Below are 111,133 nucleotides of genomic sequence, written 5' to 3'. Positions count from 1 at the left end.
TCCCGAGCGGCTCGCCAGATGGTGCACCTGGGCCGGCCCGACGACGCGCTGGACCTGATGAAGCTCGCCCAGTCCGGCTCCGGCGCCGAGGTGCTGCCGCGGACCCGGGCGATGCTCTACACCATCGAGGCCTGGGCACAGGCCTCGATGGGCAAGGGCCAGGCGATGCGCCGCACGCTGGGACAGGCGGAGGACCTCTTCGTCTCCGACAAGGGGGACGTGCCTGCGCCGAGCTGGATGCAGACCTTCAAGGAGGAGGACCTGTACGGCATGCAGGCCCTGGCCTACCGCACACTGGCGGAGCACGAGCCGAACGCGGCCGTGCACGCCCAGCACTACGCGGAGAAGGCCCTGGCCCTGCGGGTCGACGGACGGCAGCGATCGAAGATCTTCGACTTCCTGTCCATGGCCTCCGCCTGCTTCATCGCCGACGACCCCGAACAGGCCGACCGGTACGCGCGCCTGGCCCTGGTGTCGATGGGCTCCAACTCCTCCCACCGCACCTGGGACCGGTTGCGGGAGATGTACCGGCTGACCGCGGAGTACTCCAGCTATCCGAAGATCCACGAGCTGCGGGAGGAGATCAGGGTGGCGCTGCCGAAGCCGGCGAAGGGCGGCAACACGGCACGGGCGTAAGGAACCCCTGGGCTGAAGTCCTTCTCCACAGGCGCCTGTATCTGTCTCAGGTATCTGTCTCAGGCCGTCACCCGGGCGACGAGCACACACGCGTCGTTCTCGCGCTCGGTCTCGCCGCACTCCTCCACGACCGTCCGCAGGCAGTCCTGCGCGGTGCGCGCCTCGTCGAACCGCGGCGCCAGGTCGAGGAGTCGGCTCATGGCCTCGGCACCGCTGTGCCCCGGCACCAGCCCGCCGGTGTGCAGGAGCAGCAGGTCGCCCGGCTCAAGGGCCACCTCGGCCTGCTCGTACGTGGCACCTGTCGTCGCGCCGAGCAGGACTCCGTCCGGTGCCTGCAGCGTGCGTCCCGTCCCGTCGCGGAACAGCAGCGGGGCGGGGTGTCCGGCCTGCGCCCAGGACAGGGTGCGGGTGTCGGGCCGGTAGCGGCAGCAGACGGCGCTGCCGAGGGCGGGCTGGACGGTGGCGTCCAGCAACTGGTTGAGCCAGCTCATCAGCTGCCCGGGCTCGGTGCCTGCCATCGCCATGCCGCGCAGCGCACCGAGCAGCATCGCCATGCCGGAGGTGGCGGCGACGCCGTGTCCGGTGAGGTCGCCGACGCTCAACAGGGTGGATCCGTCGGCCAGTTCGAGGGCGTCGTACCAGTCGCCGCCGATCAGGGCGCTGCTGGCCGAGGGCAGGTAGTGGGCCGCCAGGTCCAGTGTCTCGGGGCCCTGGTGCGGGAGCCGCAGGGAGCCGCGCCACGGCGGCAGCACGGATTCCTGCAGCTCGACCGCGAGCCGGTGCTCGGTCTGCGCCCGGTGCCGGTGGCGCTGGAGCGATTCACGGGTCTCGCTCACCGCGCGCTGACTGCGGCGCAGTTCGCTGACGTCCCGCAGCACGGCCCACATCGAGGCCGTGCTGCCGTCGGCGGCGAGCACGGGCTCGCCCATCATGTGCACGGTCCGCACGTCTCCTACCGGGCGGACGACACGGAACTCCCCGTCGATGGGCTTGGCGTCGATGAGGCAGTCGGTGACCATGGCCGTCAGCTTGGGCCGGTCCTCCTCGTGCACCAGGGACGGCAGTTCGTCGAGGGTGAGCGGGGGAGCGGCGGGGTCGCGGCCCAGGATCTCGTAGAGCTCGCCGGACCAACTGGCCTCGTCGGTCAGGAGGTTCCACTCCGCGCTGCCGACCCGGCTGAGCAGCGAGCCGTGCCGGGGAGCGGGCGGCACGGTCCGGGGCGGGGGTGCCGCCGGTGCGTCGGGCACGGGCGGCGGTCCCTCCCGCAACTGGGCCAAGTGGACGTCCAGGTCCTCCAGTTGGGTCAGGGCGAGGTCGCAGAGCGCGCGCTGCCAGCGCTCCTGCGGGTCCGCACCGTCGCTCTGTGTGTCCCGCCGCACCGCGTCCACGTCGCCCTTGAGGCGTCGCGCCTGCGATATGAGCGCCTCGACCGAGCCGCGTCCGGGTGGCTGGGCGGCTGGGCGGTCCGCAGAGAGATGGGACGGCATGACGCACTCCGGTGAAGGGGAACGGTACGACAAGGCTGACGGAGGGACCGTTACGACTGTTGCACAGCCCGCGACGGCCTGTAAGGGATTTGGCAACACACGATACGGTGGTGCTTCTGGCATATGCCACAGTCTTCACGGAGTGCTCTCACCGTAGGTCCCGCGTACAGCATCGGGTGGGTCAAGTCGTAGGCAGCGTACGTGATGTGACGGTGTGTCGGGTGGTCTGCGCCCGCAATCATTTCTGTGTTCGACGGCAGCGTGTTCTAGCCAGTGCGGCAGATGTGGATCGGGCCGTGCCAGGGCTCGCAGACCAGGGTCGGTTCCGGCGGGGCGGGAGTGGGGTCGACGGGGGTGGGCGGCGCCGGGGTTGGGGTGGGTGTGGGTGTGATCGCCGGGGGTGTCGGGGTCGGAGTCGGTGTGGGGGTCGGGGTCGGTGTGGGGGTCGGAGTCGGTGTCGGTGTGAGGGTCGGTGTGGGCGTGGGTGTCGGTTCGGCCTCCGCGGACATCGACTCGGGCGCCGGGGGAGCCGTGGGCGCCGCAGGGAGTGCCACCTCGACCTCCTCGGGCGTCGTTTCCGCTTCCTCGGGTGCCGCCTCCGTCGTCCCGGGTGCTGCCACCACCCCCTCGCGCGTCGCCCCCGCCGCAGCCCCCTTGGCGTCGCCCGGGGAGGCCGCGGCCCGCTCGGTGACCTCCTCGGGGGCCTCCGCCGACGAGCTCTGCGCGGTGACCGGCCGCTCCTCGGGCGGCGCCGGCGAGCCGCTGCCGCTGAGCGCGATCCCCGCCGCCAGCGCCGCACCCGCCGCCGTCGCGCCGATCGCGGTCAGTGCCGCGCCGGGCGCCTTCGCGCCGGCGGTCACGGCGTGCCGTACGCAGTCGAGCAGACCGCTGCCGCCGTGCGTGGCGGAGGCGGCGCCCGCCGCACCCGCGGCCAGGGGGACCAGGAACTTGCCGGTGCCGCCCACGGCGAACACGAGCAGGGCCGGACCCGTGAACGCGGGCAGCCGCTCGTTGGCGCGCATCAGTACCGCGAGCCGGGCCCGGCAGTCCGCGCAGTCGTCGAGATGGGCGAGGAGCCGCCCGGACTGCCGGGGGGTGGCGGCCTCGCGGACGTAGGCGGGCATCCGGTCCCAGTGCGCCGCGCAGGCCGGGTCGTCCGGCAGTCCGGGGTGCGCCCGCAGAAACGCCTGCCGCATGCCCTCGCGGGCCCGGTGCAGCAGTACGGCGGTGGCGCCGCGTCCGGTGCCGAGGCGGCGGCCGATGTCGTCCAGGGGGCGCCCCTCGGCCTCCGCGAGCCAAAGAGCCTGCACCCAGCGCCGCGGCAACCGGCCCAGGACGCGGACGAGGAGGTCGACCGAGGACATCCGCTCGGCGGGGTCGTTGTCCGAGGCGCCCACCTCGACCCGCTCGGCGACCCAGGGGTCCTGCGGGGTCTCCCTGGCCGACGCGGCGCCGACCGCGGCGGCGAGGTGCCGGACGGTCGTCGTCAGGTACGCCGGTACGTTCTCGACCTCGTGCCCGGCGGACAGTCGCCGCCAGACCCGGAAGTGTGCCTCGGCCACCAGGTCCTCGGCGACCCACAGGTCACCGGTCAGCGAGCGGGCGTAGGCGACCAGCCGGGACTGCTCCTCCTCGTAGACGCGGGTGTAGGCGGCGATGGCGGACTCGGGCGGCGCCGGTGCGGGCGTCGCGGCGGGGCCGTCGGTCATGGCAGGAACTCTCCCGTCCCCCGTGATGGGTTCGGACAAGTTCGTAACCCTAAATGACAAATGACCGATTCGAGAGTGACGCAGGTCACGTCAATCAATTGAGGCTTGGGCGTAATGCGAGCGGCACCTGCGAGGTCGTAAAGACACACCGGTCATCCGGCCGGCCTCTCACTCGCAGTGGAGAACAGCCATGGACGTGACCCTGCAGCAGCCCGCCCGTGCCCGTCTGATCACCGCCGACGAACAGGAACTGCCCGCCTCCGCGACGCTCCGTTACACCTCGGCCGACCCGCTGGCCGTGCACATCGACTTCCCGCCCGAGATCTCGCTCGACGGAGAGGGCGTGACCTGGACGTTCGCCCGGAGTCTGCTGGCGGACGGGCTGCACGGTCCCACCGGGGGCGGGGACGTGCACATCTGGCCGTGCGGACGTGCTCGAACGGTCCTGGAGCTGCACTCGCCCTATGGCCTGGCGCTGCTCCAGTTCGACACCTCGGCCCTGGAGCGCTTCGTGCTGCGCACGTACGCCGTAGTCGCCGCCGGACAGGAGGACGTCGGAGCGGCCGTCGAGGAAGGGCTCAGCGCACTCTTCGGGAGCGTCTGACGGTGACGGCCGCCCCGCGGGCTCAGTACCGCAGCACGCCGGCGATGCCGCTCGCGTCGCCCAGGGCGCCGTCCGGTACGAAGCGGACGTCGGCCCCCGTCTCCAGGCACTGCTCGACGATCTCGTCCACGATGTCCTCGCGGGCGTCGAGATCGCCGCTCTCGGCCGGGACCAGATGGCCGCCGGATTCGTTGCGCACGGTGACGCGGTAGTTCTCCTCGACGGCCAGCAGCCGCACCCGGCCCTCGCGGGCGTTCTGCCAGACCTCGTCGACGCCGGCCGCGTACGCCCGGCGGCCGCGGGCCGACTCCAGCTCCCGGGCCACCGTTTCGGTGGTCCTGCGGGCGTCGGCCGCGACCATCGGGCGCACCGCCTGCCACACGGCGTCCGGGGTGGCGTGCGTCAGGCCGCCGTGCCGGACGTGGACGGCGTCCTTGGTCACGCTGCCGACCTCGTCGAGCAGGGACAGTGCCGCCGTCTCGCCGGTGACGTACAGCGGGCGGGGATCGTCGCGCAGCAGCTTGCTGATCGCGGCGTCCGCGTCGCGCAGGAAGTGCCGGGTGCTCTCGTCGCGGAAGGTGCTGGGCAGATCGCCGATCCGCTCCTGGCGCTCCGCGTCGAAGTTGTCGTGACTGCGGGTGAGCGGGAAGCCGCCCGCGCGTTCCTCGGTGACGCGGTCCGCGCCGCCGTTCCACAGCGTGACACGGTCGGCGGAGACGGACAGCACCCAGAAGGGCCGCTCGGCGGCCTGTGCCGAGACGAGGTTGCGGGTGAGGAAGGTGTCGGAGAGCACCACGCGTTCGGGCACGGGCCGGGCCAGTGACCACACCTGGTGCTCACCCGGCGCGGCGAAGATGACCAGCCCGTCCTCGGCGTGCGTGAGATCGACCTCGGCGAGGGCCTGGTCGAGCTGCCGGGCCACGTCCACCCGGCGGTCACGGCTGACCGAGGGATCCGCCTCCAACTGCTTCTTGGCCTCGGCCACCACGTTGCGCAGCCGGACCGGGTCCTGGGCGTTCTCGGGCTCCCGGCGATGCGTCGGCGTCAGCACGGACACCGCGGGATACGGGCGCGGTCGGCGCAACTCGGTCAATGCGGTGGGACTCAGTGCGTGCTCCATGACAGCACGATAGGACCGTTTCGCCGATCGGGCATGAGGGGGCAAAACGATCCAGCGCCACGGTCGCCGCCGCGGGGCGAACACAGCGGCTGACCTACGGCGACCGGACCCCGGGTCAGTATCCGACGGCTTCGCGCAGGAGCAGCACCGTGTCCCGTCCCGGGTGGGGTTCGGCGTGGAGAACGAGCAGCCGGTTGACGGCGCCGGGCATGCCGTAGGCAGCCTGGGCGCGGGTGTTTTCCAGCGGGAGGGCGTGCTCCTCGACCCGGCGCAGGGCCGCGCGTAGGTCGGGCACCACCTTCTGGGCGCCGACGACCCAGACCGCGCGGGCCGCGCCGCCCGCGGTGGCGGGCAGTTGGCTGCCGCTGCCCGAGGCGAGGACGAGCGAGCCGGTCTCGGTGACCGCGGCGACGCTGTGGACGACGAAGTCGGGCACGCCGACCAGCCTGCGGATCTCGTCGGCGCCTGTGGCCCGGCCGATGGCCAGGACGCGCGGCCTGACGGCGTCGTAGCGGCCGCTGGCGTTGATGTCCTCGTCGATGCCGGACGACCGGAGGGTCTCGCCGGCCCCGGTGAGCACGCCGGTGCCCTCGGGGACCAGCTCCTTGACGCGGGTACGCGCCGCTGCGGCATCGTCGAGGACCTCGGCGGCGAAGCCGTTGGCGCGCAACGCGGTGGCCACCCGCTCCAGTTGCTCGGCCGTTGCCGGCACGGAAAAGGGCGTGGCCGGAACCGTGACGTCCGTGCGTGGGGCGGTGCCCGCGAGGGGAGAGGTGCCGAGGTACCTGATCTCGTACACCCGCTCGGCGAACCGCCAGCCCACGTCCGTGCCACGAAGAAGTCCCACAGGCCCTGAAGCCGTTCGCCCCCGGTCCGGATACCTCCCGGCCGAACTGCTCGCCGGAGGCGTCGGGCATGCGCAGGGCGCCGTCCGGGGTGAACAGCGACGCCAGGCGGGGCCGGTCGCTCATCATGACCGCGTCGGTGAACTCGCCGCGCAGCGCCTCGATCTCGACGCGGTCCGCGATGGCCCGGAAGTCGTTCGTCGGAAGCCCCTCTCCCTCTCCCTCGTCGTCCTCGCCGGTACGACGGCACAGCCCCGCGGAAGGTGAGGCGGAGGGGGTGGGATCAGGCGGAGTCCGTACTCAGCCGGCGTCCGGACCGCACGAACTGCCGTTCGCCGGCAGGGAGCCGTACAGCAGGAACGCGTCGACCGTGCGGTGCACGCACTTCGAGGAGCCGTAGCCGGTGTGGCCCTCGTCGCGGTTGTCCAGGACCACCGCGGCGTCACCGAGCCGCTCGGCCGTCTGCACGGTCCACCGGTACGGCGTCGCCGGGTCGCCGCGGGTGCCCACCAGGAGCAGCTTGGGCGTCTTGACGTCCTTCACCTTCTCGCGGATGAAGTCGGTGCCCTTGGGGCGGCCGTAGCACATCAGGACCTCGGAGAGCCGGTAGCGGCCGAACACCGGGGACGCCCGCTCGTACTCGGCGCGCAGCCGGTCGAGGTCGCGGGTGATCTGCGCGGCGGTGGGACGGTCGGGGTCGTCCGCGCAGTTGATCGCCATCAGCGCCGCCGGGAGGTTGTCCGGCGGGACGTCCTCCTCGTCGACGAGGCCGCCGTCCGTCTCCGCCGCCCGGCCGGGCAGCCTGATGCCTCCGGAGGCCAGGCCCACGACACCGCGTGTGTCGCCGTCCTCGACCAGCGAGGCCAGGGCCCGTTGCAGGGACGGCCACAACTCCTCGCTGTACAGCGCCTGTCCGATGGAACCCACCAGATCCTGCCCGGTGAACAGCTCTCCGAAGTCGGTCGGTACCGGACTGTCGTCCAGCGACCGGACGAGCCGTACGACCTCCTCCCGTGCCGTGCGCGGATCCTGGCCGAACGGGCAGGCGATGTCCTTGGTGCACCAGGTGATGAAGTCGTCCAGCGCCCGCTGCTGGCCCTCGGCGCCCGCCACGCCCTGCTCGGTCAGCGGGTCGGTGAGGGTGTCCACGCCGTCCAGCGCCATCCGGCCCACCTTCTTGGGGAACTGGGCCGCGTACACCGCGCCGAGCCGCGTTCCGTAGGAGAAGCCCAGGTAGTTGAGCTTCTTGTCGCCCAGCGCCTCGCGCATCACGTCCATGTCCCGGGAGACGTTCACCGTGCCTATGTGCGGCAGGACCGGCCCCGAGTGCTTGGCGCACGCCGCCGCCGTCCTGCGGATCCCGTCGAGCACGGCCTGCGGATCGGCGTCGAGCCCGGTGCCGTCGTCCGCCGTCTCCTCGGCGCCGTCCCCGCAGCTGACCGGCGAGGACCTGCCGACGCCGCGGGGATCGAAGGTCACCACGTCGTAGCCGTTGGTCAGGCCCATGAAATCCTTGCCGCCGAAGGCGAGTTGGGCGACGCCCGCGCCGCCCGGACCGCCGAAGTTCAGCAGCACCGAGCCCCGGGACCTGCCCGTCGCGCGATAGCGGGCGAGGGCCAGGTCGAGCGTGCCCGCCTCGGGGTGGGCGTAGTCGAGGGGGACGGTGACCTTCCCGCACTGGAGATCCTCGGGCGTCTCGGCGCCCTCGCACTTCGTCCACGCCACCTTCTGGCGGTAGAACCGCGCCAGGCCGGGCCCGTCGCCGTCCGCCGCCACCGCCGGCAGCCCCGCGCCCAGCAGCGCGAGTCCGACGACCGCGGTGACCGTGCTGCGGCGCAGGGCCCGCCGCTTCGACAACTTGACCGGCATCGATGCCTCCAGGGATGCCCGAAACGGCACCTTCGCTCACGATAAGCGGTGCCCGCGGGCCGCGCCCGCGGACGGGCGGCGACCCGGGCGGTGCCGTACTCTGCGCCCCCCCGGGCGGCGGCCGTGATGGTTTTGCCACCAGTTCGATAACCATGCCGCTCGATGGGGTGAAAGGCCGATAAGCCATAACTCGGATGGTTCGCCTGCGTTTTACCCGGTGCGGGCGAGCGCCCGTGTCCATGTCTGGAAGGCAGGGAACCTATGAGACGGGTTACCCGAAACGGTGTGATCGCCGTCGCCGTCGCCGCCGCCTCCGGCGCGATGGCTGTGGCCATGCCCGCGCAGGCCGACTCCGCGGCGGACGGCACCGCGACCGGCTCGCCCGGTCCGGTCTCCGGCAACACCATCCAGCTTCCGGTGCACGTCCCGGTGAACGTGTGCGGGAACACCGTGAACGTGGTGGGGCTGCTCAATCCGGCCGCCGGCAACACCTGCGCCGCCGAGAGCACCGCCGATGACCGTGCCACGCCCGGCGGAGCTGCCGCCGAGAGCGGCGGAAAGGATTCACCAGGGGTGCTCTCCGGCAACGGCCTGCAGCTACCGGTCGATCTCCCGGTGAACGTCAGCGGCAACAGCGTGAACGTGGTCGGCATCGGCAACGCGGCCGTCGGCAACGACTCCGTGAACACCTCCGGCGACCGCCCCCCGCGCCCGGACCGACCCGACCGCCCGGACCGCCCCGCCGAGCCGGCCCCCAAGCCGCCCGCACCGCCCAGGGACCACCCCGGCCCCGGGCCCGCCCCCGAAGCCCCGCAGGGCCCCGACACCTCCCTCGCCCGTACGGGAGCGGACCACGCCCTCCCCGCCGCCGCGGGCGCCGCCGCCCTGATCCTCGGCGGCGCAGCCCTCCACCGGCGCTACCGCCCCCGGCCCATGCGCTGACCCGCCCCGAGACGGAAGGCCCCACCGGACACCCGACCGGCGGGGCCTCCGCCGTTCGGGCCTCTCGCCCCACCCCGCAGTCCCGTAACCCACCAGGGCCGGATCAGAGTCGCTACGGGTGACCGGCAACTCCCGGGCCGACGGCGCGAGGACACGTCCGATCCGCCCTCCGCTCACCGAACTCTTGACCCCGGAGACGGCCGCCCTGCTGGAAGGTCGGGTCCGGGCCGCCGTAAAGCCGTTGTCGTCCGGGTGGCGTGCTGCTGGAGTGTGCCCATGGATCTTGAGAAGGTACTCGCTCGGTACGCACGGTGGAGGGCTGGCGCGGACGCGGCATCTACCGGGCGCTCGTCGCACACCGCGCCCGTGCCGCCGCCGGGCACGGCTTCCCCTACCTCCAGGTCGACGCCTCCGACCAGAGCCGCCCGATCCTCGAACGCCTGGGCTTCGCCCCGCTGACCACGACGACGCCCTACGTGTACGTGCCCTAGCCGCCCCGAGGACGCCCCCGTCGCCCGGCGCGACAGCTCCCCGGGGCTGGAACGGCACACCGCGTCCGTGCGTACCAAGCCGCAACCCCCTTCGGAACCCCGGGACTCGAAGGAACCGCCCTCCGCTTCGGCCTGCTCTACGGCCCTGTTGGCGCCGACGCCCTGCCGGCCACGCTGCGCAAGCGGCAACTGCCCCTGCCCGACACCGGCATACAACACCGCCGACCGCACCGCGGCCCATGCCCCAAGCGCACACGAGCGTGACGTCGATTCCCCGGGTCTTTACGGCCAAGGCCGAACGGGAGACGGGAAACGGGAGACGGAGCCGGGCCGGACACCCGCCGACCCGGCCACGTGCGACGGACTCGCCGCCGTGGGCGCCGCACCGGCTCCGCAGACCCGCGCGCACCCAACCGGGGCCGTACGGACCGCAGTCGGAGGCCGTTCGGCCCACGTCGAGCGGTGGTGGCGACTGCGACTCTGATGATGTGGGGAGCCGCCAACCCCGGGGGACTGCCTCCCGTGCGACCGAACTCCGCTCGGGGGCGCACGGTGGAGGCGGCAGGCCCGCCGTACGCGAGGGGAGCTGCGTCGGCGGGCCTGAACCCCCCGGGGCGGGCGCGGCGTCAGAGATCGAGCTGATGCTCCACCGACCGGTGGGTGGGCCGGTAGCCGAGGGAGTCGTTGAGCGCGCGCATGGGCGCGTTGCTGTCCGCGGTGTCCGTGAGCAGCCCGGCGAGTTCCGGGTGCCGTTCGCGGGCCCGGACGATCGAGGCCGCCTTCATCCAGCGGGCCAGCCCGCGCCCGCGGTGCTCGGGCAGGACGGCGGTGCCGTAGTGCTGGGCGTCGCCCCGTCCGTCGCCGGGTACGACGAGTTCGGAGAACCCGACGACCGCGCCGTCCGCCTCCGCCACCACGGCGACGGTGTGCAGCAGTTCGCCGCGTGCCGCGACCGCCTTGGCCGCCGCGACCACCCGGCCCACGTCCCAGGTGACCGTTCCGTAGTCCGTGCCGTCCATCGGCATGTCGTCCATCGCGCGCCGCGAGTCGGCGTAGGACTGCGCGAGCGGTTCGGGCACGGTGCCGTCCCACTCGGTGAGCCGGTATCCGGGAACCGTCTGGTCGGCCAGCGCCTCCACGGTTGTGCGATCCGCCTCCGCCAGCGGCAGTCTGGCGTACGTCAGGGCCAGCACCGGGCGGAAGCCGCGGGCGGCGAGGAACAGGTCGGCGGGGGAGCCCTGTTCGGCCTGGGCGAGCACCGACCGCCGTCCCGCCGCGCGCGCCGCGGCCACGGCGGCCTCCAGCAGCCGGGTGCCGACTCCCCGCCGCCGCTCGGCGCCGTGCACCGCGATCTCCAGCTCGGCCAGATGCTCCTGCCCCTCCCGGGTGAACAGCCGCAGAAAGGCCGAACCGACCGGGGCGCCCTCCGCTCCCGAGGCCAGCCAGGCCAGACGGCGACTCGAAGCGCCGGGTTCGGGATCGGCGAGAGGGGTGACGATAAGGGTCAACGTGACTCCGTTGTGGTCGACTTCGGCGGGCGGCAGAGGTTAGCCGCGGACGCGAGCGAGCCGCAACGGAATTGGGGCGGGGGAGGGCGGCCACGCCGTCCCTCCCCCGGCGACGCCCGTCAGCGACGGCGTACCTTCACCCGGTCCAGCGCGGCCACACCCAGTGCGGCGAGACCGATCTGGAAGAGCCACTCGACCCAGTCGACACCGTCGGTGTCGGCCACGCCGAACGCCGCCGCGATCGCCGAACCGATCAGTGCCGCGATGATGCCGACGACAATGGTCCACAGGACCCCGATGCGCTGACGGCCCGGAACGACGAGCCGACCCAGTACACCGATGATGATGCCGATCAAAATGGCACTGATGATGCCAGAGATCTCCATCTCCGCCTCCGCCCTTTCTTCTCAGATCCTCCGCACTCCTGCCGAGTGCCCCCTGACGCCTCGGACAGTCGACTCTGCTTCAATGCGGCGCTACGACAGTTCTCGCACGGGAGCCACGACGCAGGAGCACGCCCTCGGCGGCGGGTCCGTCAGCGAAGTGGTGCGGCTGGCCGGGGGTGCCGCGCTTCCTCGGGACCGACGAGCGGGGGCGGGACGTGCTCGACCACGTCGAGGGGCGGGCGGCGGTGAGCCAGGAGGACAGGGCAGCGGCCCGCACGGACGCGGCGCTGGCGCACGTGGCCCGGATGGTGCGGGAGTTCCACGACCTGACGCACAACTGCCCGCAGGCCGGTGGCCGGGACGTGGTTTGTCACAACGACCTCGCTCCGAATAACACCGTGTACACGGTGGCGGGCGGGGACTGACGGCCGACGGCGTTCATCGATGGGGATCTTGCCGCCCCCGGCGAGCACGTCGACGACGTGGCCCATGTGTGCTGGCAACGGGCCGCCCATGCGTGGGTGGCCGGCCACCGCCGGGAACTGGAGGGCGGCTGAGCGGGCGTGCGGGCGGCCGGTCCGTCGTGGGCGGACCGGCCGGGGCATGTTCCTTTCCGGGGGCTTGGGGAGTTCCTACGGCTTGGGGGTGCTCTTCGCTGCCGTACCGGCGCACATCAGGCCGAGGACCAGGGCCAGAGCGCCGATGACGATGTTGTTCCACACGACGCCGGCGTCCGGGCTCTCGCCGACGATCCACGGCGAGACGATCATCCACACACCCAGGGCGCACATGGCCCAGCTCAGGCCGTACATGCGTTCCGGAGCGCGGGTGAACCCGAGGGCCAGCAGGCCGATGGCGATGCCGATGATCAGGTTGTGCGGCACGAGTGCCGGCTGGCTGGTGGTGTAGTGGACCACCCACGGTGATACGGCACAGTACAGACCGAGCAGGAACACCGGTCCGTCCACGAGCGCCACATCACGACCGCCGAGCATGCGGGCGTACCGTTCCCGCATTTCGAATGCATCAGGGTGGCTGGAGATGTCACCCCTGGTGGGCGAGACGTTGGCCATGACTCGTCTCCTTTGACTCGCAGGCCTGACCGCGTCTGGTGCGGTATGCGGATAAGCGCCGCTTGTCTGTATTCTGCGCTTATTTCGCCTTTATGTGTAGAGGTCAGGGCGTTTTGAGGGGAGACGGGACCCCCGGAGAGCACCGACCCTCTCCGGGGGTCCTTCAGGGAGTCGGGGGCCTCCCTGCGGGGGAGCGGTCCGGTACACCGGACGCGCCTCATGTGGTTCGGCGTCCGGGGCGGTCTCGGATGCAGGGTGCCGCGTTCATTGTGGGAAGCCTCCGGTGTGCGCTCATGGCGACAGGATCCTCACGTGTGACGCGAACCCCGGACTGCCCCGGGCACACCATCGTGCGAGCGGCCCGGCGCTGCCCTCAACTCGCATCGATTCTGCGTCGTATAGTCGGCCCATGGACGCGTCTGAGCGGCAGGAGACCGGCCGCCCGCCCGAGGCCGGGCTCACGACGGGCGCGCTGGCCCGCAGGCTGGGGGTCTCGCCCACCACCCTGCGGTCCTGGGACCGCCGCTACGGCATCGGCCCGGCCGTTCGCGCCGACGGCCGCCACCGCCGGTGGACGCCGCGGGACGTGGCCGTGCTGGAGACGATGTGCCGCCTGACCTCCTCCGGGGTGCCGCCCGCCGAAGCGGCCCGGGTCGCCCAGGAGGCACCGTCCGGCGCCGCCCCGCCCGCGTGGGAGCATCCCGGGCGCTCCCGGGCGGCCGCCACGCTGCCGCTGGGCGATGTGCGCCAGGAGTGCCGGGGACTTGCGCGGGCCGCCGTACGGCTGGACGCCCCGGCGTTGGAGGAGCAGTTGGGCGCGGCCGTGCGGGCGCACGGTCTGGTGGTCGCCTGGCAGGAGGTGATGGTGCCGACCCTGCACGCGGTGGGCCGCAAGTGGGCCTCGTCCGGCGACCGTTACGTGGAGGTCGAGCATCTGCTGTCGTGGCATGTGTCGGGCGCGCTGCGCCGCCACAGCCGGCCCGCCGAGCCGCGGGTCGCCGGGACCGCCGGTCCCGTGATTCTCGCCTGCGTGCCCGGCGAACAGCACGCGCTGCCGATCGAGGCCCTCGACGCCGCCCTGGGCGAACGGCGGCTGCCCACCCGCATGTTCGGCGCGGCCGTCCCCGCGGAGGCGCTCACCGCCGCGGTCCGGCGCCTCGGTCCCGCGGCCGTGGTGCTGTGGGCCCAGGCCCGCTCCACGGCGAGCCTGCCGCTGGCCCGGCACGTCGCCGGGACGGAGTGGGGCCTGAAGGGCGCGCGCGGCAGGCCCGCCGTACTGCTCGGCGGGCCCGGCTGGGCCGGCCGGCCCGACCGCGGACTTCCGCGGCCCGCGTCCCTGAAGGACGCCCTGGACATGCTGGACGGGGTGTACACGGCCGCGTCCGAGGGCGTCACCTCTCCAGCCCGCGGCCCCGCCTGAACCGGGCGAGCCCGTCGGACAGTTCGACGATCGGGTCCGGGTAGTCGACGGCGGCACGGTCCAGGCCGGGCAGCTTCCACGGCTCGTGCACCGCGGGCCCGTCCACCTCCGCGAGCTCGGGCACCCAGCGCCGTACGTACTCACCCTCGGGGTCGTAACGCCGGGCCTGGGTGAGCGGGTTGAGCACCCGGTTGGGGCGGCTGTCGGTGCCCGTCCCGGCCATCCACTGCCAGTTGAGCTGGTTGTTGGCGACATCGCCGTCGACCAGCAGGTCGAGGAAGTGCCGGGCGCCCACCCGCCAGTCCACGTACAGCGTCTTGGTGAGGAAGCTCGCCGTCAGCAGCCGGGCACGGTTGTGCATCCAGCCCTCGTGGCGCAGCTGGCGCATCCCCGCGTCGACCACCGGATAGCCGGTACGGCCCTCCCGCCATGCCTCGACGTCCTCCTCGGCCGCGCGCCCCGACCGCCAACGGTCGTGCCGGGTGCGGTAGTCGGAGACGGCCGCGTCCTGGCGTACCGCCAGCACCTGCCGGTGGAAGTCGCGCCAGGCCAGCTGCCGTACGAACGCCTCGGCGCCCGGACCGCCCGCCGCGCGCGCCCGGTGGACCAGCTCGACGGGGGAGAGGGTGCCGAAGTGCAGATGCGGGGAGAGCCGGGAGGTGGCGTCGCCCGCGAGGTCGTCGTGGCGGTCCTCGTAGTGGGCGACGCCACTGCGCAGCCAGGCCGTCAGCCGTTTGCGGCCCTCCGTCTCGCCGCCCGCCGCCAGCCCCTCCGACACTCCGGCGATCCCCGCCCGGGAGGGCAGCCGCTCCGAACCGATCCCGTCGGGCACGCGCACCGTACGGGGCGCCGCCAGCGCGTCGCGCAACGGCTGCTGCGACCACCGGCGGAAGTACGGGGTGAAGACGGCGAAGTGGTCGGAGCCTGCCGGGGTCAGCGCACCGGGCGCGACGGCCGTCGTCACCGTGTCGTGGACGTGCAGTCGGCACCCCTCCGCCTCCAGGGCCCGCCGCAGCCGCGCCTCGCGCCGGTGGGCGTGGACGCTGACGTCGGCGGCCATGTGCACCTCGTCGGCGCCCGCCTCGGCGGCCACCCGGCACACCTCGTCGACGACATCGCCGTAGCGCACGACCAGTCGGCCGCCCCGGGCGCGCAGTCCCTCGTCCAGGTCCCGCAGGCAGTCGGCGAGGAACGCCAGCCGGTTGGGCGCGGCGAAACCGGCCGCGTCCACGGCCCGGTCGCGCACGAACAGCGGTACCACCTGCCGCGAGCCGTCTCCGGCCGCCCGCAGCGGCGGATGGTCGTGCAGCCGCAGGTCGGAGGTGAACAGGACGAGCGAGACGTTCATGACGTGGACTCCTGGGAGGGGGTACGGCCGGAGTGCTCCTCGGCCGCGGTCCTGGCGATGTTGCGGGCCATGCCCCCGAACACCAGCGCGTGGAAGGGGGAGACGCTCCACCAGTAGGCGTGGCCCAGCAGGCCGTGCGGATGGAACAGGGCCCGCTGGCGGTAACGGGTCGGGGCCGAGGCGCCGCTGTCGCCGTCCGTCTCGGCGTACATCTCCAGCCAGGCCAGCCCCGGCAGCCGCATCTCGGCCCGAAGCCGCAGCAGCCGTCCCGGTTCGATCTCCTCCACCCGCCAGAAGTCCAGCGAGTCGCCGACCCGCAGATGTGCCGCGTCCCGTCGGCCGCGGCGCAGGCCGACCCCGCCGACCAGCCGGTCCAGTCGGCCGCGTACCGCCCAGGCGAGCGGGAAGGAGTACCAGCCGTTCTCGCCGCCGACGCCCTCGATCACCCGCCACAGGGCGGCCCGCGAGGCCGGCACGGTCAGTTCCCGGCAGTCGGTGTAGAGGCTGCCGCCGGCCCAGTCGGGGTCGGTGGGCAGCGGATCGCTGGGGGCGCCCGGCACCGAGGCGTTCGACCACCGGGTCGTCACCTGCGCGTCCCGCACGCGCTGCAGGGCCAGCCGTACCGCGTCGTCGAAGCCGACCGGACCGCCCGGCGGATCGGGTACGTACCGCGCGATGTCGTGCTCGTGGCAGACCACCTCGTGGCGCAGCGACTCGGTCAGCGGCCGGGCGATGGACGCCGGCACCGGGGTCACCAGGCCGACCCAGTGGCTGGACAGACCGGGGGTGAGGACCGGGACGGGCACGATGATCCGCGGCGGCAGTCCAGCCACCGCGGCGTACCGCGTCATCATGTCGCGGTAGGTCAGGACGTCGGGACCGCCGATGTCGAACGCCCGGCTGACATCGCGCGGCATCCGCGCGCTGCCGACCAGGATGCGCAGGACGTCCCGCACGGCCACGGGCTGGATGCGGGTGCGCACCCAGCTCGGCGTGACCATCACCGGCAGGCGTTCGGTGAGGTGGCGCAGCATCTCGAACGAGGCCGACCCCGAGCCGATGATGACCGCGGCCCGCAGCACGGTGGCCGGCACACCGCAGTCCAGCAGGATGCGGCCCACTTCGGCCCGTGACCGCAGGTGGGGCGAGAGCTGCCGGTCGGGTACGTGCGCGGGGGTGAGCCCGCCGAGGTAGACGATGCGCCGGACGCCCGCGGCCCGGGCCTGCTCCCCGAAGATCCGGGCCGCCTCCCGGTCGGTCCGCTCGAAGCCGCTGCCCGTGCCCAGCGCGTGCACCAGGTAGTACGCGACGTTGATGCCCCGCATCGCCCCGGCCACCGACGCGGCGTCCGTCACGTCCCCGCGCACCACCTCGGCCCGGCCGGCCCACGGGTGGTCGCGCAGCCGGTCGGGCGAGCGGACGAGACAGCGCACCCGGTGGCCCGCCGCCAGCAGCTCCGGGACGAGCCTGCCGCCGATGTATCCGGTCGCACCGGTCACTAGGCAGTGCAGCCCCGGCCCGTGGTCGTCCCTGTCCATCGGTTCTCCGTTCACGATGTGGCGATGGCCTCCCCTGATCACTTCCACGGCGGTGGCCGTGTCGGACGCACCCGCGGCTTCTATAGGCTGATCACGTGGCCACAGCAGATGACCGGCAGGGGCGCGCGGCCGGGGAAGAGGCCGGCGCGGCGCCGCCCGCGAGCGACCTGCAGTCCTTCGCCGTGCACCTGCGGCGGATGAACGGCGAGATCAACCGGCTCGTCCACGGTTTCGCCGGGGAGCAGGGCCTGCACGCCACCGACGTCCAGGCCCTCGCGGCGATCCTGGACACCGAGGAGCCGATGACCCCCAAGCGGCTGCGCGAGCACCTGGGGCTCACCTCGGGCGCGGTGACGGCCTGCCTCGACCGGCTCGAACGCGCCGGGCACATCCGCCGCGTAAGGGAGAGCGCCGACCGCCGGGTGGTCCATCTGTACTACGCCTCCGACGCCAGGACCGCCGCCCGGACGTACTTCCGCCCGCTGGCCCGGGCGACGGAGGCGGCGCGGTCCCGGTTCACGGACGACGAACTGTCGGTGGCGCTGCGCTTCCTGGCCGCGATGAACGACGAACTCTCCGCGCTGCGGCCCACCGACGGCTGACGCGCCCGGTTCACCCGCGGTGCATCCGTGGGCCGCCCCACCGCAGAAGAGGCGGTGGCGAGGGGAAACCCCACCCCTCCTGATAACTCAATCATTGAGATTGTTTATGGTTGAGAGACAATGCCCGTGAACTCCCAGGCCGGAGCCGTCCACACCATGTTCACCACCCCGCGCCGCGCCCGAAGGCTCGTCGCCCCCGTCCTGCTGCTGCTCGCCTGGCTCGTCGTCGGGGGCGCCCTCGGCCCCTTCGCCGGCAGACTCGGCGAGGTCGCCACGAACGACCAGGCAGCCTTCCTTCCGCGCAGCGCCGAATCCACCGCCGTCATCGACGCGCAACGCGCCTTCCGGCAGCAGGAGACCCTGCCGGTGATCGTCGTCTGGACCGACGAGACCCGGGAAGGAGAAAGCACGGCAGACCGGCGACCGGCGGCCGACCGGGCCCTCGCCTCCCTCAAGGGCACGGACGGAGTGGCCGGGCAGGTGTCACCCGCCCTGCTCTCCGAGGACGGCGCCGCGCTGCAGGGCGTGGTCCCGCTCCGGCCCGACCTCGGCGACCGGCTCCCGGAGGTCCTCGACGCCGTCCGCACGGCCGCCGAACGCGTCCCCGCCACCACCGTCCACCTGGCCGGGCCCGCCGCCGGCCAGGCCGACCTGTCCGACGCCTTCGCCGGCATCGACGGACTGCTCCTCGCGGTCGCCCTGGTGACCGTCCTGGTGATCCTGCTGCTCGTCTACCGCAGTGTGCTGCTGCCGCTGCTGATCATCATCGGCGCGGTCCTCGCCCTCGCGCTGGCCTGCGCGGTCGTCTACGCGCTCGCCGACCACGACGTCGTACGGGTCGACGGCCAGGTCCAAGGAATCCTCTCCATCCTCGTCATCGGCGCCGCCACCGACTACGCCCTGCTGCTCACCGCCCGCTACCGCGAGGAACTGGCCCGGTCCGCGGACCGTTTCGCCGCCGCCCGGGCCGCCGTACGCCGGTCCTTCGGCGCCGTCGTGGCCAGCGCGGCCACCGTCGTCCTGGGCCTGCTCGCCCTGCTGCTGAGCGACCTGACCAACAACCGGGCGCTCGGACCGGTCGGCGCGATCGGCATCGTCTGTGCCGTGCTGACCTCGCTGACCTTCCTGCCGGCCGTACTGGCCCTGCTCGGCCGCGCCGCGTACTGGCCGGCCAGGCCCCGCCCCGCCGACGGCGCCGGCCGGGGCACCGGAGTGTGGCAGCGAGTGGCGGCGACGGTGGACCGGGCCCCGCGCAAGGTGTGGGCCTGCGCGCTGGCCGGCCTGCTCGCGTGCGCCGCCTTCGCCCTGACGTTCACCTCCAAGGGCGTCCCCCTCGACGAGACGTTCGTCAACGACGCCCCGTCCGTGGCCGCCCAGCGCACCCTCGCCGCCCACTTCCCCGGCGGCTCCGGCAACCCCACGGTGGTCGTCGCCGACGCGGACAGCCTGCAGCGGGTCCTGGCCACGGCCCGCGCCACCGACGGTGTGTCCTCGGCGGCGGGTACGACCGCGTCGGGCCGCCCCGGGGGCGAGCCGCTGGTCGTCGACGGCCGGGTCCGCATCGACGTCACGCTCGCCGACGCCGCCGACAGCGACGCGGCCAAGGACACCGTGGCACGGCTGCGCACCGCCCTGCACGCCCTGCCGGACGCGGACGCCCTCGTCGGCGGGTACACCGCCCAGCAGTACGACACCCTGCGCACGGCCGAACGGGACCGCGCCCTCATCGTCCCCGTCGTCCTCGTGCTCATCCTCGCCGTCCTGATCGTGCTGCTGAGGTCCTTGCTGATGCCGGTCCTGCTGGTGGCGACCGTGGCCCTGAACTTCCTCGCCACGCTGGGAGTTTCGGCACTGGTCTTCGAGCACGTCCTCGGCTTCACCGGCACCGATCCGTCCGTCCCCCTGTACGGCTTCGTGTTCCTGGTGGCCCTCGGCGTGGACTACAACATCTTCCTGATGTCCCGGGTGCGCGAGGAGTCCCTGCGGTACGGAGTGCGCCAGGGCGTCCTGCGCGGCCTCGTCACCACCGGCGGGGTCATCACCTCCGCGGGCGTCGTCCTCGCCGCGACCTTCGCCGCGCTCGGCGTGATCCCCCTGGCCTTCCTGGTGCAGATCGCCTTCATCGTGGCCTTCGGAGTCCTGCTGGACACGCTCGTGGTGCGCTCGCTGCTGGTCCCCGCGCTGGCCCTCGACCTCGGTCCCGTCGCCTGGTGGCCCGCCGCCCGCAATGACGCCGCGCCAGACATGCATCGGCCCGGGACGGGCAGCCGGGAGAACAGGAAGACCCACTGCCCGTAACCGATGTCGGAGGTGACAGTCGCCATGGGCGCGCAGGTGTTGGAACGGTTTCCGGCGGGTGCCCCGCGTGGATCGTGGCCTGCGGAGGAGTACGCGGCGGCGCGCCGCGCCGAAGGAATGCCCGTCCGGGTGGTCATGGATCTGGCGTCGGACGCCTTCCTGGTGGTCGTCGTCCACGGCGAGGACCGCTGACGCCAGGCCCTGGCCTTCCCTGGCGGCGAGGCACGCGACAGGGAAGGCAGGCGGCCCGTGGACGACCGGACGCGACCGGAACAGGCCGACGGTGAGGCCACGGAGATCCGTCGGTTCTGGACCGGGCTCGGTCTGCCCGGTCTGATCGACGTCCACACCCACTTCATGCCCGAGCGTGTCCTGCGCAAGGTCTGGGCCTACTTCGACACCGGCGGGCCGCTCGTCGGCGCTCGGCAGTGGCCGATCGCCTACCGCGGGCAGGAGGAGGAACGCACGTCCCTGCTGCGGGAGTTCGGCGTGCGGGCCTTCACCTCGATGGTCTACCCGCACAAGCCCGGCATGGCCAAGTGGCTGAACGGCTGGGCAACCGCGTTCGCCCGCGGCACTCCCGACTGCCTGCACACCGCCACGTTCTACCCCGATCCGGACGTCGAGACCTACGTCCGCGAGGCGCTCGAAGCGGGCGCCCGGGTCTTCAAGTCCCATGTGCAGGTGGGGGCGTACGATCCGGCCGACGAACGTCTCCAGCGGGTCTGGGGGATGCTGGCCGAGGCCCGCGTCCCCGTGGTGATCCACTGCGGCTCCGGGCCCGCGCCCGGCAAGTACACCGGCCCCGAGCCCGTCGCGCGCGTACTGGTCCGCCACCCGAAGCTGCGGCTGGTCGTCGCCCACATGGGCATGCCCGAGTACGAAGAGTTCCTCGACCTCGCCGAACGGTACGACCAAGTGCGGCTGGACACCACGATGGCGTTCACCGACTTCGGCGAGTCCTTCATGCCGTTCCCCAGGCGGGCGTTGCCCCGGTTCGCCGATCTCGGCGACCGCATCCTGTTCGGCTCCGACTTCCCCGACATCCCCTACCCCTACCTGCACCAGCTCCAGGCGCTGGAGCGGCTGGACCTCGGGCGGCCGTGGCTGCGGGCCGTGTGCCACGACAACGCGGCCGACCTGTTCAACCGGTGATTCGGGCGGCGGCGCCGCCCGAATCACCGGCCCGCGACCTCGACTACACGCTCAGCGCCTCCCGCACCGACCGCTCGGCCTCCTGCCCGCCCTCCCCGGACGACGTCACCCGGCCCGCCTCCAGGACGTAGTACCGCTGTGCCGCCCGCATGGCGAAACCGACGTGCTGCTCCACCAGCAGCACCGAAAGGCCGCCCCGGGCGGACAGCGCAAGGATCGTCTCCTCGATCTCGGCGACCACCGACGGCTGGATGCCCTCGGTCGGCTCGTCGAGCAGCAGCAGCCGGGGCTCGGTGACCAGGGCGCGGGCGATGGCCAACTGCTGGCGCTGACCGCCGGAGAGCAGCCCGGCGCGGCGGCCGGACAGGGCGCGCAGCGCCGGGAACAGGTCCAGGGCCTCGGCGACGGCCGCTCTCCCGCGCCTGCGGCCGTCCGCGACCAGCTGGAGGTTCTCCGCCGTCGTGAGGTGCGGGAACGACTGCTGTCCCTGCGGGACGTACGCCATCCCGCGCGCCACCCGCTCGTGCGGCTTGCGGCGCGTGATGTCCTCGCCGTCCAGCCGCACGGACCCGCCGGTCGGCGTGAGCAGCCCGACGGCGGCGCGCAGCAGGGTGCTCTTCCCGGCGCCGTTGTGCCCGAGCACCGCGGCGACACCGTCACGGGGCACCTCCACGGAGACCCCGTGCAGGACCGTGCTGCGGTGGTAGCCGACCCGGATGTCGTCGATCTCCAGCATTACGCCTCCTGCACAGCCACGTCGGCGGGGGTGGGCGCCGTATGGGCAGGCGCGTGCTCGGGGTCGGCGGGCGCGTGCCCCAGGTAGACCTCCTGGACCTTCGGATCCGCCTGTACGTCGGCGACCGAGCCCTCGCTGAGCACCCGGCCCGCGTGCAGCACGCTGACGCTGCGGGCGAAGGAGCGCATGAAGTCCATGTCGTGCTCGATCACGACGACCGTCCGCTCCTCGCTGATCCGCTCCAACAGCTCGCCGGTGGCCTGCCGTTCGTCGTGGCTCATCCCGGCGACCGGCTCGTCCAGGAGCAGCAGCCGTACGTCCTGCACGAGCAGCATGCCGATCTCCAGCCACTGCTTCTGGCCGTGCGCGAGCGTCCCGGCGGGGGAGTCGGCGAGTTCGGTCAGGCCGATCGTCTCCATCGCCTTCGCCACGGACTCCGGCACGTCCTTGCGGCGCCGCAGCATCGTCCACATGCTCCGGCCCGCGCCCGCCGCGATGTCCAGGTTCTGAAGGACCGTCAACTCCTCGAAGACGGTAGCCGTCTGGAACGTGCGGCCGATCCCGGACCGGGCGATCCGGTGCACGCTGCGCCCCAGCAGCTCGGTGCCGCCGAAGCGCACCGAGCCCTGCGCCCGCACCAGTCCGGTGACGGCGTCGACGAGGGTCGTCTTGCCCGCGCCGTTCGGTCCGATGAGGAACCGCAGGTCGCCCGGGTGCACATCGAGGTCGACCCCGTCGACGGCGGTGAACCCGTCGAAGGACACCCGCAGTTGCCGTATCTCAAGTCCGCTCATGCCGCTTCTCCCACCGGTACGACGGCCGCGGTGCGCTGTGCGGCCCGGCGCCGCCGGACGAAGCCCGCCAGGGAGGCCAGGCCCCCGGGCAGGAACGCCAGCGCCACGATGAACAGCAGGCCCTGGAAGTAGGTCCAGGCCGCCGGGAACTCCTCGGACAGGGCCGTCTTCGCCCAGGCCACGCCGATCGCGCCGAGCACCGCGCCGACCAGGCTGGCCCGGCCGCCGACCGCCGCGCCGATCACGAACTCGATGGACGGCACGATGCCGATCATCGCGGGCGAGATGATGCCGACGGCCGGCACGAACAGCGCGCCCGCAAGACCCGCCATCCCGGCCGCCACGACGTAGGCGACGAGCTTGACGTTGGCCGGGTCGTACCCGAGGAAGCGCACCCGCTCCTCCGAGTCCCGCACGGCGACCAGGAGTTCGCCGTAGCGGCTGTGGATCAGCTGGCGGGCGAGGGCCATCAGGGCGAGCAGACTGGCGGCGATGACGAAGTACACCATCCGCTGGTTGACGGGGTCGTTGAGGTCGTAGCCGAAGAAGCCCTGGATGTCGGTGAGTCCGTTGGTGCCGCCGGTCGTGGCCTGCTGGCCGATCAGCCAGATCGCGAAGGCCGCGGCGAGGGCCTGGCTGAGGATCGCGAAGTAGGCGCCCCTGACCCGGCGGCGGAAGATGAAGGCTCCCAGGATCGCGGCCACCGCCATCGGCAGCAGCACGGTCGCGGCGAGCGCGAACAGCGGGTTCTCGAACGGCCGCCACCACCAGGGGAGTTCGTCGGCGGTGCCGTACAGCGCCATGAAGTCGGGCAGGTTGCCGGGACCCGCGTCGGCGATCTTGAGGTGCATCGCCATGGCGTAGCCGCCGAGCCCGAAGAACACGCCCTGCCCGAGGGTGAGCAGCCCGCCGCGGCCCCAGGCCAGGCAGATGCCGACGGCGACCATGGCCGTGCACAGGTACTTGGCGAGCAGGCCCAGCCGGAAGTCCGACAGGGCGAGCGGGGCCAGCCCGAAGAGCAGGACGGCGGCCCCGGCGAAGCCGGCGGCGGCCCGCGCGGAGCGTCCCTTGAGAAGGTTCATACGAGGCTCCTGGTGCGCAGCGTGTACAGCCCCTGGGGCCGCCACTGGAGGAACGCGACGATGGCCACGAGGACCAGCACCTTGGCGACGCTGACGGTGGTGGAGTACTCCAGCACCGACTGCAGCACGCCCAGCACGAAGGCGACGATCACACTGCCCTTGAGCTGGCCGATGCCGCCGACCACGATCACCAGGAAGGCGTCGATGATGACGTTGGTGCCCATCGTGGGCCCGATCGGGCCGACCAGGGTGAGCGCGACGCCGGCGACGCCCGCGAGTCCGGAGCCGATGAAGAACGCGGTCCGGTCCACGCGGGAGGTGGAGATCCCGGAGACCTCCGCCAGGTCCCGGTTCTGCACCACGGCCCGGATCCGGCGGCCCAGCGGGGTGAGCCGCAGCGTCAGCGACAGCGCCACCACGGCGGCGATGGCGAGCCCCAGGATGAACAGCCGGCTGTTGGCGAAGGTGAGCGGGTCGTCGCCGCCGATGACCGTGATGTTCCCGGTGAGCACCTCGGGCGCGCGAGTCTGCACATTCGGTGCGCCGAAAATGTCACGGGCGAGTTGCTGGAGCATCAGGGAGACGCCCCAGGTGACGAGAAGCGTGTCGAGTGGCCGCAGATACAGTCGCCGTATCAGCAGCCATTCCAGCAGGGCGCCGAGTGCGCCCGAGACGAGAAATGCGACGGGAAGTGCCACCAGAAGTGAAATTCCGGCGCCGGAAATGGACTTCTGCAGGACGTACGTGGTGTAGGCGCCCGCCATGATGAACTCGCCGTGGGCCATGTTGATGACGTTCATCTGGCCGAAGGTGAGCGAGAGGCCGAGCGCGATGAGCAGCAGGACGGCACCGATGCTGATGCCGGTGAAGGTCTGACCGAGGATCACGGTCATACGGCGGCTCCGGGGGACGGACGCCGTGGGCCCGGGGAAGGGCCCACGGCCGGTGACGGTCGGTCAGGAGAGCCCGGAGGCCCAGGAGTAGCCCTTGAGGTACGGGTCCGGCTTGATGGCCTCGCCGGAGTTCCACACCTCCTTGATCAGACCGTCGGTGCCGATCTCGCCGATGCGGGCGGTCTTGTGGATGTGCTGGGTGGCGCCGTCCACGGTGACCGTGCCCTCGGGGGCTTCGAAGGTGATGCCGTCGGAGGCCGCCTTCACCTTCTCCACGTCGAAGGAGTTCGCCTTCTCGACCATCGCCTTCCACAGGTAGACCGAGGTGTACGCGGCCTCCATCGGGTCGCTGGTCGGCTTGTCCTGGCCGTACTTGGCCTTGTAGGCCTTCACGAACTTCTCGTTCGCCGCGCCGGGGGTGGTCTGGTAGTAGTTCCAGGCCGTCAACTGGCCCGCCAGGTACTGGGAGCCGATCGACTTGACCTCCTCCTCGGCGATCGACACCGAGACGACCGGCATGGACTTGGCGGTCAGGCCGGCCGACTTGTATTCCTTGAAGAAGGCCACGTTGGAGTCGCCGTTGAGGGTGTTGAAGACCGCGTCGGCCTTGGAGGCCTTCACCTTGTTGGCGATCGTGCTGAACTCCGTGGAGCCCAGCGGCGCGTAGTCCTCGCCGAGCACGGTCATGCCGTTGGCCGCGGCGTACGCCTTGATCTCCTTGTTGGCGGTGCGCGGGAAGACGTAGTCGCTGCCGACCAGGTAGATCTTCTTCAGGCCCTTGCTCTTGAGGTAGTCGAGTGCGGGGACGATCTGCTGGTTGGTGGTGGCGCCCGTGTAGAAGATGTACGGGGACTGCTCAAGTCCCTCGTACTGCACGGGATAGAACAGCAGCGACTTGTTCTTCTCGAAGACCGGCTTGACGGCCTTGCGGCTGGCGGAGGTCCAGCAGCCGAAGGTGGCCGCGACCCGGTCCTCCTTGATGAGCTTCTGCGCCTTCTCCGCGAAGGTGGGCCAGTCGGAGGCGCCGTCCTCGCTGATCGGCTTGATCTTCTTGCCGAGCACCCCGCCGGAGGCGTTGATCTCCTCGATCGCCAGCTTGAGGGAGTCGCGTACGGTGACCTCGCTGATCGCCATGGTGCCGGACAGCGAGTTGAGCAGGCCGACCTTGACCGTGTCACCGCTGACGTCGGCCTTCGCGGCCTGGTCGGAGGAGCCGGCCGCGTCGGTCTTGGCGCCGCAGGCGGACAGCGCCACCACGGCGGCGAGCGCGGCACCGCCGGCCAGGAAGCGACGGCGGTGAACACGGGAACTGCTGGGACCGCTGAACAAAAGAACCCCCTCGGGTGTGGGGAGGAGACGACCTCCTGAAGTGCGGTCCACAGCCTCAAGTCGCCCTGTTTCCGGGGTGTTTCGCGGGACTTTCCCCAAGGCAACAAAAAACGCCCCGGCGGTGCGTGAACGGTATTTCCGCTACCGATTCACAATTCGCCCGAGGCATTCTAGTTACTTTCCACAGGAAGTATCTTGGCGGTGCCGGGGCATGTCAAGAGCGGGAGCCGTGGAGGTCGAGTTCCGTGAGGACGTCGAAGTCCAGACCGTCCGCGCGGGCCAGGTAGATCCGCTGGCGCACATGACTGTCCCTCAGATGCAGCAGCCCGCGCGGACCCTCGTACGACACCGTCCCCGCCGCCGCCCCGATCGCCGACATGTCCAGCGTGCCCGCCCGCTTCAGGAGCGCGGCGAGCAACAGCACACCCTCGTAACAGGATTCGCCGAGGCTGCCGAGCGCGGGCGCCTCGACCCCGTACCGGGCCGCGTACTGCCCGTGGAAGTCGAGCGTGTCCTGGTTGGCGAGCGAGGCGAAGAACCCGGCGGTGCTGTACAGGTCGTGGGTGGCCGAAGGGCCGCTCGCCATCAGCATGTTCTCGTCCATCAGCGTGCTCAGCCGCAGGCACCGCACATCCAGACCGTAGGCGGCGAACGCCCGGTTGAAGCGCACGGCGTCGCTGCCGACCAGCAGCATCAGCACGGCGTCGGCGTCCGACCGCTCGATGCGCCGCAGCACCGGCTCGAAGTCATGGGTGCCCAACGGGAGATACGCCTCGCCGCCGACGACTCCGCCGGACTCGCGCGCGTAACTCTGCGCCGCCCGCGCCGTGCGCCGCGGCCACACGTAGTCGTTGCCCACGACGAACCAGCGCCGCACACCCCGCTCGTGCGCCAGCAGACCCATGGCGGGCCGGAGCTGGTCCCGGGGCGTCTCGCTGGTCAGGAAGACCCCGGCCGTGTGCTCGCCGCCCTCGTACAGGGCGGTGTAGACGTACGGCACCCGATGCGCGATTCTCGGCGCCAGCGCCTGCCGGACCGAGGAGATGTGCCAGCCCGTGACGCCCTGCACGACCCCCAGGTCCACCAACGCCTCGACGTGCTCGGCGATCTCGCGCGGCGACGCACCGCCGTCGACGGGCAGCAGCCGCAGCTCACGGCCGAGCACCCCGCCCGCCCGGTTCACCTCCTCCGCGGCCAGCCGCGCGCACAGCTCGCACGTCGGCCCGAACATCCCCGCCGGCCCCTGCAGGGGGAAGACCAGCGCCACGCCGAGCACCGACGCGTCGGCCGTGAACCACTCGGGGGCAGGGGGACTGTGCCGGAACATGGCGTCATGATTTCGGGTCCACCCGGTGAACTCCAGTCCGTCTCATACGATGTACGCACCCCGTGACCTAGGAGCGCGATGCCCACCTCATCCCGGCCCCACGACCTGATGCAGCTCCTCACGCGGGCCGAGCGGACGGCCGCGCGCCGGCTCCAGGCCGTGCTGGACGAGGAGGGCTGCTCGCTGGACGCCTGGCGGGTGCTGGCCCTGCTCTCCGACGGCCGGGGCCACCACATGACGGGGATCGCCGAGGCGGTCTTCCTGCCCCCGCCGACCCTGACCAAGCTCGTCGACCACCTCGTCGACCAGAACCTCGTCCACCGCCGCGTCGACCCCCTCGACCGCCGTCGCATCCTCGCCCACCTCACTCCGCGCGGCCAGGAGTACTGGCGCCGCGTCGACCGCGCCGTCCGCGCGGACTGGCCCACCCTCACCGACGCCGACGGCGAGCTGCTGCGCACCCTGCTGGACCGGCTGGCGGAGACACTCGACGCGCGCGTGACGCATACGTGACAGCCGCCCGGGGAAATTCACTTGGCCGCGCGGAACCGCCGGCGCCCTCGAGGGGCGCGGGGGACAGCGCGAGCGGCCACGACGGCGCCGCCGGCGAACGACACCACACCCCGTCGCGGCGCTTCCGGCGGTGCGTTCAGGCGGAGGAGCCGAGGATCTCCCGGATGACGTAGCGGGCGTTGGCCGAGATGACCGGGTTGGTCGTGCGGTAGTAGGGCAGCTGGACGACCGCCATCGACAGTGCCCAGCCGCGGCTGCGCGCCCAGGTCGCGTCGTCCACGTCCACCGCCTCGCGGTACACCTGCCGGGCCGACGCGGGCAGCAGGTTCCAGGCGGGTATGAGGTCGGTGGCCGGTTCCCCCATGCCCACGGTGCCGAAGTCGATGACCGCCGAGACGCGGGCGCCGGACAGCAGCACGTTGCTCGGCATCAGGTCGGAGTGCGTCCAGCAGGCCGGGCCCGTCCACGGCGGTGCCGCGAGCGCCTCCTCCCAGGCGGCGGTGATCTCGTCGGCGTCGAAGGGCTCGTCGGTGCGGCGCAACGCCTCGATCGCCGCCCGTGTCTCCCGGTCCTCGCTCAGCAGCGGTCCGCCGCGGTGCGCCGGCGGACCGCCGGGAAGGCCGATCCTGCGGAAGGCGACCGCGAACTGCGCGAGGTCACGCGCGACCCGCTCCGGCTCGGCCAGGTCGCCCTCGACCGGACTGCGCCCCTCGATCCACCGGTGCACGGCCCAGGCCAGCGGATATCCCTCCCCCGGAGCGCCGGTCGCCACCACCTCCGGAATCGGCAGCGGCAGCAACGGCGCCAGGCCGGGCAGGAGCCGCGCCTCCCTTGCTACGGCCTCGGCGCCGCCGCGCTGCAGCGGCAGCCGGACGGTCAGTTCCTCGCCGAGCCGGTAGATCGCGTTGACCGTGCCTCCGGAGGCGAGCCGGGTGATCGGCAGGTCCGCCCACCGGGGGAACTGCGTGCGCAGCAGTCGCCGGACCAGGCCGGCGTCGGTCTCCAGCTCGTCCGCGTGCATCTTGCCCATGCTCTCCCGCCCTCGGATCTCATGATCCTGCCGCGATCGTCGCACATCGGTGCACGGCCCAAGGCGCGGCCCGGTTTCCGCCCGGCCCCGCCGCCGGACCGGACAGGCGATTGTCAGTGCCGGGTGCAACTCTGAAATGACACAGCACCTGCGGAAGGGAATCGCCGTGATCACCACCGACTTCGTCCCCGGCTCGCCCTGCATGCTCGACCTCGGCACCCCTGACGTCCCCGCCGCCGCGGCCTTCTACGGCGCGGTCCTCGGCTGGGACTACGAGTCCATGGGAGAGGGGGAGGAGATGGAAGGCGGGATGTTCCGGAAGGACGACAAGATCGTCGCCGGACTCGGCAAGCTCACCGAGGAGGGGGCCCGCTCGGCCTGGATGATCTACTACTGCGTCGCCGACGCGGACGCCACGACCCAGGCGGTGGAGCGCGCGGGCGGCACGGTACGGGTGGCGCCGATGGACATCGACGAGTGGGGCCGGATGGCGCAGTACAGCGATCCGCTGGGCGGCCAGTTCGCCGTCTGGCAGCCGGGCACCAGCAAGGGCGTCGACCTGGTGGACCAGCCCGGTTCGCTGTCCTGGACCGAGCTGTACACACCCGACGCCGCGGCCGCGAAGCAGTTCTACGGCGAGGTCCTCGGCTGGCAGTTCAGCGACATGGAGCTACCCGGCGGCGGGGGCACGTACGCCCTCATCACCCCCGTCGGCCAGCCCGAGGAGCGGATGCACGGCGGCATCGTGGAACTTCCCGCGGAGGATCTCACTCTGACGAACGGTCGGCCGTACTGGCACCCGGTCTTCGACGTCACCGACTGCGACGTGGCCGTCGCCCAGGTCACGAAGAACGGCGGCCGCGTGCAGATGGGCCCCGACGACGCGGAGGGCGTCGGCAGGCTGGCCGTCTGCCTCGACCCGGCGGACGCGGACTTCGTGGTGCTCAAGCCGACGCGCACGGCCTGAGCACCGCTTCGGTCCTCCCGCTCACCCCTTCGTCAGCAGGCCGCGGCTGCGCAGGACCCGGCGTTCCAGGGGACTGAAGATCAGCAGGTCGATGGCGATGCCGACGAGCAGGATCAGGGAGATCGCCAGGAACACCTGGGACATGCTGGCGTTGTTGCGGCCGTTCTCCAGGAGCTGGCCCAGGCCGACGCCGAGGTCGGGGGAGGACGCGATGATCTCGGCGGCCATCAGCGAGCGCCAGGAGAAGGCCCAGCCCTGCTTCAGCCCGGCGAGGTAGCCGGGCAGGGCGGCCGGCATCAGGATGTGCCGGGTGCCCTGCAGACCAGTGGCGCCCAGGGTGCGTCCGGCGCGCAGGAACAGCGGGGGGACCTGGTCGATGCCGGAGACCAGGCCGTTGGCGATGGAGGGGACCGCGCCGAGCAGGATCACGGCGTACATCATGGAGTTGTTCAGGCCCAGCCAGAGCACGGCCGGGGGGACCCAGGCGACGGAGGGCAGGGACTGCAGGCCGGACAGGATCGGGCCGATCGCCGCGCGCACGAACTTCACCCGGGCGACGAGCAGCCCCAGCGGGGTGCCGATGGCCAGGGCGAGGAGGAAACCGAGCAAACCGCGGCTGACGCTGGTCCAGATGTAGTCCAGCAGGGTGCCCTGGAGCCAGGCGGTGCGGACCTCCTCCCACACGGCGGTCGGGGAGGGGAGCTTGTAGTCGGGGGCCACCTTCGCCCAGACCAGCACCTGCCACACCAGCAGGACCAGGGCGACGGCGGTGACCGGCGGCAGGACCTTGCCGACCAGCGTCCGGCGCAGCGGGGTGCGGCTGGTCTGGACGGTGTCCAGGGCGTCCAGACCGGCTTCGAGTCCGGCCAGGTCGCCGGTGTCCTTGGCGGTGGCGTCAGTGCTGGCCATGGCGGCGGATCTCTCCTCGCAGTTCTTCGGTGATCTCCCGGGACAGTTCGGCCACGGCCGTGTCCTCAAGGAGGCGCGGGTGGGGGATGTCGACCGTCCACCGGCGGGCGATGCGGCCGGGGCGGGAGGAGAGCAGCACCACGCGCTGGGCCAGGCGGACGGCCTCGCGCACGTTGTGGGTGACGAAGAGGACGGACAGGCCCCGCTCGCGCCAGATGCGGGTGAGTTCGTCGTGCAGGACGTCGCGGGTGATGGCGTCCAAGGCGGCGAACGGCTCGTCCATCAGCAGCAGGCTGCTGTCCTGGGCCAGGGCGCGGGCCATGGCCACGCGCTGGCGCATGCCGCCGGACAGCTCGTGCACCCGCTTGCCGTGCGCGCCGCCGAGACGGACCAGGTCCAGGAGTTCCTCGGCGCGTGCGCGGCGCTCGGACTTGGCCACGCCGCGGAGTTTGAGGGCGAGTTCGATGTTCTTGCCGGCCGTCAGCCAGGGGAACAGGGCGTGTTCCTGGAACATCAGGGCCGGGCGGCCGTCGGTGGCGATGCTGCCCGTGGTGGGCCTGTCGAGACCGGCGACCAGGTTGAGCAGGGTGGACTTGCCACAGCCGGAGGCACCCAGGAGGGTGACGAACTCGCCGGGGGCGACATCGAGGGTGATGTCGTCCAGCACGAGCTGCTGCCCCGCCGGGCCGGCGAAGGACTTCGAGACGTGCTCGATCCGGGCGGCATGCGTCACCGTCGTGGTGTCCTCGGCAGCCTTGGCGACCGTGGTGGCCATGGTTGTCACCTCCTGGGTGCTCAGCGGATGGGGTGGCTGCTACTTCACGCCGAGGCCGGCGTCGTCGGCCTCGGGCTCGCCCTCGGCCTTGAGGACCTGGTTGAGCAGGGTCAGGTCGTAGATGCCGGACAGGTCGGGCTCCGCCAGCAGCCCCGCCTGCACCGCGTGCTGCGCCTGGGCGTCGAGCGTGGCCGCCAGCGGATCGTCGAGGAACGTCACGGACTTCCAGGCCGGGTCGATGACCTCGGCCGGCAGCGCCTTGCCGGACTCCTTCTCAAGCGCCTTGTTGGCGGCGGCCTTTGCCTCGTCGGGGTGGGCGTTGATGTAGGCGTTGGTCTTCACCGAGCCGCGCAGCACGGCCTCGACGACGTCGGGGTGCTCCTTGAGGAAGTCCTGCCGGACGATGACGTTCGTGATCACGAACTTCCCGTCCGGCCACAGGTCCGCCTCGTCCAGCAGCACCTTCGCGCCCTCGGCGACCAGCTTCGACGCGGTCGGCTCCGGCACCCAGGCGCCGTCGACGGAACCGGACCGGTAGGCGTCCGGGGTGATCTTGTTGTCGGTGCGGACGACGGAGACGTCGCCCTTGCCGCTCTGCGCGTCGACCTTCCAGCCCTGCTCGGCGATCCAGTTGAGGAACGCCACGTCCTGCGTGTTGCCCAGTTGCGGGGTGGCGATCCTCTTGCCCTGGAGGTCGCCCGTGGTCTTGATCTTGTCCGGGTTGACCACGAGCTTCACGCCGCCGGAAGCCGAGCCGCTGATGATGCGCAGGTTCCGGCCGCCGGACTTCATGTAGCCGTTGATGGCGGGGGAGGGGCCGATCCAGCCGATGTCGATCGAGCCCGAGTTCAGCGCCTCGATCTCGGAGGGACCGGCGTTGAAGGTGGAGGCCTTGAGCGCGGTGCCGCCGAGTTCCTTCTGGAAGATGCCCTTCTCGACCCCCACCAGCGCGGTGGCGTGTGTGAGGTTGGGGAAGTAGCCGATCCGCACGGTGTCGGCGGAGAGCTTCTCGGCGCCCGCCGCGACCGGGGCCTGCTCGTCGTCGTTCGCCTGGGAACCGTAGCCGCAGGCGGTCAGCAGGAGGGGGAGCGCGGCTGTGACGGCGAGGGCGCGCAGGGCGGTGAGCGGTCGTGCGGGAGACACGGAGGTGTCCTCTCGGGAAATGTGCGAGCAGGTACGAGGGAGGAACAGCGCGGGGCGAGGCCCGCCACGGTCGGGGTGGCGCGGGCGTTCTCAGCAAGACCGACAGATGGCGCTGGAGGTGCGGCCGAAGTCGATGTGCCGCCGCGAGGTCAGCGGGGTCGCGGGCGTGCCGGTGCGGTCGAACGCACGCATGGCCCACCCCCACACAGATCCCTAGTTTCCCTACCTGGCTGATAGGGATCGTGGCAGAAAGGGGCGGCCGGCCCAAGAGAGTGCTCACATCGTGGACGCGGTGATCTCACACATCAGGATCGGCAGTCCTCGATCCGCGGACTCGGGCCGGCAGCGTGAACGGCGGATGCGCGCCTTTGAGGAAGTAGTCGCCCACGTCCCGGAGCCGGTGTCCGACCGGCTCGCACAGGGTGTGGGTGCGGGCGTTGCGCCAGAAGCGGTCGAAGCCCGGCCGGGCGGAGGCGGACCGGGCGCCGATGACCTCAAGGGCGCGTGCGGTGGACTCCTGGGCGGCCCGGGAGGCGGCGGCTCGGCCATCGTCGCGAGGCCGGAGATCTCCGCGCACTCGTCGTACGCGAGGTCCTCGCCCCGGGCCGGCCCCGCCGGTACGGCGTCCAGCGCCTGGTCGGCGAGGGCCGACGCGGTGCGGGCGAGGACGGTGAGTTCCTCGTGGGCGGAGAGCACCTGCGGATCGTGCGCGGAGCCGAGCGGCCGGGCGGGGGCCCACGGGGACCGGTCCGCCCTGCTGTGCTCGCGGGCTTCGGCCAGTACGCCCTCGGCCATGCCGAGACACAGCTGGGCGGAGAGCAGCCGCCCGACCGGCGAGGTCAGCGCGGCCCGGGGCGTCAGGATCTCCTCGTCGGCGGAGAGCGAGCCGACCACTTCGTCCGTCCGCACCCGTACGGCGTCGAACTCCACGCTGCCGCCGGCCGCGAGCCGGTGGCCGAAGGTGTCGGCGTCGCCGTCGACCACCACACCCGGCCGGGTGGGATCCACGACGACGGCGAGCGGCTCGCCCGTGTCCTCGCGCACCGCGCGCACGGCGATACGGTCGGCGACCAGCACGCCGCTGGCGTAGCTCTGCCGGCCGTCGAGCACCAGGCCGTCGCCGGTGGCGGTCATCATCAACGGCGGCTCCTGGCGGGTGAACCCGCCGCTCCAGCACCACCGTTCGGCCGCGGACCGCTCGTCGAGCCGCGCGGCGAGGGCGGGTTCGGAGAGGAGGCGCGCGCTCCACGACACGAAGTAGTGGCAGCCGAGGAGTTGGCCGATCGCGCCGTCGGCCGCGGCGACCGCCCGGACCACGGCGCACGCTGGCCGCGCAGATGGCGTCCACCTTCCAGCGCCAGAGCGGCGGACGCCTGCTGCTGAACGTCGTCACCGGCGGCGAGGATCAGGAGCAGCGTGCCTACGGCGACTTCCTCGACAAGGACGCCCGCTACCGCCGTACCGGGGAATTCCTGCAGATCGTACGGGAGTTGTGGGACGGCAGGTCCGTCGACCTGGACGGCGAACACCTGCGCGTCGAGGACGCCCGGCTGGCCCGCGTACCCGACCCCGTCCCGCAGGTGTACTTCGGCGGCTCCTCGCCGGTCGCCGGTGAGGTCGCTGTCCGCCACGCCGACGTCTACCTCACCTGGGGCGAACCGCCCGCACAGGTCGCCGAGAACATCGCCTGGATCAGGCGGTTGGCCGCACGGCACGGCCGTACCCTCCGCTTCGGGATCCGCCTGCACGTGTCATCACCCGCGACACCGCCGAACAGGCCTGGGCCGAGGCCCGGCGGCTGCTCGACGGCTTCGACGACGCGACCGTGCGCGTCGTGCAGGCCGGTCTCGCCCGCAGCGAGTCCGAGGGGCAGCGGCGCATGCTCGCCCTGCACGGCGGCAGCCGCGACGACCTGGAGATCGCCCCCAACCTCTGGGCCGGCATCGGCCTGGTCCGCGGCGGCGCGGGCACGGCACTGGTCGGCAGCCACGACGAAATCGCCGCACGGATCACCGAGTACCACCGGCTGGGCATCGACGAGTTCGTGTTCTCCGGCTACCCGCACCTGGAAGAGGCGTACTGGTTCGGCGAGGGAGTCCTGCCGCGGCTGGAGGCCCAGGGCCTGTGGAGCCACCCCTTCCGCCCGGCGGCGGACGACGCCGGCTCCCGCGTTCCCTTCGTCGGCGCGGGGAGCGCCCGCTGAACGGCTTCTGAAAGACTGCGTGCATGGCATCTGCGCTGCGTCAGTTGTCCGGCCGGGTCTGGATCCACGCCGGGGATCCGGACCCCGCAGCCGTCAGGCCCTGCGTCGCGGTGATCGCCGACGACGCGGGCAGCACCGTGGTCGACGCCGGCCAGAGCCCCGCGCACGCCCGCCTCGTGCAGGCGGCCATGGCGGACGCGGGGCTGCCGCCCGCCGTGCGGCTGGTGTACACGCATCACCACTGGGACCACACCTGGGGCGCCTGCGCCTGGGAGGTGGAGGACGTCGTCGGCCACCGAACCGGCGCCGAACTGCTGGCCGCCGAGGCGCGCCGCCCCTGGAGCCACGCGTACCTGCAACGCGAGATGGCCGCCGACCCTCGCTTGCGCCCGAGCTTCACGGCCCGGGCCCGGGCCATGCCCACCTGGGAGGACTTCACCGTCCGACCGCCGACCCGCACCTTCACCGACCGGCTGCGCCTGCCCGGAGGCGTCGACGTCCGGCACGTCGGCGGCCGTCACGCACCGGACTCCACCGTCGTGGCCGTGCCCGACTCCGGGGTCCTGCTGCTCGGCGACTGCTTCTACCCGCCGCCCTTCCATCTGCGCGAACCCGGCCCCGCCGGCGAGGAGATCGACCTGCCCCAGATCACCGCCCTGGTGGCAGAGGGCTTCTCCTGGTACGTCGACAGCCACAGCCCTCCATGGCGCCCCCCGTCCGCCGACGAGGGTCCCGCCGCGACGAGCGGGTGACCGGCCGGCCGGCGATCCGCTGCGGACGGCGTCCACGGTTGTTCCGCCCCCGGCCGAACCCTCGGCGGAGGACGCCCGCAGGGACAGCAGCCGAGCAACGGCCCCAGCGGGCGGCCAAGATGCCCCGGAGCGTCCGGGGGAGAGGGTCGGGCGGGGGACGTCGGCAGCGGCGTACGGCCGGCTCACGGACTGGCGGGAGAACGAGCCACGCGCGGCAAGGCCGGGTTGATCAGCCCGCTGAACCGGTCACCGGGTAGTGGTCGGACAGATTCGTGTACGTGTAGTCGGTGCCCCAGCTCGACACCGTCCAGGGCGCGCTCTGCTCCTTGACGACGTCGTTCTTCCACACGGCCGGACGGGCGTGACCCGCGCGGTGCAGAACGTAGTCCAGGTCCTCGCGCGGGTCGTCGGGATAGCGCTCCCTGGCGATGGAGTTGTCCCGGGTGTCGAAGGAGTACGGGTGCCCGGTGCGCGCGTCGGCGCCGACCAGGCCCGCGTCGGCGAGCATCGTGCCGTACTCCGAGGTGTGCGAGTCGACGTTGAAGTCCCCCGCCACCAGGACCTGTTCGCCCGCCGGGATGTTCTTGGCGTCCAGGAACGCGTCGATCGCCCTGAACTGCCGGCTGCGCATCGCGGCGGCCTCGCCCGCACCGCACCCGGGGTCCGTGGACTGGGCGTGCGTGCCGAGCACGTGCACCTTGGTGCCGTTCACGTTCAACACCACATAGGCGAAGCCCTTGTTGGACCACCAGTCCGCCCCGCAAGCGTCCTTGAAGACGTACTGCTCCTTGCGCAGGATCGGCCACTTGCTGAGAATCGCGACCCCGCCGTCCTCCGGTGTCGTCGCCGAGTAGGAACCGCCCGTCGCGTCCCACCCGTTCTTGCTCCGCCCCACCACGGGCGTCTGGTACGGGTAGGCGCCCGCGACGGACGACTTCAGCCTGTCCGACGAGGAGTTGTCGAACATCTCCTGCAGCACCACGACGTCGTTGCCCTGGAAGAACGGCGTCTTCACGATCTCCGCGGCCCGGTGGTCCTGGCCCCAGTTCGGGTAGAGGCTCTTGCTGAAGAGGAAGACGTTGTACGACAACACCTTCAGCGCCGGTGCCTCGTCGGCTGCCGCCGCGGCGGGCGTCGCGCTCGCCAGGCCGGTGGCGGCGACGGCGAGCGCGAGCACGGCTGCGCCCCGGGTGCGGCGCAGTGCGGGAAGCGTCACTGGATCTCCCTGTGGGTGAGGGTTGGAGTGGCGTCGCACATCAAAGCAGCCCCGATTACTCCCAGGTAACTCCTGTGCGGTGAAAAAGTGTCGGAGGGTCGAACGCCGGGCGCGCACCGGTCGGGGCGTCGCTTCCCGGCAACGGGTCACGCGTCTGACACGAACGACCCCGGACTTGCCCCCCGCCCCGCCGTCACAGGGGCAGCGGTTGGAGTTCGGAGTGGAAGTGGCGGAGGACCGGGCTCTGCCGGACCAGGCGATAGCCGGGGATCCTGTCCTTGTTCTTCGCGGTCCTCACCAGGATCTCGCCCACGTGGTTCAGATGGCTGAGCGTGTACGTCCTGCGGGGGAGGGCCAGTCGCAGGAGTTCGAAGGGGGCCGTGGTGACCGGGTTTCCGTCCTCGTCCTCCTCGCCGAGGTAGAGGGAGCCCAGTTCGACGGAGCGGATACCGCCCTCCAAGTACAGCTGGCAGGCGAGCGCGTGGCCGGGAAAGCGGTGCGGCGCGATATGCGGCAGGAGACGGCCTGCGTTGAGATAGATCGCGTGCAGGCCGGGCGGTTCGAGGATGCTGATGCCTGCGTCGCGGGACAGACGGGCGAGGTGGCGGGCCGCCTCGGCCCGGGCCCGGAGATAGTGGGGATCAGTCACCTCGGTCAGGCCGTGGGCGATCATGTCCAGGTCCCGGCCGGCCAGCCCGCCGTACGTGGGAAACCCCTCGGTGGCGACGAGCAGCAGCCGGCACCGTTCGGCGAGCGCGGGGTCGCGCAGGCCCAGGAACCCGCCGATGTGCACGATTCCGTCCTTCTTGGCGCTCATCAGACAGCCGTCGGCCAGACGGAACGCCGCTTCGGCCACCTCGCGCGGGTCGGCGCCCAGGTAAGCGGGCTCATGCTGGGTGACCAGCCAGGCGTTCTCCGCGAAGCGTGCGGCGTCCAGGAAGAGGGGGACCGCGTGTTCCCGGCACAGCGCGGCGGTGCGGGCGAGGTTGTCCATGGAGACGGGCTGGCCGCCTCCACCGTTGTTCGTCAGCGTCATGATCACCACGGCGACACGGGAAGCGTCCGGCCCGGACAACGCCTCCTTGAGCCGCTGCAGGTCGATGTTGCCCTTGAACGGCTCGTCGCTGTCGAGGTCCTGCGCCTCGCGGCAGGGCAGGTCCACGGCCTGACCGCCACTCAGTTCCACGTTCGCGCGGGTGGTGTCGAAGTGCGTGTTGCTGAGCGTGATGCTCCCGGGGCCGAGCAGCGCGGCGAAGAGGATGCGTTCGGCCGCCCGCCCCTGGTGGACCGGGAGGATGTGGGGGTAGGAGGTCAGCTCGCGTACCACCTCCTGGAAGCGGTAGAACGACCGTGAACCGGCATAGGACTCGTCACCGGCCATGCCCGCGGCCCACTGCGCCGCCGAGAGAGCGCCCGTCCCCGAGTCGGTGAGCAAGTCGATCGTGACCTCGTCGGCGCGCAGGGCGAAGAGGTTGTAGTGCACGCGCCGCAGGGCCGTTTCCCGCTCTGCTCGCGTGGTCATCGGCAGGGGCTCGACGGCCTTGATCCGGTACGGCTCCATGAGGACTGTCCTTCTGCTGGGCGCGGGGCGGGTCGCGGGCATGTCCGTCTGTGCGACGGCGGGTCGGTCACGGCCGGTCGGCATCGGCGAGCGGGCGCGTCGGCTCCCGCGGCGGCCGGACCTCGTAGCCCTCGGGTGAGAGGTAGACCGTCAGCCGGGGCGGCTGCCGGGTGCTCTGGACCAGCGAGACGTACGAGATCAGACCCACCCCCTCGCTCGGGCCGCGGTCCGTCATGGCGGCCAGCGCGCGATCCAGGGCGACGGTGTCCATGCCGTGGCGCCGCAGGACGGTTGCAGCGCGGTTCCGGGCCACCCGGTCGTCCCTGACGTAGTCACGCACCGGCACGTGCAAGGTGTAACCGCTGGGCCGCTCCTGGTCCCACTCCGTGAAGGACAGGCAGGAGACAAGTGGCCGGCGGTCGAAGAACTCGGTGTCGCCGACCGTGCGGCAGAACTCCCCCAACTGCTGTGCGCAGCCCCCTGGCAGCAGGCGGGAGACGGCCTGTGCGCCGGTCACGGTGAAGTCGCGGTGGGCGATGTAGACCTTCACCCGCCGTGTCTGCCAGGCCCCCATGTCGATGGCGAAGAACACGAACTCGTCGCCGTCGGGCCCGCGGGACGCGCCGTGTTCCAGCAGCGCTGGCCACGCCCGGCCGAATCCGAACCGGGTCAACGCCTCCTCGGTGACCTGTGCGGCCGGCCCGCGGCCGTGGCATGCCGGATTGACGTACACCTTGACGCCGGGCGCCCGGTCCCTGCGCAGGTCCATCGCGCACCACAGGGCGAACGGACCCTGGGCGGCGGCCGGGAAGAACAGGTCGTCCACCCGGGTCAGCGGCTCGGTCGAGAAACTCCAGCGCTCGGCCAGCGCTTCCAGAGCCCGTCGGCCCACGCGTGCGCTCTCGGCGAAGGAACGCGCGGCGCACCCGGGCTCGACCACGACCCGCACGGTCGGAGCCTCTCCGGTGGGGAACGACACGGAGAACTCGGCCGGAGAGTGGTCGTCGGAGACGAAGGACGGCGACGGCGGGCCGGCGGCCAGTGGACGCCGGGCCGAGGCGCCCAGAAGATCGAGCAGCGATCGCGTGGAACCGCCGTCGGGTGGGCTGACACCCACCGCGCCGCACACCCCCGACAACTGGCGACTCAAGTGCTCGCCCAAGGTGACCGCCGACCCGGAGGGGCCGGCCGCGGCCGGGGACGAGGAGTTCAGCTGCGAGGGACCGGTCGAGGTCATTGCGGGCTCCAGGGACACCTGACGTCAAGACGGTCCCCACCGTTCCAGTCGCCGCCGTCGCCCCGGTCACCTCCCGGTCGCGCCGTGATTACGTGCAGTCGCGCTCCGGTCATACGGTGTCGTATGCTCGCGGAACCTGGGAATGGATCACCGAGGGAGCAGTGAGCGCACGGTACGAATTCAGGATCCTGGGGCCGCTGGAAGTCCGGCGTGACGGGCACCCAGTGGTCATCGGCGCGGCCAAACTCCGGCTGCTGCTCGCCGCGTTGCTGGCCGAGGCCGACCAAGTGGTCACCGTGGACCGGCTGATGAGCCGCCTGTGGGGCGACCGCCCCCCGAAGGAGGCCCGCAACACGCTCCAGAACTACGTACTGCGCCTGCGCCGTGTCCTCGACTGCCCCGCGGACGGCACGCCCGTGGTCACCCACCCCCGCGGCTACGTGATCAAAGTCGACCCGGACACCCTGGACCTGCACCGCTTCACCGCCCTCACCCTCCAGGGCCGCACCGCTCTGAAGGACGGACGGGCGGCGAGCGCGGCACAAGCGCTGTGCGAGGCACTGGCGCTGTGGCGCGGCGAACCGCTCTCCGATCTCCCAGCGGACCTCCTCGACGACTTCGTGCCCGCCCTGAACGAACGGCGTCTGGCCGCACTGGAGCTGAGGATCGACGCCGACCTCGCGCTGGGCCGGTCCGCCGACGTGCTGCCGGAACTGCGCGCACTCATCGGGGCCCACCCGCTGCGCGAACGTTTCTGGGCCCAGCGGATGCTGGCGCTCGCCCGCTGCGAGCGGCAGGGAGAAGCACTGGGGTGCTACCGCGAGGTCGCCCGACTGCTGGCCGACGAACTGGGAGTCGCCCCAGGGGCGGAGCTCAGGAGACTGCACCAGCGGCTGCTGGCCGCCGCACCGGACCTGGGTGAAACACCCGACAGGGCGGCGGCCGCGCGCCCGCGTGGCGCGGGGAACCTGCCGAGCGAAATGACCACGTTCATCGGCCGGACAGCAGAACTGGCCGAGGTGCGCGCCCTGCTGACACCCGCCCGGGTGGTCACCCTCACCGGAGTCGGCGGCGTCGGCAAGACCAGGCTCGCGCTGCGGGTGGCGGCGGAGCTGGAACCGGCGTTCGCGGACGGCGTCAGACTCGCGGACCTCGCGCCCCTGACCGATCCCGAACTCCTCGGCCGGGCCGTCGCCGAAGCCCTCGGGCGGCGTGACCATTCCGCTCGGCCCGCCGTGGACACCATCGTGGACCATCTGCGCGACCGGCGGCTCCTGGTCGTCCTCGACAACTGCGAGCATCTGGTCGACGACGTCGCGGCCCTGGTCCTGCGGATGGCGCGGGCGGCACCCGGACTGCGCGTACTGGCCACCAGCAGACAGCGGCTGGGGATTCCCGGCGAACACGTCCTGACGGTGCCCTCCCTCACCGTCCCCGACGCCCCCTCGCCGACCCGGAGGGCCGACGGCGCGCTGTGCGCGCAGGACGGCACGGCGGAACGCTCCGAGGCCGTCCGGCTGTTCGTGGACCGTGCCGTCGCCGCTGCCCCCGAGTTCCGGCTCACCACCCGCAACCGGGACGCGATCGCGCAGTTGTGCCGACGGCTGGACGGGATTCCGCTCGCGATCGAACTGGCGGCGGTACGGCTGAGCACCATGACGGCCGACGAGATCCTGGAACGCCTCGACGACAGGTTCCGCTTGCTGTCCGCGCCGTACGGTCCCCCCTCCGCCCGCTACCAGCACACTCTGCGCGGTGTGGTCGACTGGAGCTACGACCTGTGCACCCAGCAGGAGCAGTTGCTCTGGAACCGTCTGTCGGTGTTCTCCGACGGATTCGACCTGGAGGCGGCCGAGACGGTGTGCGCGGGGGAGGGCATCGCCCGTGAGGACGTGCTGAACCTGCTGGCCGGGCTGGTGAACAAGTCGATCGTGGCGGTGAACAGTTCGGGCGACCGGGCCCGGTACAGCCTGCTCGAAACCGTTCGCCAGTACGGTCAGCAACGGCTCCGCGAACAGGGCGGCGCGACAAAGCTCCGCCTCCGGCACAGCGAGTGCTACCGGATGATGGCCGTGCGCGCCGGCGACGAGTGGTGCGGACCGGGGGAAGCCGACTGGCTGATCCGGCTACGGACCGAACTTCCCAACTTCCGTACCGCGCTGGACTTCTGCACCACGCGCCAGGACCGCGTGGACGCCGGCCTCGAGATCGCCGTCAACCTCGCCCGCACCCGGTGCTGGTTCTTCAACAGTACGTTGGGCGAGGGACGGCACTGGCTGGAACGCCTCCTCGCGCTGCCCACCGACGCACCGCCGCCCCTGGTCGCGGGAGGGCTGGCGATGAAGGCGTGGATCGCACTGTGCCAGGGGGACAACCCCTCCGCCGAGGCGTTTCTGGCCGAATGCCGGACCCTGGCGAGCGAACTCCCCGACGGTGCGGCGGCTCCGCCGGTGACCTTCATCGAAGGCGCTCACGCCATGCTCGTCCGGGGCGACCCGCGCTCCTGCGCTCTTCTGGCCGAGGCACGGGACCGGTTCCGCGCGGCGGGCCAGCGGGGTGACGCACATATGGCCACGATGCTTTGGGCCATGGCCGAGGCGTTCCTCGGCGACCGCGCCTCGGCCCGCGCGGCCCTCGACGCGTACGTCGTGGAGGCCGCGGAGAGCGGTGCCGAGTGGGCCCGTACCTGGGCCCAGTGGTGCACCGGACTGTTCGAACTCCGACACGGCACGGCCGAGCGGTCCCCGGCCCACCTGCGCGAGGCGCTGGGCCGCCAATGGGGCCTCGGCGACAGCTGGGGCCCGGTCTGGGGCGCCGAGACGCTGGCCTGGGCCATGGCGGCCACCGGCCACCACGCACAGGCGGCGCGGCTTCTGGGCGCTGCCCACCGCCTGCGACAGGACACCGGAGTCGCTCTCATCGGACTGCGCCCGTTCCATGAAGCCCACGTCACCACCGAACACCGGGTGCGCCAGGCCCTGGGCACCCGGGAGTACGAGGCGGCATGGTCCCAGGGCGCATCCACCCGGGACGGTGTGCGGCTCGCCCTGGACACACCGGATCACGCGGCCCTCCGGGGCACCGACGCGCTGTAACAGGCACCGCGAGAGAGGAGACGGGCCGTCGCGCCAGGGCCTGCCTGCAACGAGGACGGCTCGGCTGCCCGTGTCGTGGATGGGGCGAGGGTCACGGGCCGTGGTCGCGTCCGTCCCGTGGGGCGAAGGCGGTGAGGGCGTCGGCGTCGGTCGCGCGAGCGTGCAGGAAGTAGTCGGCCCATGCGGCGATGTCGGGGTAGGACGAGTCCCGGCTGAGCCGGGTGGCTGCCGCTCGGAGGTCGAAGTGCGTGGTGCGGAGTTCGACGCCCGGGCCCAGGAGGGCCCAGTGTGCTCCGGTTCGCCCGTAGGGCATGCCGACGCTGCCGGGATTGATCACGAGTCGGCCGTGGGCGAGGCGGACGAAGGGCATGTGGGTGTGGCCGCAGACCACGGTGCGGATGCCGGCGTCGAGTCCGCCGAAGACTTCCTCCCAGCGGTCGAGGCGGGAGTCGACCAGGACGACCTCCTCGTCGTCGCGCGGGGTGGCGTGGCAGAACAGCACCTTTCCCAGCCCGTCCACGGACAGGGAAAGGGATCGGGGAAGCGAGCCGAGAAGGTCGAGATGGTCCTCGCGGAGCTGTTCGGCTGCCCACGGGGCGATCGGATCAGGGATTGTGTCGCGCTGCCCCCGGCGGTATTCGAGCAGTTCCCGGTCGGCGTTGCCACTGATCCAGACGACGCGGTCGCCGAGGCCGGTCAGGAGGTCGAGAACCTCGACCGGTTGTGGGCCGGCGGTGATGTCTCCGGTCAGCACGATGCGATCGGCAGCGCTGACGTCGGGTTCGGCGAGTACTGCCTCCACGGCCGGCAGGACTCCGTGGATGTCGGACAGAACGGCTACTCGGTTCAGCATGGCCACCACTGTGGGGCGTAGACCGCCGAGTGGGGTGACCTTTCGCCCGGCGCGTAGGACGAGGGGACCGGTCGGCGTGTGAGGTCACCGGGCGCGCGGCCCTTCCAGGAGGCTCCGGCGCCGGTGGCGATTCGGGCGGTGCTCCCGTCGCGGGAGCCGACTGCCTGGGCGATGACGGGCGCCGGGGCTCGGAGGGCGAGCCGGCGGATGGCCGAGGTGCGGCCGTTCCCGACGGGGAGACGCCGAGCTTCCGCCGTGCGTCGCGCTGAGGGCCGGGGTGCATCGGCCGGCACCGGCAACCCCCGCATGAGCACCCCTACCTGCGGCACCAGCCGAGGCGCTGCCGCAATGCCCCACGCCCCCGACCGCGGGCTCAGACCACCCACACCCCGTCCCGCATGAGATGCCGCCGGGGCAGCTCCCGCACCTCGTGCCAGGCCTGCACCGCCCGGGGCCGCACCCGGAAGTACGCGTACGAAGGCGCCTCCTCGCGCGGATCCCACCCGGTCTTCGCGAGGAACGCCTCCGCTGCAGCCACGGGCACCTCGTGCGCGGTGAACGTCTCCACGTCACCGTCGATGAGCACGACATCGCGGGTGTCCCCGAACGCCAGCCGCGTGCGCGCGCCGGTGCGCAGATTGCGGCCCGTGGGATTGGTCGGCCGTGTCGCCAGCCACAGGGCCTCGCCGTCCCAGACGAACCAGAGCGCGACCAGGCACGGCACCCCCTCGGCGTCCGCCGAGGCCACCCAGATGTCCATCTCCCGCTCCAGCCGCTCCAGCACGTCACGCCTGCGCTGTTCGGGGGTGCGGGGTATGCCGGTGATCGTCATGCCCCGGACGCTACCGATCAAGGGGGCCGCGCGCCTCGGGCGGCGGGTCTAGGTCCGGCCCGGACCCGGCCTAGGTCGAGGGGCTGAGAGCGCATGTGACGTACGGACTGGCGTTCCATAAGTTTTACGTATAACCTCTCCCGTCAATCGCACGTCCCGAAAGGCTCCGATGAGACGCATCGCCCTGGTCACCCTCGTCGTCGACGACTACGACGAGGCGATCCGCTTCTACACCGAGGCCCTCGGATTCCGGCTCGTCGAGGACACGCCTCGCCCCGACGGCTCCCGCTGGGTCGTCGTGGAGCCCGGAAGCGCGGACCAGGGCACCGCGCTGCTGCTGGCCCGCGCCAAGGGCGACGCGCAGCACGCACGGGTCGGCGACCAGACCGGCGGACGGGTCGGGTTCTTCCTGCACACCGACGACTTCGGCCGCGACCACGCCCGCATGCTCGCCGCTGGCGTGACCTTCCTGGAGGAGCCGCGCCACGAGCGGTACGGCTCGGTCGTCGTCTTCCAGGACCTGTACGGCAACCGCTGGGACCTGCTCCAGCCCGCCGACTGACCTCCTTCCGCTCCCCGAAGTACCCCGCTCAGAAAGACTGCACCATGACTGCTACGCGCGTAGACGCCGAAGTGATCCGTCGCCTCCCCAAGGCCGTCCTGCACGACCACCTCGACGGCGGCCTGCGCCCCGCCACCGTGGTGGAGCTCGCCGAGACGGTCGGCCACGCCCTGCCCACCACCGACCCGGACGAGCTCGCCGCCTGGTACTTCGAGGCCGCGAACTCCGGCGACCTGGTCCGCTACATCGCCACCTTCGAGCACACCCTCGCCGTGATGCAGACCCGCGAGGGCCTGCTGCGCACCGCCGAGGAGTACGTCCTCGACCTGGCCGCCGACGGTGTCGTCTACGGCGAGGTGCGCTACGCCCCCGAGCTGAACACCAATGGCGGGCTGAGCCTCGCCGAGGTCGTCGAGACCGTCCAGGAGGGCCTCGCCGCCGGCATGGCGAAGGCCGCGGCCGCGGGCACCCCGGTCCGGGTCGGCACCCTGCTGTGCGGCATGCGCATGTTCGACCGGGTGCGCGAGGCCGCCGACCTCGCCGTGGCCTTCCGGGACGCCGGTGTCGTCGGCTTCGACATCGCCGGTGCCGAGGCCGGGTTCCCCGCCGCCGACCACCTGGCCGCCTTCGAGCACCTGCGCCGCGAGAGCGTGCCCTTCACCATCCACGCCGGTGAGGCCGACGGCCTGTCCAGCATCCACCAGGCACTTCAGATCTGCGGCGCCCAGCGCCTCGGCCACGGCGTGCGCATCACCGACGACATCGTCGACGGCAAGCTCGGCCGCCTGGCCGGCTGGGTGCGCGACCGCCGTATCGCCCTGGAGATGTGCCCCACCTCCAACCTCCAGACCGGCGCCGCCACCTCGATCGCCGAACACCCCATCACCGCGCTGAAGGACCTCGGCTTCCGTGTCACCCTCAACACCGACAACCGCCTGGTGTCCGGCACGACGATGACGCGCGAGATGTCCCTGCTGGTGGAGGAGGCCGGCTGGACGGTCGAGGACCTGCGCACGGTCACCGTGAACGCCCTCAAGAGCGCGTTCATCCCGTTCGACGAGCGCAAGGCCCTCATCGAGGACGTCGTCCTGCCCGGTTACGCGCTCTGAAGCAGCCCGCGCACATAGGCGGCCTGTCCGACGTGCTGGAGATCGTCGGACAGGACGCTGACCAGCCGTACGCCCAGAGTGACCGGGGGATCCCAGCGCTCGTCCACGATGCGCTCCAGATCCTTGGCGGCCAGTTCACGCAGCGCCCCGAGGGTCTGGGCGTGCACGGCGTCGTAGTAGCCGGTCAGCAGGCCGGCCGAGTCGACCCGCACCTTGGCGACCTGCGCGGCGCTGTGACCGTAGCCGGTGTCGTGGGGCGGCAGGTCGAGGCCGAAGGCCTTGTTCCAGTCCTGGGCCAGCCACACCTGGTCCAGGCCGAAGGCGTCGGCGACGTGGTCGTCCTGGACGCGGGTGAGATGCCAGATCAGCCAGGCGACGGAGTTGGCGTCGGCGGCCGGACGGGCGTGCAGGGCGTCGGGGTCCAGGCCTTCGACGGCGGCGTGGACCTCTTCCTGGATGCGGCTGTATCCGTCAATGAGGATGTCCTTGGCATGCATGCCTCCACCCTCACGCAAAGCCGTCCGTCACGCGCCCTCGATGTCGAGCAGGGCCATCAGCGCCCGTGCCGCCGGGCTCGTGGCCTGCGGGGGTGGCAGCAGCGCGACCGTCTCGTAGACCCGCTCGCCGGTTCCCTTCACCGGCAGCGCGGTCAGGGAGCGCCGCTTGTGCCGGAAGTGACGCGGTACGACGGCGATGCCGAGGTTCTCGTCCACCAGGTCCAGCAGGCTGTGCACGTCGTTCACCTCCAGCGCGACGCTGCGCCGCACGCCCGCGGCGGCGAACGCGGCGTCGGTGGTGCGGCGCGGCCCCCAGTCCGGGTGGAAGTCCACGAACACCTCGCCGCCCAGCTCCTCCGGAGTGACCGCCGCAGCCGCGGTGGCGAGCGGGTGGCTCGGATGGCACAGCACCGTCATCGGCTCGCTGGTCACCGGTACGGCCCGTAGCTGGTCGGTGTCCTCGTCCGCGGTCCGTACGGCGAACGCCAGGTCGAGCCGGCCGGCCGCGACCTCCTCCGCCAGCGCGCCCGAGCCCGCCTGCCGCAGACAGACCTCCACATCCGGATGCTGCCGCCGGAACGCGGCCAGCAGCCCCGCCACATGCACCCCGGCGATGCACTGCTCGGACCCGAGCGTCAGCATCCCGCGCAGCACGCCCTGCACCGCGGCCACCGCCTCGTGCGCGGCCCGCACCTGCGCCAGGATCCGCTCCGCCTCGCCCAGCAGCGCCCGCCCGGCCGGCGTGAGCGTCACCCTGCGCGTCGTCCGCACGAACAACGGCGTCTGCAACTCCCGCTCCAGCGCCCGGATCGACGCCGACAGACCCGACTGGGAGACCATCAGACGTTCGGCGGCCCGGGTGAAATGCTGGTCCTCGGCGACCGCGACGAAGTGCTGGAGGTGGCGCAGTTCCATGATTGAGCAGCGTAACCGCTCAATCCCATCTGATTTACCTGTTGGACCAATGCCCGCAGGTCGCGAAAGAGTGGATACCGGGTTCAGTCGGAGACGGCTGGACCCACCCCCGAGTGCCAACCCCTCTGGAGTCGCGTTGTACACCGCACACCCCGACCGCTACGCGGATCTGCCCTACCGGCGCACCGGACGCAGTGGTCTGAAGCTGCCCGCGATCTCGCTCGGCCTGTGGCACAACTTCGGCCCGGCGGACCGCACGGTCGACACCCAGCGCGCGATCCTGCGCCGGGCCTTCGACCTCGGCGTCACCCACTTCGACCTCGCCAACAACTACGGCCCGCCGCCCGGCGCCGCCGAGTCCGCCTTCGGTGAGGCGCTGAAGGCCGACCTCGCCCCGTACCGCGACGAGATGATCGTCTCGACCAAGGCGGGCTACCTGATGTGGCCCGGCCCGTACGGCGAGTGGGGCTCGCGCAAGTACCTGCTGTCGTCGCTTGACCAGAGCCTGAAGCGGATGGGCCTGGACTACGTCGACATTTTCTACTCGCACCGCCCCGACCCGGAGACTCCGCTGGAGGAGACGATGGGCGCCCTGCACTCGGCGGTGCAGCAGGGCAAGGCGCTCTACGTCGGCATCTCCAACTACTCGGCCGAGCAGACCCGCGAGGCCGCCCGCATCCTGGGCGAGCTGGGCACCCCGCTCCTCATCCACCAGCCGCGCTACTCGATGCTCGACCGCCGCCCCGAGGACGAGGGACTGCTCGACGCCCTGGACGAGCTCCAGGTCGGTTCCATCGTCTTCTCCCCGCTGGAGCAGGGCCTGCTGACCGGCCGCTACCTCGACGGCATCCCGGAGGACTCGCGGGCCGCGAGCGACAGCCCGTTCCTGAACTCGGACGCGCTCACCGAGGACCTGGTCCGCAAGCTGCGCGAACTGAACGACATCGCCAAGTCCCGCGGCCAGACCCTCGCCCAGCTCGCGCTGGCCTGGGTGCTGCGCGGCGGCCGGGTCACCTCCGCGCTGGTCGGCGCGAGCAGCCCGCAGCAGATCGAGGACAGCGTCACGGCCGTCCGCAACCTGGACTTCGACGCGGAGGAACTGGCCCGCATCGACGCGGTCATCCAGTCGTAGGGCACGGACGGGCGCTCCCGCCCACCGGGAGCGCGCGGAGCGCCGGGTCTGCCGTCGGTGAAGGCGGCCGGCCCGGCGCGCGTCGTCGTCGGCTACGCGCCCAGTCGCTCCTCCAGCCGCACCGTCACCCGGTCCCCCTCCTCCTTGCCGATCGCCCGTCGCACTTCCGCCTTCACCGGCAGCATGTGCGTGCCGTCGCCGAGGGCCATGAAGGAGCTCCGGAAGGGGTGGCCGTCGATCGTGCCGCGGACCTTGACCAGTCCGCGGGTGCCGAAGAAGGCGACCGAGTCGGGCCAGGCGACATACGTCCAGCTGCCCTTCTCGGGGTGCCTGCACAGGACGGCGGTGAACCCCGCGTCCACTTTTCCTGTCGTAGCCATGACGTCCTCCGCTTGTGATGGTCTTCGTGACAACAGACCGCCACGCGTGCGGAAACTCATCGCGGACGCCCCGGTCACCCCTCGGCGGGCACCCGGTCCAGGAAGCCGAGGACGGTGCGGATGCGGCCCTCGGTGTCCAGGGTGATCACGTCGAACCCGGCGACGGGGGCCGATCCGTCGGCCTCGCTGACCAGCTCCCAGGAGAAGCGGGCGGTGTCATGGTGGCCGTCGACGCGGCCGGCCAGGCGGAAGGCGAAGCCGGGGAAGCGGGCCCGGGCCGCGCTGATCACGGCCACGATCCCCTCCTGCCCCCGGACGTCGGCGAGCGGGTCGGTGTAGCTGCCCTCCGGGGCCCAGGCCTCGGCGACCGCCTTCGCCAGCCGGTCCGGCCCTTCGGCGTTCCAGGCCTCGAAGTAGCGGGCCACGGCATTCTCGTACAGGTGGGTGTGCTCGGGCACGGGGGATCAGCCTCCAGCGGGGGCGGGTACGTGGGTCCGGCCCGGATCCGGTGGTGCGGACCCGGCACCCGCCACCCTGCCCGCACGGACCGCGCGGGTCGATTACGTCCCGGGTAAGGCGGAGACGTCCCGAGTGAGGCCGGGCGACCGTCGTGAGGACGGGCGGCTGTCGTGAGACCGGAAGACCGTCGCGAGGCCGGGCGACCACCGTGAGGTACGACGACCGTCCGGCCGCCTGATTTCGGCCAACCGCGGCGGTGAATATGCCAGGAGACTGGCCGGAAAGACATGGTGACAGTGTTTCAGTAGTGAACATACTCAACTGCAGAGGGCCTTCACGCGGAGCGAAAGGCCCATCACGCACAGACACATGCACGGACGTGAGCCGCACGGAAAGCGAGGCCTGGAGCCGACAAGCGAGCGCACCACGGGGGAGTGAGACGTGCACGACGAATTCCTGTGCCATGTCACCGCTTACGGAACCTGCGGCGGCCGACGCATCGGGGTGCCGCTGGGCACCTACCGGGCCCCCACCCTGGCCCTCGCCCTGTGGTGGCTGCGCGACCGCGCCTCCTGGATCGCCGAGCGCCTGGACCCGCTGCCGGAGGCCGAGCACTTCCCGCCCGGCGCGCTCGTCCCGGTCGCCGACATCGTGCCCGACGTGCCGGCCGTGCTCCGCGCCTGGTGCGGCGACGCCCGTCAACAGGAGTTGATCGCCGAACAGTTGGCCGCCGGACGGCTGATTCGGATCGCCACCGGCGACGACACCACCGAGTACGAACTCCTCGCCGAATCGGTGGACGCCCTGCGCATGCAGCGGACGATCCCCGCCCTGGTCGTGCCCGTCGGCTGAGCCGCACGGAGTCCGGGTCCCGGATCCCGCGAGGGGCGCACATATGGGTGAATCGGTAGAATTCTGGCATGGCGGAGCGGCCGCTGGCACCGACTGCGCCCGTGCTCGTGCTGGAGACCGAGTCGGGCTCCACCGTGATGACCCCGGTCCGTGACTACCACGTCGGACGCGACCCGCTCAGCGACATCGTCATCGACGACGCCCGCGTCTCCTGGCACCACGCGGTGCTGCACCCGGAGGCCGACCACTGGACCCTCCACGACGAGGGCAGCACCAACGGCACTTACGCCAACGGCCACCGCGTCCGCGACGACGACGTCGGACCCGGCACCGTGATCCGCTTCGGCAGTCCCGCCGACGGCCCGCGCGCCATCCTGCTCGGTCGCGTCGAACCGGCACCCGAGCGCCCCTCGGCGGTCTCCATGCCCGCCCGGACCGGCACCTTCCGGCAGCCGACCAGCGTCCGGCAGCTTCCCGCCCGGACCGTCCGCATCGGCCGCGCCGCCGACAACGACCTCGTCATCGACGACCTCGTGGTCTCCCGCCGGCACGCCGAACTGCGCTCCCTGCCCGACGGCGGCCACGAGATCGCCGACCTCGGCAGCCACAACGGCACCTACCTCAACGGCAGCCCCGTCACCGTCGCCCTCGTCGGCCCCGGCGACGTGATCGGCATCGGACACTCCGCGTTCTGCCTGGTCGGCGACGAGCTCCAGGAGTACGTCGACACCGGCGAGGTCTCCCTGGAGGTGCAGGACCTCAACGTCGCCGTCGACCACGGCCGCAAGACCCTCCTCGACCACGTCTCCTTCCCGGTCGGGGAGAAGTGCCTGCTCGCGGTCGTCGGCCCCAGCGGCGCCGGAAAGTCCACCCTCCTCAACGCGCTCACCGGACAGCGGCCCGCCGACCACGGCACCGTCGTCTACGACGGCCGCGACCTCTACCGCGACTACGCCGAACTGCGCCAGCGCATCGGCCTGGTCCCGCAGGACGACATCCTGCACGCCCAGCTCACCGTCCGCGACGCCCTGACCTACGCCGCCGAACTGCGCTTCCCGCAGGACACCGCCAAGGCCGAACGCCGCGCCCGGGTGGCGGAGGTCATCGAGGAACTCGGCCTCCAGCAGCGCGCCGGACAGCCCGTGCACAGCCTGTCGGGCGGCCAGCGCAAGCGCGTGAGCGTGGCCCTGGAACTGCTCACCAAGCCCTCCCTGCTCTTCCTGGACGAGCCGACCTCCGGACTCGACCCCGGCATGGACCGCTCGGTGATGCACATGCTGCGCGGCCTCGCCGACGACGGCCGGACCGTCATCGTCGTCACCCACAGCGTCCTCAGCCTCGACGTCTGCGACCGGCTCCTGGTGCTCGCCCCCGGCGGCCGCATCGCCTACTACGGCCCGCCCGAGGACGCCCTCGCCTTCTTCGGCTTCGCACAGTGGCCCGAGGCCTTCGAGGCCTTCGAACGCGACCAGGACCGCGACTGGTCCGGGAACTACCGCACCTCACCCCTGCACCGCCGCTACGTCAGCGACGCCACCGCACAACCCCGCCTGCCGCGCTCCGGACCCGTCGTCATCACCCCGCCGCCCCGGCCGCGCAGCCGGGGCGCCCAGCTCGGCACGCTGGTGCGCCGCTACACCACCGCGCTCAGCGCCGACCGCACCTTCCTCGCCATCATGATCGCCCTGCCGTTCGTGATGGGCGCCATGGCCCGCGCCCTGGCCGGCGGCGAGCTGACCCAGGAGACGGCGATGAACGCGCTGCTCATCCTGTGCGTCGGCGCCGTCCTCACGGGAGCGGCGAACGCGGTGCGCGAACTCGTCAAGGAACGCGTGATCTACCGCCGTGAGCGCGCCGTCGGCCTGTCCCGATCGGCGTACCTGATGTCGAAGATCGTGGTCCTCGGGACGGTCACCGTCCTCCAGGCGGTGGTGCTGACCCTGGTCGCCCTGCTCGGCGTCGATCTCAACGCGCCTGGAGGGAAAGGGGTGTTGCTGGCCCCACTGGTCGAAATCACCGTCGCCGTCGCCCTGCTGGGCTTCACCGCGATGATGCTCGGGCTGCTGGTCTCCGCCCTGGTGCGCAAGGAAGAGGTGACGATGCCGCTGCTGGTGCTGCTCGCCATCGTCCAAGTCGTCTTCTGCGGCGCCCTGCTGAAGCTCGACGGCGTGCCCGGCCTGGAACAGCTCGCCTGGCTGGTGCCCTCGCGGTGGGCGCTGGGCGCGATGGCCGGCACCGTCGATCTGGCGCGGATCGTGCCGGGCGAGCTGACCGGCGACCCCCTGTTCGAGCACGCGGCCGGCGTGTGGCTGCTCAACGTGGCCATGCTGGTCGTGCTCTCGGCGCTCTTCGGCTACCTGGTCTCCCGGCTGCTGCGGCGGCACGAACCCGTCGTGATGCGGAAGTAGGCCCACCCCATGGCGACCCCCGGCTTCCTGCCCACCCACGTCGTCCCGCAGCACGGGATGCCCGCCTGGGAGGCCCCCGACCCCGCCCGGCCCACCGTGGCCCTCGACCCGCTGCTGCCGGTGCAGCTCAGCGAACGGCGCGGCGACTGGGCGCGGGTGCTGTGCGCCAACGGCTGGTCCGCCTGGGTCGACGGCCGCCGCCTGATCGCCGTACCCCAGGACCCGCCCACCGCCGACGCATCCCTGGCCCGCACCGCCGACCCGCGCCCGCAGCTCGCCCGCGCCGAACAGACCCTCGCCCGCTACCGGGCCGCCGTGGAGGAGCTGGCGGCGGGCGGCCTGGACGGCGAGTCGTTCCGCGGCCGCACCCGCGGCCTGCGGATCGGCGTCGTCGTCGACGGCGAGCACATCTGGCTCTACGACGCCGAACGCGGACGGTGGGCCTACGCGGACGGCCTGCGACTGAGCACCTACGCCCCGGACGATGCGCCCCGCACCGCCACACCGGACGAAGCGCCCCCCACCGCCACCCCGGGCGCCGGTCACGCCCCCACCCAGGTGGTGACCCCCGATGGCCCGTGAGGCAAGCCTGTTCTCCGGCCGGCCCTCCGAGCTGGTCGGCAAGCAGATCGCCGGCTACCGCATCGAGCGCGAGATCGGCCGCGGCGGCATGGCCGTCGTCTACCGCGCCCGCGACCTGCGCCTGGAGCGCACCGTCGCCCTCAAGCTGCTCGCCCCCGAACTCGCCCGCAACGACACCTTCCGCCGCCGCTTCACCCACGAGTCCCGGGCCGCCGCCGCGATCGACCACCCGCACATCGTGCCGGTCTTCGAGGCCGGCGAGACGGACGGCGTCCTGTACATCGCCATGCGCTACGTCGCCGGCCGCGACCTGCGCCATCTCCTGGACCGCGAGGGCCCGTTGACGCCCGCCGCGACCGTCCGCATCGCCGCCCAGGTCGCCTCCGCACTCGACGCGGCCCACGAGCACGGGCTCGTCCACCGGGACGTGAAACCCGGCAACATCCTGGTCGCCCGCGGCACCGACAGCGACCACCCCGAGCACGCCTACCTCACCGACTTCGGACTCACCAAGAAGTCCCTGTCGCTGACCGGGTTCACCACGGTCGGCCAGTTCGTCGGCACCCTCGACTACGTGGCCCCCGAGCAGATCTCGGGCAAGCCGGTCGATGCCCGCTGCGACGTGTACGGGTTCGCCTGCGTCGTCCACGAATGCCTGGCGGGCCGCCCGCCCTTCCGGCGCGACGACGACATGGCCCTGCTCTGGGCCCACCAGTACGACGACCCGCCCCCGCTCACCGAGGCCCGCCCCGACCTGCCCACCGCGGTCGACGCCGTCTTCGCCCGCGCCCTGGCCAAGAGCCCCGACGACCGCTACGACTCCTGCCTCGCCTTCGTCGCCGCCCTGCGCACTGCCTTCCGGGGCGCCGGGGACCTCGGCCATCCGGCGACACAGGTCGACCTGAAGGCCGTGGAGGAGAGCGCGGACGGCCCCAAGGCACCGCCGCGGTGGGCTGAACCCGTCTTCGCCCCCGTGGGCCGAAGCGAGGCACCAGCGGCTGCCTCCCGAACACCTTGGTGACCGGGGGGTGTTCACCGGGGGTGTTCTCGGAGCCGTGGAGACGTTCCGCACGGCCCGCCCCGCTCGTCACCGTCGGCCGACTCGACCGCCCGGTCTCAGCGCTCCGTCTCCACCGCGCCGCGCCGGTGCACCGGCCCCGCCAGCAGGCCGCCGAGCGGGCCCGCGATCAGGCCCCACAGGGCGGCGAAGCCCAGCGCGGTCCACAGCCGTGGTTCCAGGAACAGCTTCCCGCCCAGATCGCCGCCGAGGTCCCCGATGCCGAGCACCGACAGGCCGTAGTGCGCGGAGATCCGGCCGACCAGGCAGATCATCAGGACGGTCAGGGTCAGCGCCACCGCCAGGTGCACCGCGTGCTGCCAGGCCTGCATCCGGCGCGGCGAGCGGGCCGCCATGACGAACGCGGCGGCGAGCAGCAGCACCGCCTCGACGGCGACCAGCCACCACACCCGGCCGTCATGGTCGGAGAGCGTGCTCAGGTTGAGCGTCGCGGTGTCGGAACCGCGCAGCACCTCGTCCAGGACGTGCGGCATCGGCAGCCCGAACGGCCCGTCGACCCGGCCCTCCCAGGTGGCGCCGAGGCCGATGGTGAGCGCGAGCCATACCAGGTTGGGCAGGCCGAGCAGCAGCACGGCGAGCGTCTCCGCCGCGTGACCGCGCGTCACCGCCACCACCAGACCGACGACGGCGCCCAGCACGACGTTCGCGAGCAGCAGCACGACCATGGCGTACGCGGCGGGCCGCACCGACTCCTGGAACTGCAGCAGCCGGGCCGGCAGCGGAGCGCCCCGCGACACCAGCAGGGCCAGCACCAGCACGCCCGCCGCCCACAGCAGGCCGAACAGCAGCGTCAGCGGCACGTCCGTGGTGAAGCCGACCTCCGGCGAGACGCCGAACAGGTCACCGAGGTCGGCGAGCGCGTCGTCGCCGAGGGACACGGCGAAGGTCTGGCGGGCGGCCAGGGCCAGGCCGAGCAGGGCCAGCAGCCACAGCGCGCCCAGGCGGGCGGCCCACCCGGCCAGTTCGCGCGCCCCGGCGACGGCCCGGTGGCGCAGCGGCCGCAGGAAACCGGCGGCCAGGACGAGGGCGCCGACAAGCGTCACGGACAGGGGTACGACGGTCAGGTCCGCGTCGGACTCGGCGAGCCCGCCGGCCGTCCCCGACAGCTCGACGGTGCCGCCGACGGCCGTGACCACCGTCGCGGCCACCACCCGCGGGAAGGCGTTGTCCGGCAGGTCCCTCGCGCCGGCCGCCCACAGTCCCAGCGCGGCGACCACCCCCATCGCGAGCACCGCGGCCAGCACGGCGACACCGGCCTGCGCCCAGCCGTGACGGGGGAGTGCCTGGTCGGAGGGGGTTCGCGGACTCACCCTGCCACGCTAAGCAGCCGCCGCCGGACCCGCCTGCCGGGAGGTCCGTCCGCGTCGGCTTGCGGACTGCACCCGATCGGAGCACACAATGGTGTCGGATGTGGACCAAAGCGGTGTAAACGCATGAAATCCGCCGGGATCCCACATCGGGAAGAAGGGCTCGTGAGCGTCGAACCTCCGTCCTCCGGCCGCCCCACAGGACCCCCCTCGGGCCCCCTGTCGGGTCCCTCGCAGCCGCCCTCCGGCCCGCCCTCCCAGCCTCCGGGCAGCGGCGGCGGGAGCACCGGCCCCGGACCGGAACCCCACCGCCCCTGGTGGCGTTCCGTGCCCCGCATCGCCGTGCTCGCCACCGTCGTGGCGGCCGCCGTGGTCCTCGCCGTCGTCTTCAGCCGCACCGGCGGCGGCTCCGGCTCCGACGGCGAGGTCTTCCTCCAGGCCGCCTCCAAGACGGGCCCCGACCCGTTCACCGAATCCACCGCCACGGACAGCTCCGCCCCGCCCGTCTCCGCCTCCCCGGCCACCGAATCCGCCTCGGCGGGCGCGGTGCGCGGAGTCGACGGCGGCGCGCCCGGCCTGTACGGCGGCACCCGCAACGTCGCCGCGTGCGACGTCGAGCGGCAGATCAAGGCGCTCCAGGCGCAGCCCGACAAGAACCGCGCCTTCGCCTCCGTCGCCGGCGTCGACCCCTCCGGCGTCCCCGCCTACCTGCGCGCGCTGACCCCCCTGCAACTGCGCATGGACACCCGCGTCACCAACCACGGCTACCGCGACGGCGCCGCCACCAGCTACCAGGCCGTCCTCCAGACCGGCACCGCCGTCCTCGTCGACGACCGCGGAGTGCCCCGGGTGCGCTGCGCCTGCGGCAACCCGCTGACCCCGCCGGTCGCCCAGCAGACCGCACCGAAGCACACCGGCGACTCCTGGCCGTCGTACCGCCCCTCGAACGTCGTGGTGGTCTCTCCCGCGACCGTCGTCATCAACGTCTTCGTCGTCTACGACCCCGACCGCGACGACTGGTTCCACCGGGAGCCCGGCGACACCGGCGGCAAGGACGAGAAGACCGACCCGCCGGCCCACGAGCCGTCCCCGTCGGTGAGCGAGGAACCCTCGGAGACGCCGACGCCGTCCCCCGGCAGCACGACCCCCTGTCCACCGACGGCCACGGGCACGCCCACCGGCACACCGAGCGGCACGCCCACCGGCGCGGAGACGTCCTGCCCGCCGACCTCGACCGGCCCCTCCACCACGCCCCCGGAGTCCGAATCGCCGTCCCCCGAACCCTCGACGACTGAACCGGAAACGCCCGACACGCCCGAGACGTCCGCCCCCGAGCCGCCGCTCGCCTCCGACACGGCGGCCACGACGACGCAGTCGGCCCCCGCGTTCCCGAGCGCGCAGTCACCGGAGGTGTGACACAGCCGAAACCGCGACGGGGACTGCCGCGCCGGGCACGGGGTACGAGCCCTGGTGCAGCAGCATCCGGCCGGGCCGGCTTCCCGAGAGAGAAACGCATGATCGAGCAGGTGGACGGGTCAGTGATTCCGACTGGTTTCGACGTGCCCGTGGAACCGCTGCGGCGGGCCGCGCACTACAGCGGCGAGCCCGGCTGCATCGCCGAGGCGCGCTCCTTCGCCGCCCGCTTCGTCGGCCGGCTCCGCACCGAATGGTGCGCCGAGATCGGTGCCCGCACCGAGGAGGAACTGCTCCTCGTGGTGAGCGAACTGGTCACCAACGCCGACCGGCACAGCAACGGTCCCTACATCCTCGACCTGGAGGGCACGGACACCCGCATCGCGGTCTCCGTCTACGACAGCAGCGCCGCCCTGCCCCGGCGCTACGGCCGGGACCCCGAGCGCGTCGGCCGGCACGGCCTGGAAATAGTGCACGCTCTCGCCGCCGAGGTCGCCGTCGAACGCGTACCGGTCGGCAAGCGGGTCCGCGCGGTGGTGCGGCTCGGCGGCGGCTGACCGTCACCGGCGGGGACCCGGACCCGCCGGTTCCGCTGATTTCCCCCAGGGCGGAACGCCGATCCCTTGCTCCGACGGCCATGGCTCCTAGGCTGAACGGGTGAGCAACCGAGCGCCCGACCAAGCCCGCGTCGTCCCGCTGCGTCCCAAGGCCGCCGGCCCGGCCGCCCCGACCGCACCCCGGGGGCCGGGACGGCCCGGAGCACCCGCACCCAGGGAACCCCTGTGGCGCGACCTGATCGGTGACGTCCTGCGCGGCGAGCGCCTCGCCCAGGAGCGCACCCTGAAGGACGTCGCCGACGCCGCCCGGATCTCCATGCCCTACCTCTCCGAGGTGGAGCGCGGCCGCAAGGAGGCCTCCTCGGAGGTGCTCGCGGCCGCCGCCCACGCCCTGGGACTGGGCCTCGGTGACCTGCTGTCCCGGGCGCAGGGCGAACTGATCCGCCTGAGCAGTCGGCACAGCTCCGCCAGGAGCAGCGGCACGGCCGGCTCGTCCCACGACGGCCTGTGCCTGGCCGCCTGACCACGACGCCCTGTGCCCGGCCGACTGCGCCCGGCCGACAGCCCCCGGCCGACTGTGTCCGGCCAGCAGTGCACGGCAGACTCTGCCTGGCCGACTGCGTCCGGCCGACTGTGCTTGGCCGCCCGACCGCGACGGCCCCGGCGACTCAGACCCGTGCGAGGCGCCGGCTCACCACCTCGTCGGCCAGGCCGTAGGCCACCGCCTCCTCCGCGGTGAACACCTTGTCGCGGTCCATGTCCGCGCGCAGCGTGGCCACGTCGTGGTGGGTGTGGCGCGACAGGACCTCCTCGACCTGGGAGCGGATCCGGACCATCTCCTTGGCCTGGAGGGCGAGGTCGGAGACCGTGCCCCGGCTGCCGCCGGTGGCCGGCTGCCCCAGCAGCACCCGCGCGTGCTCCAGCACGAACCGCCGCCCGGGATCCCCGCCGGCCAGCAGCACGGCCGCCGTGGACGCCGCCTGTCCCACACAGAACGTGGAGACCGGCGCCTGGACGTAGGTCATCGTGTCGTAGATCGCCATCAGCGAAGTGAACGAGCCGCCGGGCGAGTTGAGGTAGATTGCGATCTCGTTCTCCGGCGCCGACGACTCCAGATGGAGCAGTTGCGCGATGACCACATTGGCGACCCCGTCGTCGATCTCCGTGCCGAGGAAGATGATCCGCTCGTTGAGCAGCCGGCTGAACACGTCGAAGGACCGCTCGCCCTGCGGAGTGCGCTCGATGACGTTCGGAATCGTGTAACTCCCCATGGACATCGGGTAACTCCCCATGACTACAGCCCCATCCGTCGCTTGGAGGCGGCCGGGCGGACGTCCGTGAGGGACTCCACCACCCGGTCGACCATGCCGTACTCCCTGGCCTCCTCGGCCGTGAACCAGCGGTCGCGGTCGCCGTCCCGGGAGATGGTCTCCGGGCTCTGGCCGGTGTGTTCCGCGGTGAGCCGCTCGATGGTCCGCTTGGTGTGCTCCAGGTTCTCCGCCTGGATCTCGATGTCCGCGGTGGTGCCGCCGATGCCCGCCGACGGCTGATGCATCATGATCCGCGCGTTCGGCAGCGAGAACCGCTTGCCGGGCGTGCCGACGCTGAGCAGGAACTGCCCCATGCTGGCCGCGAAGCCCATGGCGAGCGTCGCCACGTCGTTCGGGATCAGCCGCATCGTGTCGTAGATGGCGAGCCCCGCGTGCACCGAGCCGCCCGGGCTGTTGATGTACAGGGCGATGTCGGTGCGCGGATCCTCCGCGGACAGGATCAGCAACTGGGCGCAGACCCGGTTCGCGGAAACCTCGTCGACCTGGGTGCCCAGCAGAACGATCCGCTGCGCGAGCAGTTGGGCGGCCAGATGGTCGTCGAAGCGGGTGGGCGGGGTGTCCCCCTCCTCCGCCCGCGGGGCGAGCGTGGGCAGTGCGGTCATCGGTCCTCCCGGTCGTGGCGTGGATGCCGTCCCCTCCACTCTTGACCGCGGACACCGCCCGCCAGCGCTTTCTCTGCCCGCGGCAGATTCGCCACGGGCAGAGCGCCGGATCACCCCTGCTCGCGCAACTGCCGGAAGAACGCCCGCACATCGCCGACGAGCAGATCCGGCTCCTCCATCGCCGCGAAGTGCCCGCCCCGCTCCAGCTCCGTCCAGCGCACGATGTTCTCGGTCCGGTCCGCCTTGTGCCGCAGCGGCAGGTGCAGTTCGCCCGGGAAGAGGGCCAGTGCGGTCGGCGCGGTCGACGGCGCGGCGACCTTCGCGGCCCAACTCGGGTCGTGAGCCCGCTCGTAGTAGATGCGCGCGGCCGAACCAGCCGTCCCGGTCAGCCAGTACAGCATCACGTTCGTCAGCATCCGGTCCCGGTCCACCGCCTCCTCGGGCAGCCCCTCCGAGTCCGTCCACTCGGCGAACTTCTCCACGATCCACGCCAGTTGGCCGACCGGCGAATCGTTGAGCGCGTACGCCAGGGTCTGCGGGCGGGTGGAGTTCAGTACGGCGTACCCGGTGCCCTCGCTCGTCCAGTCCTGCCAGCGGCGCCACGACCGCAGCGTCCGCTCCCGCTCCTCGGCGTCGAGCGCGTCCAGTTCCTCGGACGTCGGCTCGTGCGTGGCCTGCGCGCCCGGCAGCAGGTTGAGGTGCACGCCGATCACCCGGTCGGGGAACAGGCGGCCCAGCTCCCGGGAGATCGCCGACCCCCAGTCGCCACCCTGGGCGCCGAACCGCTCGTAACCCAGCCGCCGCATCAGCTCCGCCCAGGCACCGGCGACCCGGCCCGCGCCCCAGCCGGTGTCGGCCGGCGGCCCGGACAGTCCGAATCCCGGAATGCTCGGTACCACCACATGGAACGCGTCCGCCGGGTCGCCGCCGTGCGCGACCGGATCCGTGAGCGGCCCGACCACGTCGAGGAACTCCACGATCGACCCCGGCCAGCCATGGGTGATGATCAGCGGGGTGGCGTCCGGTTCGGGCGAGCGGACATGGGCGAAGTGGACGTTCGAGCCGTCGATCACGGTCGTGAACTGCGGCCACTCGTTGAGCCGGGCCTCGGCCGCGCGCCAGTCGTAGGAGTGCTGCCAGTGCCGTACGAGCGCGCGCAGACAGTCCGCCGGCACGCCGTACGCCCACCCCGTGCCCGGCAGGTCGTCCGGCCAGCGGGTGAGGTCGAGACGGGTGTGCAGGTCGTCGAGGTCGCTCTGCGGGACGGCGAGGCGGAAGGGGCGGACGGTGTCGTCGGGAGGCGTCATGATCCGGATGCTAGGCCGGGGCCGCGGTACGGCCACCGGGATTAATCTCCGCGGCGGCCGATGAGTTCCGTGGCGAGGACCGGTCGATACAGATGACTGCGTTCCACCACCCAGGAGGTACTCATGACCACCGACGGATTCACCACCTGCCTCTGGTTCGACAACGAGGCCGAGGAAGCCGCCCATTTCTACGTGTCCGTCTTCAAGAACTCCGGCATCGGCCGGGTCGCCCACTACACCGAGGGCTCCCCGCGCCCGGCCGGCACCGTGCTGACCGTCGAGTTCACGGCCAACGGGCACAAGTTCCTCGCGCTCAACGGCGGCCCCGAGTTCAAGTTCAGCGAGGCCGTCTCCTTCGTGATCCACTGCGAGGACCAGGAGGAGATCGACTACTACTGGACCAAGCTGACCGAGGACGGCGGCGAGCCCGGCCCCTGCGGCTGGCTCAAGGACAAGTACGGCGTGTCCTGGCAGGTCACCCCCAGCAGGCTCGACGACATGATCAGCGACCCTGACCCGGCGAAGGCGGAGCGCGCGATGACGGCGATGCTGTCCATGCACAAGCTGGACCTCGCCGCCCTGGAGAAGGCGTACGCGGGCGAGTGAGGACCGCCGGGCCGGCCGCCCGCACGGGGGAGCGGCCGGCGCCTCGCGTCAGGCGTCGCCGGGCTTGCCGAACTCCTCGATGAGCACCGGATACTGCTCCCCGCCGTGCCCGGCGGCGATCGCGCGGTCGGCCATCGCCTTGAACAGCCTCGGCAGTTCGGCGTTGACCCCCACCGCCTCGCTCTCCTCGATCAGGTGCGCCATCGCCCGTGCGTCCGTCTCCAGGGCCGACACCTCCGCCGGGAAGGAGCCCTGGTTGATCTGCTCGGCGTAACCGGGCAGCCAGCCGGCCACCCCGGCCGCGATCCGCTGCGCGAACGGCGCGTACGCCGCCGCGTCGACACCGGCCGTACGCAGCAGGGCGGTGCCCTGGAGCCAGGCGTTCAGGACACTCCACATCATCGCCAGGCCGGCCACGTCGTACAGGGACGCCAGCCCGTGGTCCGGACCGAGGTGGGCGACAGTGCCGAGCGCGCCGAGCGTCGCCCGGTGCGCCTCGAACTCCGCCTCCGGCCCGCTGTGCAGAATTACCGCCTCTTCGGTCCCGATCACCGGCGGTACGGCCATGATGGCGCCGTCCAGGTAGCGGGCACCGCGCTGCCCGGCCCACCGCGCGGTCTCCCGGGCCTGGGCCGAGTCCCCCGAGGTCAGGTTGATCAACAGGGTGCCTTCCAGGTCGACTTCGCTCGCGCCGAGCACTTCGTGGACGGCCCGGTAGTCGGTGAGGCAGACGACCGCAAGCGGGGACGCCTTCAGCGCGTCGGCAACGGTCGGTGCTAACTCCGCGCCCTCGGCGAGCAGTTGGTCGGCCTTGGCCGCCGTACGGCTCCACACGGTCGTGGGGTGCCCCGCCTTCAGGAACGCGCCGGCGAGGGCCTGGCCCATCAGGCCGAGTCCGATGACGGTGAATCGACGCGGCCGAGCGGACGGGCGTCGATCGCCATCCGCCCTTCGACGGCGCCGACCTGCCCGTCTCCGCCTAGTGCTGTGACCGCAAAGGTTCACCGGCCTGCGGAGTGTGCCTCCTTGACTGAGCAGACGTTCAGGATCACTCGCGCAAGGGAGCTGCCGCAGGAAGGCGGCGCATCACATGTCGGCGGATGAGCCTTGTTGTCGGGAGAGGGCTAGCCTGCGTCGCTCTCGGTCGATCTCGGTGACGGCCACCGTGATCTTGTCGCCGACCTGGACGACATCCGATGGAGTCTCCACCGATGTCCAGGCGAGCTCTCGCAGGTGAACCAGTCCCTCGATTCCGTCGGCGACCTGGACGAAGACGCCGAACGGGATCAGCTTGGTGACCTGGCCAGGCAGTTTCTGCCCCACCGCGATGGTGTCGGCGAATGCCTGAAAGGGGTCCGGCTGTGTGGCTTTCAAGGACAGTCTGGCCTCCAGGTTCCACGTGTCGAACTGGAGGAACTCGCATGAGAGGCGCTGTCCGATCTGCACGACGTCGGAGGCTGCGTCGAAATGTCGCCAGGACAGTTCAGCGAAGGAGATGAACCCGACGCCGGGGAAGACCGGATGGTCGGGTCCGTCGTCCAGCGCCACGAACACACCGAACCGTTCGATCGCTGTGACGGTGCCGGAAAGGAGTTCGCCGCGGTGCAGTGATTCCAGGAAGGCCCAGAGTTCTGGGTTCTCAGACGGTCCACCCATCATGCTCCCAAGCCTTTCACGAGGAGCCGTGCACTGGGCGGGAAGTGCGGTCACGCTGCGGTCTTGAGGGGACGTCCGCCCCAGCGGATGCCTTTCTCGCTGCGGATGCGGGCGCGTTCACGGCGTTCGGCGGCCAGGACGTCATGGTGGCGGGCGTTGGCGTTGCGCCAGCGCAGGTAGGCGTGCAGGGCCCGGGTCTGGACGGTGTGGTTGGGGTAGTGGGAGTTGGCGATGGTGAACTGCCGAAGCGGTCCGAAGTGGGCTTCGATCGGGTTGGCCCAGGACGCGTAGGTCGGGGTGAAGCACAACTCGACCCTGTTCTTCTTCGCCCAGCGGCGGATGGTGTCGCCCTTGTGGGCGGACAGGTTGTCCAGGATGACGTAGATCGGGGCGCCATCCCGGCGAGCGGCCCGGATCGATCTGAGCGCGGCCAGGGTGTTCGCGGCGCCCTTCTTGCGACGGTTGACGCCCCACAGGGTGTCGTCGCCGATCGAGTAGCAGCCGTGGAAGTACCGCACTCCGTGAGTGCGGTGGTACGTCGCGGGATGGCGCTCGGGGTGACCAGCAGCAGCCCAGCACGCGCCGGCGGCGGGCCGGATACCAAGCGGGCCGAACTCGTCAAACGCGAACACCCGGTCAGGGAAGCGTTCCAGCACGTGCTCGATGCGGTCGAGCTTGGCGTCACGCTCGGGGTCCGGTGACTCCTTCCAGGTCTTGGTGCGCTGGAAGGTGATGCCGCGGCGGGCCAGCAGGCACCGTAACGCCTCGCGGCCGATCCGGATCACGCGGCCGTGAACACGTCGCAGGTAGGCGGCGAGTTTACGGATGGACCAGCGGGTGAAGGGCTGGCCGAGCTTGGTGGGGCGGGTGGTGGCCGTCTGAACGACGAAGTCCTCGTCGTCACGACTGAGCAGGCGGGGACGGCCTCCCGCCCATCGAGGGTCCAGGCAGGCCAGGCCGATCTCGTTGAACCGATGGATCACGTCCCGGACGGTGTCCTCGTCGGCCTGCACCAGCTTGGCGATCACCGGGACCCGATTCCCGCCGGCCGAGGCCAGCAGCATCATCGCGCGCCGGTACCGCACTGAACTGGTGCTGCCCCGGCGCACGATCTGCTGCAGCTTCTGCCCCTCCTGATCGGTCAGTCTGCGCACACGGACAGGCTCGGCCACCGCACCTCCAGCGGTCGGATCGGACGTCACCACCCATCCAACCGCCACGATCACCAAACCGGTCAACCTATGCGGTCAGAGCACTAGAGACGCTCGCCGATCACCCGGGTGATCTCCCGTGCGATGCGCAGGATGCCGGGTGAGCGTGCCGGGCACGGTTTGGGGGTGGCGGTGGTGGGGGCCAGGCAGAAGTGCAGGTAGTCGTCGTCGCGGTGCAGGGCCGTCCGGTCGCTGGCCGGCTCGGTGCAGTAGTCGGGGTGCGCCCGCTCGTACGCCGTGCACGGCAGGTGCTGCACCCAGGTGTTCCGGGCCCCGGCCGCGCTCACCGTCCGACCGGCGTCGGCGACGAGGGCACCCGAGGCGGCGGCCCGCTCCTCGTAGAGGGTGTTCACCCGCCGCACCCGGTCGGGGGTGATCGGGTCCGGGCCCTGGAGCACCCAGACGATGCGGGCGTCCCCGGCGGCGGCGATCTGGTCGGTGAGCCGCTTCAGGTCGGCCGCGTACCGCCGGAAGTACGTCTCGGGGGAGGCGTCATGGGTGATGCCGTCCATGCACCACGTGTAACCCCAGGCGTTTCCCCAGAACTGCAGCACCACGAAGTCCGGCCGCACCTTGCGGACCAGGGCGGCCGCCTTGTCCGCGTCCGGGACCAGGGACCGCTCGCCGGTGCCCTCCAGGTAGTCGCACGGCGTGGTGCCCGAGTAGGGGGCGCTCGTGTACGTGGCGCGCAGTTGCTTGCGCAGCTCCTGCCCGAGCACCTTCTGGGCCTCCATGGCGAGCGAGTCGCCGAGGTACAGCACCGTGGGCGCCTTCACCGGGGCGGCGCTCGGGGAGCTGCTCGGGGAGGCGGGCGCGCGCTGGTGCGTGGTGGCCGAGGCCTTCGGCAGTCCGGCCGGTTCCCGCGGCGGGCCGGACTCCGGATCCCCGCACCCGCCGAGCAGCAGCACGGCGAGGAGCAACCCCACGACGAACGGCTTCCGCATGCGCAACTCCCGCCCCGGGCACCGAAATCGGCTCCCCAGGCAAGCACAGCCGAGCGGCCGGCGGAAGACCTCGGCCGCTCGGCCGTGCCCCGTTTCACACCCGGTCGGCCGCGATCAGCAGGAACTGGCAAGGGCACCGGCGGGTGACCCTCCGTGACGGGCAGGTCGGCGCGGCGCGGCACACCCCGCTCGCGCGCATCGTCCCGTCCCCGTCGCCTGCCCTGTCCCGATTACGCACGGCACTCCCGGTCCGGAACGGACCGCGTCGTTCGGCGCGCGGTTCTGGCGGCTCATGGCTAGCGTGAGGAGCGGGACCGACCACCGATTCGGAGAGGCCGCAGTCATGGCTGTACAGCCAGAGGGAACCCCGTGTTGGGCCGATGCGATGTTCACCGACGTCGAGGGAGCCAAGAGCTTCTACGGCGACGTGCTGGGCTGGACCTTCGGCGAGGAAGCGACGGAGTACGGCAACTACACCCAGGCCTACGCGGACGGCAAGGCGGTCGCCGCCGTCGTCCCGCCGATGCCCGGCCAGGAGGGCCAGTCGCAGTGGTGCCTCTACTTCGCGTCCCCGGACGCGGCCACCACCGCCGCCCGGATCCGGGACAACGGCGGCGAGGTGCTGATGGAGCCGATGCAGGTCGGCGACTTCGGCACGATGTGCCTGGGCCGTGACCCGAGCGGTGTCGTCTTCGGCGTGTGGCAGGCGGGCGCGCACGAGGGCTTCGAGGCGCCGCCCGAGCAGCCCGGCGCGTTCTGCTGGGCCGAGATCTTCACCCGTGAGCCGGAGAAGTCTGACACGTTCTTCCCCGCCGTCTTCCCCGGCTACAGCGCACAGCAGATGCAGGACGACGCGGTCGACTTCCGGCTGTTCAACATCGGCGACGACACCGTCCTCGGCCGGATGAAGATGACGGAGGAGTTCCCGCCGGAGGTCCCGGCGTACATCAACGTCTACTTCACCGTCCCCGACTGCGACGAGGCCGTGTCCAGGGCCACCAAGCTCGGCGGCGTCCTGCGGTTCGGGCCGATGAACACCCCCTTCGGCCGGTTCGCGGCGCTCAGCGACCCGCAGGGCGCGAACTTCTCGGTGATCGACGTCACGACCACCGAGGGCGAGCTGCCGCAGCTCACCGACGTCTGACCGGGTGTGCCCGGAGGGCCCGCCGGCCCATGGCATGATCGGCACATGCGTGAACGAGTAGTGGCCGCGTGCGACGGGGCTTCGAAGGGAAACCCCGGGCCGGCGGGCTGGGCCTGGGTCGTCGCCGACGAGACGGAGACCCCCGCCCGCTGGGAGGCCGGACCGCTGGGCCGGGCCACCAACAACATCGCGGAACTGACCGCGCTGGAACGCCTGTTGGCGTCGACCGACCCCGGCGTGCCGCTGGAGGTCCGGATGGACTCGCAGTACGCCATGAAGGCCGTCACCACCTGGCTGCCCGGCTGGAAGCGCAACGGCTGGAAGACGTCGGCGGGCAAGCCGGTCGCCAACCAGGAGCTCGTCGTACGCATCGACGAGCTCCTGGAGGGCCGTTCGGTGGAGTTCCGCTACGTGCCCGCCCACCAGGTCGACGGCGACAGGCTCAACGACTTCGCCGACCGCGCCGCCAGCCAGGCGGCCGTCGTGCAGGAGCCCGCCGGAAGCGCCCTCGGCTCCCCGGAACCCCCGGCGGCTTCGGACGCCCCGCCCGCGAAGGCGGCACGCCGCCGCCCCGCGGCCGCGAAGAAGAGCGGCGGCTCCTCCTCGCGCACCATCAAGGCGAAGTTCCCGGGGCGCTGCCTGTGCGGCCGCTCCTATGCGGCGGGCGAGCCCATCGCGAAGAACGCCGAGGGCTGGGGGCACCCGGAGTGCCGCACACAGGGCGCCGGGTGACCGCGGAGCTCACACCGCCCCGCGCCAGCCGCCGGACTCCCGTCCGCGCTCCTCGATGAACTTCTTGAAGCGCTCCAGGTCACCCTTGGTCTGCCGGGTGACGAACCCGAGCTTGTCGCCGACCTTCTCGGTGATGCTGTCGGGATGGAATTCCATCTGCAGCATCACCTTGGTGTGCTCGTCGTCGAGCCGGTGGAAGGTCACCACCCCCGCCTGACGGGCCTCGCCGGCGACCGTGGTCCAGGCGACCCGCTCGTCCGGGATCTGCTCGGTGATCTCCGCGTCGAACTCCCGGTGCACCCCGGCCACGTTGGTCACCCAGTGGGTGAGGGTGTCGGTGCGCTGCTCGATGCGCTCCACACCGCTCATGAACTCGGGAAACGTCTCGAACTGCGTCCACTGGTTGTAGGCGGTGTGCACCGGGACGCCGACCTCGACCGACTGCTCGACCTGCGACATGACCGTTCCTTCCCACGACTTCTTCGACACTGTCTGCTCCGGCCACGGGTTACCGCGTGGCCTGCGGGGCAAACAGACGCGGGCGGTCTCAGGCGGCGTCGAAGGTGTAGTGGGCGGTGTGGTCCAGCAGGTCGGCGGGCCGCACGTTGTTCCACGGCTTCATCGTGTCGCCCAGGTCGACCACGTTCGGCGTGCCCGCGGCCGGGAGGTAGGGGGAGCCGGGGTGGCGCCGCTGCCAGTCCGCCCACAGCTTGTCGACGAAGGCGTGGTGCAGCCAGAACACCGGGTCGTTGGGGGAGACGCCGGTGCCCATCTGCCCGCCGACCCAGACGTGCACCCTGTTGTGCAGGTTGACCCCGCGCCAGCCCTCCAGGTGGTTGCGGAAGCCGTCCGAGGAGCTGTTCCAGGGCGCCATGTCGTAGGTCTCCATGGCGAGTACGGAGTCGACCTCGGCCCTCGTCGGCAGCGGCCGCCCGGAAGCGCCGAGCGCCCGGCGCAGGTAGGTGCGGCCGTCGATGCGCACGTTGATCGGCCAGTTGCCGGTGGACGCCGCGAACGGCCCGTCCATCACCCGCCCGTCCAGGCTGCGTCCGGTGCCGCCGAGGAAGTCGGGCGCCCACAGCGAGGAGCGCGTGGTGCGGTCGGCGGTCCAGTCCCAGTAGGGCAGCGCGACCGAGGCGTCCACCGCCTGCAGGGCCTCCTCGAAGTCGAGCAGGAATCTGCGGTGCCAGGGCAGGAAGGACGGCGAACGGTGGCCCGTGCGCTCGCCGTTGTCGACGTCGGCCATGATGAAGGCGTTGTGCGTCGTGACGAACTCGTCGTAGCGGCCGCTGCGCTTGAGCTCCAGGACGGCGGCGACGAACCGCCGCTTCTCCTCGGAGGTCAGGTTCGCCTGGTTCTTGCGGACGGTCATGTGCGGGTGCTCCCGAAAGTGCGTGGGGGACGGTTCAGTTGGCGGGGAACGGCAGCAGGGCCGCGCCCTGGAGTTCGTCGACCGCGGCCCGGGCGGCGGCGCGCGGGGTGGCCACCGGGTCGTAGTGGCTGACGACGCTGATCCAGGTGCCGTCGGCGTTGCGCATCATGTGCAGTTCCATTCCGTCGACGAACACGGCGTAGCCGGCGCCGTGGTGGTCGTGGTGGCCGCCGCCCGCCTGGGGGCGGCCCTGTATGCGGCGGCCCTTGTAGACCTCGTCGAAGGTGTCGGGGGAGTGGTGCTCGTGGGCGGTCGCCTTCGCCGCCACGGCGGGTGTGGCGGCGAGGGCGGCCGCGGCGGCGAGCGCGTGACGCCGGGTCAGTTCGGGCATGGAAGGGTCCTTCCGAGGTGTGGCCGGTTTGCGACCCGGCATGCCTATCCGCTCGGTGGCGGGTCCCGCGACCGGTTGGGCGTGATCAGGACAATTGGCCACATGCAGTGCAAGATTGAATGAAGATGATCTTGTCTCTGGGTGGGGTGCATATCGCCGGAAGGGGCAATTCCTTCCCCTGGACCATCCGTTCCCGGTGATCTTTCGCGGGCCGGTGCGCCGCCGGTGACGTGCCTCACCCGGGAAAGCTGGCGCAAAGCCCTGCTACTCTGCGTCGCCATATGAACGCTTTCGGTAACTCCCAGGGGGATGTGTGAAGGTCGCCTGCGTCGGAGGCGGGCCCGCCGGCCTGTACCTCTCGATCCTGCTGAAGCTGCAGGACCCGTCCCACGACATCACCGTCCACGAGCGCAACCCGGAGGGCTCCACCTACGGCTGGGGCGTCACCTACTGGCGCGGACTCCTCGACAGGCTCGAAGCACACGACCCGGAGTCGGCCCGCGCCCTCGCCGACCACTCGGTGCGCTGGAGCGACGGCGTCGCCCACGTACGAGGTCTGGCGACCCGTCACAGCGGCGACGAGGGCTTCGGTATCGGCCGCCACCGGCTGCTGGAGATCCTCGCCGCCCGGGCCCGCTCCCTCGGCGTACGGCTGGAGTTCGAGCACGAGATCGACGCCGCCGACCCGCCCGCCGCCGACCTGGTCGTCGCGAGCGACGGCGTGCACAGCGCCCTGCGCGGCCGCCACGCCGACGACTTCGGCACCGACCTGAAGACCGGCCGCAACCGCTACATCTGGCTCGGCACCTCCAAGGTCTTCGAGGCCTTCACCTTCGCCTTCGTGGAGACCGACCACGGCTGGATCTGGTGCTACGGCTACGGCTTCGGCCCCGACCGCAGCACCTGCGTGATCGAATGCGCCCCCGACACCTGGACCGGCCTCGGCCTCGACCGCGCGAGCGAGGCCGACGGCCTGGCCGTACTGGAAAGGCTGTTCGCCGACGTACTGGACGGCCATCCCCTGATGGGCCGGTCCGCCGCCGGTCCGGCCGGCCCCCAGTGGCTGAACTTCCGCACCCTCACCAACCGCACCTGGCACCGGGACAACCTCGTCCTGCTCGGCGACGCCGCCCACACCACGCACTACTCCATCGGCGCCGGCACCACCCTCGCCCTGGAGGACGCCCTTGCCCTGGCCGCCGCCCTGCGCGCGCACACCGACCTCCCGCAGGCCCTCGCCCGCTACGAACACGAACGCAAGACGGCCCTGCTGCCCGTGCAGAGCGCGGCCCGCTACAGCGCCCAGTGGTACGAGAACCTGCCCCGCTACATCGGCCTGCCCCCGGAGCACATGTTCGCCCTCCTCGGCCAGCGCCACTCACCCCTGCTGCCCTACGTCCCGCCCCAGCTCTACTACCGCGTGGACAAGGCCGCCGGACAACTGGAGGCGCTGCGCCGGCTCAAGCGCTGGCTCGGCCCGAAGGTGGCCCGCACGGTGCACGCCCGGAGGATCAAATAGCCCCGCCGACCGCGGAGGATCCCGTTCCGCACTCCCGCCCGGCGGATGACACACTGACGCCATGGACGAGCGCACATTCGACAGGTCGCAGCAGCACGCATCCGTCGTAGGACTCGGCACCTGGCAGCTGGGTGCCGACTGGGGAGACGTCGACGACAAGGAGGCCCTCTCCGTACTGGAGGCGGCGGCCGAGTCGGGAGTCACCTTCTTCGACACGGCCGACGTGTACGGCGACGGACGCAGCGAACAGACCATCGCCGGCTTCCTGAGCGGCCGCCCCGACCTGCATGTGCTGGTCGCCACGAAGATGGGCCGCCGCGTCGACCAGATCCCGCAGAACTACGTTCTGGACAACTTCCGCGCCTGGAACGACCGTTCCCGGCGCAACCTCGGCGTCGACCGCATCGACCTCGTACAGCTGCACTGCCCGCCCACGCCCGTCTACTCCACCGACGAGGTCTTCGACGCCCTCGACACCCTGGTCGAGGAGGAGCGGATCGCCGCCTACGGCGTCAGCGTGGAGACCTGCGAGGAGGCGCTCACCGCCATCGCCCGCCCCGGCGTGGCGAGCGTGCAGATCATCCTCAACCCCTTCCGCATGAAGCCCCTGCGCGAGGTCCTCCCGGCCGCCCGGGAGGCCGGCGTCGGCATCATCGCCCGCGTCCCGCTGGCCTCGGGCCTGCTGTCGGGCAAGTACACCAAGGACACCGTCTTCCCGGAGAACGACCACCGCACCTACAACCGGCACGGCGAGTCCTTCGACGTCGGCGAGACCTTCTCCGGCGTGGACTGGACGACCGGCGTGGAGGCGGCCGCCGAGTTCTCCGCCCTCGTCCCGGAGGGGTACACCCCGGCCCAGCTGGCCCTGCGCTGGATCATCCAGCAGCCAGGCGTGACCACCGTGATCCCGGGCGCCCGCTCGCCCGAGCAGGCCCGCGCCAACGCCGCCGCGGCCCGGCTGCCGGAACTGTCCGACCGGACGCTCGCCGCGATCCGCGACCTGTACGACCGTCGCATCAAGGACCAGGTCGAGGCCCGCTGGTAGCAGCGCACGGCTCCGGGTGCCCGTTTGACCGATCACTCCCCGGGTCACCCGGAGCCCATGGCGGAGGCAGCCCCAAGACGCACCGGCCGCAACGAGACCGAGGACGAGCGAGCCGACCGTATGTGGTCCGAGCTTATCCAGGAGGTCCGCGTCGCGCAGATGGGCGTCCAGATACTCTTCGGTTTCCTGCTCACGGTCGTGTTCACGCCCACGTACGCCAAGCTGGGCGACACGGAGCAGACCATCTACATTGTGACCGTGGTCCTGGGCGCCGCCGCCACCGGCGCCCTGATCGGGCCGGTGTCCCTGCACCGGCTGGTCTCCGGGCGGCGCATCAAGCCGCGCGCCGTGGAGTGGGCCTCCCGGCTGACCTTCGTCGGCCTGGTGCTGCTGCTGGCCACCATGACGGCCTCGCTGCTGCTGATCCTGCGGGTCGCCACGCACGACGGCTTCGTCCCCTGGATCGTCACCGCGGTGGTGCTGTGGTACCTGCTGTGCTGGTTCGGCCTGCCCCTGTGGACCCGGCGCCGCTACACGTCGAGGGACTGACCGGCAGCGCGGCGAACCGCTCGCGCGTGCCGCGCCCCGGCGGCCCGAGTGCGGCGGCTCGGGCCGAGCGCGGCTACTCGGCCGCCCCCGTGCCCCGGGCGCCGCGCAGCTCGGCGATGCACGAGGCGATGGCACGCTGAAGCTCCTCCAACTGCTCCACCATGTCGTCCTCGACGAACTCCTGGACGTCGTCGAAGGTCAGCTCCTCGAACACCTTCGTGGCCTTCTGCAGGCTGCTGTAGAACTTCGTCCGCCGCTCCTGCACCCGCAGCTCGGGATCGGCCTCCACGGTCTCGGCGACGAGGTTCTTCATGGTGTCGTAGGCCTCGGTGGCCCACTCGCCGGTGTCCTCGTCGTCCTCCAGCTCCTCGATCAGCGACAGATGCCGCTCGGCCTCCTGGCGTACGTCGACGGGCGCGTCCACGGTCTGCCCGGCCGGCGTCCTGATCCGGCCCGACTCGGCGATCTGACGCACGTACCCGATCCGGTCCGCGGCCCTGTTCTCGGTGGCGACGGCCTTCTTCAGGTCGTCGGTGCGCACGACGTCACGGGCCAGCTCCGCCTGCAGCTCGGGGTCCTCGCGCACCCGGTCCAGCAGCGCCTGGCGGGCCGCCCGCGCGGTGGAGGGGTCGGCGAGGATCGCGGCGCGCAGCGCGGTGGGGTTCTCCGCGACCTCCAGCGCCTTCGTCGGCCGGATGCCCTCGGCCTCGGCGGCCTCGCTGATAGCGGTGCCGCGCTCGGACGTGGCGCTGCTGCGCGAGACGTAGTAGCTGAGCCACACGTCGGCGTCCGGCAGCTCCACGTCCTGCCCCGGCACGAGTGCCTCGAAGTGCGGGACGAGACCGTCGTCGGCTGCCCGGTCCCAGGCCTTGTAGTAGCGCAGGACACGCTCGGCGGAACAGCCCGCGAGCTCGGCGAACTCCTTCGCCGAGACCTTCGGCGTGTCGTCCGCGTGCTGGCCGCCGGGCCGCACGCTGCGCGCCACCTTCAGACCGAAGGCCCACCCTCCGGTCCGCGCGTACGCCCCGAACTCGCGCGCGTCGAGCGCGACGAGGTCGGACAGGGGCGCGGGGGACGTCTCGGAGGGGGCGAGCGCTACGGTCACGGAGGACACTCCTGGGGCAGGGCCGGACGGTACGGAGACCGAAGCCTATATGCACCTGCATGCGCCGGTTTGCCGACCCCGCGGTGTGTCATCCGAAGGCGTCGCGCAGCGCCGGCAGCAGCGTCTTCTCCGACCAGTCCAGATACGCCGGCTGCGACTCGCCGCCGATCTGCACCAGGGCGACCTCGGTGAAACCGGCCTCCACGTACGGCCGCACCGCTTCCACGAAGTCGTCCGGGTCGTCACCGCACGGGATGGACGAGGCGACGTCGTCCGGGGTGACGTACTGGGTGGCCGCCTCGAAGGAATCCGGGTGCGGCAGCTCCGCGTTGACCTTCCAGCCGCTGCCGAACCAGCGGAACTGCGCATGGGCGCGCCTGACCGCCGTGTCCCGGTCCCGGTCGTGGCAGACGGGCAGCTGGCCGACGCGCGGCCTGCCCTCGCCACCGTGCCGGTCGAAGGCCTCCAGCAGGCCCGGTTTCGGCTCGGTGGCGATCATCAGGTCGGCGAGCCTGCCCGCGAGCGCGCAGGACTGCTCGCCGGAGACGGCGACACCGATCGGCGGCGGCTGGTCCGGCAGGTCCCACAGGCGGGCCGAGTCCACGTCGTAGTGGGTGCCGTGCCGGGTGACGTGGCCGCCGTCGAAGAGCGCCCGGATGATCCCGATCGCCTCCTCCAGCATCTCGTGCCGGATGTCGACGGACGGCCAGCCGCCGCCCACCACATGCTCGTTGAGGTTCTCGCCGGAGCCCAGCCCGAGCCGGAAGCGGCCCTCGGAGAGCAACTGCATCGTCGCCGCCTTCTGCGCCACCACCGCCGGGTGGTAGCGGAAGGTCGGACACGTCACGTACGTCATCAGCGGAATCCGCCGCGTCGCCTGGGCCGCCGCGCCCAGCACACTCCACGCGTACGGCGAGTGCCCTTGCGAACGCAACCACGGAAAGTAGTGGTCCGAGGTCACCGAGAAGTCGAAGCCCACCTCCTCGGCGCGCACCACATGGTCGACGAGATCACGCGGGCCGGCCTGCTCGGTCATCATCGTGTATCCGATTTGCACCATGGGGCCCGAGTCCCCGCCCCAAGGTCGGGAAAACGACTCGTCCGTGCTTCGGTCACGCGGGTAGGAATGCCGCCATGACGACTCGCGCACTGCCTTCCAGCCCGCCCGCGTCCCAGGGCGTCGACGCCTCCGGAGTGCATGCCTTCCTCGATGCCCTCGACGCCGACCCCGCCATCGAACCCCACAGTCTGATGATCATGCGGCACGGGCGGCTCGTGGCCTCCGGCTGGTGGGCGCCGTACACCGCGGAACGCCCGCACCTGCTCTACTCGCTCAGCAAGAGCTTCACCGCCACCGCCGCAGGTCTCGCCGCGGCCGAGGGGCTGCTGCGGCTCGACGACCCGGTGCTCTCCTACTTCCCCGAGCTCGACGCCGACGTCACCGATCCGCGCAGCCGCGCGATGCTGGTCCGGCACGTGGCGTCGATGGCCAGCGGCCACGATGCCGAAACGTTGGACCGGGCGCGCGCACTCGACCGCGACAACCTCGTGCGGGGCTTCCTGCGGCTGCCGCCGGACCGCGATCCGGGCACGGTCTTCGCGTACAACCAGCCCACCACCTACACGCTCGCCGCCATCGTGCAGCGTGTCACCGGCCAGTCGCTCACCGACTACCTGCGCCCCCGGCTGTTCGACCCGCTCGGGATAGGCGAGGCGGCCTGGCAACGCGACCGGTCCGGGCGGGAACTGGGCTTCAGCGGGCTGCACGCCACCACGGACGCGGCACTCCGGCTCGGCCTCCTGTACCTGCAGGGCGGTGTGTGGGAGGGCGAGCGGCTGCTGCCCGAGGCGTGGGTGGCCGAGGCGACCCGGACGCAGATCGCCACCGCGAGCGGCCCCCTGACCGGCTCCGACTGGGGGCAGGGCTACGGCCTGCAGTTCTGGATGTCCCGGCACGGGTACCGCGGCGACGGCGCGTACGGGCAGTTCTGCCTGGTGCTGCCCGAGCAGGACGCCGTCATCGCGACGACCGCGGCGACCGTGGAGATGCAGAAGGTACTGGACCTGGTCTGGGAGCATCTGCTGCCCGCGTTCCGGCCCGGTCCGCTGTCCGGCGCCGAGCAGGCCGACGCGGCGCTGGCCGAACGGCTTGCGGGGCTCGCGCTGCCGCCGGCCGCGGGCAAGCCCGCACCGCCGGAACGGACGGAGGACTGGTCCGCCGTCGTCCTCACCCCTGACGACTCCTCGCCCGCCCGCCTGCGCGGGGAGACCTCCGTGGAGGTGGCGGCGGGCGCGGACGGTGCGCTCCTCACGCTCGTCGAGGACGGTCACCGTCTGGAGCTGCGGCTGCCCCGGGACGGTTGGAGCGTCGCCGAGGAGCCGGTCCCGACCGCCGTGAGCGGCGGCTGGACCGACGCCGGCACCCTGGAGGCGGAGGTGGTCTTCCTGGAGACGCCGCACCGGCTCGCGGTCACCTGCTCCCTGCCCGAGCGCACCTTCACCGCGCACTGGCGCACGGAACCGCTGACCCCCCTGCCGCTGCGCGCCATGGGCGCACCCCGGCGCTCAGCCTGATGAGGGCTCCCGGAAGCTGTTCAGGGCGAGGCCCAGGGCGCGGCGGTTGGACGCGTCGTCCCAGTCGGCGGCCGGGGCCGTCCAGCGCAGGGAGTAGCCGCGGTTGTCGCCGATGAGGAAGCCGCGGCCGAAGGTGCGGACCCGGTTGTCGCCGGTGCCGGTGAGCCACTCCATCTCGGCGGCCTCGCGGCCGCGGTGGGTCGTCGCCCGGATCTTGCCGATCCTGCGGTAGTCGCCGGCCCGCTTCAGGCTCGGCTCGACGTCCCGCCAGACGGTGACCGGGTCCGGGCCCACCCGCTCGCTGTAGGTGACGGCGAGCGTGCGGGGGTCGCCCTCGGCGCCCAGGGTGACGCGGTAGGCCAGGTCCGAGACGCGGTCGGTGCGCAGCGGCCGCCAGCCCTCGGGCACGGTGACGGAGAAGCCCTCGGGGGCGTCGTAGCGGGCGAAGCCCGCGGGCAGGGCCGTGCGGGAGGGGCTGGGGGAGGGCGAGGGGGTGGCGGACGGCTGCCCGGACGGCGAGCCGGACGGCGCGGGGGTGCCGGACGGCGTGAGGGTGCCGGACGGCGATTGCGGTGACGGCGTGGCCGAGGGCGCCGGGCGCGGCTTCGTTCCGCTCGCCGAGGGGTCGGAGCCGTCGGGCAGGCCGCCGGTCACGGCGAGGGCGGCGCCCGCCACGGTGATCACGGCCAGCGCGGTGCCGCCGACCATGGCACGCCTGCTCCAGCCCGGTGACGCCAGGCAACGGCCGCGCAGCCGGGGCTCCGGCACGGGCTCGGGTTCCTCGTCCAGGGCGCGCAGGAGCGTCTCGCGCACCACCGGGCGGGTCAGCCGTTCCCGGGAGTCCTTGCGCAGCAGCCCCTGCACGGCCCGGGTGAGCGGCCCGCTGCGCACCGGCGTGCGCAGCGGAAGCCGGTCCACCCCCTTCAGCGTGGCCTCCGGGCGGCCCCGGTCCCGGAACGGCGGGCGCCCCTCCAGCATCGTGTACAGGAGCGCGCCCAGCGCCCACAGATCGGCGGCCGGCCCGATCCGCTCGTCACGCGCCTGCTCGGGGGAGGCGTACGCGGGTGCGGACAGCCGGGGCGCAAGGGTGGCACCGGCCAGACCGAAGCCGGTGACCACCACCGGCCCCCGGTCCCGGACGTACACCTGGCCCGGGCTGAGTTCGCCGTGCGTGATGCCCTGGGCGTGCGCCGCCTCCAGCACCTCCAGCAGCTCCAGGCCGATGCGTGCGGCCCGCGCGTAGTTCAGTGTGCCGTGCCCGGCGAGGACTTCGCCGAGCGGCGTGCCCTCGATCCACTCGGTGACGATCCACAGGTCGCCCGACTCCTCGACGGCGTCGACGACTTCGGCGACCCGGTCGGGCAGTGCCAGGCCCATGCGCTCGGAGGTGCGCACCACGCGGTCGGTGACCCGGCGCGCGCCGTCGCCGGGCGGTTCGTCCGGCAGCCCGATCTGGGTGACCAGGCAGGGCCGTTGCACCCTCACGTCCTCGCCGTACCAGCACACCCGGTTCGTCTCCCGGTGGACGACCTGGACCAGCCGGTATCTTCCGGCGACCGACTCGGGTGTGGAGACGTGTGCCTTGACCATGGTCATCCCTCGCTGAACCGCTGGCTCTCACCTTTCCCAGAGGTACGCGGGGGGTGACGGGGTGTGTTCAAGCGCGCGCCGAACCGGACGTTCACAGATCGCGCCGCACCAGGAAGTCCAGCAGTGATCGCAGCTCCCCGGCCGCCTCCGTCGCCAGCGGTACGCCGTCCAGGGCGGCCTCGGCGAGGGCTGTCTGCCGACGGGCCTCGGCCGACGCGGCCGCCCGTCCGCCGGCCCGCTCGATCAGTGCCGCCGCGGCGGCGGGATCCGTCCCGGATTCCAACAGCCGGGCCAGACGCGGGGCTTCGGGCGAGTCGAGCGCGACCAGGACGGGGAAGGTCCTCTTGCGCTCGCGCAGATCGCCGTGGACGGGCTTGCCGGTGACGGCCGGCTCGCCCCAGACCCCCAGCACGTCGTCGACGGCCTGGAACGCGATCCCCAGGTGCCGCCCGGCTCGGTCCAGGGCGGCGGCCGTGGCGGGCGGCGCGCCGCCGAGCACGGCCCCCAGCGCGAGCGCGCAGCCCAGCAGCGCGCCGGTCTTGTGCTCGGCCATCGCCCGGTACTCCGCCGGCCGCACCCGCTCCGGACCGGTCCACGGACGGGACGCGAACAGCAGGTCGTCCGCCTGCCCGCGCACCAGGTCGCCGAGCGCCCCCGACAGGATGCGTACGGCGTCCGCGCCCGCCGGTGCCGTGGCGAGCGTCTCGACGGCGAGCGCGAACAGGGCGTCGCCCGCGAGGACGGCCGGGCCCGTGCCGTACGCCTTCCACACCGTGGGGCGGCGACGGCGTGCCGGGTCGCCGTCCATGATGTCGTCGTGCAGCAGGGAGAAGACGTGCACCAGCTCCACCGCGACCGCCGCGGTCGTCCCGGCCCGCTCGTCACCGCCCACCGCCTCGGCGCCGAGCACGGCCAGCGCCTGCCGTACGCCCTTCCCGCTCGAGCCCGTGGCCGGCGCGCCGCCCACCTCGCACCAGCCGAAGGAGTACGCGGCCATCTCGCCCACCCAGGGATGCAGCCGGCCGACGGCCTGCTGCAACGCCGGGCGGACCAGGGTCCGGCAGCGGTCGAGGACGTGGTGGGCCGTCGCGGGCGCCGCGGAGGAGAGCGCCGTCACCGTACGGCCTCCGTCCGCAGGCCCAGCTCGTCCTGGGCCCGGTCCGCCATCTGCTGCGCGTGCCGCAGCCCGATCCGGCCCAACGTCTGTGCCAGCTCGGTCAGTTCGGTGCTCGTCGCGGCCCGGTCCCGGCCCAGCCGGGCCCGCGACTTGACGAGGCCGAGCCGGGACAGGGCCTCGCCGCGCGGTTCGCCCATGGCGCGGAACTCCGAGAGCGCCAGCTCGTACAGGTCCCGGGCCTCCTCGTAGCGCCCGGCCCGGTACAGGACGTTGCCGCGCATCTTGTGGTTGTAGGCGAGCGCGCTGGACAGGTTCATCGCCCGGCAGGCCGTCTCCGCCTCGGACAGCAGGCGCAGGGCCTCCGTGGTGTCGCCGTCGCGCACCGAGACGATGTCGGCGAGCCCGCGCAGCGCCCAGGCGTGCCCGCGCCGGTCGTCGGCGCGGGCGGCGATCTCGGCCGCCTCCTCGAACAGGGCGTACGCGGTGTCGTAGGAGCCGGTGTTGCGGTGGATCTGCGCGATGCCCTCCAGCGCCCACACGGTGTGCCGGGCCTCGCCGCGCCGGCGGGCCTCCGCCAGCAACTGCTCGTGGAGCCGGCCGACGGCCTCGTAGTCGCCCTGGATCCGGCCGGTCTCGGCCAGCCCGGCCAGCGAGTACCCGCGCACGACGACGTCGCCGCCCAGCTCGCCGAGGTCCGCGGCGAGCCGGAGCAGCCGCCGGGCCAGGGCGAAGGAGCCGCGCTGCCGGGCGAGCGTGCCGCCGCTCCACAGGGCCCAGGCCATCGCCGCGGTGTCGCCCGCCTGCCGGGCCGCGCGGTAACTGGCCTTCCACGCCCGGTCCGCCTCGCCGATCCGGCCCAGCCTGCGGTGCGCCTCGGCGACCGCCAGCCCCGAACGGGCCGCCTCGCCGTGCCGTCCGGCCCGTTCGGCGGCCCGCAGCTCCTCGGTGCCGGCGGCCAGTACGTCGGTCAGCGAGGAGTTGACGGAGAGAGTGGCCAGGGTGCCCTGGTACTCGGGGGCGAATGCCTTGCCGTACATGGATGCCTCTCGATCCATATACACACCATCTCTACATCGCGTGTATACATGATGTGTATAGAGCGTCGGAAACCGGCCCCGGCCCACAGGGGCCGGGGCGGTGTCATCTGTTGTCGGTCTAGACGTGGGCCGGGCCGGGAGGGTTGCGTGTGAGGCGTAGATCACCTCACGGGGCGTCAGTGCTGCTGCGCCTTGTGCGGAGTCGCCTCGCTCGGCCGGACGACGACGAAGCCCTCACCGCTCAGCATCAACTGCACGGCCTCCCCGGAGCCGCCGCGCAGCATCGACCCGATGGACTGCGAGCGGTGCAACGAGGTCTGCAGACCCGCGCTCCAGCCGACGACCGCGTCCGTGTCGACGTACACCGGATACTGCGCCGAGACCGGGATGACCAGCGGACTGCCCTCGCACACCAGCCCCAGCCGCCCCTGCCCCGTGAAGACGCTGTTGAACAGCCCGCCCCCGGTCATGCCCGCCCCCTTCACCGTGGCGATCCGGTACGACAGGGAGGCGTCGAAGCACAGGACGTTGCGGCCGTTGACGGTGAACTCGTCACCGGGGTCGATCTCGACGACGAAGCAGTTCTGCGCCTCGTGCGCGAACCAGGCCTCGCCCTGCCCGCGCACCGCCATCAGCGGCAGCCCCTCGCCGGTGACCGCACGCTTGAGCATGCCGCCCACGCCCTGGCCCTTGCGCTCGAACTGGAGGTTGCCGCGGTAGGCGACCATCGCCCCCTGGCGGGCGAGCATCTCGCCGCTCACCGTGTACCTGATGCACTTGGAGTTCTCGACGGTCATCCCCGGCGCGGTGGCGGGCTGGACTACGTACTCACTGGAAAACAGATCACCCTTCATGGAGGCATCGTGTCCCGGAGGCATGCCCTCCGACCAGCACCCGTCGCCGGATCAGGCGCCGAAGACCTGCGTCCAGTACGTGCCGGCCCGGCCGCCGCCCGCGAAGCCGACGCCCATGTGGGTGAAGTCGGGCTTGAGGATGTTGGCCCGGTGGCCGGGGCTGTTCATCCAGCCCTCGACGACCTCGGCCGCGGAGCGCTGGCCGCAGGCGATGTTCTCCCCGATCGAACGGCGGTCGGCGCCCGCGGCGGCCGCCCGGTCCCAGGGTTGGCTTCCATCGGGCGAGGTGTGGGAGTAGAAGGCGCGCGCGACCATGTCCGCGCTGTGCGCCTGCGCGGCCGCGGTGAGGGCGGGATCGACGGCCAGCGGGGGCAGTCCGGCCCGGGCGCGCTCGCGATTGGTCAGCTGAACGACCTCGGCGGCCGTGCGGGCCAGTCCGTCCGCGGTGAACGGCCGCGCCCACAGGGCCGTCCAGTACACGTCCCCGGAACGGCCGGCGACGTGCCCCAGGCCGGCATGGGTGAAGGCCGGGTCCTGAAGGGTGCGCCGGGCCCGGTCGGTGCGCAGGCAGTAGTCGACGAACTCGGCGGGCGTGCGCGGGCCGGAGACGAGGTGCTCGCCGACGGTGAGATAGGCGAATCCGGCCGCGGTCACGCGCTGGTGCACGGAGACACCGTCACGGCCCTCCCCGCCCAGGCGCCCGGCGGCGGCCATCTCCGCCGCGTGCTGCCGGGCTGCCGAGCTCAGCCGGGCGTCGAGCGCGACCGCCGGTGAACCGGCTCTGGAGCGGGCGGAGTTGACCAGCCCGAGAAAGCCGTCCGAGTCCGCCGGGGGAGGGGCGGGGGGCTGCTGCGCGGGCTCCTCCTCCGCCACCTCCACCCCGAAGTCGCGGGCGAGACCCGCCAGTCCGTCGGCGTACCCCTGGCCGAGGGCCCGCAGTTTCCAGCCGTCGCCGCGGCGGTAGATCTCGGCGAGCAGCAGGACCGTCTCCTGCCGTGGGCGCGGTGGCGCGAACCGGGCCAGCGGGCGGCCGTCCGGGCCGGTGACCTGGAGGGCCGGGGCGGGCAGCCGGGCCAGGGCGGTGCCGGGGTCCGCGGCGCTGACCACGACCGTGACCCGGGCGGCCCCCGCGCGCAGGTGCGCCGGGATGACGGTGAGGGTGTCGCCGCGCAGCCGGGCGCCGGGAGCGGCCGGCTGGTTGTAGAACACGAAGTCGCCGTCGCCGCGGACCTTGCCGCCCTCGTCCGTGATCAGCGCGGACACGTCGAAGGGGCCGGGGACCCGGACGGCCACGGCTCCGCCCGGGAGGGGCACATTGCCGCCGGGGACCAACTCGCTCATCGGGCCGTCCTGGTGGTGCGCGTTCCGGTGGGGGATGTCCGGAGAACGCGCACCGGCGGACAAGGGTTCCCGCCCGGCCGCGCGGGCTCAGTCCAGGGGTACGGCCGGAGCGGCGTCCTCGTGCCGTTCGATGGCCGCCGCTCCGCGCGGCGCCTTGGTCCGCTTGCCGCAGAACGCCGACTCCAGCGTGCCCAGCATGGTGGTGTGCAGCCTGCCGTTGTTGGAGGCGTTGGCGAACGCGGCGAGCGTGCGCCTGCCGTCCTTGGAGCCGAACGCGTACGTGTAGTAGCCCTGCACGGCGCCGGTGTGCCCGTACACGGAGACACCGCACGACAGATCGCGCCGCCGCAGCCCGAGCCCGTAGGCCTGGCCGGTGCCCGCGGGCACCCAGCGCCGCATCTCCTGGAGTTGTGCGGCGGAGGTGAGCCGGCCGCCGAGGAGGGCTGACAGGAAGGTGTTCAGGTCGCGCGTGGTGGAGATCAGCGCGCCCGCGCTCTGCGCCCAGGACGCGGTCTGCCGCGTGGCGTCGACGAGCGGGGCCCCGGCGGTGTCCGGGGTGAGGTAACCGCGGGCGTAACGGCCCGGGAGCTGGGTGCTGGGATGCAGGTAGAAGGTGTCGCTCAGCTCCAGCGGTTCGATGATCCGGGTGCGGTACTCGGTGGCGAGGGAGTGTCCGGTGACCTTCCTGATCAGCATCCCGGCGACGACGAAGTTGGTGTTCGAGTACCGGTACGCGCCGCCCGGCGCGGTGGTGCGCGGCTTGCGCAGGGAGCGGTTCACCAGGTGGCGCAGGGTGAAGACCTTGGTGCGGACCGCCTCGAAGCCGGACACCGAGGCGGCGAACATGTCGCCCGTGTAGTCGTACAGGCCGCTGCGGTGGCTCAGCACGTGCCGTACGGTGATGCGGTCGTCCGGGAGCAGGCCGGGCAGATAGCGGTTGACCGGGGCGTCGAGCCGGATCTTCCGCTCGTCGACCAGTTGCAGCAGCACCACGGCCGAGAAGATCTTGGTGACGCTGCCGATGCGGAACCGGTCGGCGGTGCCGATGGACCGCAGGGTGGTGCGGTCGGCGACGCCGGCGGCCGCCACCGCGATCGTGCCGTGGTCGTCGACGCGGGCCGTCGCGCCGGGCGCGCCCTGCCGCAGGGCCGTGCGCAGGTCGGCGCGGAGAGCCGTGAGGTCGGGCTCGGGCTGCTGGGGTGCCGCTTGCGCCGGCACCGGCAGGAGGGAGAGGAGGACCGCCGCCCCCAACGCCGTAGCCTTGCCCACCGTTGCTGAGACCATCCGAGTCCTCTCCCGCTGCGTCTGACGCGCCGTCACGGCGGTACGAATGACGCACAGTATGGCCAGCGGGAGAAGAGAAAATGGCCATTTAGTACTTTTCGGGCATGGCTCGCGGGTGCGGACGACGCGGCGGGCGGACTCAGCCGGACGCCGTCGGCTCCGGCTCGATCAGCCCCTCGCGGTAGGCGATCGCCACCGCCTCCCCGCGGCTCGCGGCGCCCAGCTTGGCGAGGATGTTGGAGACGTGCACGCTCGCCGTCTTGCCGCTGATGAACAGCTCCTCGCCGATCTGCCGGTTGCTCCGGCCGAGGGCCAGCAGCCGCAGCACGTCCTGCTCCCGGGCCGTCAGCGGCGAGGTGCGGTCCCCGGCGGACGACGGGGGCGACAGCCGGCCCCGGCGGATCAGGGCGTCCGCCCGTTCCAGCAGGGGCAGCGCACCCAGCCGCGCCGCCGTCTCCCGTACGGCCGCCGCCTCGACGGCCGCCTCCTCGCGCCGCTCCGCCGTCAACAGGGCCTCTGCGTACCGCAGTCGGCAGCGCGCCGTCTCGTACACGTCCCCGGGACCGAACGCGGCCACCGCCGCCGCCCAGGCCTCGACGTCCGGCCCGGAGACGGCCCGCGTCCACTCGGCCTCGGCGCGCGCCAGCCAGGCGACGCCCTCCGGGCCCTGCGGCGCACGGTTCGCGCCCCGCGCCGCCGACGCCCGCGCGGGCTCCACCAGTTCCGTCGCGGTCTGCGCCCACCGGCGTGCCCCGGCCTCGTCGCCGCTCAGCCGCAGCTCGGCCGCCCGGTCGGCGACCGCGGACAGCGCGAGGGCGGCGAGCCGCACCGTCACATCGGGCGGAGTGCCCGCCGGGTCGGTGAGCGCGGCGACGGTGGACCGCATCCGGTCGACCGCCTCCTGCGCATCACCCCGCAGCGCGGCGGCGTCGGTCAGCACCACGCCCGCGACCAGCGTGCCCAGCCAGTCGAACGGCCCCTGGAGCAGCGCCCGGGCCCGGTCCACGGCCGTCAGGTCGCCGCGGGCGAGCATGACGTACCAGGCGGGCCCGGAGGCGTAACCGCCGGAGGCGGGCAGCACCTCGGCGTCGGCCGCCGCCTCGCGGACGCACTCGTCCCAGCGGCCCAGCGAGAACAGCACGAGCAGCCGGAGATAGCGCATCTCCAGCGGATACGGGGCGGACAGCATGCCCGCCCGACGGGCCCGCTCCAGCCCCTCGGCGAGCCACGGCAGGCATGCCTCCAGGTCGTCGGCCTCGAAGTGGCCCATGGCGACGTGGAAGACCGCGCGCAGCTCCACCGGCGCGTTGCCCGACCGGCGGGCCAGGTCCCGCGCCTTCACCAGCCGCTCGCGCCCCTCCGGGGTCTGCCGGCCGCCCTTCTCCAGGATCGCCAGCGAGACGAGCAGGTCGGCCTGCGCGTCCGGGACCCGCAACTGCTCAGCGGCCCGCAGGGCCTGGCGGGCGACCCGCAGCGCGGTCTCGTCCTCCCCGATCTGACGAGCCACCAGCACATGGGTGGCCGCCGCCCACACCCAGGTGGTCGACGGGGGCTCGGCGGGGATCAGGGCGAGGGCCTCGCTGCTGTGGGTGAACGCCGCGGTCAGGCTGTCGACGCCGAGCAGATTGCCGGCCAGGGTGTAGCGGACCCGGGCGGCCAGCTCCGAGTCGGCCTCCTGGTCGACGCCCGCGAGCGCGGAACGGGTCAGGGCCACCGCCCGGTGCGCGTCACCGGCGTGCGCGGCCGCGGCCGAGGCACGCAGGGTGAGCATCACCCGGTCGGTGCCCTCGCCCGAGGGGCGCGCCGACGGCTCCACCGCCGACCACAGATCCAGCGCCGTCTCCAGGTGCCGTAGCTCCTCTGCGGGCGCGCCGACCCGTTGGGCATGGTCGGCGGCCTCCAGGGAGGCGGCGAGTGCCGCGGCCGGTTCGTGGCTCTCCCGGTGGTGGTGGGCGCGCTCGGCGGCGGTCTCGGCGCGGCGGGGCCGCTCGGCGAGCAGCCGGGCGAACGCGCCGTGCAGCCGGGCCCGTTCGCCCGGGAGGAGATCGGCGTAGACCGCCTCGCGCGCGAGAGCGTGCCGGAAGGAGTACGTGCCACCGTCGCCCGGGACCAGCAACTGGCGCCCCACGGCCTCCCGCAGCGCCGCCTCCAGCTCCTCCTCCGGCAGGCCCACGGCCTCGCGCAGCAGGTCGTCCTCGACGCGACGCCCGGCGACGGCCGCGGTGCGCAGCACCTGCTGTGCGGTGGCGGACAGTTGCTCGAACCGCAGCAGCAGCACGTCCGCCAGCCCGCTGGGCACACCGCCGGCCTCGGTGTCCGTGGCCGCCAGCAACTCCTCGGCGTAGAAGGCGTTGCCCTCGGCCCGCTCGACGATCCGGCTGACCGTGCCCTCCGGCAGCGGCCGCTCCTGAAGGGCCCGCACCAGCCGGGTCACGTCCGCGTCGGGGAGCGGGCGCAGCTCCAGGCGCTCGACCGCGGGCAGCCGCACCAGCTCCGCCAGCAGCGGGCGCAGCGGGTGACGCCGGTGCAGATCGTCCGCACGGTACGAGGCCAGCACCGCGAGCCGCTGGCCGGCGGCCCGGCCCAGCACACCACGGCTCAGCAGGAACCGCAGCAGGTCCCGGGACGACTGGTCCGCCCAGTGCAGGTCCTCCAGCACGAGCAGCAGTGGCGCGACGTCGGCCAGGTCCGCCAGCAGCCCGGCCATGCCCTCGAACAGCCGCAGCCGGCCGCCGTCGGCGTCGGTGCCCGCGCCCAGCATCCGGTCGACCACCGGATGCGCCGCCAGCACCTGAGCGAACCGCGGCTCCCCGGCCAGCACCCCCAGCACCTCGGTGAACGGCAGATACGGCAGACCGACGTCCCCGAGGTCGACACAGTGCCCGCAGAGCACCGTCATGCCGTCCCCGGCGGCCACGGACGCGACCTCGTCGAGCATCCGCGTCTTGCCCACCCCGGCGTCCCCGGCGACGAGCACGGCCCGCGGCTCCCCGCTCCGGGCGCGCGCCAGCACGCCCGTCAGCCGGGCGAGTTCGTCGTCCCGGCCGACCAGGGGAGAGGAGGAGATGATCTGCGCCATGCCCTCATCCTGGCACGTGCCTCCGACAGCCCCTGGTGAGAGGGGTGGGCGGACCGACAGCAGGGGTGCGGGGAACTGCACGACGCGTCACCGGAGCTGTCGGTTCGGATTCCTGGGCGCCCCATGACCCCCGAGCCCGGTCGTCCGGCCGTCCGTCAGGCGGGGTCCGGTGCGGTGAGGGAGGCGAGGGCGGCATCGAGGCGGCGGCCGGCCTCCTCGGCGACCGGGCGCAGGGCTTCCAGCCCGGTGAGGGTGACCATCGTGTCCGGGTCCAGGGCCTGGACGGCGGTGCGGTCGCCGTCGGCGCGCACCACCACGTTGCACGGCAGCAGCAGGCCGACCGTGCGGTCGGTGTCCAGCGCGCGGTGGGCGAGGGGCGGGTTGCAGGCGCCGAGGATGACGTAGTCCTCCATGTCCTCTGCGGCGCGGCCCAGCTTGGCCTTGAGGGTGGCGGTGACGTCGATCTCGGTGAGGATGCCGAAGCCCTGGGCGGCCAGGGCCTCGCGGACCCGGCCGACGGCGGTGGCGAAGTCGGTGTCGAGGCGGACTGTGCGGTCGTAGCGCATTGCGGTGGCCCTTTCTGCGGTACTCGTGCGGTGTTCCGGGGGTCTCCCGGCCCTCGAAAATACCCCCCGGGGTACCTATGCTACCGTCGAAGTCATACCCCCAGGGGTAATTCTTCACTGGAAGGGAGTACCTCGTGTTCTTCGTCGACACGATCGAGGTGCCAGGCCTCGGCAACCGCAGCTATCTCGCGGGCGGCGAGCGGACGGCCGTGGCCGTCGATCCGCCGCGCGACTTCGACCAGGTCCTCGCGGTGGCCGTACGGCGCGGTGTGCGGATCTCGCACGTCGTGGAGACCCACGTGCACAACGACTACGTCACCGGCGGCCTGGAGCTGGCCAGGACCGTCGGTGCCGCCTACCTCGTGCCCGCCGACGCCCGCGTCTCCTTCGCACGCGTGCCGGTGCGCGACGGCGACCGCGTGGAGGTCGACGCGGGCCTGACCCTGCGCGCGCTGGCCACACCCGGCCACACCCCGCACCACACCTCCTACGTGCTGGAGGACGCCGGCGAGTCGGTCGCGGTCTTCACCGGCGGCTCACTGCTGATCGGCACCGTCGGCCGCCCTGACCTCGTCGAACCGCGCATGACCGAGCGGCTGGCCCGGGCGCAGCACGCCTCCGCCCACCGGCTGGCCGGCGAACTGCCCGACGAGACCCCCGTGCTGCCCACCCACGGCTTCGGCAGCTTCTGCTCCTCCGGCCAGGCCGAGGGCAGCGACACGACCATCGGGAAGGAGAAGGCCTCCAACGAGGCCCTCCTGCGGGACGTGGACACCTTCGTCGCCGACCTGCTGGCCGGCCTGGACGACGTCCCGGCCTACTACGCGCACATGGGCCCCGCCAACGCCGCCGGGCCCGCCCCCGTCGACCTGACCCCGCCCGCCGTGGCCGACGCCGAGGAGATCGCCGCCCGGCTGGAGGCGGGGGAGTGGGTGGTGGACCTGCGCCGACGGGTCGCGTTCGCCGCCAGGCACGTGTCCGGCTCGTTCAACTTCGAGGCGGACGGGCAGCTCGCCACGTACCTCGCCTGGCTGATCCCGTGGGGCAAGCCGGTCACCCTGCTCGCCGAGTCCGCCGAGCAACTGGCCGCCGCCCAGCGCGAACTCGTCCGCGTCGGCATCGACCGGCCCGCCGCCGCGGCCACCGGCGGCCCCGCCGACTGGGTGCGCCAAGGAGAGACACCGGCCTCCTTCCGCCGCGCCACCTTCGCCGACCTCGCCGAGCGGCACCCGGCGCAGGGCGTGGTCGTCCTCGACGTCCGGCGTGACGCGGAGCGCGCGGACGGATACGTCGACGGCTCGGTCCACATCCCCGTGCACACCCTGCCCCGCCGCCTCGACGAGGTGCCCGGCGGAGAGGTGTGGGTGCACTGCGGCGGCGGCATGCGGGCCGCCATCGCCGCATCGCTCCTCGACGCCGCGGGCCGCGACGTCGTCGCCGTGGACGACTCCTTCGACGCGGCCGAGCAGGCCGGCCTCGTCGTCCGGAAGCAGGCGGCATGAACACCTTCCGACCGGACCCGCCGCGCCTGACCGTGCAGGAGGCCGCCGCACGTACTGGAGCGGTTTCGCCGGATGCCCGCGAGGGACTGGCCGCCGCGCGCTGCGGAGCGGTCGCGGTGGGTGTCCGTGAGGGGCAGGGCGTCGCGCGTACTGGAGCGGTCGCGGTGGGTGTCCGTGAGGGGCAGGGCGTCGCGCTCACCGGAGTGGTTTCGCCGGATGCCCGCGAGGGGCGGGCCGTCGCGCGTACTGGAGCGGTTGCGGTGGATGTCCGTGAGGGGCAGGGCGGCGCGCTCACCGGAGCGGTTTCGCCGGATGCCCGCGAGGGACTGGCCGCCGCGCGTACCGGAGCGGTCGCGCCGGATGTCCGCGAAGGGCAGGCCGTTGCGCGCGACGCAGCGGTCCTGCTCGACGTCCGTGAGCGGTACGAGTGGGAGGCGGGGCACGCGCCGCAGGCCGTGCATGTGCCGCTCTCCGCGCTGATGGCCGGGGCCGCCCCTCCGGCCGGGTCCCTGATCGTGATCTGCCGTTCCGGCAACCGCTCCCGGCAGGCGGCCGAGCTGCTGACGGCTCGTGGCGCCGAGGCCGCCGACGTGATCGGCGGGATGCGGGACTGGGCCGCCGCCGGGCTGCCGGTGGTCACCTCGGACGGCGGAAACGGCACCGTGGCGTGAGCGCTCTCCTCCTCGCCCTGACCGCCGGGGCGCTGATCGGCCTGGCGCTCGGCGCGCTCGGGGGCGGCGGTAGCGTGCTCGCCGTGCCCGCCCTGATCTACCTGCTCGGCTTCACCCCGGTCGCGGCCACCACCGCGAGCCTGATCATCGTCACGCTCACCTCGGCCGCCGCGCTGTTCGCCCACGCGCGCGACGGCCACGTCCGCTGGCGTACCGGGCTGCTGTTCGCGGCGGCCGGGATCGGCCCGGCGATGCTGGGCGGTGCGCTCGCCGGCCGGCTCCCGCCGGCCGTCCTGACAGCCGCGTTCGCCTTCGTGGCGGCCGTGGCGGCGACCCGGATGCTGCGGACCGGCCCGGCCCCCGGCGCTCCGGCGCCCGTACGGCCGGGGCGTGCCGCGGCCACGGGGGCCGGTCTCGGCGCCGTCACCGGGGTCCTGGGCGTGGGCGGCGGCTTCCTCGCCGTACCGGCACTGGTGGGGGCACTCGGCCTGCGGATGCGGGCGGCGGTGGGTACGAGCCTGCTCGTCATCACCGTCAACTCGCTGGCCGCGCTGGTGATGCGGGCCGGCCCGGCCGACGCGCTGGACTGGGCGGTCGTCGCGCCCTTCGCCGGAGCCGCGATCCTCGGCGCCTGGGACGGCGGACGGCTGGCCGCGAAGGTCTCTGCGGACACGCTCCGGCGGATCTTCGCGACGGTGCTGCTGGCCGTCGCCGCGTTCATGCTGATCGACGCGGTGAGCCGATGAACCGCGGTCCGCGGCTCACGCCAGCGACAGGAACAGCCGCTCCAGGCGCGCCCGCAGCTGCTCGGCGTCCTCGCCGCTCTTGCGGCCGGACTCGATGTCCGCCACGCACTTCTGCAAACCGGTGGCGATGATCGCGAAACCGGCCCGGTCCAGGGCTCGGGACGCGGCGGCGAGCTGCGTGACGACGTCCTCGCAGTCACGCCCCTCCTCGATCATCCGGATCACACCGGAGATCTGACCCTGCGCCCGGCGCAGCCGGTTGAGCACGGCCTTCAGCTCCGCACCCGCAAGCTCCAGTTCCACAACCACTCCTCAAAAATACCCCTAGGGGTACTGTACGTCCCGATTCGGGACCACGTCGACCACCAAGGATCACACCTGTCATGACCAACACCCCCGTCGCCCTCGCCGCCGAGCAGGCCCGCACCCGGCTGCACGAGCTCACCGTCATCGACGTGCGCACCCCGGGCGAGTACGCCTCCGGCCACCTGCCCGGCGCCGTGAACGTCCCGCTGAACCACCTCCGGCGCGCGCTGCCGGAGATCCGGCACGCCGCCGAGCGCGGTGACGTGCTCGTCGTGTGCGCCTCCGGAGCCCGCTCCGAGAACGCCTGCAGGCTGCTGGCCGAGCACGGCATTCCGACGGCCACCCTCACTGGCGGCACCGCCGCCTGGGCCTCCGACGGCCACGACCTGCACACGCCGGCCGCCTGCGACACCCGCTCCGGCTGGAGCATGGAGCGGCAGGTGCGCTTCACCGCCGGCGCGATCGTCCTCCTGGGCCTCGCGCTCGGCTTCCTCGTGCACCCGGCCTTCCAGCTCCTCGCGGCGGGCATCGCGGGCGGTCTGGTCTTCTCCGCGCTCACCGACACCTGCGGCATGGCCGTCGTCCTCGGCAAGCTGCCGCACAACCGGCCGCGGGCGGCCGATCTCGACGCCGCGCTCGCCGAACTGCGGGGCCGCTGACGTCGAGGACATACCTCGGTGGGCACCGGGGCGGGGATGTGGCCCAAGGCCCGTCCCCGTCTCCCGTACCTGGAGCAGCCATGGTCGGAGAGTGCTCCGAGCACGCCGTTCGCGGCCGGATCAGCTTCGCCCGACCTCCCGCTCTGCCGCCCCCGCCTGTGTCAGCAGCAACTCGGCCAGGCGGCGGGCCTCGTCGGCGGTGAGTGCCGCCCACACGCCCGGTTCGCCGCCCTGGTCCGGGCCCACGTCCAGCGCGACGCGGTTGATGGGCCGGTCCGAGAGCGCGAGACGGAGCCGGTGGACGGTGATGCGGCGTCCGCAGCCGGTCACGAGGGCCGGTTCGCCTTCGTTCCTCGTCATCATGCCCACGCCCCTTCCGACGGCTGCGGTCCGGCGGTCGTCGGGTGACGCCCGTACGCCCGGCCTCGTATCCGGAACAGCGCCGCGGGGGCCGGGATTCTTCCCGTCCTACCGGCGCGACGAGGACGCCTGGGACTAGGGAAGACTGGTGCCACGAACGTGTCCGCAACACAAGGAGGCAGCCGGAATGACACGCCCGATCACGACCGGGGTGGACGGATCGCAGGAGAGTCTCGCGGCACTGGGCTGGGCCGCCCGCGAGGCGGTCCGCCGCGGGCTCGCCCTGCGTGTGGTGCACGCCTGGCGGTTCCAGCCGCACGAGGCGATCGAGGCGGCCGACCCGGACACACAGGCCGCGTGGGCGCGCGAGGCCGTGGCGGAGACCGTGCGCGGAGTGCGCGAGAAGCATCCTGGCCTCGAGGTGTCCACCGACGTCCTGGAGGGCAGCCCCGTGGACACCCTGGCCGCCGCGGCGGCGGACGCCGAGATGCTGGTGCTCGGCTCGCGCGGTCACGGAGCGGTCGTCGGCTTCCTGCTGGGCTCCGTGGGACAGCAGGTGATCGTGGAGGCGGCCCGGCCGGTCGTCCTGGTGCGGGCCGGGGACAAGGCCTCCGACGAAGTGGCCGGGCGGGAGATCGTCGTCGGCCAGCAGGGCGAACCCGAGGACAGCGCCGAGACGATGCGCTTCGCGTTCGAGACCGCCGCGGCACGCGGCGCCTCCGTCCGGGCCGTCCGCGCCTGGACGCTGCCGCCGCTGTTCGCCTACAGCCCGGCCTCGTTGAAACTCCTCGACGAGGCCGGCGGCCTGGAACCGTACGAGAAGAAGGCGCTGGCCGCCGCGCTGGAGCCGTGGCGGGAACGCTTCCCCGACGTGCACGTGACCGAGCACGTGGAGATGGGCAGCGCGGGCCAGGTACTGCTGTCGGTGGCCGCACACGCCCAGCTCATGGTCGTCGGGCGGCGCGCCCGCCGTACGGCCGTGGGCTCCCGTATCGGCTCGGTGGCGCACGGCGTGCTGCACCACGCGGGCTGCCCGGTCGCGGTGGTGCCGTCGGCCTGAGTCAGCCGGCGGCCTCGGAGGCCTCCGAGGCCTCGGCGCCCTGCGCCTGCATGGCCTGCACGGTCTCCGAGGTCGGCTGGAGTGTCTCGCGCGCCCTGGGCAGGATGTTCTTGATGTAGTCCTCGACGGCCGTGTCCAGGCCGATGTCGTGCTGCGCGCGCTCGGACAGGTACCAGCGGTGTTCGAGCAGCTCGTGGTAGATCTCGGCGGGGTCCATCGAGCCGCGCAGCTCCAGGGGCACGGCCCGCACCGTGGGGCGGAAGACGTCGCGCACCCAGCGGTGGGCGAGGACCTCGGGGCGGGCGGCGAGCGGGTCGCCCGGGGCGTGGTCGTCCTGGGTGGCCATCCAGCTCTCCAGGTCGTTGAGCAGCCGCCGGGCCTGGTTCTCCTCGGCGTCCAGGCCCGTCAGGCGCAGCAGTTGGCGCTGGTGGTGACCGGCGTCGACGACCTTGGGCACGAAAGTGACCGAGTCGCCGTTGGAGGAGTGCTCGATCTGCATCTCGGCGACGTCGAAGCCGAGGTCGTTCAGCCGGCGTATCCGGCGCTCGATGTAGTGGTACTTGCCGGCCGGGTAGACGGAGGTGCGGGTCAGCTCCTGCCACAGGCCCTGGTAGCGGGCGCAGATCTCGGTGCCGAACTCGATCGGGTCCACCGAGGGGTGCAGCGCCCCGGACGCCTCCAGGTCGAGCAGCTCGCCGCTGATGTTGACCCGGGCGAGGTCGAGGTCGTAATCGCGCTGGCCGTCGCTGAGTCGGGGGTGCAGGTCGCCGGTCTCGGCGTCCACCAGGTACGCGGCGTACGCGCCCGCGTCGCGGCGGAACAGCGTGTTGGACAGCGAGCAGTCGCCCCAGGCGAAGCCGGCCAGGTGCAGCCGCACCAGCAGCACGGCCAGGGCGTCCATCAGCCGGTGCATGGTCGCCGGACGCATCGTCGTCTCGAACATCGAGCGGTACGGCATCGACCCGCCCAGGTGCCGGGTGACCAGCACCGACTCCAGCGGGGCGCCGTCGGTGTCGACGCGCCCGGTGACCACGGCCAGCGGATCCACCGCGGGGATGCCGATCCGGTCCAGGTCGCGCAGCAGCTCGTACTCGCGCAGCGCGGGCCGCTCGGCCAGTTCCTTGACGGCGATCACCTCGGCACCGGCCCTGGCGTAGCGCACGACGTGCCGGGAGATGCCGCGGGGGAGCGGTACCAGGTATTCCTCCGGCCACTCCTCCAGGGGCAGCTGCCACGGCAGTTCCAGCAGGAGCGCGGGGTGCTCCGGGTTGGTCGCGCTGATCTGCAGGGCCATGGGCGGTGTGTCCTCGTCTCGGGGGTGATCGCCGGTGGTGTCGGCCGGCGGTGGTCGTCGGCGGTGTCGGCCGGTGGCGATCGCCGGTGATGATCCTCACCTCACCCTAAAGGGCCCGCTCCCGTGCCCGAAGCGCCGCTTCACGGACCGGACCGCGGTACAGAGGACCGTGCCCCGGCAGCAGCAGGTCGCCTTCCAGCCCGGCGAGCACGTCCAGCGAGGCGACGGCACGGGCGCGCTCGTGATGGAACATGTCGGGGAGCAGGTGCGGTCCCTCGATCCGGGACGTCGGGTGCCCGCTCGCCAGCGCGTCACCCGCGATCAGCGCCCCGGTCTGCGGCAGATGGAAGGCGCAGTGCCCGTCGGTGTGCCCCGGCGTGAACACCGGTACGGGCCGTCCGGGCAGGTCCAGCGGGCCCCCGGTCGGGAACGCCCGCGCGACGGAGACGGGCACCTTCGCCGTGCCGCCGGACCGCAGCGCGTGCACCGCCCACGGCAGGACTCCCGGCCGCAGGCCGTTGCGCAGGACCTGGCCGACGGACACCTGGTGCAGGAACTCCCGCCGGGCGTGCGGCACTTCGGCCTCGTGCAGCAGTACCGGCGTGCCGTACGCGGCGCGCAGGAACTCGGCGGATCCCAGGTGGTCGTTGTGCGCGTGCGTGATCAGCACGGCCGCCACCGCCTCCGGCGAACTCCCCACCTGCGCAAGGGAGGCGAGCACCCGCTCCCGGTCCCCTGGATACCCGGTGTCCACGAGGGTGGCCGCGTCCCCCTCGGTGAGGATCACCCAGTTGGTGTTGCTGCCGTGCACCAGGTAGGTGCCGTCGGCGACTTGGCGTACGTCTGCCCGCATGATCGTCCTCTGTGATGAGGTCTGTGCCCGACGGGGCACAGCAAAGCAGACGGGGGAGCGGTGCGGACGGGGGAAGGACTGCCTCCGGCACCGTCGCCGGAGGCAGCCCCCGCGCGCAGCCGAGGCGGCCGCCTCAGTCGCCTCAGTGCACGCCGTGCGGGCGGAACTGGATGCTGATGCGCGGACCCGCGGCGCGGGCCGTCTTGGGGATCGCGTGCTCCCAGGTGCGCTGGCAGGAGCCGCCCATCACGATCAGGTCGCCGTGGCCCAGCGCGCGGCGCACGGTGTCGCCGCCGCCGTGCGCCGGGCGCAGGAGCAGGTCGCGCGGTGCGCCCACGGAGAGGATGGCGACCATCGTGTCCTCGCGCGCGCCCCGGCCGATCCGGTCCCCGTGCCAGGCGACGCTGTCCCGGCCGTCCCGGTAGTAGCAGAGCCCGGCCGTGGTGAACGGCTCGCCCAGCTCCTCGGCGTAGTGAGCGGACAGCGCGGCGCGCGCTTCCTCCAGTACCGGGTGCGGCAGCGGGTCGTGGGCGCCGTAGAACGCGAGCAGGCGGGGGACGTCGACGACGTGGTCGTACATCGTGCGGCGCTCGGCGCGCCACGGCACCCGGGTGGCGAGGTGGTCGAACAGCGTGGCCGAGCCGGACAGCCAGCCGGGCAGTACGTCGATCCAGGCGCCGCGGGTGAGCCCGGTGCGGCGGATCCCGTCGAGGGGGCCGAGCCGGAGCCGGTCGGCCTGGTCGAAGAGGGAGCCCTGGAGGTGCGTGGTCATGGATCCAGCGTACTCCGCATTCGAAAAGATGTTCCCATTCGGATACGGCTCTTTCGATACGTCGGTGTATCGGATACATTCCCGTATCGAACGGAGGTGGGGGAATCGAACAGAGTGCGGAGGGCGGGACATGGCGGTCGAGGGGACCACGGGACGCGTCACCAGGCGTCGTGTGCGCACCCGGGCCAACCTCCTCGACGCCGCCTTCGAGGTGTTCGCCGCCAAGGGCTTCGGCCGGGTCTCGATCGAGGAGGTCTGCGAGGCCGCCGGCTACAGCAGAGGCGCCTTCTACTCGAACTTCGCCAGCCTCGACGAGCTGTTCTTCGCCCTGTACCGGCAGCGCGCCGACCTGATCGCCGAGCAGGTCGCGGGCGCCCTCGCCCTCGACGGCCCCGGCCTCGACGTACCGCAGTCCGTGGACCGGGTCACCGACGTGCTGCTGCTCGACGTGGACTGGCTGCTCGTCAAGACGGACTTCCTGGTGCACGCAGCACGCGACGCTGCCGTCGCCCGGACCCTCCTGGACCACCGGGAGCGACTGCGCCGGACGATCGAGCACCGGCTCGCCGGGCTCCCCGCCCTGCCCTCGGTGCTCGGCGGCGCCGACGGCGCCGCCCGCGCGGTCGTCGCCGCCTACGACGGCGTCACCACCCAACTGCTGCTGGACAAGGACGTCGACAGCGCCCGCGCCTGGCTCAAGCAACTCCTCACCGCGCTGCTGACCGACGGCAGCGGCAACCCCGAATAGGAAGGGAAGGTCGCATGGACGCCGATGTCATCGTCGTCGGAGCGGGCCTCGCGGGCCTGGTCGCCGCGCACGAACTCACCAGCAGGGGCCGCCGGGTCGCCCTGGTCGACCAGGAGAACGCCAACAACCTCGGCGGACAGGCATTCTGGTCCTTCGGCGGACTCTTCCTCGTCGACTCCCCGGAGCAGCGCCGCCTGGGCATCAAGGACTCCTTCGACCTGGCCTGGAGCGACTGGCAGGGCAGCGCCGGATTCGACCGGGTGGACGACGAGGACTCCTGGGCGGTGCGCTGGGCGCGCGCCTACGTCGAGTTCGCGGCCGGGGAGAAGCGGTCCTGGCTGGAGGGGCACGGCATCAAGTTCCTGCCCACCGTCGGCTGGGCCGAGCGCGGCGACCTGCGGGCCCACGGCCACGGCAACTCCGTGCCCCGCTTCCACATTGCCTGGGGCACCGGCACCGGCATCGTCGAACCCTTCGTCCACCACGCCAAGCAGGCCGCCCGCGACGGGCTGCTCACCTTCCACCACCGCCACCGGGTCGACGCCCTCGTCATCGAGGAAGGCACGGCGCGCGGGGTGCGCGGCACCGTCCTCGCCGAGGACAACTCGGCCCGCGGCGTGAAGTCCAGCCGCGACCCCGTCGGCGACTTCGAACTCACCGCCCAGGCCGTCATCGTCACCACCGGCGGCATCGGCGCCAACCACGACATCGTCCGCCGCTACTGGCCCGAACGCCTCGGCACACCCCCCACCGAGATGGTCACCGGCGTCCCCGCCTACGTCGACGGCCGCATGCTCGACATCAGCGCCGAGGCGGGCGTCCGCCTGGTCAACCGCGACCGCATGTGGCACTACACCGAGGGCCTGCAGAACTGGGACCCCATCTGGCCCGGCCACGGCATCCGCATCCTGCCCGGACCGTCCTCGATGTGGTTCGACGCCCTCGGCCGCCGCCTGCCCGACCCGTGCCTGCCCGGCTACGACACCCTCGGCACCCTCAAGTACCTGCGCACCACCGAGGACATCGCCGGGTACGACCACTCCTGGTTCATCCTCAGCCAGAAGATCATCGAGAAGGAGTTCGCGCTCTCGGGTTCCGAGCAGAACCCCGACATCACCGCCAAGGACCGCGTCGGCTTCCTGAAGGAACGGGTGCTGGGCAAAGGCGCCCCGGGCCCCGTGGACGCGTTCCTGCGCAAGGGCGCCGACTTCGTCACCGCCCCCGACCTGGAGCGGCTCGTCGAGAAGATGAACGCGCTCACCGACAAGCCCCTGCTCGACGCGGCCGAGGTGCGGCGCCAGATCGAGGCCCGCGACCTGCAGATCGCCAACCCCTACAGCAAGGACGCCCAGGTGCAGGGCATCCGCAACGCCCGCCGCTACATCGGCGACAAACTCGGCCGCGTCGCCACCCCGCACCGCATCCTCGACCCGGCGGCCGGCCCGCTGATCGGCGTCAAGCTGCACGTCCTGACCCGTAAGACCCTCGGCGGCATCCAGACCGACCTCGACTCCCGCGCCCTGGGCCTCGACGGCCAACCGGTCGAGGGCCTGTACGCGGCCGGCGAGGTCGCCGGTTTCGGCGGCGGCGGCGTCCACGGCTACAACGCCCTGGAGGGAACCTTCCTCGGCGGCTGCCTCTTCTCCGGCCGGGCGGCGGGACGGGCCGCGGCCCGACAGACCGGCTGAGACCGCGCCCGGCAGGGCCCGCGCCCGGCAGCGGGCCGCAAGCCGGCAGCGGGCCTCGGCTCAGCTGTCGGGCTCAGGGGCTGTTGTCCTTCCGGACCGGGCATCCGGGCCGGCGCACCCGTCGAGTCTGCGGTGGCGGGAGCGCCTTCCCGCAACACGCCTTCGATAGTACGGTCGCGCCCGCCACCCGAACCGTCCGGAGGGCTTTGGCATGCCTGCACGCTATTTCGAGGACTTCACGCCCGGCCGCGGACGGCTGCCACCGCGCGCGGTCCTGGACTCCGACGCCCCCCGGATCGACCTCAACGGACAGTGGGCGTTCCGGTTCTCGTCGGCGCTGCGGGCCGAGTCGGACGGGTTCCAGGACCCGGAGTTCGACGACGGCTCCTGGGACGCCCTGCCCGTCCCCTCGCACTGGCAGCTGCGCGGCTACGGCCGGCCCGTCTACCTCAACATCGCCTACCCCGTCCCGCTCGACCCGCCCTTCGTCCCCCAGGAGAACGAGACCGGCGACTACCGCCGCGTCTTCGACCTGCCGGACTCCTGGCAGGACTTGCCGGCGGTAGTGCGCTTCGAGGGAGTGGACTCCTGCGCCCGGGTCTGGCTCAACGGCACCGAACTCGGCGTCACCTACGGCAGCCGCCTGGCGGCCGAGTTCGACGTGACCGCGCTGCTGCGGCCCGGCCGCAACGTGCTGGCCGTGCGGGTGCACCAGTTCTCCGCCGGCACCTACCTGGAGGACCAGGACACCTGGCGCCTGTCGGGCATCTTCCGCGACGTGGCCCTGCTGGCCCGCCCCGCCGGCGGCATCCGGGACGCCTTCGTCCACGCCGACTACGACGACGCCACCGGCGAGGGCCGGTTGCGCGTGGACGTAGCCACCGACACTGACGCACCCGTGCGGATCAGCGTCCCCGCCCTCGGCATCCACGACCGGCCCGCCGACAGCGAGTTCCGGTTCCCGGCAGTGCGCCCCTGGAGCGCGGAGGACCCGCACCTCTACGAGGCACACCTGGCCACCGACAGCGAACGCGTGCGGGTGCGGTTCGGCTTCCGCACCATCACCATCGACGAGAGCGGCGTCCTGCGGGTGAACGGAAACCGCGTCCTGCTGCGCGGCGTCAACCGGCACGAGTTCGACCCCGACCACGGCCGTACCCTCTCCCCGGAGGCCATGCGCCGCGACGTGGAGCTGATGAAGCGCCACAACATCAACGCCGTCCGCACCGCCCACTACCCGCCGCACCCGGCCTTCCTCGACCTGTGCGACGAGCTCGGGCTGTACGTGACGCTCGAATGCGACCTGGAGACCCACGGCTTCGAGTACGCCGACCCCACGAGGTGGGAGCGCAACCCCTCCGACGACCCGCGCTGGCGCGACGCCTACCTGGACCGCATCGAGCGCACGATCGAGCGGGACAAGAACCACCCCAGCATCGTCATGTGGTCGCTGGGCAACGAGGCCGGCGACGGCCGGAACCTGCGCGCGATGGCCGACTGGGCACACGGACGCGACCCCTCCCGCCCGGTCCACTACGAGGCCGACCGGCTCTGTGCGTACAGCGACATCCACGGCCAGATGTACCGCACGCCCGCGGCCGTCGCCCGCATCGGCCGCGGCCGGCTGCTCCCGGGTGAGATCCATTACCCGGCGCGCGCCGGCTCCGGCGACCCGGCCGACGATCCGCGCAACCGCATGCCCTTCCTCCTCACCGAGTTCGGCCACGCGATGGGCAACGGACCCGGCGCCCTGGCCGAGTACGCGCAGCTCTTCGACGCGTACCCGCGGGTGCAGGGCGGCTGGATCTGGGAGTGGATGGATCAGGGGCTGCGCACGCGCGACGCCCAGGGCCGCGAGTTCTTCGGGTACGGCGGCGATTTCGGCGAGGAGCTGCACGACGGCAACTTCTGCTGCGACGGCCTGGTCTTCCCCGACGGCACCCCCTCGCCCGGGCTGTTGGAGTACGCCAAGGTCATGGCTCCCGTCCGCATCAGTGCGGGCCGCGAGCCCGGAACGCTGAGCGTCGAGAACCGCTTCGAGGTCCTGGACCTCTCCCACCTGCGCTTCACCTGGGCCCTCGCGCGCGAGGGCGTCGAACTCGCCGCAGGCACACTGCCGACGCCGGAGGCGACCCCGGGCGACCGCGTCGAACTGCCCCTGCCCGCACCGGCCCTTGAGGCCGCCGCCGACGACGGTGACGGTGAACTGTGGCTCACCGTCCAGGCGGAGCTGGCCAAGCCCGCCGACTGGGCACCCGAGGGCCACGTCATCGCCTGGGGACAGCTCCAGCTCTCCGCACCGGTCCGCGCCGGGTCCCACGCACCCCTGCTGAGCCCGCACGCCGCGGACGGGTTCATCACGCTCGGGCCCGGCCGGTTCGACCCCGCCACCGGCAGCCTCCTCGACCTCGACGGACTGCCTCTGCGGGGCCCCACGCTGGGCCTGTGGCGCGCCCCCACCGACAACGACCGCGGCTGGTCCCAGCGCGACGCCGCCTACTGGAAGGACCGCGGCCTGGACCGGCTGCGCCACCGCACGGTCTCCGTCACGCCCGACGCCGAGGGCCTGACCGTCGTGGTCCGCAGCGCCGCGGCCGCCGTCCCTTGCGGCTACCTGACGACCTACCGCTGGACCAGCGATGGGACCGGCCTGCGGCTCCACGTGCACACCGCACCGGTCGGCCACTGGCCCGAGCGGGGGGACGACTTCGCCGGCCTCATGGTGGACCCCGACCTGCCGCCCGAGGAGTACCGGGAACTGCTGCGCCGCAACACCTCCCGTTCCCTGGCCCGGATCGGTCTCGACTGGCAGCTCCCCGCCGACTGGTCACAGGTCGAGTGGTTCGGCGCCGGCCCCGGCGAGGCCTATCCGGACTCCCGGCAGGCGGTCCGCGTCGGACGGTTCTGCACCACGGTCGAGCAGTTGCAGACGCCCTACGTGCGCCCGCAGGAGAACGGCAACCGCGCGGATGTACGGTGGGCCGAGGTCAGTGACGGCTCCGGCGCCGTCCACATCCGGGGCGAGGAGCTCTTCCACCTCTCCGCCCGCCCCTGGACCGACCGGCAGCTCGACGCGGCCCGGCACCAGACCGAACTGACCCCCGGCCCGTTCGTGCACCTGCACACCGACCACGCCGTCCAGGGCGTCGGAAGCGCCGCATGCGGACCTGGCGTCCTGCCCCAGCACCGCCTCGATCTCCGCCCCGCCGACTTCACCCTCGACCTCACGCCTGTACACCGCCCATGACACCGGAACCGGTCCGCCCGCGCGGGCGGACCGGTTCCGCCCCAGCAGGCGGCCTCAGCCCAGCAGGCGGGCCAGCACCGCGACGTGGCTCTCCTCGGGCGCCTTCGCGGCCGTCACCAGCGTCACCGTCCCCTCCCGCGCCAGCTCGCGCACGCGGTCGAGGAGTGCGGCGGCCTCCGGCGCGGACAGTTCCGCCTCGTACCGGCGGGCGAACTCCTCGTAGGAGCCCTCGCCCGCGTGGTACCAGCGGCGCAGCTCGGTCGACGGGGTCATCGCCTTGGGCCACTCGTCGACGCGCGCGGCCTCCTTGGACACCCCGCGCGGCCAGAGCCGGTCGACCAGGACCCGGACACCGTCCTCGGGCCCGGCGGGTTCGTGGACACGACGGATGCGCAACGTCACGAGCCTTCTCCCTGCGAGCTGACGGGTTCCTCACAAGTGTCCGTCAAGGTCGACGCATGATCACGCCGAACCCCCGTGTCGCTCTGCTGGCCGCCTCCCTCCTGCTCACCGGGTGCGGCGCGGGTGCCGCGGCACAGACCGCCGCCGCACCCACGCCCACCGCCCGCACACCCCAGCCCGCGATCTCCCTCGACGTGGCCCCGCAGCAGATACCCGGCCTCGGGCCCAAGACCTGGGCCGAGGTGCCCGCCGACACCCGCCAGGCGGTGGTGGTGACCGGACGCGGCAGGAACTCGCCGCGCTCCACCGCCGTCCTGTACGAGCGCACCGACGCCGGCTGGGAAGCCGGCCGGCCATGGCCCGCCCACAACGGGCAGCAGGGCTGGACCGACCACCACGTCCTCGGCGACCTGCGCACCCCCATCGGCGTGCACACCCTCTCCGACGCCGGCGGCCTGCTCCGCGACCCCGGCACCCGGCTGCCGTACGACCGTTCCACCGGGTTCACCCTGACCGGCACCGGCTTCGAGGGCGAACCCCTCGCCGGCTCCTTCGACTACGTGATCGCCATCGACTACAACCGCAGACCCGGCACCTCGCCCCTGGACTGGACCCGCCCGCTCGGCGCGGAGCGCGGCGGGGGCATATGGCTGCACGTCGACCACGGCGGCCCCACCCAGGGCTGCGTCAGCATCGCCCGCGCGCACATGAAGGACCTGCTCCTCGCCCTGGACCCGGCCAAGAACCCGGTCGTCGTCATGGGCGACGTGAAGTCCCTGGCCCGCTGAGTGCCCTCCCAACCGCTTAGGATCCGCCGCGTGTGCGCACATGTACTGGTCGCCGAGGACGACGAGATGCAGGCCGAACTCATACGGCGCTCCCTGCTGGCGGAGGGTCACACCGCCACCGTGGTCCACGACGGCCCGGCCGCCCTCGACGCGGCGCGGCGGCTGCGGCCCGACCTGGTCGTGCTGGACCTGATGCTCCCGGTCGTCGACGGGCTCGGGGTGTGCCGGGTGCTGCGCCGCGACGGCGACATCCCCGTCCTGATGCTCACCGCCCGTGCCGCCGAGGACGACGTCCTGCTCGGCCTGGAAGTCGGCGCCGACGACTACATGACCAAGCCCTACAGCCCGCGCGAGCTGATGGCCCGCATCCGCACCGTGCTGCGGCGCAGCGGCCGGGCGGGGGACCGGCGGGAGGACCCCGTCGTACGGGCCGCGGGCCTCGCCGTCGACCCGGTACGGCACGAGGTGCACTGTGCGGGGCGGCCGGTGGAGTGCACGCCGGCCGAGTTCCAGATCCTGCTCGCCATGGCCGCCGAACCCGAACGCGTCTTCACCCGGCGGCAGTTGCTGGAGTGCACCCGCGGCACCGATCGGGCCTCGACGGAACGGGCCGTCGACGTGCACATCATGAACCTGCGCCGGAAGATCGAGGCCGACCCGCGCCGCCCGGCCCGGCTGCTGACCGTCTTCGGGGTGGGCTATAAGCTGAGCGGCAGCCGCGGATGAGGGCCCGGACACCCCTGCGCAAACGCCTGCTGGTCCGGCTGCTGGTCGCCTCGGTGCTCATCGCCGTGTGCTCGGTGGCGGCGACGGCCTGGCTGGCGGTGGAGACCACCACCCGCGCGCTGCGCGAGGAGCAGGGCCAGGTCCTCGCCGACGACATGGACGTCCTGGACCGGCTCAGCGGCTACGCCGCGACCCACCCCGACTGGACGGGGGTCGGAGACCTGGTGCGCGAGCTGTCCGAGCGGATCGGCCGGCGCATCGCCCTGACCACCACCGACCGCCGGGTGATCGCCGACTCCGCGCCCCCCGGCACCCCGCTGCCGCCGCGCGCCGCCGCCGGCGTCGACCCGCTCACCACCGACACCCACACCGACCGCGGGGCCCAGCGCAGCGGAGTCGACCCCCGGGTGGTGGGCCCGTACCGGCTGCCCGCCGCGGAGCGCGCACAACTGGCGCGGCTCGCCGAGATCCGGCGCGAGTGCTTCGCCCGCAACGGCGTCGACGCGACCGTGGTGCGCACCCCGAGCGGCCGGCCGGTGCTCACCGACAAGGACGGCAGCACCGTCGACTACGTGCCCCTGGAGTGCGCCGACGGACGGCTCAACACGCCCACCGCCGCGGAGCAGAAAGCCCTCGCGGACCTGGCCGAACGGGCCAGGAGCTGCCTCGACGGATACCAAGTGGAGTACTACCCGCCGCTGTTCCTCGGCGTCGACGTCACCGACCGGAGCCTGCGCACGCGCTACCGGCTGGCCAAGTTCTCCGCGCAGCCGCAGGAGCAGGCCCAGCAGCGGGCGCAGGACTGCCTGGACCGCGCCCGCCGGGCCCAGCTCGACCCCCATGTCGCCCCGGCCGCCCACCTGTTCCTGGGCGTCGGGGACCGGCCCGCCGTGCGCTTCGACCTCTCCCCGGCCAATCGCACCAAGGTGGTGGGCGCGGCGGGCCTGGTCCTCGCCGTCACCGTGGCCGTCACCGCCGCCGTCGCCACCCGGCTCGTACGGCCGCTGCGGGCGCTGACCGAGGCCGCCCTGCAGCCGCCGGACCGGCACGTCCGGGTGCCCGTGACGACCCGCGACGAGACCGGCATCCTGGCGCTGGCGTTCAACGAACTGACCGAGCGCCGCGCCCGTCTGGAGGACCAGCGCAAGGCGATGGTCAGCGACATCGCGCACGAACTGCGCAGCCCGCTCACCAATATCCGCGGCTGGCTGGAGGTCACCCGGGACGGCCTCGTCGCACCCGAACCCGCCCTGCTCGCCTCCCTGCACGACGAGGCCCTCGTCCTCCAGCGCGTCATCGACGACCTGCAGGACCTCGCCGACGCCGACGCCGGAACCCTGCGCCTGCACCGCGAACCCGTCCGCGCCGACGAACTCCTCGACCAGGTAGCCGCCGCCCACCGCATGAGCGCGGACACCGCGGGCGTCACCCTGCGCACCTCGGCCGACGGCACGCCCTGGCTCGACGCCGACCCGGTCCGGATGCGTCAGGCCCTGGGGAACCTCGTCTCCAACGCGCTGCGGCACACCCCCGCGGGCGGCACGGTCGCGCTGACCGCGCGCCGGCACGGCGACGACGTGGTGCTGGAGGTCGCCGACACCGGCACCGGCATCGGTCCCGAGGACCTGCCCCACGTCTTCGACCGCTTCTGGCGGGCGGGGAAGTCCCGTAGCCGCCGGACCGGTGGCAGCGGGCTCGGGCTGCCGATCGTCCGTCACCTGGTGGCCGCCCACGGAGGTACGGCCGAGGCGGCGAGCGAACCCGGGGCTGGAGCCGTGTTCACCCTGCGACTGCCGGGCGGCGAGCCACCGAAGGACACCTGACGGCGTCACCCGGCGCTGCTGCGCGCACCCTCCCGCCGCAGCAGCCGGCGCCGTTCCCCCTCGCTCGTCCCGCCCCACACGCCGATGGCCTGCCCCGTGTCCAGCGCCCAGCGCAGACACGGCTCCCGCACGGGGCAGCGGCGGCAGACCGCCTTGGCCTGCTCCGTCTGCATCAGTGCGGGACCGGAGGTGCCGATCGGGAAGAAGAGGTCGGGGTCCTCGCGACGGCAGGCCGCACGCTCGCGCCAGTCATCCATCGAAGTCACCTGCGATCGAGGTCGTACGCGTTCTTTCAGATGCTTTACTCGCTTTCGGGTCTCCTGTCGACACGGGAGTGAAACGGCGGATCCGTGGGCGTGGACGCACTCACTGCTCGCGCAGGCCCCACGGCGAGCCGTACCCGGTCAGCAGGTCCAGGAACGGGCGGGCCGGGAACGCCTCCGGGCCGAGCACACCCGAGCCCGACCAGGCGCCGGTGGCGAGGAGTTCGAGGGCGACCACCGGATTGACGGCCGTCTGCCACACCACGGCCTGACAGCCGTACTCCTTCATGGACCACTCGTTGTCCACCACGTGGTACAGGTACACCTCGCGCGGCGCCCCGTCCTTGACCCCCCGCACCCAGGTGCCCGCGCAGGTCTTGCCGCGCATCCGCTCGCCCAGCGTCGCCGGGTCGGGCAGACAGGCGGCGACGACGTCCCGGGGCGAGACCCGTACGGGGCCGTCGGCGCCCGGCACGGTCACCGCCTCGGTGCGGTCCAGGCCCAGCAGGCGCAGCGTCTTGAGGGTCCGGACGAACTCCTCGCCCAGGCCGTACTTGAAGGTGACGCGGCGCGCGCCCACCCAGCGCGGCACGAGCAGCACCTCCTCGTGCTCCACGTTGACGCACTCCACCGGGCCGATGCCCTCGGGGAAGTCGAACACCTCGGGCTCGCTGAAGGGTTCGGTGGTGAACCAGCCCCGGTCGCGCTCGTAGACGACCGGCGGGTTGAGGCACTCCTCGATCGTGGTCCAGATGTTGAACGACGGGGCGAAGTCGTGGCCGTCGACGGTGAGGTTCGCGCCGTCGCGGACGCCGATCTCCTCGATCTCGTCGAAGAGTTCGTCCGCCGCGTGCCGCGCGAACACGTCCGACAGACCCGGCTCCACGCCCATGCCCACCAGGGCCAGCGCGCCCGCCCGCGCCCATGCGTCGGCCTGCGCGAACTGCTCGTCGCCGAGCTTGGTCCCGCACTCCTCGTAGGGGCGCTCGGCATGCGGCCGCGACAGCGACATCGCCATGTCGACATAGGTGGCCTCCGCGGCCCGTGCGGCCCGGAACAGCGGCATCACGAACCGCGGGTCGGTGGCGTTGAGCAGTACGTCGCAGCCGTGCCGCGCCAGCAGTGCCGCCACGGCCGCCTCGTCGCCCGCGTCGACTCGCGCGGCGGTGAAACGCCCGTCAGCGAGAGCCGCCACGGCCGCCTCGGCCCGCGCCGGGTCGTAGTCGGCCACCACCATCGCCTCGAAGAACCGGCGCCGGGCCGCGATTCGGGTCACGGCGGTACCCACACCACCGGCGCCCACGAGCAGTACACGCATGAGGAGAACTCCCTCTCGAACAGTACGGATGAGGTGGGGCCCCGGGGCTGATACAACGCCCCCGTCCCGCGTAAGGTCAATGGCGTTGGCATAAGGGCGCGGGACGGAGAACGCATGCCGAAGCCAGTGGTCCCCGAGGAGAAGCGGCGCCGGCGAAGGCCCACCAAGGGCGGCACCGTGCTGTCCGAGGAGCTGATCGTCGAGACCGCCCTGCGCCTGCTGCGCGAACACGGCAGCGCCGGACTCACCGCCCGCCGGCTCGGCCTCGCCCTCGACGCCGACCCGAGCACGCTCTACCGGTACTTCCGCGGCATGGACGACCTGACCCTCGCGATCGGCGACGCGCTCATCGGCCAGGCCCTGCGCGGCTGGCGGCCGACGGGGCAGTGGCGGGCGGACCTCACGGAGGTCGGGCTGCGCATCCACGCCGCCTACGTCGCCCACCCGCAGGCGGCCCTGCTGACCGCGAACCGGGTGACGGGCCGGGCCAACGAACTCGCCGCGGACGAGGCCGTGCTGGACGTCCTGCGCACCGCCGGGTTCCCACTCGACGAGACGGTCCGGATCTACCACGCCTTCATCGACCAGACCCTGGCCTTCGCCGCGCTCGACGCAGCCTCCCTGGCCCTGCCGAGCGCCTCGCAGCGGGCCGACGAGGACATGTGGCGCTCGACATACGCCCGCCTGCCGCGCGCCACACACCCGCGCATCGCCGAGGCGGCGCCGCTGCTCGCCACGCGGATGGTCACGAGCGCCTATCCGACGGCCCTGGAGATGCTGCTGGACAGTGCGCAGGCGCGGCTGCGGCCGGTGTGAGAACCTGCGGACCGGTACGACGGAGGAGGTCGAGGTGGCCGGGACGACGGTGGCCGAGGTGATGGCCGAGCTGGCCGCGCTGGAGGACCCGAAGGCGCGCGCGGTGAACGAGCGCCACGGCGACGACCACGGGGTCAACCTGGGCAGGCTGCGCGCGCTCGCCAAGCGGCTGAAGACCCAGCACGACCTCGCACGCAGGCTGTGGGAGACGGACGACACCGCGGCACGCCTGCTGGCGCTGCTGATCTGCCGCCCGAAGGCGTTCGAGCGTGCCGAGCTGGACGCCATGGTGCGCGAGACGCGTGCACCCAAGGTGCACGACTGGCTCGTGAACTACGTGGTGAAGAAGAGCCCGCACGCCGAAGCGCTGCGCCTGGCCTGGCTCGCCGATACGGACCCGGTGGTCGCGAGCGCCGGCTGGGCACTGACCACCGAACGCGTGGCGAAGCGGCCCGAGGGCCTGGACCTCGCCGGACTGCTGGACGTGATCGATGCGCAGATGAAGGACGCCCCGGAGCGCCTGCAGTGGGCGATGAACCACTGCCTGGCCCAGATCGGGATCGAGCACTCCGAGCACCGCACCCGTGCCCTCGGCATCGGTGAGCGCCTGCAGGTGCTCAAGGACTATCCGACCTCCCCGGGCTGCACCTCTCCCTACGCACCGGTCTGGATCACCGAGATGGTCCGCCGCAAGGAGGGCGCGTAGGGCTCAGGCCCGCAGCACCTGCGCGGCCGTCGCGGCGACCGCCTCCGCCACCGCCGCCAGCGCCGGCGAGTCCAGCTTCCACTGCTGCCAGTACAGCGGAACGTCCACCGGGCGCTCCGGCGCGAGCGGCACCAGCCGTCCGGCGCCCAGCAACGGCTCGGCCTGGACCTCCGGAACCACGCCCCAGCCCAGTCCGGCGGCGATGGCGGCCACGAACCCCTCCGAGGTGGGGATCCGGTGCCGCAGGGGACCGGCCCCGGCGCTGCCGCCGCGCAGCCCGCGGACGAACCTGTCCTGAAGGTCGTCGCTCCGGTCGAAGGTCACGACCGGGGCGTCGGGCAGCGCGTCGCGCAAGCGTCCGTCGAGGTGCCGGCCGACGAACTCCGGGGCCGCCACGGGGACGTAGCGCATCCTGCCCAGCGGCCGTACCGAGCAGCCCGCCACCGGCTCCGACGCGGAGGTCACGGCGGCCATCACCAGGCCCTCCCGCAGCAGGGCCGCCGTATGGGCCTCGTCCTCGCGGCGCAGCTCGAAGCAGAGCCGCGGATCCTTCGGTACGCGCGTGAGGGCGTCCAGGAACCAGGTCGCGAGGGAGTCGGCGTTGACCGCGATCGACACCCGGGTGGGTTCCTCCTCCGTTGCGCCCATGCCCAGCTCGGCGCGTGCGTCGCGCTCAAGGCGGGCCAGCTGCCGGGCGAACCGCACCACGACCGCGCCCGACTCGGTCGGCCGCACGGGCTTGGTGCGCACCAGCAGAACGCGCCCGGTGCGCTGTTCCAGCGCCTTGACCCGCTGGCTGACGGCGGACGGCGTCACATGCAGGGCGGCGGCCGCGGCGTCGAACGTGCCCTCGTCCACCACCGCGAGCAGGGTCCGTACCTGGTCGAGGGGGAGTTCCGTCATCACGACAGCTAATGGTACGTAAAAAACATTAGCTGTACTCCAGGTGCGGGGCTCCGTAGCGTCGAGGCCATGTCCACCGCACTGTCCGCCGCTGCCGCGGGATTCGGCACCGGCCTCTCGCTCATCGTCGCCATCGGCGCCCAGAACGCCTTCGTCCTGCGCCAGGGGATCCGCCGCGACGCGGTCCTCGCCGTCGTCGGCATCTGCGCCCTGTCCGACGCCGCCCTCATCACCCTGGGCGTCGCCGGTGTCGGGGCGGTGGTCGTCGCCTGGCCCGGTGCGCTGACCGCGGTCGGCTGGATCGGCGGCGCCTTCCTGATCTGCTACGGCCTGGTCGCCGCCCGGCGCGTGGTCCGCCCCGCCGGTGTGCTCAGCGCCGACGGGGAGGCGGTCGGCTCACCGCGGCGGGCGGTGCTCACCTGCCTGGCGATGACCTGGCTCAACCCGCACGTCTACCTCGACACGGTGTTCCTGCTCGGGTCGATCGCCGCCGACCGCGGCGAACTGCGCTGGACGTTCGGGCTCGGGGCCGTGCTCGCCAGCCTGTGCTGGTTCGCCGCCCTCGGCTTCGGCGCCCGGCTGCTCAGCCGCGTCCTGAACCGGCCCACGGCCTGGCGCGTCCTGGACGGCCTGGTGGCCGCGACGATGCTCGTCCTCGGCGTCTCGCTCGTCGCCGGGAGCTGAGGGCGTGAGGGGCGTGCGGGGTGTGAGGGGCATGCGGGGCGCCGCCCGGGCCGTCGCGTGGGTCAGAGAGAGCTGCGCCGGTGCATCCCGTAGCTCTCCATGAGCTTGCCCCGGGTGACCTCCAACCGGTGGGCGAGGATCTCCGCGACCGTGCGGACCAGGATCAGCCCGAGCTGCTGGTCCTCCTCGCACAGCGCCCGCACTGCGGCCGCGTCGAACTCGTAGGCGCGTACCGGGCTGAAGGCCTCGGCGCCGAAGTCCCACTCGTAGGGCGGGAACAGCCAGGACCAGCCCAGCAGGTCGCCGGAGCTGAGGCTGGCGACGGTGACCCGCTGCAGCGGGGTGACGCGCTGGTCGAGCGAGACGGCGCCCGAGCGGATCACCCAGAAGCGGTCGGCCGTGCCGCCGGCCTCGAAGATGCGGGCGTCCTCCGGGAAGGAGACCTCCTTGGCGAGTGCCATGAGGTGGCGGCGCTGGGGCGGCGGAAGGGCGGTCAGCAGTTTGGTCGCTTTGGTCATGGCGCGGGGCTCCTCGCCGGCGTGTCGGTTCCGGGGCTTTCCCTACGCCCCATTTCAGCCGTTGCCGACGGGTAGAGCACCTCGGCGGACCAGAGAACCGGTGGAGAATTCCGGGACATGAGAAAGCCCTGGCCGGACGGGGGAGGCCAGCCAGGGCAGTCGACAGCGGTACGGGGGAGGTACGGTCGACCCCGCCACCACTTATGGATGAACGGTAAACCATCTAGGGTGGAGAGGTGAAATCCGGAGCGGGTCACGTGACCTGTTTCACTCCGCCGACTCGCGCACCACGCGGACCGTCCCCAGTCCCGGATCGCTCGGGTCGGGCAGGTTCATCCCCGCGTCGCGCCCCGTGAGCAGATACCGCAGCACCGGCTCGGTCAGCCGCTCGCCGGGCAGGACGACCGGGATCCCGGGCGGATACGGCGTGATCATCTCCGCCGCGACCCGGCCGGCCGCCCGGTCCGTCGGCACCTCCTCGACGGGCCCGAAGAACGCGTCCCGCGGCGCGCAGGCCTGCTCCAGCCGCAGCTCGGCCGGGTCCGGCACCTCCACCGGGGGCACCGGACGCAACCCGGACGCGGCCTGCGCCAGATCCTCCAGCGCCCCGAGCAGCTCACCGACCGTCCCCTCGTCGTCGGCGTGGGTGACCTGCGTGCCGATCCGCCGGTGGTCGGACAGATGGACGTCGATGTCCCGGTGCTGGCGCAGCCAGTCCGCGGCCCGGAACCCGGAGATGCCCAGGCCTTCGACCTCGATCACGCAGGGCAGCGGATCGAGGTCGTGGGCGAGTCCGGCACCGCACAGGTCGTCCCGGCCGTCGACGTGCATCCCCTCGATCCGCTCCACCGACGTCCGCAGCCGGGCCGCCAGGTGCAGTGCCCTGCCCATGAGCTCCTTGCCGTGCAGCGCCATCTGCCGCCGCCAGCCGTCCATCCCCGCGTAGAGGAGCACCGAGGGACTGGTCGTGCCCAACAGGTCCGCACGCAGCTTCAGCACCTGCGGCGGCACCAGGTCGCCCTGCAGGTGGAAGACGGAGCCCTGCTCCAGACCGCTGCCCATCTTGTGGATGCTCGTCACGCAGATGTCGGCGCCCGCGTCCATCGCCCACGACGGCAGATCGGGATGGAAGGGCAGATGCGCGCCCCAGGCCTCGTCCACGATCAACGGCAGCGACCGGCGGTGGCAGACCTCGGCCACCGCCGCGAGGTCGGCGCAGGCGCCGTACGGCGTGGGACTGGTGATCAGCGCGCCCTTCGCGCCGGGATGGGCGTCGAACGCCCGGTCGAAGTCCGCGGCGGACGGCGGATGGGCCAGGCGCAGCCGGGGGTCCCACCGCGGCTCCACCCAGACCGGATCGATCCCGGACAGCACCAGACCGGACACGACGGACTTGTGGGCGTCCCGCCCGATCAGCAGCTCCTCGTGCGGCCCCGCGACCGACAGCATCGCCGCTTTGACGGACAGCGAGCTGCCGCAGGTGGTGAAGAAGGTGTGGTCGGCGTGGACCGCGTCGGCCATCAGCTCCTCGGCCCGCTCCAGGACCCGGCCCCGGGTGAGCCGGTCGTCGAGCCCGCCCGACGCCAGCACGTCACCGAGGAAGACCGCGTCGCCGAGGACCTCCCGCACCGCGGGATCTGCGCCGCGGGCCTGCTTGTGCCCGGGCGGCGAGAACGCCAGCCGGCCCTTGCCGCGGTACTCGGCCAGGGCTTCCAGAATCGGTACGTGGTCGTGATCGGCTGTCATGGAACGCCGAGTTCCCGGCCGGACCACGATCAATCGGCGGCCGGCGGGT

Annotated in this window: 105 protein-coding genes and 3 pseudogenes (1 of these 108 cut by a window edge); 46 read left to right on the top strand and 62 right to left on the bottom strand. The window is 72.5% G+C overall.

The annotated features are described in order from the left end of the window. Positions 1-636, top strand: partial view of a hypothetical protein gene (locus tag ICC28_RS30510; RefSeq protein WP_188291984.1) — the 3' portion only. 855 nt of this gene lie to the left of the window's left edge; only the last 636 of its 1,491 coding nucleotides appear in the window; the start codon falls outside the window, past its left edge; it ends in the stop codon at positions 634-636. Positions 637-695: 59 nt separating this feature from the next. Here ICC28_RS30510 and ICC28_RS30505 read toward each other — a convergent pair whose 3' ends face one another. Both ICC28_RS30505 and ICC28_RS41175 read right to left on the bottom strand, forming a co-directional pair. Then, the gene (locus ICC28_RS30505) at positions 696-2,123 is read right to left on the bottom strand and encodes a PP2C family protein-serine/threonine phosphatase (protein ID WP_188291983.1); all 1,428 of its coding nucleotides are present in this window, start codon (positions 2,121-2,123) and stop codon (positions 696-698) included. 266 nt (positions 2,124-2,389) lie between these two features. Then, positions 2,390-3,832, bottom strand: a complete 1,443-nt coding sequence (locus ICC28_RS41175) for a sigma factor (protein ID WP_188291982.1) — start codon at positions 3,830-3,832, stop codon at positions 2,390-2,392. A gap of 190 nt (positions 3,833-4,022) precedes the next feature. Between ICC28_RS41175 and ICC28_RS30495 the strand changes: the two genes are divergently transcribed. Next, entirely contained in the window at positions 4,023-4,436 is a 414-nt protein-coding gene (locus tag ICC28_RS30495) for an SsgA family sporulation/cell division regulator (protein WP_188291981.1), read from the top strand. A gap of 22 nt (positions 4,437-4,458) precedes the next feature. Here ICC28_RS30495 and ICC28_RS30490 read toward each other — a convergent pair whose 3' ends face one another. From ICC28_RS30490 to ICC28_RS30475, 3 genes are all read right to left on the bottom strand, one after another. Then, a complete protein-coding gene (locus tag ICC28_RS30490) occupies positions 4,459-5,556 on the bottom strand; it encodes a chemotaxis protein (RefSeq protein WP_188291980.1) in 1,098 nt (365 codons plus the stop codon). 115 nt (positions 5,557-5,671) lie between these two features. Further along, entirely contained in the window at positions 5,672-6,403 is a 732-nt protein-coding gene (locus ICC28_RS30485) for an LUD domain-containing protein (RefSeq protein ID WP_317454127.1), read from the bottom strand. Positions 6,404-6,701: 298 nt separating this feature from the next. Beyond that, positions 6,702-8,270 (bottom strand): alpha/beta hydrolase, encoded by a 1,569-nt coding sequence (locus ICC28_RS30475; protein WP_188291979.1) that lies wholly within the window; start codon positions 8,268-8,270, stop codon positions 6,702-6,704. Between the two features lie 261 nt (positions 8,271-8,531). On the opposite strand from ICC28_RS30475, the gene ICC28_RS30470 reads away from it, so the two are divergent. Next, on the top strand, positions 8,532-9,212 hold the full coding sequence (locus ICC28_RS30470; RefSeq protein WP_188291978.1) for a chaplin: 681 nt from the start codon (positions 8,532-8,534) through the stop codon (positions 9,210-9,212). 308 nt (positions 9,213-9,520) lie between these two features. After that, a pseudogene (locus ICC28_RS30465) lies at positions 9,521-9,703 on the top strand (GNAT family N-acetyltransferase); the annotation flags it as partial. A 626-nt stretch (positions 9,704-10,329) separates the two neighbouring features. Here the strand turns inward: ICC28_RS30465 and ICC28_RS30460 are convergent. Both ICC28_RS30460 and ICC28_RS30455 read right to left on the bottom strand, forming a co-directional pair. Beyond that, entirely contained in the window at positions 10,330-11,211 is an 882-nt protein-coding gene (locus ICC28_RS30460; RefSeq protein WP_188291977.1) for a GNAT family N-acetyltransferase, read from the bottom strand. A 119-nt stretch (positions 11,212-11,330) separates the two neighbouring features. Beyond that, complete coding sequence (locus ICC28_RS30455) at positions 11,331-11,597, bottom strand: GlsB/YeaQ/YmgE family stress response membrane protein (RefSeq protein WP_188291976.1); 267 nt, start codon at positions 11,595-11,597, stop codon at positions 11,331-11,333. A 176-nt stretch (positions 11,598-11,773) separates the two neighbouring features. On the opposite strand from ICC28_RS30455, the gene ICC28_RS30450 reads away from it, so the two are divergent. Next, positions 11,774-12,022: a hypothetical protein gene (locus ICC28_RS30450; protein ID WP_188291975.1), complete on the top strand. Its 249-nt coding sequence runs from the start codon at positions 11,774-11,776 to the stop codon at positions 12,020-12,022. A 207-nt stretch (positions 12,023-12,229) separates the two neighbouring features. Here ICC28_RS30450 and ICC28_RS30445 read toward each other — a convergent pair whose 3' ends face one another. Next, entirely contained in the window at positions 12,230-12,670 is a 441-nt protein-coding gene (locus tag ICC28_RS30445) for an SPW repeat protein (protein ID WP_188291974.1), read from the bottom strand. A 409-nt stretch (positions 12,671-13,079) separates the two neighbouring features. Between ICC28_RS30445 and ICC28_RS30440 the strand changes: the two genes are divergently transcribed. Next, positions 13,080-14,090 (top strand): MerR family transcriptional regulator, encoded by a 1,011-nt coding sequence (locus ICC28_RS30440; protein ID WP_188291973.1) that lies wholly within the window; start codon positions 13,080-13,082, stop codon positions 14,088-14,090. Here the strand turns inward: ICC28_RS30440 and ICC28_RS30435 are convergent. Both ICC28_RS30435 and ICC28_RS30430 read right to left on the bottom strand, forming a co-directional pair. Next, on the bottom strand, positions 14,062-15,438 hold the full coding sequence (locus tag ICC28_RS30435; RefSeq protein WP_188291972.1) for a cryptochrome/photolyase family protein: 1,377 nt from the start codon (positions 15,436-15,438) through the stop codon (positions 14,062-14,064). The two genes, ICC28_RS30440 and ICC28_RS30435, sit on opposite strands and share 29 nt — an antisense overlap. After that, the gene (locus tag ICC28_RS30430; protein WP_188291971.1) at positions 15,435-16,976 is read right to left on the bottom strand and encodes an SDR family oxidoreductase; all 1,542 of its coding nucleotides are present in this window, start codon (positions 16,974-16,976) and stop codon (positions 15,435-15,437) included. Before ICC28_RS30430 ends, ICC28_RS30435 begins: the two co-directional genes overlap by 4 nt. Positions 16,977-17,071: 95 nt before the next feature. Here ICC28_RS30430 and ICC28_RS30425 point away from each other — a divergent pair, with 95 nt between their 5' ends. From ICC28_RS30425 to ICC28_RS30410, 4 genes are all read left to right on the top strand, one after another. Continuing rightward, complete coding sequence (locus ICC28_RS30425) at positions 17,072-17,578, top strand: MarR family winged helix-turn-helix transcriptional regulator (protein ID WP_188291970.1); 507 nt, start codon at positions 17,072-17,074, stop codon at positions 17,576-17,578. Positions 17,579-17,734: 156 nt separating this feature from the next. After that, positions 17,735-19,876: an MMPL family transporter gene (locus ICC28_RS30420; protein ID WP_188292036.1), complete on the top strand. Its 2,142-nt coding sequence runs from the start codon at positions 17,735-17,737 to the stop codon at positions 19,874-19,876. 3 nt (positions 19,877-19,879) lie between these two features. Next, the gene (locus tag ICC28_RS30415; RefSeq protein ID WP_188291969.1) at positions 19,880-20,068 is read left to right on the top strand and encodes a hypothetical protein; all 189 of its coding nucleotides are present in this window, start codon (positions 19,880-19,882) and stop codon (positions 20,066-20,068) included. Positions 20,069-20,125: 57 nt separating this feature from the next. Beyond that, positions 20,126-21,031, top strand: coding sequence for an amidohydrolase family protein (locus ICC28_RS30410; protein ID WP_188291968.1), 906 nt, complete (start codon positions 20,126-20,128; stop codon positions 21,029-21,031). Between the two features lie 43 nt (positions 21,032-21,074). Here the strand turns inward: ICC28_RS30410 and urtE are convergent, their stop codons facing one another. From urtE to ICC28_RS30380, 6 genes are all read right to left on the bottom strand, one after another. Next, on the bottom strand, positions 21,075-21,767 hold the full coding sequence (urtE, locus tag ICC28_RS30405; protein ID WP_188291967.1) for an urea ABC transporter ATP-binding subunit UrtE: 693 nt from the start codon (positions 21,765-21,767) through the stop codon (positions 21,075-21,077). Beyond that, positions 21,767-22,561, bottom strand: a complete 795-nt coding sequence (urtD, locus tag ICC28_RS30400) for an urea ABC transporter ATP-binding protein UrtD (RefSeq protein ID WP_188291966.1) — start codon at positions 22,559-22,561, stop codon at positions 21,767-21,769. Before urtD ends, urtE begins: the two co-directional genes overlap by 1 nt. Then, positions 22,558-23,643 (bottom strand): urea ABC transporter permease subunit UrtC, encoded by a 1,086-nt coding sequence (gene urtC, locus ICC28_RS30395; protein WP_188291965.1) that lies wholly within the window; start codon positions 23,641-23,643, stop codon positions 22,558-22,560. The genes urtD and urtC overlap by 4 nt, the downstream gene beginning before the upstream one ends. Further along, positions 23,640-24,536: an urea ABC transporter permease subunit UrtB gene (gene urtB, locus ICC28_RS30390; RefSeq protein WP_188291964.1), complete on the bottom strand. Its 897-nt coding sequence runs from the start codon at positions 24,534-24,536 to the stop codon at positions 23,640-23,642. The genes urtC and urtB overlap by 4 nt, the downstream gene beginning before the upstream one ends. Positions 24,537-24,599: 63 nt before the next feature. Then, on the bottom strand, positions 24,600-25,865 hold the full coding sequence (gene urtA, locus ICC28_RS30385) for an urea ABC transporter substrate-binding protein (RefSeq protein ID WP_188291963.1): 1,266 nt from the start codon (positions 25,863-25,865) through the stop codon (positions 24,600-24,602). 214 nt (positions 25,866-26,079) lie between these two features. Continuing rightward, positions 26,080-27,192: a substrate-binding domain-containing protein gene (locus ICC28_RS30380; RefSeq protein ID WP_188291962.1), complete on the bottom strand. Its 1,113-nt coding sequence runs from the start codon at positions 27,190-27,192 to the stop codon at positions 26,080-26,082. Between the two features lie 78 nt (positions 27,193-27,270). Here ICC28_RS30380 and ICC28_RS30375 point away from each other — a divergent pair, with 78 nt between their 5' ends. Continuing rightward, positions 27,271-27,705 carry a MarR family winged helix-turn-helix transcriptional regulator gene (locus tag ICC28_RS30375; RefSeq protein WP_188291961.1) on the top strand — a complete coding sequence of 145 codons (435 nt, stop codon included), beginning with the start codon at positions 27,271-27,273 and terminating at the stop codon, positions 27,703-27,705. 136 nt (positions 27,706-27,841) lie between these two features. Here the strand turns inward: ICC28_RS30375 and ICC28_RS30370 are convergent, their stop codons facing one another. Then, complete coding sequence (locus ICC28_RS30370) at positions 27,842-28,726, bottom strand: aminoglycoside phosphotransferase family protein (protein ID WP_188292035.1); 885 nt, start codon at positions 28,724-28,726, stop codon at positions 27,842-27,844. Positions 28,727-28,901: 175 nt separating this feature from the next. Here ICC28_RS30370 and ICC28_RS30365 point away from each other — a divergent pair, with 175 nt between their 5' ends. Next, positions 28,902-29,702, top strand: a complete 801-nt coding sequence (locus ICC28_RS30365; protein ID WP_188292034.1) for a VOC family protein — start codon at positions 28,902-28,904, stop codon at positions 29,700-29,702. 21 nt (positions 29,703-29,723) lie between these two features. Here ICC28_RS30365 and ICC28_RS30360 read toward each other — a convergent pair whose 3' ends face one another. The 4 genes and pseudogenes from ICC28_RS30360 to ICC28_RS30345 all read right to left on the bottom strand — a co-directional run. Next, a complete protein-coding gene (locus ICC28_RS30360; RefSeq protein WP_188291960.1) occupies positions 29,724-30,611 on the bottom strand; it encodes an ABC transporter permease in 888 nt (295 codons plus the stop codon). Continuing rightward, positions 30,598-31,386, bottom strand: coding sequence for an ABC transporter ATP-binding protein (locus ICC28_RS30355; RefSeq protein WP_188291959.1), 789 nt, complete (start codon positions 31,384-31,386; stop codon positions 30,598-30,600). The genes ICC28_RS30360 and ICC28_RS30355 overlap by 14 nt, the downstream gene beginning before the upstream one ends. 39 nt (positions 31,387-31,425) lie before the next feature. Continuing rightward, entirely contained in the window at positions 31,426-32,529 is a 1,104-nt protein-coding gene (locus tag ICC28_RS30350) for an ABC transporter substrate-binding protein (RefSeq protein WP_188291958.1), read from the bottom strand. A gap of 298 nt (positions 32,530-32,827) precedes the next feature. Then, positions 32,828-33,855 (bottom strand): annotated as a pseudogene (locus ICC28_RS30345) (acyl-CoA dehydrogenase family protein); the annotation flags it as partial. On the opposite strand from ICC28_RS30345, the pseudogene ICC28_RS30340 reads away from it, so the two are divergent. Beyond that, positions 33,849-34,732, top strand: a pseudogene (locus ICC28_RS30340) (LLM class flavin-dependent oxidoreductase); the annotation flags it as partial. The pseudogenes ICC28_RS30345 and ICC28_RS30340 sit on opposite strands and share 7 nt — an antisense overlap. Before the next feature lie 23 nt (positions 34,733-34,755). After that, the gene (locus ICC28_RS30335; RefSeq protein WP_188291957.1) at positions 34,756-35,484 is read left to right on the top strand and encodes an MBL fold metallo-hydrolase; all 729 of its coding nucleotides are present in this window, start codon (positions 34,756-34,758) and stop codon (positions 35,482-35,484) included. A gap of 229 nt (positions 35,485-35,713) precedes the next feature. Here the strand turns inward: ICC28_RS30335 and sph are convergent, their stop codons facing one another. From sph to ICC28_RS30320, 3 genes are all read right to left on the bottom strand, one after another. Then, entirely contained in the window at positions 35,714-36,700 is a 987-nt protein-coding gene (gene sph / locus ICC28_RS30330; RefSeq protein WP_188291956.1) for a sphingomyelin phosphodiesterase, read from the bottom strand. 193 nt (positions 36,701-36,893) lie between these two features. Beyond that, positions 36,894-38,261, bottom strand: a complete 1,368-nt coding sequence (locus tag ICC28_RS30325) for a tryptophanase (RefSeq protein ID WP_188291955.1) — start codon at positions 38,259-38,261, stop codon at positions 36,894-36,896. Positions 38,262-38,328: 67 nt separating this feature from the next. After that, positions 38,329-39,498 carry a tryptophan dimethylallyltransferase family protein gene (locus tag ICC28_RS30320; protein ID WP_188291954.1) on the bottom strand — a complete coding sequence of 390 codons (1,170 nt, stop codon included), beginning with the start codon at positions 39,496-39,498 and terminating at the stop codon, positions 38,329-38,331. 161 nt (positions 39,499-39,659) lie between these two features. On the opposite strand from ICC28_RS30320, the gene ICC28_RS30315 reads away from it, so the two are divergent. Next, positions 39,660-42,593: a BTAD domain-containing putative transcriptional regulator gene (locus tag ICC28_RS30315; protein WP_188291953.1), complete on the top strand. Its 2,934-nt coding sequence runs from the start codon at positions 39,660-39,662 to the stop codon at positions 42,591-42,593. A 91-nt stretch (positions 42,594-42,684) separates the two neighbouring features. Here the strand turns inward: ICC28_RS30315 and ICC28_RS30310 are convergent, their stop codons facing one another. Together ICC28_RS30310 and ICC28_RS30305 are read right to left on the bottom strand one after the other, a co-directional pair. Further along, a complete protein-coding gene (locus tag ICC28_RS30310) occupies positions 42,685-43,446 on the bottom strand; it encodes a metallophosphoesterase family protein (protein ID WP_188291952.1) in 762 nt (253 codons plus the stop codon). 373 nt (positions 43,447-43,819) lie between these two features. Further along, a complete protein-coding gene (locus tag ICC28_RS30305) occupies positions 43,820-44,278 on the bottom strand; it encodes a pyridoxamine 5'-phosphate oxidase family protein (protein ID WP_188291951.1) in 459 nt (152 codons plus the stop codon). A gap of 169 nt (positions 44,279-44,447) precedes the next feature. Here ICC28_RS30305 and ICC28_RS30300 point away from each other — a divergent pair, with 169 nt between their 5' ends. Both ICC28_RS30300 and ICC28_RS30295 read left to right on the top strand, forming a co-directional pair. After that, complete coding sequence (locus ICC28_RS30300; RefSeq protein ID WP_188291950.1) at positions 44,448-44,840, top strand: VOC family protein; 393 nt, start codon at positions 44,448-44,450, stop codon at positions 44,838-44,840. 44 nt (positions 44,841-44,884) lie between these two features. Next, on the top strand, positions 44,885-45,949 hold the full coding sequence (locus ICC28_RS30295; RefSeq protein WP_188291949.1) for an adenosine deaminase: 1,065 nt from the start codon (positions 44,885-44,887) through the stop codon (positions 45,947-45,949). On the opposite strand, the gene ICC28_RS30290 is transcribed toward ICC28_RS30295, so the two are convergent. Both ICC28_RS30290 and ICC28_RS30285 read right to left on the bottom strand, forming a co-directional pair. Beyond that, a complete protein-coding gene (locus tag ICC28_RS30290) occupies positions 45,937-46,446 on the bottom strand; it encodes a mycothiol transferase (RefSeq protein WP_188291948.1) in 510 nt (169 codons plus the stop codon). The genes ICC28_RS30295 and ICC28_RS30290 overlap by 13 nt on opposite strands. Before the next feature lie 27 nt (positions 46,447-46,473). Next, a complete protein-coding gene (locus ICC28_RS30285) occupies positions 46,474-47,361 on the bottom strand; it encodes a LysR family transcriptional regulator (RefSeq protein WP_188291947.1) in 888 nt (295 codons plus the stop codon). A 136-nt stretch (positions 47,362-47,497) separates the two neighbouring features. On the opposite strand from ICC28_RS30285, the gene mgrA reads away from it, so the two are divergent. Further along, a complete protein-coding gene (gene mgrA / locus ICC28_RS30280; RefSeq protein ID WP_188291946.1) occupies positions 47,498-48,493 on the top strand; it encodes an L-glyceraldehyde 3-phosphate reductase in 996 nt (331 codons plus the stop codon). A gap of 92 nt (positions 48,494-48,585) precedes the next feature. Here mgrA and ICC28_RS30275 read toward each other — a convergent pair whose 3' ends face one another. Together ICC28_RS30275 and ICC28_RS30270 are read right to left on the bottom strand one after the other, a co-directional pair. Continuing rightward, on the bottom strand, positions 48,586-48,873 hold the full coding sequence (locus tag ICC28_RS30275; RefSeq protein ID WP_188291945.1) for a DUF1905 domain-containing protein: 288 nt from the start codon (positions 48,871-48,873) through the stop codon (positions 48,586-48,588). Between the two features lie 74 nt (positions 48,874-48,947). Continuing rightward, positions 48,948-49,331 (bottom strand): nuclear transport factor 2 family protein, encoded by a 384-nt coding sequence (locus ICC28_RS30270; RefSeq protein ID WP_188291944.1) that lies wholly within the window; start codon positions 49,329-49,331, stop codon positions 48,948-48,950. A 442-nt stretch (positions 49,332-49,773) separates the two neighbouring features. Here ICC28_RS30270 and ICC28_RS30265 point away from each other — a divergent pair, with 442 nt between their 5' ends. The 4 genes from ICC28_RS30265 to ICC28_RS30250 all read left to right on the top strand — a co-directional run bounded on the left by ICC28_RS30265 (position 49,774) and on the right by ICC28_RS30250 (position 54,195). Then, entirely contained in the window at positions 49,774-50,184 is a 411-nt protein-coding gene (locus tag ICC28_RS30265; RefSeq protein ID WP_188291943.1) for a hypothetical protein, read from the top strand. Positions 50,185-50,252: 68 nt separating this feature from the next. Next, on the top strand, positions 50,253-52,592 hold the full coding sequence (locus tag ICC28_RS30260; protein WP_188291942.1) for an FHA domain-containing protein: 2,340 nt from the start codon (positions 50,253-50,255) through the stop codon (positions 52,590-52,592). A gap of 9 nt (positions 52,593-52,601) precedes the next feature. Continuing rightward, the gene (locus ICC28_RS30255) at positions 52,602-53,174 is read left to right on the top strand and encodes a hypothetical protein (protein WP_188291941.1); all 573 of its coding nucleotides are present in this window, start codon (positions 52,602-52,604) and stop codon (positions 53,172-53,174) included. After that, positions 53,164-54,195 carry a serine/threonine-protein kinase gene (locus tag ICC28_RS30250; RefSeq protein WP_188291940.1) on the top strand — a complete coding sequence of 344 codons (1,032 nt, stop codon included), beginning with the start codon at positions 53,164-53,166 and terminating at the stop codon, positions 54,193-54,195. Before ICC28_RS30255 ends, ICC28_RS30250 begins: the two co-directional genes overlap by 11 nt. Positions 54,196-54,290: 95 nt before the next feature. On the opposite strand, the gene ICC28_RS30245 is transcribed toward ICC28_RS30250, so the two are convergent. Next, on the bottom strand, positions 54,291-55,562 hold the full coding sequence (locus ICC28_RS30245) for a streptophobe family protein (protein ID WP_188291939.1): 1,272 nt from the start codon (positions 55,560-55,562) through the stop codon (positions 54,291-54,293). 162 nt (positions 55,563-55,724) lie between these two features. Between ICC28_RS30245 and ICC28_RS30240 the strand changes: the two genes are divergently transcribed. From ICC28_RS30240 to ICC28_RS40825, 3 genes are all read left to right on the top strand, one after another. Further along, a complete protein-coding gene (locus ICC28_RS30240; RefSeq protein ID WP_188291938.1) occupies positions 55,725-56,975 on the top strand; it encodes a DUF6777 domain-containing protein in 1,251 nt (416 codons plus the stop codon). 98 nt (positions 56,976-57,073) lie between these two features. Next, positions 57,074-57,529 (top strand): ATP-binding protein, encoded by a 456-nt coding sequence (locus tag ICC28_RS30235; RefSeq protein ID WP_188291937.1) that lies wholly within the window; start codon positions 57,074-57,076, stop codon positions 57,527-57,529. A gap of 100 nt (positions 57,530-57,629) precedes the next feature. Next, positions 57,630-58,052 carry a helix-turn-helix domain-containing protein gene (locus tag ICC28_RS40825; RefSeq protein WP_188291936.1) on the top strand — a complete coding sequence of 141 codons (423 nt, stop codon included), beginning with the start codon at positions 57,630-57,632 and terminating at the stop codon, positions 58,050-58,052. 145 nt (positions 58,053-58,197) lie between these two features. On the opposite strand, the gene ICC28_RS30225 is transcribed toward ICC28_RS40825, so the two are convergent. The 3 genes from ICC28_RS30225 to ICC28_RS30215 all read right to left on the bottom strand — a co-directional run bounded on the left by ICC28_RS30225 (position 58,198) and on the right by ICC28_RS30215 (position 60,769). Continuing rightward, positions 58,198-58,800 (bottom strand): ClpP family protease, encoded by a 603-nt coding sequence (locus tag ICC28_RS30225; RefSeq protein ID WP_188292033.1) that lies wholly within the window; start codon positions 58,798-58,800, stop codon positions 58,198-58,200. Positions 58,801-58,823: 23 nt separating this feature from the next. Continuing rightward, positions 58,824-59,462, bottom strand: a complete 639-nt coding sequence (locus tag ICC28_RS30220) for an ATP-dependent Clp protease proteolytic subunit (protein WP_188291935.1) — start codon at positions 59,460-59,462, stop codon at positions 58,824-58,826. Between the two features lie 110 nt (positions 59,463-59,572). After that, positions 59,573-60,769, bottom strand: a complete 1,197-nt coding sequence (locus ICC28_RS30215; protein WP_188291934.1) for an epoxide hydrolase family protein — start codon at positions 60,767-60,769, stop codon at positions 59,573-59,575. A gap of 123 nt (positions 60,770-60,892) precedes the next feature. On the opposite strand from ICC28_RS30215, the gene ICC28_RS30210 reads away from it, so the two are divergent. Further along, complete coding sequence (locus ICC28_RS30210; RefSeq protein WP_188291933.1) at positions 60,893-61,375, top strand: VOC family protein; 483 nt, start codon at positions 60,893-60,895, stop codon at positions 61,373-61,375. A gap of 48 nt (positions 61,376-61,423) precedes the next feature. On the opposite strand, the gene ICC28_RS30205 is transcribed toward ICC28_RS30210, so the two are convergent. The 4 genes from ICC28_RS30205 to ICC28_RS30190 form a co-directional block, all read right to left on the bottom strand. Next, the gene (locus ICC28_RS30205) at positions 61,424-62,275 is read right to left on the bottom strand and encodes an NAD(P)-dependent oxidoreductase (RefSeq protein ID WP_317454130.1); all 852 of its coding nucleotides are present in this window, start codon (positions 62,273-62,275) and stop codon (positions 61,424-61,426) included. Positions 62,276-62,461: 186 nt separating this feature from the next. Beyond that, positions 62,462-63,034: a S1 RNA-binding domain-containing protein gene (locus tag ICC28_RS30200; RefSeq protein ID WP_188291931.1), complete on the bottom strand. Its 573-nt coding sequence runs from the start codon at positions 63,032-63,034 to the stop codon at positions 62,462-62,464. Positions 63,035-63,081: 47 nt separating this feature from the next. Next, entirely contained in the window at positions 63,082-64,203 is a 1,122-nt protein-coding gene (locus tag ICC28_RS30195; protein WP_317454126.1) for an IS630 family transposase, read from the bottom strand. 83 nt (positions 64,204-64,286) lie between these two features. After that, positions 64,287-65,186 carry an SGNH/GDSL hydrolase family protein gene (locus tag ICC28_RS30190; RefSeq protein ID WP_188291930.1) on the bottom strand — a complete coding sequence of 300 codons (900 nt, stop codon included), beginning with the start codon at positions 65,184-65,186 and terminating at the stop codon, positions 64,287-64,289. Between the two features lie 343 nt (positions 65,187-65,529). On the opposite strand from ICC28_RS30190, the gene ICC28_RS30185 reads away from it, so the two are divergent. After that, positions 65,530-66,330, top strand: a complete 801-nt coding sequence (locus ICC28_RS30185; protein ID WP_188291929.1) for a VOC family protein — start codon at positions 65,530-65,532, stop codon at positions 66,328-66,330. A gap of 45 nt (positions 66,331-66,375) precedes the next feature. Continuing rightward, positions 66,376-67,062, top strand: coding sequence for a ribonuclease H (locus tag ICC28_RS30180; RefSeq protein WP_188291928.1), 687 nt, complete (start codon positions 66,376-66,378; stop codon positions 67,060-67,062). A 9-nt stretch (positions 67,063-67,071) separates the two neighbouring features. On the opposite strand, the gene ICC28_RS30175 is transcribed toward ICC28_RS30180, so the two are convergent. The 3 genes from ICC28_RS30175 to melC1 all read right to left on the bottom strand — a co-directional run bounded on the left by ICC28_RS30175 (position 67,072) and on the right by melC1 (position 68,825). Beyond that, positions 67,072-67,521, bottom strand: a complete 450-nt coding sequence (locus tag ICC28_RS30175) for an SRPBCC family protein (RefSeq protein WP_188291927.1) — start codon at positions 67,519-67,521, stop codon at positions 67,072-67,074. A gap of 88 nt (positions 67,522-67,609) precedes the next feature. Continuing rightward, positions 67,610-68,434: a tyrosinase MelC2 gene (melC2, locus tag ICC28_RS30170; RefSeq protein WP_188291926.1), complete on the bottom strand. Its 825-nt coding sequence runs from the start codon at positions 68,432-68,434 to the stop codon at positions 67,610-67,612. A 34-nt stretch (positions 68,435-68,468) separates the two neighbouring features. Beyond that, positions 68,469-68,825 carry an apotyrosinase chaperone MelC1 gene (melC1, locus tag ICC28_RS30165; protein ID WP_188291925.1) on the bottom strand — a complete coding sequence of 119 codons (357 nt, stop codon included), beginning with the start codon at positions 68,823-68,825 and terminating at the stop codon, positions 68,469-68,471. Between the two features lie 313 nt (positions 68,826-69,138). Between melC1 and ICC28_RS30160 the strand changes: the two genes are divergently transcribed. The 3 genes from ICC28_RS30160 (at position 69,139) to ICC28_RS30150 (ending at position 71,938) form a co-directional block, all read left to right on the top strand. Beyond that, on the top strand, positions 69,139-70,344 hold the full coding sequence (locus ICC28_RS30160) for an FAD-dependent monooxygenase (RefSeq protein WP_188291924.1): 1,206 nt from the start codon (positions 69,139-69,141) through the stop codon (positions 70,342-70,344). Between the two features lie 61 nt (positions 70,345-70,405). Then, positions 70,406-71,389: an aldo/keto reductase gene (locus ICC28_RS30155; RefSeq protein ID WP_188291923.1), complete on the top strand. Its 984-nt coding sequence runs from the start codon at positions 70,406-70,408 to the stop codon at positions 71,387-71,389. A gap of 57 nt (positions 71,390-71,446) precedes the next feature. Further along, positions 71,447-71,938 carry a DUF6328 family protein gene (locus ICC28_RS30150; RefSeq protein WP_188291922.1) on the top strand — a complete coding sequence of 164 codons (492 nt, stop codon included), beginning with the start codon at positions 71,447-71,449 and terminating at the stop codon, positions 71,936-71,938. Between the two features lie 73 nt (positions 71,939-72,011). On the opposite strand, the gene ICC28_RS30145 is transcribed toward ICC28_RS30150, so the two are convergent. After that, positions 72,012-73,043, bottom strand: coding sequence for a hypothetical protein (locus tag ICC28_RS30145; RefSeq protein ID WP_188291921.1), 1,032 nt, complete (start codon positions 73,041-73,043; stop codon positions 72,012-72,014). Positions 73,044-73,131: 88 nt separating this feature from the next. After that, positions 73,132-74,103: an LLM class F420-dependent oxidoreductase gene (locus ICC28_RS30140; protein WP_188291920.1), complete on the bottom strand. Its 972-nt coding sequence runs from the start codon at positions 74,101-74,103 to the stop codon at positions 73,132-73,134. A gap of 74 nt (positions 74,104-74,177) precedes the next feature. Here ICC28_RS30140 and ICC28_RS30135 point away from each other — a divergent pair, with 74 nt between their 5' ends. Beyond that, a complete protein-coding gene (locus ICC28_RS30135; RefSeq protein WP_188291919.1) occupies positions 74,178-75,617 on the top strand; it encodes a serine hydrolase domain-containing protein in 1,440 nt (479 codons plus the stop codon). On the opposite strand, the gene ICC28_RS30130 is transcribed toward ICC28_RS30135, so the two are convergent. The 8 genes from ICC28_RS30130 to ICC28_RS30095 form a co-directional block, all read right to left on the bottom strand. Next, positions 75,609-77,213, bottom strand: coding sequence for a serine/threonine-protein kinase (locus tag ICC28_RS30130; RefSeq protein ID WP_188291918.1), 1,605 nt, complete (start codon positions 77,211-77,213; stop codon positions 75,609-75,611). The genes ICC28_RS30135 and ICC28_RS30130 overlap by 9 nt on opposite strands. An 85-nt stretch (positions 77,214-77,298) precedes the next feature. Further along, positions 77,299-78,324, bottom strand: a complete 1,026-nt coding sequence (locus ICC28_RS30125; RefSeq protein WP_188291917.1) for a polyprenyl synthetase family protein — start codon at positions 78,322-78,324, stop codon at positions 77,299-77,301. Continuing rightward, a complete protein-coding gene (locus ICC28_RS30120) occupies positions 78,321-79,361 on the bottom strand; it encodes a tetratricopeptide repeat protein (RefSeq protein WP_188292031.1) in 1,041 nt (346 codons plus the stop codon). Before ICC28_RS30120 ends, ICC28_RS30125 begins: the two co-directional genes overlap by 4 nt. A gap of 176 nt (positions 79,362-79,537) precedes the next feature. Then, a complete protein-coding gene (locus tag ICC28_RS30115) occupies positions 79,538-80,215 on the bottom strand; it encodes an AIM24 family protein (protein ID WP_188291916.1) in 678 nt (225 codons plus the stop codon). Between the two features lie 51 nt (positions 80,216-80,266). After that, positions 80,267-81,556, bottom strand: a complete 1,290-nt coding sequence (locus tag ICC28_RS30110; RefSeq protein ID WP_188291915.1) for a CAP domain-containing protein — start codon at positions 81,554-81,556, stop codon at positions 80,267-80,269. A gap of 87 nt (positions 81,557-81,643) precedes the next feature. Continuing rightward, the gene (locus ICC28_RS30105) at positions 81,644-82,840 is read right to left on the bottom strand and encodes a serine hydrolase domain-containing protein (protein WP_188291914.1); all 1,197 of its coding nucleotides are present in this window, start codon (positions 82,838-82,840) and stop codon (positions 81,644-81,646) included. Positions 82,841-82,979: 139 nt separating this feature from the next. Continuing rightward, positions 82,980-85,919, bottom strand: coding sequence for a helix-turn-helix transcriptional regulator (locus ICC28_RS30100; RefSeq protein WP_188291913.1), 2,940 nt, complete (start codon positions 85,917-85,919; stop codon positions 82,980-82,982). Positions 85,920-86,074: 155 nt separating this feature from the next. Beyond that, positions 86,075-86,485: a DUF302 domain-containing protein gene (locus ICC28_RS30095; RefSeq protein ID WP_188291912.1), complete on the bottom strand. Its 411-nt coding sequence runs from the start codon at positions 86,483-86,485 to the stop codon at positions 86,075-86,077. Positions 86,486-86,619: 134 nt separating this feature from the next. Here ICC28_RS30095 and ICC28_RS30090 point away from each other — a divergent pair, with 134 nt between their 5' ends. The 3 genes from ICC28_RS30090 (at position 86,620) to ICC28_RS30080 (ending at position 89,404) form a co-directional block, all read left to right on the top strand. Continuing rightward, positions 86,620-87,987 (top strand): MBL fold metallo-hydrolase, encoded by a 1,368-nt coding sequence (locus tag ICC28_RS30090; protein ID WP_188291911.1) that lies wholly within the window; start codon positions 86,620-86,622, stop codon positions 87,985-87,987. A gap of 326 nt (positions 87,988-88,313) precedes the next feature. Further along, positions 88,314-88,658 carry a rhodanese-like domain-containing protein gene (locus tag ICC28_RS30085; protein ID WP_223189912.1) on the top strand — a complete coding sequence of 115 codons (345 nt, stop codon included), beginning with the start codon at positions 88,314-88,316 and terminating at the stop codon, positions 88,656-88,658. Continuing rightward, positions 88,655-89,404 carry a sulfite exporter TauE/SafE family protein gene (locus tag ICC28_RS30080; RefSeq protein WP_188291910.1) on the top strand — a complete coding sequence of 250 codons (750 nt, stop codon included), beginning with the start codon at positions 88,655-88,657 and terminating at the stop codon, positions 89,402-89,404. Before ICC28_RS30085 ends, ICC28_RS30080 begins: the two co-directional genes overlap by 4 nt. Before the next feature lie 15 nt (positions 89,405-89,419). Here ICC28_RS30080 and ICC28_RS30075 read toward each other — a convergent pair whose 3' ends face one another. Then, on the bottom strand, positions 89,420-89,707 hold the full coding sequence (locus ICC28_RS30075) for a metal-sensitive transcriptional regulator (RefSeq protein ID WP_188291909.1): 288 nt from the start codon (positions 89,705-89,707) through the stop codon (positions 89,420-89,422). Positions 89,708-89,787: 80 nt separating this feature from the next. Here ICC28_RS30075 and ICC28_RS30070 point away from each other — a divergent pair, with 80 nt between their 5' ends. After that, on the top strand, positions 89,788-90,369 hold the full coding sequence (locus tag ICC28_RS30070) for a rhodanese-like domain-containing protein (protein WP_188291908.1): 582 nt from the start codon (positions 89,788-89,790) through the stop codon (positions 90,367-90,369). 120 nt (positions 90,370-90,489) lie between these two features. Here ICC28_RS30070 and ICC28_RS30065 read toward each other — a convergent pair whose 3' ends face one another. Then, on the bottom strand, positions 90,490-90,732 hold the full coding sequence (locus ICC28_RS30065; protein ID WP_223189895.1) for a hypothetical protein: 243 nt from the start codon (positions 90,730-90,732) through the stop codon (positions 90,490-90,492). Between the two features lie 184 nt (positions 90,733-90,916). Here ICC28_RS30065 and ICC28_RS30060 point away from each other — a divergent pair, with 184 nt between their 5' ends. Beyond that, entirely contained in the window at positions 90,917-91,789 is an 873-nt protein-coding gene (locus ICC28_RS30060; protein ID WP_188291907.1) for a universal stress protein, read from the top strand. A gap of 1 nt (position 91,790) precedes the next feature. Here ICC28_RS30060 and ICC28_RS30055 read toward each other — a convergent pair whose 3' ends face one another. The 3 genes from ICC28_RS30055 to ICC28_RS30045 all read right to left on the bottom strand — a co-directional run bounded on the left by ICC28_RS30055 (position 91,791) and on the right by ICC28_RS30045 (position 94,708). Continuing rightward, the gene (locus tag ICC28_RS30055) at positions 91,791-93,083 is read right to left on the bottom strand and encodes a DUF4032 domain-containing protein (RefSeq protein WP_188291906.1); all 1,293 of its coding nucleotides are present in this window, start codon (positions 93,081-93,083) and stop codon (positions 91,791-91,793) included. A gap of 106 nt (positions 93,084-93,189) precedes the next feature. After that, positions 93,190-93,936, bottom strand: coding sequence for an MBL fold metallo-hydrolase (locus ICC28_RS30050; protein ID WP_188291905.1), 747 nt, complete (start codon positions 93,934-93,936; stop codon positions 93,190-93,192). A gap of 142 nt (positions 93,937-94,078) precedes the next feature. Then, positions 94,079-94,708, bottom strand: a complete 630-nt coding sequence (locus ICC28_RS30045; protein WP_188291904.1) for an alpha-ketoglutarate-dependent dioxygenase AlkB — start codon at positions 94,706-94,708, stop codon at positions 94,079-94,081. A 130-nt stretch (positions 94,709-94,838) separates the two neighbouring features. Between ICC28_RS30045 and ICC28_RS30040 the strand changes: the two genes are divergently transcribed. The 3 genes from ICC28_RS30040 to ICC28_RS30030 all read left to right on the top strand — a co-directional run bounded on the left by ICC28_RS30040 (position 94,839) and on the right by ICC28_RS30030 (position 100,391). Then, positions 94,839-95,456 carry a TetR/AcrR family transcriptional regulator gene (locus tag ICC28_RS30040; protein WP_188291903.1) on the top strand — a complete coding sequence of 206 codons (618 nt, stop codon included), beginning with the start codon at positions 94,839-94,841 and terminating at the stop codon, positions 95,454-95,456. A 14-nt stretch (positions 95,457-95,470) separates the two neighbouring features. Beyond that, positions 95,471-97,144: an FAD-binding dehydrogenase gene (locus ICC28_RS30035; RefSeq protein WP_188291902.1), complete on the top strand. Its 1,674-nt coding sequence runs from the start codon at positions 95,471-95,473 to the stop codon at positions 97,142-97,144. A 211-nt stretch (positions 97,145-97,355) separates the two neighbouring features. Then, on the top strand, positions 97,356-100,391 hold the full coding sequence (locus ICC28_RS30030) for a glycoside hydrolase family 2 TIM barrel-domain containing protein (RefSeq protein WP_188291901.1): 3,036 nt from the start codon (positions 97,356-97,358) through the stop codon (positions 100,389-100,391). A 54-nt stretch (positions 100,392-100,445) separates the two neighbouring features. Here the strand turns inward: ICC28_RS30030 and ICC28_RS30025 are convergent, their stop codons facing one another. Next, the gene (locus tag ICC28_RS30025; RefSeq protein WP_188291900.1) at positions 100,446-100,793 is read right to left on the bottom strand and encodes a DUF488 domain-containing protein; all 348 of its coding nucleotides are present in this window, start codon (positions 100,791-100,793) and stop codon (positions 100,446-100,448) included. Positions 100,794-100,849: 56 nt separating this feature from the next. Here ICC28_RS30025 and ICC28_RS30020 point away from each other — a divergent pair, with 56 nt between their 5' ends. The 3 genes from ICC28_RS30020 to ICC28_RS30010 are packed head-to-tail and all read left to right on the top strand — an operon-like array spanning position 100,850 to position 104,130. Beyond that, complete coding sequence (locus ICC28_RS30020) at positions 100,850-101,581, top strand: L,D-transpeptidase family protein (protein WP_188291899.1); 732 nt, start codon at positions 100,850-100,852, stop codon at positions 101,579-101,581. Between the two features lie 30 nt (positions 101,582-101,611). Beyond that, positions 101,612-102,307 (top strand): response regulator transcription factor, encoded by a 696-nt coding sequence (locus ICC28_RS30015; RefSeq protein ID WP_188291898.1) that lies wholly within the window; start codon positions 101,612-101,614, stop codon positions 102,305-102,307. Continuing rightward, positions 102,304-104,130, top strand: a complete 1,827-nt coding sequence (locus ICC28_RS30010) for a sensor histidine kinase (protein ID WP_188291897.1) — start codon at positions 102,304-102,306, stop codon at positions 104,128-104,130. Before ICC28_RS30015 ends, ICC28_RS30010 begins: the two co-directional genes overlap by 4 nt. A gap of 5 nt (positions 104,131-104,135) precedes the next feature. Here ICC28_RS30010 and ICC28_RS30005 read toward each other — a convergent pair whose 3' ends face one another. Beyond that, a complete protein-coding gene (locus ICC28_RS30005) occupies positions 104,136-104,387 on the bottom strand; it encodes a WhiB family transcriptional regulator (protein WP_188291896.1) in 252 nt (83 codons plus the stop codon). A 109-nt stretch (positions 104,388-104,496) separates the two neighbouring features. After that, complete coding sequence (locus tag ICC28_RS30000; RefSeq protein WP_188291895.1) at positions 104,497-105,711, bottom strand: saccharopine dehydrogenase family protein; 1,215 nt, start codon at positions 105,709-105,711, stop codon at positions 104,497-104,499. Between the two features lie 114 nt (positions 105,712-105,825). Between ICC28_RS30000 and ICC28_RS29995 the strand changes: the two genes are divergently transcribed. Continuing rightward, positions 105,826-106,527, top strand: coding sequence for a TetR/AcrR family transcriptional regulator (locus tag ICC28_RS29995; protein WP_188291894.1), 702 nt, complete (start codon positions 105,826-105,828; stop codon positions 106,525-106,527). Between the two features lie 61 nt (positions 106,528-106,588). Further along, positions 106,589-107,233, top strand: a complete 645-nt coding sequence (locus tag ICC28_RS29990) for a DNA alkylation repair protein (protein ID WP_188292028.1) — start codon at positions 106,589-106,591, stop codon at positions 107,231-107,233. Positions 107,234-107,236: 3 nt separating this feature from the next. Here ICC28_RS29990 and ICC28_RS29985 read toward each other — a convergent pair whose 3' ends face one another. After that, positions 107,237-108,136, bottom strand: coding sequence for a LysR family transcriptional regulator ArgP (locus ICC28_RS29985; protein ID WP_188291893.1), 900 nt, complete (start codon positions 108,134-108,136; stop codon positions 107,237-107,239). 69 nt (positions 108,137-108,205) lie between these two features. On the opposite strand from ICC28_RS29985, the gene ICC28_RS29980 reads away from it, so the two are divergent. Continuing rightward, positions 108,206-108,820 (top strand): LysE/ArgO family amino acid transporter, encoded by a 615-nt coding sequence (locus ICC28_RS29980; RefSeq protein WP_188291892.1) that lies wholly within the window; start codon positions 108,206-108,208, stop codon positions 108,818-108,820. Positions 108,821-108,882: 62 nt separating this feature from the next. On the opposite strand, the gene ICC28_RS29975 is transcribed toward ICC28_RS29980, so the two are convergent. Further along, positions 108,883-109,338 carry a cyclic nucleotide-binding domain-containing protein gene (locus tag ICC28_RS29975; protein WP_188291891.1) on the bottom strand — a complete coding sequence of 152 codons (456 nt, stop codon included), beginning with the start codon at positions 109,336-109,338 and terminating at the stop codon, positions 108,883-108,885. Positions 109,339-109,605: 267 nt separating this feature from the next. Continuing rightward, entirely contained in the window at positions 109,606-111,084 is a 1,479-nt protein-coding gene (locus ICC28_RS41340) for an aminotransferase class I/II-fold pyridoxal phosphate-dependent enzyme (RefSeq protein WP_188291890.1), read from the bottom strand. Between the last annotated feature and the right edge of the window lie 49 nt (positions 111,085-111,133).

Source organism: Streptomyces sp. TRM68416 (genome assembly GCF_014596915.1).
Taxonomy (GTDB): domain Bacteria; phylum Actinomycetota; class Actinomycetes; order Streptomycetales; family Streptomycetaceae; genus Streptomyces.
This window is presented reverse-complemented; position numbering and strand designations above follow the sequence as displayed.

What these genes read in the sequence shown, in the direction of transcription:
- ICC28_RS30010 (WP_188291897.1), top strand. Translation starts at nt 102,304, where the DNA reads ATGAGGGCCCGGACACCCCTGCGCAAACGCCTGCTGGTCCGGCTGCTG.
- ICC28_RS30150 (WP_188291922.1), top strand. Translation starts at nt 71,447, where the DNA reads ATGGCGGAGGCAGCCCCAAGACGCACCGGCCGCAACGAGACCGAGGAC.
- ICC28_RS30420 (WP_188292036.1), top strand. Translation starts at nt 17,735, where the DNA reads ATGTTCACCACCCCGCGCCGCGCCCGAAGGCTCGTCGCCCCCGTCCTG.
- ICC28_RS30335 (WP_188291957.1), top strand. Translation starts at nt 34,756, where the DNA reads ATGGCATCTGCGCTGCGTCAGTTGTCCGGCCGGGTCTGGATCCACGCC.
- ICC28_RS30055 (WP_188291906.1), bottom strand. Translation starts at nt 93,083, where the DNA reads ATGGCCCTGCAGATCAGCGCGACCAACCCGGAGCACCCCGCGCTCCTG.
- ICC28_RS30415 (WP_188291969.1), top strand. Translation starts at nt 19,880, where the DNA reads ATGTCGGAGGTGACAGTCGCCATGGGCGCGCAGGTGTTGGAACGGTTT.
- ICC28_RS30305 (WP_188291951.1), bottom strand. Translation starts at nt 44,278, where the DNA reads ATGACGATCACCGGCATACCCCGCACCCCCGAACAGCGCAGGCGTGAC.
- ICC28_RS41340 (WP_188291890.1), bottom strand. Translation starts at nt 111,084, where the DNA reads ATGACAGCCGATCACGACCACGTACCGATTCTGGAAGCCCTGGCCGAG.
- ICC28_RS30260 (WP_188291942.1), top strand. Translation starts at nt 50,253, where the DNA reads ATGGCGGAGCGGCCGCTGGCACCGACTGCGCCCGTGCTCGTGCTGGAG.
- ICC28_RS30135 (WP_188291919.1), top strand. Translation starts at nt 74,178, where the DNA reads ATGACGACTCGCGCACTGCCTTCCAGCCCGCCCGCGTCCCAGGGCGTC.
- ICC28_RS30000 (WP_188291895.1), bottom strand. Translation starts at nt 105,711, where the DNA reads ATGCGTGTACTGCTCGTGGGCGCCGGTGGTGTGGGTACCGCCGTGACC.
- ICC28_RS30045 (WP_188291904.1), bottom strand. Translation starts at nt 94,708, where the DNA reads ATGACCACGCACCTCCAGGGCTCCCTCTTCGACCAGGCCGACCGGCTC.
- melC1 (WP_188291925.1), bottom strand. Translation starts at nt 68,825, where the DNA reads ATGCCCGAACTGACCCGGCGTCACGCGCTCGCCGCCGCGGCCGCCCTC.
- ICC28_RS30030 (WP_188291901.1), top strand. Translation starts at nt 97,356, where the DNA reads ATGCCTGCACGCTATTTCGAGGACTTCACGCCCGGCCGCGGACGGCTG.
- ICC28_RS30155 (WP_188291923.1), top strand. Translation starts at nt 70,406, where the DNA reads ATGGACGAGCGCACATTCGACAGGTCGCAGCAGCACGCATCCGTCGTA.
- urtB (WP_188291964.1), bottom strand. Translation starts at nt 24,536, where the DNA reads ATGACCGTGATCCTCGGTCAGACCTTCACCGGCATCAGCATCGGTGCC.
- ICC28_RS30290 (WP_188291948.1), bottom strand. Translation starts at nt 46,446, where the DNA reads ATGCATGCCAAGGACATCCTCATTGACGGATACAGCCGCATCCAGGAA.
- urtD (WP_188291966.1), bottom strand. Translation starts at nt 22,561, where the DNA reads ATGAGCGGACTTGAGATACGGCAACTGCGGGTGTCCTTCGACGGGTTC.
- ICC28_RS30325 (WP_188291955.1), bottom strand. Translation starts at nt 38,261, where the DNA reads ATGGAGCCGTACCGGATCAAGGCCGTCGAGCCCCTGCCGATGACCACG.
- ICC28_RS30370 (WP_188292035.1), bottom strand. Translation starts at nt 28,726, where the DNA reads ATGCACGCGGACGAGCTGGAGACCGACGCCGGCCTGGTCCGGCGACTG.
- ICC28_RS30235 (WP_188291937.1), top strand. Translation starts at nt 57,074, where the DNA reads ATGATCGAGCAGGTGGACGGGTCAGTGATTCCGACTGGTTTCGACGTG.
- ICC28_RS30020 (WP_188291899.1), top strand. Translation starts at nt 100,850, where the DNA reads ATGATCACGCCGAACCCCCGTGTCGCTCTGCTGGCCGCCTCCCTCCTG.
- ICC28_RS30255 (WP_188291941.1), top strand. Translation starts at nt 52,602, where the DNA reads ATGGCGACCCCCGGCTTCCTGCCCACCCACGTCGTCCCGCAGCACGGG.
- ICC28_RS30275 (WP_188291945.1), bottom strand. Translation starts at nt 48,873, where the DNA reads ATGGCTACGACAGGAAAAGTGGACGCGGGGTTCACCGCCGTCCTGTGC.
- ICC28_RS30320 (WP_188291954.1), bottom strand. Translation starts at nt 39,498, where the DNA reads ATGACCTCGACCGGTCCCTCGCAGCTGAACTCCTCGTCCCCGGCCGCG.
- ICC28_RS30470 (WP_188291978.1), top strand. Translation starts at nt 8,532, where the DNA reads ATGAGACGGGTTACCCGAAACGGTGTGATCGCCGTCGCCGTCGCCGCC.
- ICC28_RS30495 (WP_188291981.1), top strand. Translation starts at nt 4,023, where the DNA reads ATGGACGTGACCCTGCAGCAGCCCGCCCGTGCCCGTCTGATCACCGCC.
- urtE (WP_188291967.1), bottom strand. Translation starts at nt 21,767, where the DNA reads ATGCTGGAGATCGACGACATCCGGGTCGGCTACCACCGCAGCACGGTC.
- ICC28_RS30455 (WP_188291976.1), bottom strand. Translation starts at nt 11,597, where the DNA reads ATGGAGATCTCTGGCATCATCAGTGCCATTTTGATCGGCATCATCATC.
- ICC28_RS41175 (WP_188291982.1), bottom strand. Translation starts at nt 3,832, where the DNA reads ATGACCGACGGCCCCGCCGCGACGCCCGCACCGGCGCCGCCCGAGTCC.
- ICC28_RS30110 (WP_188291915.1), bottom strand. Translation starts at nt 81,556, where the DNA reads ATGAGCGAGTTGGTCCCCGGCGGCAATGTGCCCCTCCCGGGCGGAGCC.
- ICC28_RS30225 (WP_188292033.1), bottom strand. Translation starts at nt 58,800, where the DNA reads ATGGGGAGTTACACGATTCCGAACGTCATCGAGCGCACTCCGCAGGGC.
- ICC28_RS30215 (WP_188291934.1), bottom strand. Translation starts at nt 60,769, where the DNA reads ATGACGCCTCCCGACGACACCGTCCGCCCCTTCCGCCTCGCCGTCCCG.
- ICC28_RS29980 (WP_188291892.1), top strand. Translation starts at nt 108,206, where the DNA reads ATGTCCACCGCACTGTCCGCCGCTGCCGCGGGATTCGGCACCGGCCTC.
- ICC28_RS30180 (WP_188291928.1), top strand. Translation starts at nt 66,376, where the DNA reads ATGCGTGAACGAGTAGTGGCCGCGTGCGACGGGGCTTCGAAGGGAAAC.
- ICC28_RS30250 (WP_188291940.1), top strand. Translation starts at nt 53,164, where the DNA reads ATGGCCCGTGAGGCAAGCCTGTTCTCCGGCCGGCCCTCCGAGCTGGTC.
- ICC28_RS30440 (WP_188291973.1), top strand. Translation starts at nt 13,080, where the DNA reads ATGGACGCGTCTGAGCGGCAGGAGACCGGCCGCCCGCCCGAGGCCGGG.
- ICC28_RS30380 (WP_188291962.1), bottom strand. Translation starts at nt 27,192, where the DNA reads ATGTTCCGGCACAGTCCCCCTGCCCCCGAGTGGTTCACGGCCGACGCG.
- ICC28_RS30300 (WP_188291950.1), top strand. Translation starts at nt 44,448, where the DNA reads ATGAGACGCATCGCCCTGGTCACCCTCGTCGTCGACGACTACGACGAG.
- ICC28_RS30490 (WP_188291980.1), bottom strand. Translation starts at nt 5,556, where the DNA reads ATGGAGCACGCACTGAGTCCCACCGCATTGACCGAGTTGCGCCGACCG.
- melC2 (WP_188291926.1), bottom strand. Translation starts at nt 68,434, where the DNA reads ATGACCGTCCGCAAGAACCAGGCGAACCTGACCTCCGAGGAGAAGCGG.
- ICC28_RS30065 (WP_223189895.1), bottom strand. Translation starts at nt 90,732, where the DNA reads ATGATGACGAGGAACGAAGGCGAACCGGCCCTCGTGACCGGCTGCGGA.
- ICC28_RS30005 (WP_188291896.1), bottom strand. Translation starts at nt 104,387, where the DNA reads ATGGATGACTGGCGCGAGCGTGCGGCCTGCCGTCGCGAGGACCCCGAC.
- ICC28_RS30070 (WP_188291908.1), top strand. Translation starts at nt 89,788, where the DNA reads ATGACCAACACCCCCGTCGCCCTCGCCGCCGAGCAGGCCCGCACCCGG.
- ICC28_RS30445 (WP_188291974.1), bottom strand. Translation starts at nt 12,670, where the DNA reads ATGGCCAACGTCTCGCCCACCAGGGGTGACATCTCCAGCCACCCTGAT.
- ICC28_RS30220 (WP_188291935.1), bottom strand. Translation starts at nt 59,462, where the DNA reads ATGACCGCACTGCCCACGCTCGCCCCGCGGGCGGAGGAGGGGGACACC.
- ICC28_RS30095 (WP_188291912.1), bottom strand. Translation starts at nt 86,485, where the DNA reads ATGCGCTACGACCGCACAGTCCGCCTCGACACCGACTTCGCCACCGCC.
- ICC28_RS29985 (WP_188291893.1), bottom strand. Translation starts at nt 108,136, where the DNA reads ATGACGGAACTCCCCCTCGACCAGGTACGGACCCTGCTCGCGGTGGTG.
- ICC28_RS30295 (WP_188291949.1), top strand. Translation starts at nt 44,885, where the DNA reads ATGACTGCTACGCGCGTAGACGCCGAAGTGATCCGTCGCCTCCCCAAG.
- ICC28_RS30130 (WP_188291918.1), bottom strand. Translation starts at nt 77,213, where the DNA reads ATGACCATGGTCAAGGCACACGTCTCCACACCCGAGTCGGTCGCCGGA.
- ICC28_RS30505 (WP_188291983.1), bottom strand. Translation starts at nt 2,123, where the DNA reads ATGCCGTCCCATCTCTCTGCGGACCGCCCAGCCGCCCAGCCACCCGGA.
- ICC28_RS30475 (WP_188291979.1), bottom strand. Translation starts at nt 8,270, where the DNA reads ATGCCGGTCAAGTTGTCGAAGCGGCGGGCCCTGCGCCGCAGCACGGTC.
- ICC28_RS30115 (WP_188291916.1), bottom strand. Translation starts at nt 80,215, where the DNA reads ATGAAGGGTGATCTGTTTTCCAGTGAGTACGTAGTCCAGCCCGCCACC.
- ICC28_RS30190 (WP_188291930.1), bottom strand. Translation starts at nt 65,186, where the DNA reads ATGCGGAAGCCGTTCGTCGTGGGGTTGCTCCTCGCCGTGCTGCTGCTC.
- ICC28_RS30355 (WP_188291959.1), bottom strand. Translation starts at nt 31,386, where the DNA reads ATGGCCACCACGGTCGCCAAGGCTGCCGAGGACACCACGACGGTGACG.
- ICC28_RS30175 (WP_188291927.1), bottom strand. Translation starts at nt 67,521, where the DNA reads ATGTCGCAGGTCGAGCAGTCGGTCGAGGTCGGCGTCCCGGTGCACACC.
- ICC28_RS30060 (WP_188291907.1), top strand. Translation starts at nt 90,917, where the DNA reads ATGACACGCCCGATCACGACCGGGGTGGACGGATCGCAGGAGAGTCTC.
- ICC28_RS29995 (WP_188291894.1), top strand. Translation starts at nt 105,826, where the DNA reads ATGCCGAAGCCAGTGGTCCCCGAGGAGAAGCGGCGCCGGCGAAGGCCC.
- ICC28_RS30040 (WP_188291903.1), top strand. Translation starts at nt 94,839, where the DNA reads ATGGCGGTCGAGGGGACCACGGGACGCGTCACCAGGCGTCGTGTGCGC.
- ICC28_RS30100 (WP_188291913.1), bottom strand. Translation starts at nt 85,919, where the DNA reads ATGGCGCAGATCATCTCCTCCTCTCCCCTGGTCGGCCGGGACGACGAA.
- ICC28_RS30375 (WP_188291961.1), top strand. Translation starts at nt 27,271, where the DNA reads ATGCCCACCTCATCCCGGCCCCACGACCTGATGCAGCTCCTCACGCGG.
- ICC28_RS30120 (WP_188292031.1), bottom strand. Translation starts at nt 79,361, where the DNA reads ATGTACGGCAAGGCATTCGCCCCCGAGTACCAGGGCACCCTGGCCACT.
- urtC (WP_188291965.1), bottom strand. Translation starts at nt 23,643, where the DNA reads ATGAACCTTCTCAAGGGACGCTCCGCGCGGGCCGCCGCCGGCTTCGCC.
- ICC28_RS29975 (WP_188291891.1), bottom strand. Translation starts at nt 109,338, where the DNA reads ATGACCAAAGCGACCAAACTGCTGACCGCCCTTCCGCCGCCCCAGCGC.
- ICC28_RS30435 (WP_188291972.1), bottom strand. Translation starts at nt 15,438, where the DNA reads ATGAACGTCTCGCTCGTCCTGTTCACCTCCGACCTGCGGCTGCACGAC.
- ICC28_RS29990 (WP_188292028.1), top strand. Translation starts at nt 106,589, where the DNA reads ATGGCCGAGCTGGCCGCGCTGGAGGACCCGAAGGCGCGCGCGGTGAAC.
- ICC28_RS30285 (WP_188291947.1), bottom strand. Translation starts at nt 47,361, where the DNA reads ATGGAACTGCGCCACCTCCAGCACTTCGTCGCGGTCGCCGAGGACCAG.
- ICC28_RS30140 (WP_188291920.1), bottom strand. Translation starts at nt 74,103, where the DNA reads ATGGTGCAAATCGGATACACGATGATGACCGAGCAGGCCGGCCCGCGT.
- ICC28_RS30105 (WP_188291914.1), bottom strand. Translation starts at nt 82,840, where the DNA reads ATGGTCTCAGCAACGGTGGGCAAGGCTACGGCGTTGGGGGCGGCGGTC.
- ICC28_RS30360 (WP_188291960.1), bottom strand. Translation starts at nt 30,611, where the DNA reads ATGGCCAGCACTGACGCCACCGCCAAGGACACCGGCGACCTGGCCGGA.
- ICC28_RS30050 (WP_188291905.1), bottom strand. Translation starts at nt 93,936, where the DNA reads ATGCGGGCAGACGTACGCCAAGTCGCCGACGGCACCTACCTGGTGCAC.
- ICC28_RS30200 (WP_188291931.1), bottom strand. Translation starts at nt 63,034, where the DNA reads ATGATGGGTGGACCGTCTGAGAACCCAGAACTCTGGGCCTTCCTGGAA.
- ICC28_RS30210 (WP_188291933.1), top strand. Translation starts at nt 60,893, where the DNA reads ATGACCACCGACGGATTCACCACCTGCCTCTGGTTCGACAACGAGGCC.
- ICC28_RS30430 (WP_188291971.1), bottom strand. Translation starts at nt 16,976, where the DNA reads ATGGACAGGGACGACCACGGGCCGGGGCTGCACTGCCTAGTGACCGGT.
- ICC28_RS30185 (WP_188291929.1), top strand. Translation starts at nt 65,530, where the DNA reads ATGGCTGTACAGCCAGAGGGAACCCCGTGTTGGGCCGATGCGATGTTC.
- ICC28_RS30310 (WP_188291952.1), bottom strand. Translation starts at nt 43,446, where the DNA reads ATGCTGAACCGAGTAGCCGTTCTGTCCGACATCCACGGAGTCCTGCCG.
- ICC28_RS30035 (WP_188291902.1), top strand. Translation starts at nt 95,471, where the DNA reads ATGGACGCCGATGTCATCGTCGTCGGAGCGGGCCTCGCGGGCCTGGTC.